We start from the raw sequence: 115,343 nt of genomic DNA, 5'->3' as shown, positions 1-115,343 counted from the left end.
GTCCTATCGCTAAAAACAAACCTGAGCCCATGATTCCCCCTACCGTCATCAAGGTAAGACGGGTCGCATTAATGTCCCGGGGAACTTTCACACGCTTTCCTGACCCATATTTATTACTAACAAGCCGCGACTGCGTTGGTTGTTTTATCCTGCTAGATGTTTTCGTTTTGTCCATAGTGTTAGTATTTTGTCCCGTCCGGTATATCCTTATTCCACCGATGTTCGGGCAATTTGGCGTATAATCCATTGAATCCATAGTAATGTGTGCGGATTTCGTGATACAATATAACTAGATTTTGAAACCTGAAGTGCACTCAATTCAGGGTGTGAAGGAGGGATTGCGATGATTACAGCGGGTGACCTTCTGGTTATCGCAGTGGTCGGAATCGCATTTATCGGTGCAATTGCGGTGTTGGCGCCTATGTTATACCGTGATTACAATAAGGAATAATTTATCATTGCCGCGCCTGCCATCCTCCCACGCCATATTTAGCGTGTCGAGGATGTTTTCTTTTCAGAGAAAAATGGCGTTAATACTGGCACATCGGCATCCTGCGCATGCCCGAGATATGGCAGATCCCAGCTATCTTCAATGGTCTTGAGCACGCTGTAATGATCAGCCCATAAGTTAACCCGCAAAGGATGAGGATGACGACCATACAGGACTAACAAGGGAACTTTACCGCCGCCAATAGCAATATCAGCAACAGGAATCACCGGGGCCTCAGGACCAGGAGCCAAATACGCGCGGAGATCGGTTGGCGATAGAAAGTTGGTGGGATCATTGGTCTCATCCCACGTCAGAAAAATTACCGAGTGACTATTCCAACCTGGTGAATGAATAATCTCAGGAATCAGCTGTTGTAGAAAGTGATTGCCATTTTCGATTAACAACGTGGGGTTGCTCGTGGGACAACTAGCTCCCGGACCCGATGCTTGGCCGTGCATGTCATGGCATAAATTCGGTGTAATCCATGTAAATTGAGCAATATGGCCAGACGACAGTTCATGACGAAACTGAGTTAAATTAATGGTATGATCTGGCCGGCTTTTGTTTAATGCTGGGAATAAGGCAAACGGATTATGCTTTTTGGCATATAATGCATCGGGAGGTGGAACAATCGGCGCGGTATTTTTGGGTAAATGATCCGGATACCAGTTCCCATTAAAGCCGGGAGACGGAATACTTTCCATAACGGCTTGCCAGCTAATCTTGGCCTGATTTAACTCTTGAGGCAAACTCATTTGATGGAACCGTTGAAGAGGACTATCGCTGTGCGTTCCTCCTGTAGAGCCTGATAACAAGGCGACGTAATTCGGTAAACTGACATGCGTTACCCCAAAATAATTCGTATCGAATCCCCACGTGTTCATCAATTGATTAATATATTTGGCTTGAGGATTATTGTACAAAATTTTATCGCCATGATTTTCCATCATGATGACAACCACATGCGAAAAGTACGGAAGACGAGGACGCGCAAGTTGAACAACCGGCTTTTGAAATTGTGGTCCCAGAATGACTTTAAGCACGAGAACAAATAAGATGGCGAGTCCAATCAATCCCACTATGAGTCGTCCAACCCACCGCAAAGCCATTATCGATTCATCCTCACTCATAAGATTTACGATCGGGATAGAGCCCGATCGATCTTGTGCTGAACTTTCAGATGAGCATAGCGAGAATAGAGCCATTGGGCTTCCGACGGCGTAACATAGACATCACAACCTGCCAATAGCACACGTAATTGATCGGCATTTAAGGGCTGGCCTGCGAGCATAACCTTTTCTACAAGGTTCATCTCCGCACCTCCCACTGGTGTTCAATCACTACAGTATTCGCAGCGCATGATGTCTTTATACGGGTCATTCTCTGCCAGTTCGCCAAATTTTACACAATGTGGCTAGCCACCACTGCTAAAAAGGCCCACGCTATAATAAACGCCAGTCCGCCAAAAGGGGTTACCATTCCCCATCGTTTCTGACCCGAAATAGATAATATATATAAACTACCGGAAAACAAGACAATCCCCGCAAGAAAAAGCCATCCAGCCCAGGTGAGCAAAGTGCTCTGGGCAATAATATGACTGAGAAGCCCCGTAACGATGAGTCCTCCCGCGTGATACATTTGATACTGTACACCCGTTTGGTAATTGGCCAAGCGCGTACTATCCAATCGATTTTTGAGGGCATGAGCGCCAAAAGCCCCAAGAGCGACCGATAAAAGGGCCATAACGGAGCCAAGAACCAAAAATATTGAGACCATGGTAACCTCCCTGGAATCCTACTTGAGCGCATTGTATACCAAGGACTGTATCAAGTTCCATGATCTCTATCAAGCATATTCCCTTAAAGGCCGAGCCTTTCTTTATGAATTGGGCGGAGATGGTGCTACTGAACCATACGCAACATTAAATCCGTCGGTATCGCTATCTGGCAGTGATGGGGTCGAAACCTGCTTGTTTTTTTGGATCATGACCCCACCGTCTTGGCTAACCAAACCGGGATTTTGCCCATTGACCGTTCCCGGATTAAACGTGGTTTGCCCGTAATTGGCCAACGTGGCGATATGGCCACCAATGGTCGGGGCCTCTAAAATCCATTCCGCTGAGGAAGCGGGACCCGAGTAGGCCTGATTCGTCGAAAAAGTCCATCCCTTCGTTAAATCTTTTAAGGTAATCGTCCAAATGCCCCCACCATCATTAACAATCGATGCGGACATATCGTCCCCCGGGGAGACGGGTTCATTGATCACGGTTTCGGCAGCCGGTAAAATTTCCCACCAGGCAGAATATTGCGCTCTTCCCTGGGCATAATCCTGCTCCGTACCGGTTTGAATCAAATCACTGTTATTAAACCCATCGATACCAATCCAAGCCGATGAATAGGTGGATCCATGACTGGGAGACACCGTGGGAACAACCCACTGTCCCGTAATCGACGAATATGGTCCATTGGTAATCGCGTAGCCTGACCAGTTACTGGATGCCCAACCATAGTTACTGGTACGGTGGGAAGGAGGAGCCAACTTCAAACGTGGGGCATGGACAAGGACCTGGGAAGGGGAAGCCCATGATAATGACGGGGAAATTAAGGCAAAAGACATGGTCAATATACTCATAGCCCAAGACTTGGGACGCATTATAAAATCCACTCCTTATCATAAATTTTAATTCTCCAACATGCGGGATATTTCTGATCTTTGAATCTCTATATTCTCTTGCCTTGCCAGCATTTCCTTTATATTGATCGGAGATTTTTTCACCTGTTAGACAATCCTCTTAAGACAGCGCATAATTTGTAGATAAAGAGGAGGGATTTCGGAATGTGTACTCCCTGGTCTAAAAGCTTATTAATGCTCGGGGTTATGGCGAGTTTCGTGAACCCTTGGTTCATCATCATTGCTATTTATCCCTTAGCCGCGAGTCTTTTGGCCCGTGCGTTACACCGAAACATCTGGCCGGCTCAAACAAGTTGTCGATTGCCCCCATATGGACCATCGAAAAAATCAGGAACGTCATCAGAAAGGGTCGGTGAATCATGCCATTAAAATCGCCGAAATGGTTAGCTACACAACATCCTGATCAGATCATTATTGTTGATTGCCGGTACAATTTAATGCAGCCAGAACAGGCATCTTTAGACTATGCACACGCGCACATTCCTGGAGCCCATTTTCTCGATCTGGAATCCGATTTGTGTTCACCCAAGGGACAACATGGAGGAAGACATCCTCTTCCCTCGGCCGATCAATTCGCGTCTGTATTGTCACAATTAGGCTGGACACCTGACAAAACTCTCGTCGCTTATGATAGCGATGGATCTGGCGCGGCACACTTTTGGTGGTTGGCTAGGTACTTTGGTATCGATAAAGATGTTGTTATTGTTCAAGGAGGATTTCAAGCCTGGCTCAATGCTGGATTACCGGTCACCGCAGATATTCCCCAGCCACAGCTATCTCCAAGGCCTACGCTCACTCCTCGATCACAGTGGGTGGTTAACCGTGATTTCGTGCTAGAACATCTTGGCCGCTATCCCTTAATCGATTCGCGGTCCTATGAACGGTATATGGGATATTATGAACCCATTGACCCAGTAGCCGGACGAATACCCGGCGCCCACCACTTTGATTATAAGGCGGTCTATCTTTCACCAGCAGAATATCGCCCATTAGAAAGTTTACAACAGCATTTTGCTCCAGTTCTGTCTATGCAGTTGCCACCGATTGTCTATTGTGGTTCAGGGGTTTCAGCATGTTCCAATATTTTTGCCTTATCTCTCTTAGGAATTCCTGCACTCTTATATGCCGGTAGTTTTAGTGATTGGATCACCTATCCGGATTCCCCTATTGAACAAGGAGATTAGCAATATGGAACCCTATGACAAAGAACCCCATATGGATTGGAACTTTTCTCTAGACCATGAACAAGAACCGATAATTCCCGAACCGCCTAGACCCAAGCGGTCATGGACCAACTCCATTCTTTCATTTTTCGCTCTGCTTTATAAGGCGAAAGTCTTTTTAGCTTTTGGCAGTCTTGTGGTATCCATGCTGTTGTATGGGCTCACTTTCGGTTGGGCATTTGGTATCGGGCTTGCCGTCATTATTGCCATTCACGAAAGTGGTCATGTTTTGGCAAATCGCATAAAACATTTAGATGCCTCCTGGCCAACCTTTATCCCGTTTCTTGGCGCCATGATTAATTTGCGGCAGATGCCCCGCAATGCAGATGACGAGGCATTTATTGGCATTGCCGGTCCCATTTTTGGGCTTTTCGCCACCCTGTTAACTTTGGGACTTTATGAGATGACCCAGATTCCGGCCTTACGTTGGCTTGCATTATTTGGTTTTTTCATGCATATTTTCAACTTAATTCCCATTGTTCCGCTAGACGGGGGTCGCACCGTTTCCTTTTTAGGATGGAAAGCTTGGATCATCGGGTTATTAGGTTTAGTGGTGGTTCTTTTTTATAGTCCCTTTACCGGGCAGATTCATATTGATCCGTTGACTGTGATCATTCTGGCTTTTATTATCTGGAATTTTATCGGACGCATTAAGCATGGTCCGGGCCGAGATTATAATGCCATTCCCTTTTGGCACAAGGTTGTCTATACCGCCTTATGGGCCGCTCTCATGATCCTATCCATTGTTGGCTATCTCATAACGGGTTCGGGCTTTTAGAGCATGTCCTGTCAATCAGAAACCGCTCTCCCATCCGCTCATGCTTATCTTCAGTTATTCTCCAGGAAGGGGATAAAATGGGGAATAGTGCTCTGGATTAATGCATTCCCGATACTTATCAATGATGACTTTCATATCTTCCCAAGCCAAGACTTTCCATTTAGGATTTCGCAGTAAAGCCGCAGGATGAAATGTGGCGCGGAAAAAGACCCCGCCACGCTCAAACCACCGTCCCCGTGCCGCACTCAAGGAGGCAATACCCAGTAATGTTTGCACAGCCGTAGAGCCTAACAAAACCACTATACGGGGCGACAAATAACGTAATTGTGCCGACAAATTGGGCCAGCACGCCAGACGTTCTTCGCGGGTTGGCGTTCGGTTGTGAGGAGGTCGACATTTGACCACGTTAAGAATATAAACCCCGTGGAACCGGTCAAAACCGCCAGCCTGTAACATTTTGTCCAGTAGTTGTCCTGCTGGCCCTACAAAAGGGCGCAGTAAGCGGTCTTCTTCAGCCCCCGGTCCTTCACCAATGAAAACCAATGGGGGATGATGGCTGTCTCCCTCACCAAACACGACACCATGAGCCGCTGTTCGCAAGTCGCATCGATGGCATTGTAAAATTTTTTCGCGTAATCGACGAAATTCTTCATCCTCGGTCCATTCGTCAGCCATTCACCATGACCCTGCCTTTGGGTTGTGTGCTTCTCCATTCCAATCCCCATGACGCTAACAAAAATCCTCCAAGGGCGTCCCACATCCAATGACCTCCCGTGGCCACCACGCAGAATGCCGCCACACCCGCTATCACCAGCCGCCATTTGGACGACAAAAATAAACCATAGGCATAGGTGATACGAAAGACATGGCCACTGGGAAACGACCCTCGCAAAAGATGTGAAGATAGATGGTGCACCCCCGCAGTCGAAGGATTTAACTGACGGAGCCACGCGAACACCGTCGAGGGTTCGATATTGGTCCAAAGAATGAGTTGGCGATATCCGGTTGGCGGTGGCACATTGGGGGGAAAAGGTGTCGCCACAAAATGTTTGACCACGAGTTCCGTGATGCCGCCCAAAATAAAAATCCCCAAAATGCGCCACTTTGCGGGTTCACGTCCAAAATACCCGCTGGCTCGGTAGATCACCAACAACGTGGTTAATGGCAGACCTCCCACTACCCAAATCAATTGTAATGCTGGATAGCGATGCCCCCACCATTCTAAATCATGACTCACCCTCTCATTAAAGAGATGCACCCCGTAAGTCGGAGCCAAGAGCATGGACACGATAAAGAGCGCTAACCATAAGAACTGACTTATATTATTTCTTTGCATAAATTTATTCAACCATGCTTTGCTATTTCTGTCATCCCTAGACGCCATCGTCTAATTTTGATATGCTCTCATCAACGTCAAGTTCCCGTCCTTAATGTATTTAGGAAAGGAGTATGCGATGACCGTAGAAATTGCCATAATTGTCAGTTTATTGGTGTGGGTAGGAATTTTTGCTGGATGGTGGCTTCGTCAAATGCTTCTAATCGATAAAGAACCTAAAACGCCAAAAGGCTGGAAAATCATTCGACCGCGAAGGCGCTTTCACCAGTGGTTTCAAGATTACCCGTACGATAAGTTTGACTCGCCAAGTCCTACCCGATTCCCCAAATAAAACGGGATTCGGCCACTCTCACCTCTTAAATCCTATCTAAAAAGGTCTAAAAAGGCTCAAAAAGGAAAGAAGATCGGTATTAGCCAGGTGGCGACAGCTGCAAACAGCACCGTTAAGGGAATACCCAAACGGAGAAAATCGCCGTATTTAAATCCTCCCGGTCCCATGATCAAAAGGTCCACCTTATTAGCCAATGGCGTTAATGGCGAAGCTGAAACCGCTACCATCACCGCCATCACTAGGGGATCTGGAAGCACATGTAAGGGCCGAGCCAATCCCGCAGCGACGGGCGCCAAAACCAAAACGGTGGCAATGTTCGACAAGACTTGTGTCAACATCGCGGCAATCAAAAACAACATTGCAATCATCCAGGTAGGGTGATTGCCTAGCATGTGATTCACCACAGTTAAAGCAGATACCATCTTTTGTGTGATGCCTGTTCGAATCAATGCCGTTCCCAAGGGAATCATTCCCGCCACAAAAACGACAATGCGCCATTCAATGGCGCGGTAAGCATCAGAAATTTGCAAGATGCCCGTAATGGCCATCAACACAATTCCGAGGACGATAGCCAACTTAATGTCAATAATATTTAAGGCCGCAAGTAATAAAGAACCCAACAGAATCGCTGGCGCTAACCACAAACCATAACGCCTGGTAGGCACCCGTTGAATTGGCTCGTTGAGCGAAATAATGCCGTGAAGATTTTGTAAAGCGGCAAGATTTTCCGGACTTCCTTGGACAAGTAAAATATCCCCCACCCGTAGACGGATATCACTCAAGCGTTGATAAACCAATTCCCCATCGCGATAAAGCCCCAAAACCGTAATTCCATACCGGTGTCGCAAATGCAACTGGATGACAGTGCGTCCCACCCAGGGAGCGCGGTGGCCCAAGAGCAATTCCGCCACAACAACCTCACTGGGTTCCTGCGATTCGGTGGGATGATCGGCCGCTAGAACCATACCCCATTTTTGATCGTCAGAATTTAATAGGCGATCAACATCTCCCAAAACCAATAAAATATCATCAGCTTGCAAACGGCTTTGACTGTGAGCTGGCATAACCCGGCCGTTTCTGACAATACGCGTGACCGTTAACCCTTTTTCGGTGAACACTTTAATCGTATCCAACGTTTTGCCAATGAGAGGTGAATCCGCTAACAACTTGACTTCTGACATGTATTGGCGAAGAGAATCGGCATTATCAATTAAAGGAGTCTCAGACCGATTGGGAATCAAGAAGCGACCTAAACTCACCATAAAACCAATACCCACCAGCAAGAAAGCAACACCTAATGGGGTAATACCAAATATACTAATAGGCGCATAACCCGCTGTCTTTAACGCTTGGTTGCCAACAATATTGCCCGCACTACCGACCATCGTCAGGAGTCCGCCCAAGGTGGCCGCCACCGCCAGCGGCATTAACAATTTTTGTACCGGCACCTCAATACGCTGATGTAATGCTTTAACAACCGGTATGAACATGCCCACGAGTCCTACGTCGCTGATAAAAGCCGAAGGTAATGCTGCTGTAATCATGAGTACCGTGGAAAGACGTCTTTCTCCTGTTCCGCCGATGCGCTGCAAAAATCGCGCCAGCCAGTCAGTAACACCCGATGCCACAAGCCCTTCGCCCAGTGCCAACATGCCGGCAATCAATATGACGGCTTCCGATGAAAATCCGGAAAACAGTATGGAAGGCGGTAAACTGTCGGTAAGTCCCAGGCTTAATAACACGATGAGTCCAATCAAATCGATGCGCACACGATTGGAAGCGAGTAATGCCATCGCCAAAAGAAAAATTCCTAAGACAATAAATGATTGCACCGACTTCTCCTATTCACCGATTGTGATATTAAACATAGCAGTTTGCTATCTTCCAATAAGAATATCGGAATTTGGGGATCCTGTGCGAGCTATAATTAAAAACATCTTCGAGTTTTATGGTTTTATGGTTTTATGGTTTTACGGTTGGAAGTTAAGGCTTCTCTATGCCAGTATGGCAAAATCAACGTCCGCCACACATTCTAAGAATACGTTCAAGACTCATTGTGACTCTATCCCATTCTCCTAACCGCAAAAAATGCTCAGTTTCCGTGAGAACAACGTGATCGGTCGACTAGCTTTCGAAAGATCCGGGTTCGATATTAGCGAATTTGCCCATGACCTTTTGCGATCCATTTCCATGTCGTTAATGCCAAGAGTCCCATGGGACCCCGGGCGTGAAGTTTCTGGGTTGAAATTCCCACTTCACCACCCATTCCAAATTCATACCCGTCTGTAAAACGTGTGGATGCATTCCAATAGACCACCGCGGCGTCTACCGCATTCAAAAAATATTCTCCACGGGTGTAATCGTTGGTGACGATGGCTTCAGAATGTTTCGTTCCATATCGAGCGATATGTTCAATGGCCTCATCGATATTCTCCACAATTTTGACCGCCAAATCGAGACTCAAATATTCTGTGGCGAAATCTTCTTCCGTCGCTGGGACAGCCAACGATAAATAATGTCTAGACAAGGGATCTGCATGCAATGTCACCCCATAGGAACTTAGATGCTGTTCTAATGCAGGAAGAAACTTGGGGGCTATATCGCGGTGCACCAGCACAGTTTCCGCGGCATTGCAGACACCGGGATTTGAGACTTTAGCGTTGGTGACAATATCCACGGCCATACCAACATCCGCCATATTGTCCACATACACATGGCAATTTCCGACACCGGTTTCGATAACCGGTACGGTTGCTTCCTTGACCACTTTTTGAATGAGACCAGGTCCCCCTCGGGGAATGAGTAAATCAAGACCATTTAAATGCATCAAGTCGGTCACATATTGCCGATCCGGGTCTAAAATAGCTTGCACCAGCTCCTTATCGAAGCCCGACAGGGTTACCGCATCTTGCCAACAGTCGACGATGACCCTAATGGACTCCATCGCCTCATGCCCGCCCCGTAAAATGACGGCATTGCCTGATTTGATAATCAGGGCAGTGGCTTCAATGGCCACGCCGGGCCGACTTTCAAATATTAAACCAATGACTCCTAAAGGCACATGAACTGCTTCAATCGTCAATCCATTAGGTAAACGCCGTTGTCCCTCGCCTTGACCTAACGGATCTGGCTGCCGTATCACAACATGAATCCCATCAATGAGGCGCATCAATTGTGCCTCTGTCAGTTCGAGGCGCTTCATCAATGCCGGAGACAAATCGATGGCCCGTTCGATATCCTTGCGGTTCGCTGCCAAAATCATCTCGCGTCGCTCCGCTAATAACGATGCCATGGTCTCTAAAATCTGATTTCTTTTGTTCGCAGGGCTTAGAGCCAAAGTCTTTTGCGCCTGACGGCTTGCTTTTAACATCTGTTGCAACATATCTACTGCTCCTTTTGTTAAATCCCATGATATTGCCGTGCATAATGGCCTCGTTCTATGAATTTTCGGGCTGCGATAAGAAATAGGTGGCGCGCATGGGATCTCCTTGAATCAAATGTTGCAAAATCCCGTAGGTGGAACTGTCGGCAAGGATGGTAGGAATTCCATGTTCCTGAGCAATACGCGCGGCTAATAATTTTGTGTGCATTCCCCCAGTCCCCCATGGACCTTTGGACGCTGTATGTCGGTTGAGGAGTTCTGCTGAAACCCACGGCACCGTTGCAATGTGCTGGGCATCAGGATCTTGTCTGGGATCTTCCGTATAAAGGCCGTCAACATCCGATAATAAAATAAGAAGATCAGCCTGAATCAAGCCAGCCACGCGGGCGGCCAGCGTATCATTATCGCCGATGCGAATTTCTTCATGCGCTACGGTGTCATTTTCATTCACAATGGGAAGCGCTCCCCATTCCAGCAGGCGTTGAATCGTGTTAGCTGAATTGGCACGCCGTGCTGGATGCTCAAGATCTTGTCGCGTCAAGAGAATTTGTGCTAGGGAAATGTCTGGTAAGTGTCGCTGATAGGCCTGCATCAAATAAGTTTGCCCAATCGCGGCTAGGGCCTGCTTTTCAATAACATTGGTGGGACGTTTACCCGTATGACCAATGCCTGCTCCAACCGCTCCGGACGAGACGACAATGAGTTCATGGTGTTGTTTGCGGGTCCATGCAATTTGACGGGCCAAATTCTCGACCCGTGCGTCCATTAGCCGTCCGTCATCCCCGCACAAACTGGATGTCCCAATCTTCACCACAATCCGCAACTGTGATATCCCCCATTCAACAACAAAAATCCGTCCTCCATGAGGACGGATTAGCTCCGCGGTACCACCTCGATTGCCTAAAAGGCCCCTCGATACCGGATAACGGCGGCACCGTCTTGTTCATCACAAGAATGCTCCGAAGTGGGTAAGATTTCTCCTTCATACCAGTTTTCACAGGCTCTGGCTCTCTGTCATGAAGAGAAAATCTATGGCTTCTTCATTGCACGAAAAAGTGTAATTCATTTGATTCCCATATGTGAGTGTCAACCATAAGAAACCATAACATGCCAAACCACTCATTTGTTGAAACTAATATTAATAATACGATTACGTCTTTGTCAATCCAAAGAGTATTGCGGAGAGCTTGATATCAATAATCAAAAAATCCCGTGATCTCATTTTTGCCGCCACTGAAGAGTACGCATCACCGGTGCAGTGCGCTCCAACCCATAGAGCTCAGCACAATTCCCGTCAATAGAAGACGGATGACCCACGGCCACAATGGTCCATCATGGTTCCGAATACGCGAGCCATTACGAAACCCTGACCATGCGGCCATAGCGAGAAGGGCAAAAATCAGAAGTGCCACACCTATGAGGTTTCGAACAAAAACCATCTCCCCTCTTGTCCTCGGAGTGAAACCCAGATGATTAATCAGATCGCACCGTGATGATCCTTAAGCTGATAACGGACTAAAGGATCCGTTGATCCCCACAACCTCTTAAAAACAACGATATGCGTTTAAGAGAGCATGCGTTGATACAACCAACGGGCGAAAATAATCGCCATGGTCATTAACAAAAAGCCTGTTACAAATTGGGTTACCGCTACGATCTGCCAATTCACGCTGGTAATGGGCCAGCGAAACGCAAATAAATTGACAAATTGCAGGAGTGGAAAAGCCTGAAACCCTCCAAGAACCCGAACAATCAAATCGGACACTGGCAGGGCTATCGCCACTAAATAGCCCACAGCCACACGTTTGGTAAGAGCACTAGCCCATAATGCCAAACCGGATTCCAAAAACAAAGGACCAAGAGCCGCTAAGATTCCAGCTCCCAATCGTACTGGTCCCCATAGGCTTATCATAATGCTCACAAACACGATATTGACCAGTGTCGCCATTCCCCAAGTAATAATCCACCGCACGAGCAAAATGTGCTGTCGGGGCAATGATGATGTCAGTTCAATCATCCCAAATTCATGGTCTATGACCATCAAAGGAGCGGTAATAAAGGCATAAGTCAGGGGAAAAAAAGCTTCACAGTTTTCAATGAAATGATGTTGCCATAACCGAGCCAATTCGAGAGGGCCATGGGTCAATGCCAACAAGGTTACAGAAATTCCCGCAAGAATAGCCGGCATCCACCCGCTGATCTTGACGTTCACCCGGATGATGTGCCAAAAAGATCGCATGATTACAGTCCTCCGTCTGGCGATAATCCGGCATAGCTGAGCCATTGCTGTGCCGAAAGAGTGGAAAGATGAGGCCACTCGTTCAATATGGTTGCCGCCTCTTGTGACGTAAGTTTCGGTAATCCCGGTATTTGTCCCTTTTGAACCTCGGCCAACAAGGAGCGAATTCTAGGAGTGCCCCGATACGCTTCCAAAAGGGTTTCGTACTGTAAAACGGACGAATGAGGAGTGGGCTCCCACCATAATTGGTCCAATGTCACCGCGGCTTCAAACGGCGAAGGAATCTCAGTGGAGCCTGTGACGGGATCTCCCGGCAACGTAAAAGGATGAACTGCCGAAACAATCAGTACCCTTTGCCACAATAAGGGATGAATAGTGATAGGACTATAAACCACGATAAAAGGCTTCTGAGTGCCGATTAGCCATGGTCCTAGACGTTGCCACGCCTGCCTAAAACTGTGGAATGAGCGAGTAGCTGACTTGGACAACGGTTCAGGTCCAAGCACATCAAAGCCTTGATGGCGAACTATGCGGTATGGTGCTTGAAAGAAAAATAGCGGGCCTTGGTCGGGTTCATAGTTCCAGGTTTTAGAGCCTTCAATATCCATATCGGTAACAGGAACTGGTAAACGCTCATTGGCCGGTTCTGATAACGTCAATTGCGAAAGTCCGGAAACAACCACAGCTTGTTGTTGATGAAATTGTATAAGACGTGGGTACCAAAATCCTCCGCTTTGGAGGAATACACGCGAGTGCCCAACATATAAATGTTCATAAACGTTGCCCGGGAAAAATGGCGGATAAACTAATGGGGTGGGTTGCGGTAATAGATGGCCCGAGAATGATAAAGTTAACGTCTTCACGGGATGGCTTAAGCGCACCCTCCATTGAGCCGCCGCCGACATAGCAAATACATCCCCGTGATTCATACGTAAAATGGGAAAATTCCCATGCAACATCAATCCGCGGTTCAGTGCTATATTCAGCGTTCCCACTTGGGCATGGGAAAAAGACATCATAGCCTGACCCGAAATAAAGCCCGTCGATGGATTAACATGCAATGTCACCACTTCATTGCGGCTTTGCACTTGTTCGTCTATGGTCATGACTAAGGGATATGGCGAAAGTTCAGTGGCTAAATGATGCAGCGTGACGAGTCCCAGAAAAAATCCGGCTATGAGAACCCCAGCTCCCAAGCGAAATTTACCGGCACTTTTTAACGGATAAAGATGCGTAACACTTCGTGAACTCATTAACGCTAAAAGAAAAAATCCCAAACCCACAGCCATCCAGATTACACGGTTGATAACTAGCCACGAAGGAATCCCAACTGGGCCATATAAAGCAGGCGGTAATGCCAATCCCAACATCAAAAAACCCGGAAAGGGATTGTAAAACAACAAGTGAGGATTCCACGCCTCTAAGGCCGGAATCTTGTACTCGCTAAAGGCAATGATTAAAGACAGGACAATCGCGAGAACAAAATAATGACCTTCATCGCCCTGCCATTCACTAAGCCACAGAAACGCGCCAGTGACCACAACAAGGCTCGGAGCAGCAATAGTCAACAAAAAGAAAAAGTTGTCAGCAATGCTGGGCATAATCGGAAACGTCCCAATAATCGCCATGAGTAAGGAGCCTTCAATCCCCATAAGGCCCAGAATGATGAATCCCACAATGAGTAGTCCCAAAAACCGGCCACTTAAATAGGCAAAGCGAGGTAAGCGCCGGGTATGCCACAAGAGCTCATGAGGCCGGTGACGTCCCAATTGACCAATAATCAAGACTAAACTAAATGGTGTCACTTGGTACGAGATTGCCAGCATTTGAATCGCGCCATCACCCGCATTGGGTGACCCAATGGTGGCAATCGCGGATAAAAAGGTTAAGATCGCCAGTAACGCGATTTCTAATCGGGTTAATGGATCACGCCAACTTAAACGAATGGTATCTTTGATGATCACGGCGATGATGGTTCTCAATGGCCGTGCAGCACCCATGGTATTTAATGATGTCATCACTGGTGATTGCATGACCTTTCGCGTAATGGGGTTAAACCTCCTTTCCGATATTTTGAATGACGGATAAATACCCGTCCAATACCGTGGGTTCACGCTCGGCCCACAGCTTTTCAGGTTTCGCACTTAATATGGGAATTCCTTGAGGAGATCTCAGCCCTGCCACAATCGTGTGATCGTGAGAGACAACGGGGTCTTTGGCCCAGAAACTATAAGGTTTGGCTCTTTGACGCAAGTCATTCGTTGAACCCGCAAATCGTGTCGTACCTCTATCTAAAATAATGACATGCTGGCAATATTGTTCCACTTCGGTTAACAAATGCGTTGTAATCAGATAACTGCCGTCAATCTGCAATTCGCGATTCCAAAGCGTTAAATCCCGCCAGAAGGCCAATCGGCCAGCTGGGTCAAGCCCTGCGGTAGGTTCATCCAATAAAACAATAGGCTGCCTTTGTATCCATGCTGCGGCCAAGGCTACTCGCCTCTTCTGACCCCCATCAAGTTGGTTCGAGGGACGAAAAGCCACAGCAGACAAATCCATCCTCAACAAAATCTCCCGTGCATGATCTCTGGCCTCATCATACGTCAATCCACTAAACCCACCAATCCACACCAAATAGTCAAAAGGCGTAAGGTGCGGATAGGCTCCGGGAAACTGAGGAACATATGCCGCTCGAGAACGCGAAGAAACGACAGGCAAATTCACCATCAAACGCCCCTCGGAAGGTTCATAGATGCCCGCCAGGATACGAAAGAGCGTGGTTTTGCCAGCCCCATTAGGTCCGATGAGCGCGGTAATCCCCCGATGTAAACGGAATGAAACATTTTTTAAAAGCCATTCATTACGGATAGACAGGCCTATTTGATCCGCCGCAAGCAGATAGGATGAAGACGCTGTCATGACACCATCAACTCACGCTGTGATAAATACCAATAATACCCATCTTCTAAGGTGGGTTCGATACTGACAGCATGGGGTAGAGGTTTATCACTAAAAATTTTTACCTGCCCATCAGGCATTGGTTGCCACAAACGCGTTCGGCCTAAGTCGACCTCGTGATCAGGCAGCACAAAGACATGTCCACGAGCCATGGCTTGAAGTCGTTCCCGGCTCATAATCTCGACCTGACCTTGCGGCAATACCAAGACAATGTCCCCTTGTAATGCCGCAACTTCTTCTAGCCGCGATGTCGCAATGACCACGTGTCGTTTCTGAGAAAGCTCTGACAATAAGCCGAGTACTGTTAATTGCTCTTCTGGATCGAGACCTGACGTCGGTTCATCAATTATCACCCAGGGCGCAGGATAAAGAAGAACGGCAGCCAACAGGGCGCGGCGTTTCATTCCCCCAGACATGTGTCCAAGCCGACGATCTAATACCGATTCTAAATGCACAAGTGACGCCATCTCATAAACCGTTTCCTTTACCTGAATGCTTTTTTGTCCATCTAATTCGGCTAATTCGCTCAGGTATTCTCGCAGGGTCAAATCCCCAGGCAAAATGTTTTCTTGGGGCATATAACTAATCAATTGTCCCACGACAGTACGGTCCGCTGGTACACCGTCAATCAGAATTTCACCCTCAAAAAGTGATACATAACCTAGCAAAGAGCTTAACAAGGTCGATTTCCCCGATCCCGATGGTCCAATGACCGACATACTCGGATAAATCGTGAGATTTAATTGGGTAAAAATAGGATGTTCTCGATCAAATCCCATGGTCACTGCCGACCACGATAACACCGATCATTCCTGCCTTTCTTACATACCCTATTCACTCAAAAGAGTCTGATGGCTAGCCATTAAGTGGCCTCTAACCTTCTTCTATTTCCGCTTTTTCAAAGAAGCGGGTCCAAATACCTCTGACCAAAACAATCAATGATATCGCAATAGCAACGGGCAAAACGCCTTCCACGCTATGTGCTAACGCCAACTGTCTGGCCAAAACTGTCGCAACAATATCTAAGAGCCTGGTTGGTGATAAGTGACGAAACAAATCCCGCATTTCTACAAGCAACGCCAAGGTAAAAATGTCATCCAATATTCCGCGCAAATTCATCAGAATTTGCTCCGGATGATAGATGAGTCCTCCCCAATGAGCAAAGAACGCCACAATGCCCACTGCCAACGTCACTAAAATAACCACTTCAATAAACCACCGCAACCAATAGGTAATATGGCGCGTGAGACGAAATAAAGCTGCTGGTACCGTAAACAGAGCCCTCCTTCATGCTTCTCTACCTTAATGGGGAAAAATTAAAATACGAAAAATGCAAGGGGCGTTGCCATCCTCCCCCTTATCCTTTCGAAACACCTAAATATTGACGTCGGCGATTATTGAGTAACAAGCTTAAAAAGACCAGATAAGAAAGGGCAACGTCCAAAATCGATAAATCACCATATCCTAAAGATGCATCATAGAATCCGTGAAAAATTGCGGCAATCAAATACGCTCCAACCGCAAGATGCCAATCGCGATATCCCCTTTGCGCCACAATACCTAAGGCATAAGCGACAATGCCTGCCCAAATGGCATGCAAAAAGGGCGTATATAATGCGCGCGTTAATGCCGTAATCGTGCCAAGACCCACACTATGGTGCAGCACATCGAATAAGATACCATGTTGCACATAGGAAATATTCTCGACAGCGGAAAATCCCAAACCCGAACTGATTCCCACCATCATATAGGCTAAAGGACTCCAAGCCTTCTTTTTAGCCCGATTAAAAAAGAAGATCAGGAGTACAATCATTTGTTTAGCAAACTCTTCAGTCAAGCCAATGAATAAAACGTAAGCGGGAGCCGAAATAAACAATACGTGCGAGTTCAACAGTAAATTAGCCCCATGATTAATCCAAAAAGACTCCACGGTCAAGGCAAAAAATACGCCAAGCGTGCCCGTGAACACATAAGCCGTAATGTCTAACAGCAAGGATCGGATACGTAATTGTGCTGCCATTAATGGCTGAAAAATAAAAAACCAGAATAAAGAAAAATAGACCATCATTCCGTCAACAATATTGAGATGTAAATCACCAAGCAGAATCGGAGCTGTAGCAAACACAAACAATCCTAAAAATAACCGCGATTTGAGAATCGTGAAAATATATAAAAGAAAGTTGTTGGGCAACGGACGGTATGCCACGGCAAACAATCCGGCCTGGCGATTACGGCATGCATCACATAACAGTTCATCAATTGGCGCACCGCAATTTTCACATTGATGGCGATGTGGAGGGAGATTCATCCCAAAATCCGCCTTTCATGATTAGTAACAGCAAGCATCTTGATCTTTGTTCCTGTGTTCCTTTGTCGTGATAATCATTTTCTGCCAAACACGGTCAATGGTTGACTGTAAAATTTGAAACGTCTATCCCTCAAAAGACATCATGATTATAAACACATCATACACAACATCTGTCTTTGTGCCTAATCATGTAATATGCCATCGTGCCAAGCCTGGTCTACCCGATTGTTCCATTCTTCCCATGACTCTTCAGGCTTTAAATGTTCAAGAATCCATGCCGCATACCATAAAGCGGCTCGAACTTCTTGCTCTGGAACATTGAGCTCCTTAGCAATAGCGTTAAGCGGCGCCAAAGATTCCAGTTGTTTTAGCAATTCCGGTATAGACTTTAAAGACCGTCTGGCATAGGGCAACTGGTCACACTTTGTTTGGCTATGCCCAATTTCTTTAAAAATAACCCATAATGGAAACTTCGGATCCGAGCGTGTATCGATCCAGTAATCGAGACGTAAAGAGGCTTCATCCATGTTAATACTCCTTCCCTTTGCTGTTCCTTCATTCATCATTCAGCTGCCACTCAATAATCTTTTGCCAAGCCAAGCGAGTGAGTGACAAAACGTAAAGTTGTGCACCCAGATAAAAACGAGCCGAATGATAACAGTGATCATTCGGCTCGGGGCTCTAAAGAGGCTAACTTAATATCGAGACAATTTGACCTAGCCATTCTACGGCCACTAAATCGATTCCGTCCACCTCAGGCGATTGACAGTCCAACACCGCATATAGGTGGTTATTCCGAATGAGAGGAAGTCCCACTTCGCATTGAGTGTCCGCGATCGCAGCAATGTAACCGGGAAATTTTTTAATGGACCCGACAATTTGCACCGCACGTTCAGCAGCGCAAGACCCCACAACCCCTTGCCCCCACGAAATGAGAGAGGGTGCTGGAGGCCCATAAAACGGGCCCAGGATTAAGTCGTGTCCTAAATGAAAGACACGGTAAAATCCGACCCAGCACCACGAAGGCCACAACTGACGTATTTGAGCTACAACATTCGCCATTACGGCAACATCATCAGGTCCCTGATTCTTCCACTGGGTAATCCGCTCAACTGCCTTCTGAAAATCAGCAAGTTCCGCCATCGACTCATCCTCATTCGTCTAACTTTCAGGAGGCTCACGATTACGGAGCCTCCTCCTTTAACTCCTTTAAAAGGTAATCACCACATCGGATTCGAGCGCCATTTCATTCACAGCACTGCCTCCAACCACACCTTCTGTTTCAATCAGATCCTCCAATGTACAATCATTTAAGTCCAAACTCGGAGCACACACATAAAATTTCACCCCGGCATCACGGGCCTGATCAATAAAAAACTGTAGCCGCGCCCCATCACCACCTTCTTTAACCGTTAACTCTTCCGCGACACCACGCTTTAAAAGAGCCGTCGCTCGAATGGTAAAGACCATAGACACATCATGATCCATCAAAGCGGCAGTCGTTGCTAAAAAGAACGGGGAAGCGGCACGGTAAGCTACTTCGGGTCCCGTAGTTAGGATGTAGAGATATTTCTTCACGTCTGTGGACATAATAGACTCCTTTCTTCTTCTCCCTGACTATTTCGTGCGGCGGATTAAAAACCGAAAGACTTCACCTTGTTGTTCTGCCAGAAGCAGTTCATGGCCCGTTGACCGTGCCCAAGCTTTGAAATCTGCCATCGATCCGGGATCGGTACTCAGAATTTCCACCACCTGACCCACTTCTACGCTGGTGATACCTTTTTTCGCTCGAATAACAGGCATCGGGCACTTGAGTCCGGATGCATCAACTTTTAAATCGGCTTCAACAGGAGTACTCATGCGTTCCACATCCTTTCATGGCTTATCAAAATCTTTACCGCACAGAAGATTGTTCGGTGCTTTCGGCACGCCGAAAACATTCCACGATATCCGAGGCGACAACCCCGGGTATCGACACCTTTTCAAATAACTGGCGAGCCGCTTCCTCCACATTTTGTTCGTTCACTAACCGTCCCTGAAGATATCCTTGAAAATCTTCCACCGCTGAACTATCCCATGGTTCCATGAAGAAATCACCACTAAAGTTGACATCGTCAAACACTCCGTCGTTCACACGATATATTAGTCGAAGTAGTCCCCCAGGGGCTTTAAAAACTCCTTCATGCAGAAACACGCCCGAGCGAATCTTGATTCCGGAATGAAATAATCCTCTCTCACCCCGGTATACAAACTCGGGATCAAATAATTTCAACGCATACTGCTCAATATCCGCCTCTTCTTCGGCTGTTAACTGATCATGATGCACAGGTTCGTTTAGTAGCCGGGAAAAATTGTCTACGAGTTTGGCAACAACCATCTGGCGTTCAGGCGGTTGGCCAAGTTCCTGGTTAATTGTGGTCATATACTCGCTGAGACTCGAAATCATTTTATCGCGAAATTTTTCGGACGGGACTTTTAAGACACGCGCCATTAATTCGATATTAAAGTCAAATAACAGACTTCCCACAATGACGGTGGTCGTTCCCATCGTCGATGCGCCAGTTCCCCCGATTTTCCGTGGCCCAACTACAATGTCATTGACGGGGCGAAATTGCGCGTTAATCCCCATTTGCTGGTACGTTTCAATGGGAGCCTTGAGAATTTCTCGGTACAAGTCCTCAACCGGTCCCCGAGGTGTCGGCAATAACAGATGCCAAAAAACTTGACCGTGATCGAGATAAACGGCACCACCTCCTACAAATCGTCGTCCCACTAATATTTGATGGGCCTCACAAAATGCCCGATCGATTTCTCGGCTGGCCAGTTGATGATAACCGACACAAACATAGGGACGATCAGGACTAACAGTCACCAGTGTGATTTCGTCATGTGGTCTCATTCGCTCAGCTAAGGCATGATAGACCGCTTGAGATATTTCCCGCTTGACTGTTCCTAAATCGAGATACCGCACCGTGTTTCCTCCATTTCATAAAGCATCATCGGAGTCACTCATGGTCTCTTCAATCGGAGCGCACCGCATACAGGTAATCCCTTCTTCTTGAAGCTTTTCCCGGTAAATGGCCGCCACGTCCGCACCTTTTATCAGATGTGGACTCAGCCATTCACCCCCTGGTTGCAGTTCCGCTACCCATCCTTCTCCATAGGGATCGCGATTGATCATGTTGGGGTCTCTCAAAACGATCTCATTCACACGCACAACCGTGCCATCCACCGGTGCGGGAAATGGGCCCACCCACTTTGCTGATTCGATAGTTGCCACATTTTTTCCGGCTTTTACTGCTTTCCCAGGCCGTCCTCTCACATGAAGGATTTTCCCTGCGCGCGTTTGAGCAGGGTCGGTCATGCCAATACGCAAGGTTCCTGAAGGTAAACACTCAATCCACACATCACGTTCCACATCAAACCACAAATGATCGGGGAATTCACATGCAAATACTTGTGACACGCCTCTCCCCCCTATTTTTGACAATGAATCCCGTCTTGTTCTAATTTTTCACGGTATGAAGCCACGCCTGTTTCTCCCGTTACTAAGGCTTTGGCATCCTCATCCCAATTAGAGGGTTTGACTTTTAATAGCCATCCTTCTCCGTAAGGATCTTCATTGACCAACCCGGGATTGGCTTTAACGGCTCCATTGACCTCTATCACCTCCCCTGCCACCGGGGTGGGAATGGATCCCACCCATTTTCCGCTCTCCAATGTTCCGCCACTCTTGCCACGAGCCAATGTTTTGCCCGCTGATTTTAGGTTAACGACAATGATCTTGCCAGCCAAACTCTGGGCCACATCGGTCAGTCCGACCAGGACGACATCCCCTTCCGGTTTAGCCCATACGTGTTTTTCGATCCAATAATAACGATCTTCCGGTATGTTACACCCGTGCACCTCAGCCATGACGGTCTCCTCCTTGATTTCATTTCATAGCGACAGCTGTTTCAGGGACTATCAGTCCCACGGCCTGAGCCAGCAATTCTGCGACATCAACCACCTTGATGCGGTCTTCATTTCCCGTACTTTGCACGGCCGCTGAAAACATCGACATATCTTTAGGACAGGCCACCACAAAATAGTTCACATCCGGTAATGCAACGGCTTCGCGAATGCGATTGTCGGCTGGACGTTCTTTTACACCGACCTCTTCCATCCAAATTCTGCCGCCGCCAGCACCACAGCAAAAACTGTTAGGGCCATGCCTCGGCATCTCGACCAATTCCACGCCCATTTTTTCCAACAGTTGCCTGGGCGCGTCAAAAACCCGGTTCCAACGCCCTAAGTAGCACGGGTCATGATAGGTGACTCGAATATCCAAAGGAGCTGGGGATAATCGTCCTTGTTCAATCAAATCGAGAAATGCTTGGGTATAGTGTCTTACCGGTTTCTCAAATCCAAATTTGCGATATTCGTTTCGCAGCGCGTTAAATGAGTGAGGATCAGTCGTGAAAATCTGGTTGTATTGGGCCTCTTCCAACCATTTCAGATTCTTATGGGCCAAGGTTTCAAATAATCCGTATTCGCCCATACGCAAAGCCTCATTGCCCGCATTGGATTCCCCCTCATAGAGAATACCGAAATCGATGCCGGCACGTTGCAACAGTTGTGCAACCAATCTCGAGAGCTCTTGCAGCCGCGGATCATATGAGGCAAAGTCTCCAACGAACCATAGCCAATCCACCGGTTCCTTGCGGGCATCTTTGATAGCTACGTCGAGACCTTTCGTCCATGCCGGCCGTTTACGCTGCGGCTGACCAAAAGAGTTTCCCTGGCGGTCCCACCCCACCAGCACCTTTTGACTGTTCTTATCCACATCACCATCTTCGAGGAGAGCCGCCCGCAAGCCCGCAATCTTGGGAACGTGTTCAATAAATACGGGGCAAGCTTCCTGACAGGCTCCACAGGTTGTGCAAGACCATAATTCTGCCGCACTCACGACCCCACCCGCTAATGGCTCAGGGTCTTTACCGGATAATTCCCGGCGCAAGGCATCGCGCAGTTCCAAGATCACCATTTTGGGCGACAACGGTTGGCCCGCAGCATGAGCGGGGCAAACGGCTTGGCATCGTCCACACTCCGTGCATGTGAACAAGTCCAATACATCTTTCCAGTTCATGTCCTCAAATGTTCGAATGGCCATCCCTTCGTCCTCTTTCATCGGTGGCACCAGTTCACCATGGGGACGCGTCTTATGCAAGAAAATACTGGGAACAGCCAGAAATATATGAAGATGTTTTGAGGTCGGCAAATATGCCAAAAATGCTAAGACCATGCCAATATCCAAAAGATAACCCAAAATGTAACCCGTTTCGGCAATCGCTGGATGATAAGCGAGCCCCGTACTCATCCACACATGACCTAGCGCGTATCCCAAAAAGCCCCAAGGATCCAACTGCGCATGCACATGATATAAATACGGCGCCGCAAAGGGATAGAAGGATTCATGAAGAATAATGCCAATCATGATGATTCCAATCATCCCTAAGATGATGTAACCATCTTTCTCATCTGATCCGTGATAACGTTCCGGTTTTATCACGGCTCTTTGATAGACAGCCAGCACCAAACCCACTAAGACCAATACCACCCAAAGGTCAACGACAAAGTCTAAAGGGGCATCCAAGTGGAATCCGGGAACAAAAACTTGGCCAATGGCGTCGACGATATCAATAAACAACACGACGAATCCACTAAAAATAAAGAAATGAAGAACGCCAGATAACCGCAGCCGCAATAATCTTTTATGACCAAAGACCTGGCCCAGCATAAAGCTGAGACGACTGGGCCAGTTGTCCAAACGGTTAGTCGAGCGAGCCTTTTGCATCACTCGAAAAATGGGGAGCATGCGAATAATGAAATAAACGGTTGCCGCGACAAACATCAAGATGGTTAAGACCATTAAGATGTCTTGGCCACTCACACTACTCCCCCCTTAGGCGTTCCGCTAATACCGGCATTAATTCCAACATATCCACGGTCGTACCGTAATGCGCGACATCCATAATGGATGCATTTTCATCCGTGTTGACTGCAATTATCAAATCGGCATCACGCATTCCTTGAAGATGTTCGGGGGCGCCGGAAATACCCAATGCGAGATACAGTTTAGGCTTGACGGTTTGCCCTGACTTTCCTACTTGGCGTGCTTTAGGAAGCCACCCGGCATCCACCACAGGACGCGAACAACTCACCACTCCACCAATGGCTTCGGCCAATTCTTCGGCCAGAGGCAAGTTATCCGGACTTTCAATACCTCGCCCCACACTAACCAAAATGTCCGCTTTGGTAATATCCACATCACCTTTTTCGGGTTCAATGGTTTGCAAGACATTCATAGTTTGGGGCACATCAACGGATAGGACTTCCCGTTCCGGATCACCGGGTTCGTTATACGCAGCCCAGGCCCCAGGCATCACAGTGATCACGGCCCCTTGATCCGGAACACGAATCTCGGCCATCAGTTTGCCAGCAAAGACTTGACAGGTGGCCACGAGTTCATCGCCGTTGATGGCGAGATCACTACAATAGGCAATCAAAGGGAGGTTTTCTTGGGCGGCCACGCCGGCCCCTAAATCGAGCCCTAACGTCGTATTAGACATCAAGGTGATATACGGTTGGACTTGCTCAATGATGCGGCTCAAAACGGTTTCATAAGCCAACGGATTGTATTGACTTAACGCGGGATCGGCTACCGCTATAACCCGGTCCACCCCAAGATGTCGCAGATGGTCCTCTGCACTCGGTCCAAATCCCACGGCCACCGAAGCAACACCCAATTGAGTGGCCAATTCCCGCGCCTTGCTGATTAGTTCTCTGCTAGACTCGGTAAATCCTGTTTCACCATTTTCCATCATCACCAGTATCGGACCCATAACATTTACCTCCTCACTAAGTTCCGTTCTTGCAGAATTTCGATTATGCGAGCAGCCACTTCGTCAACATCCCCATCGATCATTTCGGCATGACCAGCTGCTACGGGTTTATAAAAGCGGCGAATTTCCAATTGAGGCACTGTTGGCATAGCCATCTCAACCTCTTCAATTTGTGCTGATTTAGCCACCTGACGAACCTTTGCAATGGAAGCATAGCGAGGAGGCTTGCGGGCGGCTTGAATTCCCATCACGACCGGTGTCGGTGTTTGAATTTCCGCCACGACACCCCCAGCATATTCCTGGCGCAAGATGACGGTGTTCCCGGTGACATGCACTTCGGTGACAACGGAAGCGTGTGGCCATCCTAAAATGCCTGCCACGAGTCCGGGTATTTGACCGTCGATGTCGTCAATGGCTTGCACTCCAGATAAGACCAAATCAAAATCCTGTTGACGAATATACTCACTCAAAATTTGCGCTCGGCTGCGGTTAGATAGGGAGGGATCAAAATCACCAACCAATTTCACAGCATGATCAGCGCCTTTAGCCAACGCCGTATAGAGCATGTTATCGCTGTCACCGGTATCGACGGTGATCGCCGTGACTTCCCCTCCGGATTCTTCTTTAATCAACAACGCCTCTTCCAAGGCTTGATCATCCCATTCACTGGGTACATAACTCATATCGTCATAGAGAATTTCCCCTGATTCCTCGTCAAGCGCAATATCTTCCACTAAGTCTGGAACGGCTTTGAAGAGAACTGCTATCTTCATATCCTCATTCGTCCTCCTTGTCGGGTTAATGAGCCATCACAAGTTCGTCAATTAAGCCCATGCTGTAGGCCACAAGTTCAGCGATATCCATAACCGCAAGTTTTCCGGCATTACCGGTTGATTTCACTGCATCTTCAAATCGAGGCACTTCATAGGGACATGTCACAGCTAAAATGTCGGCGCCATATTCTACGGCTTCCCGCACGCGTTTTTCCGACAGTCTTTGACTGGAGTAATCGCGGGTAAAACTGTCAAGCCACATGCCGCCACCGCCTCCGCCACAGCAATAAGATGTTTCACGGCAATGACCCATTTCAACCAGTTCGGCCCCTGGCAAGGCATTTAATAACCGTCTGGGTGCCTCGTATTCACCGTTGTGGCGTCCTAAATAACAGGGATCGTGGAAGGTGATTCGTTTGGGAATATCCCGGACAAAGGCTAAATCAGATAGGCGTTGTGACAGATATTGTGTATAGTGCTGTACGGGCCATTCTCCGCCCATTTTGGGATATTCGTGGAGAAACGCATTATAAGCATGCGGATCCGTCACAACAATCTGGTTAAACGTGTATTTTGACAACATCTTAATGTTGTGTTCTGCCAACATCTCAAATAAGCCCCGTTCGCCCGCCATCCGTTGGGAATCTCCCGCGCATTTCTCCTCGGTCCCTAAAATGCCGAAATCGACATGAAGGGCGTCAAAAATTCTAGCCAGAGCAATGGATGCTTCTTTTCCACGAGGATGATAGGCGGGGTAACATTCGACAAACCACAACACGTCAACCGGAGCTTTTTTTTGCGACATAATGGGCACGGGAACACCCGCCGATTTGGTCCACTCCGCTCGTTTGCGGGGAGATTCGCCGATGGGATTACCATAGCGCGCCGTATTTTCGAATGCCGTTAACAACTCTTCTGGAGCTTTGCCTTGTAAGACGGCTTGTTCTCTCACCGCAGGCATAATCTTGATCATGTTGACTTCTTTCGGACATACGCGTAAGCAGTTCCGGCAGGTCGTACACAACCACAAATCAGGAGAATCGATTAATGACGCCCCCAGTTGCGTGCGACGAAATATCTTTCGAGGTGAGTAGTCTCCTACAGTATCCACCGGACAAACTGCCGTGCATTTGCCGCATTGATAACAATATCCTAGAGACTCCGCCCCCGGTATACTGGTGATTTCGTCTAATACGGACAAATCGTATTCGGATATCGCGCGCGGAACAAACATCCGGTTCCATGAGCCAGACAATTCGACCCCGTCGACAACCGCAACGTCTAATTCAATGGCTTTTGCTTTTTGCAACGACATAACCCTCCCATCTTGGAATCCCTAAAAGGCTTGCCACCACTTTAGAAAAAGGCGGTAAAACCTGGGTAAATTCGTCTGTTAAACGCCATGATGTCATGGTAAAAAGGTAGACGGCATAAACCATGGCCAATGCCACAAGATGTCGATAAGGAGTGTCGATCAACGATAACCGGTGCCAGCCGTCTAGTATCTGTTCCGTAAACTGTCCCGCCTGATTAATAGACGAATAGAGGTTGCGAAAATCGGTCTTTAGACAACTCGGATCGCTCACAATCAAAGCCACTGCACCAGTTTGACTATCAGCACGGTACATCCACCGGGACCACCACACGTAATCGTGAGGATAGGTATTGGCTAGCCAAAATGTTGCCCATTCCCATAGCCATGCGGGAGCCTGACTTTGGACCAAGAGTTCTACAACCTGATTTGGATTGTGTTCTACAGCCTTTCGCATTTGCTGTTCTCTCTCAATCCATGGCTCGTGTTGCTCGGCTTTAATGCGAGCAGTAGCAGGTACGACATGCCAACAGTAAACATCATCATATAGGGCTGTCATGACGGATTGGGAGCGAGTAATGAGAACTTCGTTCCAGTGCCGGAAGTCGGCTTCGGAGATCAACGATTCTGCTTTATCCAAAAATTCCGCCATGGCTTCGGCGTCAACGACGAGCGCGTTCATTATACTTCGAGGGTTAATCGATTCAGAATTCCGACGGCTTTAGCCGCTGCTGCCGCGCCCATTGACACAGAATCCTCAATGTCTTTAGGACCTGCTGCAGCACCGGCGACAAAAATCCCCGGAACAGGCGTGGATACGGTATCTAGGGGTCCCCCAACGACCTGAAGAAATCCGTGATCCTCTCGAGGAATTTGAAAAATCCGGGACATTTCTACGGTCCCTTTAGAAGGTTCCATTCCCACTGACAAAATAACCAAATCCATCAACACTTCCATGGGACGTCCCATCGTCGTGTCCTCACCTTTAATCAACAATTTATCGCCTTTACGAATGATTTCGGTAACAATGCCACGAATATAGTTGACCTTATACTCCTCCTGCGCCTTCCAATAAATCTGATCTTCCCAAAAGCCATACATCCTCATATCGATATAGAAAATGAACACTTTGGCATTGGGAAGCATCCGCTTAATTTCGATAGATTGTTTAGAGGCAATTCCACAACACACCTTGGAGCAGTATTTATTCCCAATCTGCCGATCTCTAGATCCCACGCACTGGATAAACGCTACCCGCTCAGGAGGTAAACCGGTCGATGGGCGAACAATTTTTCCTTCCTTGAACATTTTTTCTGCATCGACCAACGTAATGACATCGTCATATTCGTAATACCCATACATTTGGGTTTCTCGGCCCGGATCGAAATGTTGGAAACCGGTCGCCACGACGATGGCACCCACTTCTTCAACCGACTGCACCCCATCAGCGCTTTCTAACGTGACATGAAATGCTCCCAGGTTGCCTTCACTTTTCACGACACGGGTATTAAGGCGCACATCTACCGCAGGATTATTACGCACAGCATCCAACATGTGTTCCATGGCGTGTTCTGTTTCTTGCAAATCCGGCGTTAAGCTCGCATAGGACGCATAGGGAGTACCTCCTAATTGATCCTTCGTTTCAATTAACATGGCACGTTTTCCGAGATCCGCAACGGTACGCGCCGCTTCAAGTCCTGCTGGGCCAGCACCCACGATCATGACCGTATCCGCTTTTCCCATGGATTGTATCTCCTACCTTTCCTTTTCCGACCAACGTTTCAATTTAGAGAACATGCTCCCACGTCAAGTATTCCATCTCACCATGCTTAATTTTTTCGACATCTGCTTCAAACTCGGCCCATGCCCTTTCTACGTCAATCCCCATCTTGTGTAATAAAGGCCGATAGTCTACGGCATGCCAATGGAGCTGGCACACCCGGAAAGGATGGGCTCCCACCGCCAACGCGGCAAATTGTGATTCAGACATCACCGGAACACCAACGTTACGCCCATGAGCCTGCGCCGCAAATTGACTTTTATCGAGAGAGGTGACACAGCCCGTGTCATGCGTGAGAACAACGTCGGGATTGGCTTCTTGTTTCATCACTTCAATCTTTCTCAACGTGGCAAAGCTACGGGTAAAGTCTCGTTGTACCAAAATGTGACGAAATCCAAAACCACAACAGTCATACCATGTTGAATAATCAGCCACCTGAGCGCCAAGTTCTTGGACAACGGCCGTGACTGCCGCCGTGCGCTGACCGCCGTAAATTTCGGGATCATAAATAGCGTCACCGCTTTGTAATTTGTAATAATGGCAAGCAGGGTGCACCGTGGCGGTAATCTTAGACAGATCAAATTGCACTCGCTCTGCTAATTGCTTGCGCACCGCATACATCCACTCACTGTAATGAACAATTTCTTCTGGCATCACAAAAGGGCGTCCCAATTTTTCAATGATGGCCCGAACTTGCCTGCGCAACTTCGCATCATGCACCAATTCATGACGCACCTCTTTGTAATGACCGAAACTAGTTCCGCAATGGATGAGGGGATAATAACCCGTTTCATAGGCAGCAGAGAAATTTCGCATCGCCACGGCCGCCTGGGCCGCCTGATTGGAGGTTGCAGACGCGTAATAATTCCATGCCGTGCACGATGTTTGATCCCGAGGATCGAAATAATCAAATCCCAACAAGCGGTTTAGCCAAAATATGGACGTAGAATATCCGGGAATATGCCCACATTGCCCACAACTTTTATGATGCCAGGTGTGTTCCAAAGGGATTTTCTTTTGTCGGCCAAATTTTGTCGGAGCAAGATAATACGGTTCCGGCACCGGTTGCACGATCCATTCGCCTTCCCGTCCTAGTTCCCAAATGGCTTCGCGCAAATCCTCATCACGAACCGTCTCGGGATCCCGTTCAAAAACACGTGATGTCTGCACTTTCGTACCAGACACGGGAATATCTATGGGTTCCATCACATTTTCCTCCTTTGTCAACCTAATCGTCGCACTCTTTTGAATCATTCTGTCGGTAATCCGCTCTCTTCTAAGGCATCGTCCATAATTTCCTCCATGATGTCATGAAGGCCCTCGTCCAGTTCTCCAATCATGTCAAGTGTTCCCGTCATTTTCCAAATTGCATACAGTTCATGCATCGTCCGTTCTTCCACTTGCCACGAAAGACCCGTTGTGTGTAACGTTTCCGGAGGCAAAGCACGGCGCCACACATCTAAATTCTGCGAAACCGCTTTGACTTGAGGACCCCAATCGGGAAAGGCATCTTCTTGTAGCATATCGGGCGACACTTGAGTTCCCGTGGTCATGATTTTGTAAATAATGCGGGTATATCCCGCCAACGCTTCCTTGGTTGTTCGCAAGCCATTTTTGACCGCTACTTCACGCATAATCGTGATGAGACCACCGGGACTATTTTGGCGCGGGCACCGGTTGCAGGAGAAACATTGGGAACAATTCCAAACATCGTCATTTAACTGCTCATAAAAAAGTTCAACATCTTCACGAGCTAATGTTTGCGCAATCTTACGGGGAGAAAAATCATAGAAGCGCGCCGAGGGACAAGCTGCCACACAAATGCCACATTCATAACAGCCATACAAATACGTTTTATAACGTGGATCCGCTTTTACCTCGTCGAATAACCGTTTCTTTTCTTCTAACGCGACCTCAGTATAACGATCAGAGGGCATTATCCTACCTCCTTAGTCTCTATACCTTAGACAAATAGAGAGATCTTAGCATCGCGGGCAAAATCCAAAAAGGTCGCGGCTCCCACTACATCCTCCACCTCGGGAACTAAATCCTCGCGTTTTATTCCGAGAACATCCATAGACATTTGACACGCCACCATGTGTACACCCAATTCCTTGGCTTCAGACACAAATTCTCTAATGGACATGACATGGGAGTTAGCAAACTGATTTTTCATCATAGAAGACACCATTTTTGTCCCGAACGGGACGACACCCGCCACTTTAGCTAACGCTGGCATTCCTGGATTGCCAGCAATAGATACGGACAGATTATCGATTTTGTCTTTATGGATGACGTCTAAGCCCCAAAATGTGAAAAACAGCATACATTCCATATCAATGGCGGCGGCTGCCGTCGCTAATATGAACGGGGGATAGGCCATATCCAAACTTCCCTTCGAGACGATTATGGCTAAACGGTCTTGTTCCACGAGATTTCCCTCCTTTATCACCCTTATCGGCTATCTCTTATTGTCTAGTTCTTTAGACTGATCTAATGATATAGTGTTTAAAGACAAAATACAATTCAATATAGATTTTGTGAATTCATTAACTTGTTTTATTTAAACTGTGTCATTCACATCTTAACTGGTGTTGGACATTGTCCCATTAAAAATCGAGGAGAGAGATCATCGTGAAAATGCTATCAATAAGCCTTTTTCGGCTAGATGAATGGGTTCATGGATTTTCCGAAGTATTAATCACAGTCAACCAATCTTTGCGCAATATTAACCGGGGGAAAATGGACTTTTTACCTTATAGTAAAACCATTGAATCTTTCGAATGGTTTATGGAAGCTCTATTAACGCCGCAAGGCGATAACCGTCCCCCGGCGGTCGGGCATTGGCAAATACGCATCACTCACCGTCACGGTCTTCCCGATATTCTTTTACAAGGAAAATCCCGGAATAATGAAGAACGCGGTCTGTTAGTTTTTTATTGTCCGGATTCTCCTTGGCAAGCCCTAGCATTGAAGTGGCCCGAGACTTACCTAGAAGAATAGAGTCAGCCAGCATAAAATAGGTTTGACACATTCTTCGGGTACGGCCCGTGAGAGCATTGTGACCATCGTATTCAGCATTCTCGAACACCTTAGATTTCTTTTTACGCCATTGATTTCCGAATCACAGCTTTACCGGGATGTGCCAAAAACCCTCACCGATAAATCTTGTCCATATTTCGCCTAGAAGAGGGACGGTCCGGAACTGTATAGGTCATGTTGACCTAGAAATACCGTGAAAGATTTGCGCAGAGAATTTAAGCAGGTAAAGAACACTATCATGGCGATACGGACGTTTGAATGTTCTCACGAATATGCGGGGAACCCAAGATGCTTTGAACATCAGAAAATTTACAATCACCATGCGTTCAGTCATTTCTTTCATTAGTTCAAAGGAAGCTTGCTCTTATTAGCTAATTCTGCTACGCTCACCCACATATCCGAGAAATTTGATATTTTTCCCATTTTGAGGTGATTGTGTGAACGTGCAAAGCCATCGCATAGTGATTATTGGAGGCGGCCCTTCCGCTATTGCAGCTGCTCTTGAAGCCACCAAATATACCCATGATATCGTCATGGTATCGGCTGAACCTGTGGGAGGAAATGCCGTTTTGCATAGCTTAGTTCCCAGCAAAGCGTTAATCGAGGCAGCCCACCACAGACAATATCTTGTCCGTTTAGGGGCTGACCCAGATACGATTACCCTGTCGCAGGTCATGGCTCTTCAAGAAAAGCAGATAAAAACTATTGTCGAAACGACTCAAAAGGCATTAAATCAAGTCCAAACCATATTTGCCAGTGCGCATTTGGAAAAACATCACGGTGAGATTCATGTTGTGACGGATTCCCAGCAGCATTTTGTTGGTGAAACCGTCATTATTGCTAATGGTTCCCGCCAACGCCTCATCCCAGGCCTTAAGCCGGACGGTCAGAGCGTTCTCCTCCCTCGGGCATTCCACACCCTAAAGAGCATTCCCCATTCTTTAGCCATTATTGGCGCAGGAGCCACAGGTCTCGAGGCGGCATCCCTATTTGCCCACTTCGGTACTCATGTCACGCTGTATACTCCTCTTCCCCAATTATTACCACAATTTTCCTCTCCTCTACGCCAAGTCTTCACCAATCACTTGGAGGATTTGGGTATACAAATGCAATTTAACAGACGTATCGCATCGCTCGCGCGTAATGATGAGGGAATTATTCTTGAGTGGAATAACCCCGAAACCGGCGAAAAGGGACAAAGTGTTCATCATACGATCTTTCTTGCCACCGGACGTGAAGGCATGTGGGCAGCGGATGAATTGATTCGTCTCGGATTTGATGTTGATCCCCAAGGGTTTTTTATCACGGATAGGGTAGGACAAACCAATGTGCCCCATGTCTATGCCGTCGGCGACGCTCAGGGTCGTCCCCTCTTGGCAAACAAAGCATCGTGGCAAGGAGTCCAAGCGGTACGCCATGCCTTTGGTCATGCAGCTTCTCTACCTCCCCTGTTCGTCGAAGCCATTTACACCATCCCAGAACTAGCCCGGTTCGGAACTATAGATCCAGACCATTTGGACATATGGGAAGCCAAAGTCGACCATCCCTTGATGTACAAACCATTTTTGGTAGGCCATGAATTGGGCTTACTCCGCGTTTACACTCGCAATGACCGCATTGAGGGAGCTGAAGCCATCGGCACGCAAGCCGCAGATGTTATCAGCCTCTTGGCTATGGTCAATCCCCAGGTCACCTTGCCGCAGTTAATCCAAAGTTCGGCAGCGAGTCCCACAATGCTGGAATGGCTACAACATCTTCACCGTATTTAAACAGATCCGCTATATAACAAGAAAAATCACAACCTGGCTCAATGCGGGTTGTGATTTTCTTTTATCAGAAACCTAATTAATGGACATGGGAAGAAGGTATCGTTATCAACTGCCCTAGGTGGTTGGTCAGTGCGATGACGTTACCATAGCCATTCATCACCAGGGCACCAAGGGGTAAATTGGTAAGGGTCCCGGTAAATAATTGGTGTTGCCACATGCCTTGGTGATACCATACTAAAACATTGGTTGTGGTGACTGCTCCCTGTACTAAAGATGTTACGGATTTCTCCTGACGTGGCATTTGCAATACTGTGAGCTGGTGCGTCGTCTTTAATACATGCACCGGTAAACCACCGACAGTCCAACTCACCCAGTGCTTCGTCAGCCATGTCGAGTGCGAATCACTAGGCGGCAGGTATAACGCTGTGTAGAGTACGCCATCAATAGCAAAGGCCACCGAATGATAGCTTTTTGGGGTCGGGGCAAAAAGCCCTAAGCCTCCTTGACTCCATACGGTTGCTTGGACTGGTATGGCGCTTTTTTCCACCTGTTGCGCGATATTCGCCGGCGTTAAATAGGTTTCTCCGCTTAACGCTTGGGTCATAGGACCTTGCCCGGCAGCATTTACGGCAGCGATCCAGTAGGTATATTGCGTGCCGGGACGAACACCCGAATCGACGAATTCCACCTCATGGGTGCTCTGGGTCACTTCTCCAATTTTTTCAGCCCCTGCAACACTGTGATTCCCAACTGCCCGGTAAACCACATAAGCACTGGCGCCTGGAACCCGTGACCATTTAAGAACAACTTGAGACAGTCCCCACGATGCCACCACATGCGCCGGAGCTTGACTGGGCGGTTCCTTTGGAATAGCACTTGCTTGACGCATCGTAGCTTGTTGAGCTTGGCTTAATTGTGTCAACACGGGGCGAACTCGACCCATATCCGCCAACCATCCCGCCATAAAGGCCACCGGAATTAATAGCACAGCAGCCCCCGTCACTATCCACAATATCCAGTGAGGGAACCGGGATTTTTGCGAAAGATTAACCATCTTATCGACCTTCCCATGGTCATCATGTCATCATCAGTATCATTGAATTGTCGAAATGAGTGCTAATTTGTTAATACGGTTAGTATACTATACCGCTATATAAGGACAGGACTTATAGCAAGAAACTCAGAAATGTTTTGATCAGGATTCAGAAATGATTTACACTTTACGGAACCAGCAAAATTCACATCGTCGCCTATTTATCATGCTCTCCGAATATTTTGGCTGGTCATACCCGAGGAACTATTGACTTCTTATACATCTTAAGGTCTTAAGGAAGTGATGGGATCATTGATGTCAAATCCAATCCAACTGTATGACACCACATTGCGTGATGGGACGCAAAGACGGGGAATCTCCCTCTCGGTTGAAGATAAATTGCAAATTACGAAGCTGTTAGATGAATTTGGTTTCGATTATATCGAGGGAGGATGGCCGGCTTCGAATCCCAAAGATACCGCTTTCTTTAAAAGTGCCGGCCGTTATGTCAAACATGCAAAAATTACGGCTTTTGGCAGCACAAGGCGCCGAGGCGTGTTCGTGGATTCCGATGTGAATTTGCGTGCTATTTTGGACGCTGAATGCCCAGCGGCCACACTATTTGGAAAGTCATCGGTATTTCAAGCCACGAAAATTTTAGGATTGAGCCTAGAAGAAAATCTGGCTATGGTCGAAGAATCCGTACAGTTCCTGCGCAATCATGGTCTCGAAGTGATTTTTGATGCCGAGCATTTCTTCGATGGCTGCCAAGAAGATTTATCCTATGCGCTCGATGTCCTCAAAGCCGCTGAGAACGGCGGAGCAGATTGGATCGTCCTGTGCGATACAAATGGCGGGAGTTTGCCTGATCAAGTTCGAGAGTTTGTAGGACAAGCGCGCAATGTGGTGACCGTGCCATTAGGCATTCATGCCCACAATGACGGCGGATTAGCTGTTGCCAACTCGCTTGCCGCCGTTCAAGCCGGAGTCAGCATGGTTCAGGGCACCATCAATGGTTATGGAGAACGGTGTGGCAATGCGAATCTTTGCACCATCTGGCCCAATTTAGTGTACAAAATGAAATTATCGGCGGGCAACGAAGCCATGTTGCGGGAGCTTACCCGCTTATCCCGTACGGTGGCGGAAATTGCGAACTTAATTCCGGACGATTCGGCGCCCTTTGTCGGCGATAATGCCTTTACCCATAAAGCCGGAGTGCATGTTGGTGCCGTGCGAAAATATCCCGAAGCCTATGAGCATATTCGTCCCGAACAGGTAGGACAGACACGCCGCATTTTGGTTTCCGAATTAGCAGGCCGCTCAAATTTACTCTATCATTTTCAAAATCTTGACGCCTCATCGGAAACCGTCAAAGAATTGGTGCAAACAGTGAAACGCATGGAAGCACGCGGATATCAATATGAGGATGCTCCATCTTCCATGAAACTCTTGGTGGAACGGTCTTTAGGCCATGTGCCCGTATATTTTGACGTAGATCGTTTCCACGCTTCTGTCACCCACGATCAACGAACCATTGCCGAAGCTACGGTTCGCATCGTAGTGGGTGAGGATCACTTCGTTGAAGTTGGCGAAGGCGATGGTCCTGTTCACGCTCTTGATGCCGCTTTAAGGCGCGCCCTGACACAAATTTATCCTGTTATCGAAGGGTTGCGATTAAAAGATTATAAAGTGCGAGTTCTCGACGGACGGGATGGCACAAGAGCGTTGGTAAGAGTTTGGATTCGCTCAGAATTTCGGGACGAAACCGTCCAAACTGTTGGGGTATCCCGCAACATTCTGGAAGCTTCGTGGCTAGCCTTACTTGATTCCGTCAATTATGTCCTATGGATTTCCCATGCAGTTCCCGCAATTAATGAACACCAGCTCCGGCCTTCAAAATAGCTCAGGCCATCAAGGGACACATCGTTACAAACAGCGGTGTGACAATGTGTCCCTTGATTTGGTTTGTGAGCGCTGAGCAAAAAGCATCTCTTCTTATTGACGTCTTATTGATGAAGGAAACTCTTTAACCCCTGGTGTCATCTCAAAATAAAGCGGGTGACATGGCTAGCCAAAAACGTATTAACGGGCTAACAGGAAGGAGGCAATAACCATGGCACCACTTATCGAATTAGATCACATCAATTTTTCGCGTAATGGGCAAAATATTCTTCAAGATATTTCATGGCGAGTCGAATCAGGACAAAATTGGGCATTAATCGGTGCCAACGGTTCAGGCAAGACCACGTTGCTCAATATTATCACCGGATATCTTTGGCCTTCGTCGGGGCATGTCAGGGTATTAGGACAAGAATATGGTCATGTTGATCTGCGTGAGATTCGCAAGGCCATAGGATGGGTCAGTGTGTCTTTAGGAGATTGGTTTTTCTCCCATCATGGAGACAATACCGTGTTACAGGTCGTTGCAAGTGGTCGGGATTCTTCGATAGGAGTCCCCTACCGAAATATCTCGGATGATACGAAAAATGATGCCACAAAAGCCTTAGAAGCCGTTCGCATGGCAGATAAGGCCGAACGAGCTTACCGCCTTCTGTCCCAAGGTGAACGACAACGCGTATTATTAGCCAGGGCTTATATGGCATCCTTTCGCTTGCTCATTCTTGATGAGCCCTGTACAGGTTTAGACATTCCATCCCGAGAAATGGTCTTGGACAGTATTGAACGATTAGCCCATGAAGGCCAAATTGCCCTGCTATATGTAACGCACCATGTCGAAGAACTCCGAAATATCTTTAGTCATGGTCTCCTCCTCGATCATGGCCGCATTCTGCAACAAGGGCGTTTAGACCATGTCATTACCAACCAAACGTTGTCAGATGCTTTTGGGATGCCAATTGAAGTACAATGGGATCATGGACGGCCATGGGTAAAAGTCATTCACTCTACATATTTCCACTAGGAATGATATGTGGCCCTGTTTCATAATAAGAGTGAATTGCTCGGCAAGTTCAGACATCATCAACAAAGGAGTCATTTCAATGGCTAGTGTCGTTCTACAACATGTAACCAAACGCTATGGTTCTGTCGAAGCCGTGCATGACGTCAATTTAAACATTCAAGACCAAGAATTTTTAGTCTTTCTCGGACCATCCGGCTGTGGTAAAACCACCACATTACGCATGGTGGCAGGTTTAGAGGAACTATCAGATGGAGACATTTTCATTGGAGATGAAAATGTGAGCCAAAAACCTCCCAAAGACCGGGATATTGCCATGGTTTTTCAAAACTATGCGCTTTATCCTCATATGACAGTGTATGAAAACATGGCATTTGGTCTAAAATTGCGGAAAACACCAAAGAGCGAGATAGACCGCCGGGTCAAAGAAGCGGCAGAAATTTTGGGATTAGGGCAACTTTTGACTCGTAAACCCAAGGAACTATCGGGAGGCCAACGCCAACGAGTCGCCCTAGGACGGGCTATTGTGCGCGAACCGAAAGCCTTTTTAATGGACGAGCCGTTGTCTAATCTGGATGCAAAACTGCGCACCCAAACACGCGTAGAACTGAAGAATTTACACCGGCGTCTTGGCGCGACAATTATTTATGTGACCCATGATCAAACCGAAGCCATGACGATGGGAACACGCATTGTTGTCATGCGTGATGGTGTCGTTCAGCAAGTTGACACTCCCGACGGGATTTACAACAATCCCGCCAATCAATTTGTCGCCACGTTTGTAGGCACACCTGCGATGAATCTGATTAAGGGTACGGTACAAACCCAGGGGGATCAGAGTGTCTTTCATGTAGGATCGCAATTTATTGAGTTACCCGCGCGGATTCGTCATGCCTTAAGTAAATTAGGCAACAACCAACTCACCATCGGCTTACGGCCCGAGGATATTTTCTTGCACAATTATCAAGAAACCCCAGCTGTCCTCAACGCAACAGTCCAAGTGATCGAGCCGATGGGACACGAAAATATCGTCTATCTTGATCTAGAAGGCCAGCCACTGATTGCGCGCACCGATAACTCGTGGCTCGCCCGCAGCGGCGATACGGTCAAGATGGCCATTAATCTTCCCCGGCTGCACGCTTTTGATCCCTCGACAGAAGCCTCTTTGCTCTATTCATAGCCTTCTATTAGTAGCCAAAAGCCGTCCTGACGCTGGACGGCTTTTGGCACTGTAGAAAACTATAACAACGAGTCCAACATGCCTTGATGATCGGTTAAGAGCTGACGTGCTTCCTTGGCGTCAACATGTAAGAGATGCATTAAAATCGCTGTTTTCACTTCATATCCCGATTGGGTCAATAAGATATCTGCCGTCGGATAATCCACATCGGCTGCTAACATAACAATGCGGCGCGCCCGTTCTCGCAATTTAAAATTCGTCGCTTTAACGTCCACCATCAAATTATGATAAGTTTTGCCAAGACGAATCATCGCCCCGGTCGATAACATATTGAGAACTAATTTTGTTGCGGTCCCCGCTTTCAAACGAGTCGAACCCATAATCATTTCCGGCCCAGTCGGAATGACAATGGTAATGTCCGAATACGGTTGTGTTTCCGGATCATGATTACAGTTCACCGAAATTGTTCGTGCTCCCAATTGCCGCGCTTCTCTTAACGCTCCCAAAACGAATGGGGTACGGCCTGAAGCCGACAACCCTACGACAACATCACGCTCATCGATACCATAATCCTTCACTGCATGCGCTCCGGCCTCAACATCATCCTCGGCTCCTTCCACGGCATGCAATATAGCGTCTTGTCCACCGGCCATAATCGCTTGAATCATTGTGGGATCCGTATTAAATGTGGGCGGACATTCTGCCGCGTCAAGAATTCCCAAGCGACCACTGGTTCCTGCCCCAACATAAAACAAACGGCCTCCTCGTTGTAAAACCAGAGCAATCAGGTCAACGGCTTCACTAATGACCGGAATCTGCTCTCCAACCAATATCGGGACGGCTTGATCGGCCTGATTAATCGCCCTCAACATCTCGGCTGTACTCAGGTTCTCCAACCAGGGTATGGTCCGGTCCCACATCTCGGTTTCCAACCGTTCGATCGATTTATCGGGTTCCATAGAGATCCTCCATATTATGAAAATGCTATTGATTTATTTTGAAAATGTTCCTTGACGGACAAAATACTCCCGCCATGCTGCCCAATCTCCCACTGCCACAAATCCTTCGTTGTGCAGGTCGGGCTTATTATATTGAAGAGGATGTCCTAGAAAATCGACGACCTGGCCGCCTGCTTCGGCCACCAAAATATGACCTGCTGCACTATCCCACTCCATATTAGGAGTCAATCTCGGATAAACGTCATCCCGCCCTTCGGCAATCCGGCAAAATTTTAAGGCACTTCCGACATAATCAATCGAACGAATGGCTATTTGACTCCGGCGGACCCAATCTATTTCCGATTGACGGTGGGAACGACTGATAACAACATTAGCCGGATTCGAAAAACTATGACTGTGAAGACGGATACTGCCGGTTTTCTCTAGTCGGTAAGCCCCTTCGTTTTTTATCGCCATGTACGTGATATCGCCTACCGGCCAGTCAATGACGCCGATCACGGCCTGGTGATTTTCAATAAGCGCAACATTAATCGTAAATTCTCCATTACCTCGAACAAATTCTTTGGTTCCATCGAGCGGATCAACCATCCATAACCGTGGCCACGTCAGACGGGTATCATAATCTATTGTCTTAAGTTCCTCCGAAACCACAGGAATGGAAGGATCAACCTGGTGCAATTTTTCTATCAAAACCGCTTGAGAAGCCATATCTGCTTCTGTCACGGGCGAACGATCGTTTTTATATTGGACCTCATAGACACGCTTCATTATCGTCAGGATCTCAGCACGCGCGGCCTTTACCGCATCTAGCGCTCCCTGAGCCAACACTTTCCATTCGGTCATCATGCACCATCCTCAATGTTCGCACCATAGCTGAAATCATCATTCTGACGCTCCGAGTTCATCGTAACAAGTGGCTTACCCGTAGCGGTGATATTTTCCTTTTGTTTAGCTATGATGTTCGTTTACCGTTGCCTGTTTGCCTCACGACGTCGTTTCCTCACTTCATCATACCCGGAAGACCTCAAGACGGAAAGTTGTCCGTAAAGAGCTTTCAATCTTTGGGAGACCGAGTCTCATCCTTAATGCACTGGTTGGTCTTCTTGAGACAAGCGATCATTTGGCGAATTGAGTGAGTCATAGTATGCTGTCTTACGGAAGCTGAAAGCCTTTGGAATCCAGCTAAGCTTGGTAACCGAATAAAACCCAGAAATGTAAAAGGAGCGATCTCTTTTTGAAAGCCCTTACAACCTTGCATCCCAGCCAGGAACAAGCATCGTTTGTTGGTTTTGTTTCCGGATATCTCAGCCCTGATTCATTGTGTGCCATATTTGAATCAGAAAATTCCCAAGAACTTTTTCGTATTGCCATTACCGATTCTGGTATTATTCGTGTGTATTGGGTGAATGGCGACGATGTTTACGCAATATTACAACAAGAGGCAGGATATCCACGTACATCCTGGGTACCACTACAATTATCCGTGACAGCCTTTGGATGGGAAATCACCCGCGAAGAGATCCGCATTACCGTGAATCACCAGGGCTCGTTCCAGATTCACACCCCGTCTGGCAACTTTGAACTTGATTCATTTCTTCGACAACATCATAGCTTGCGGTGCAGACTTTCATCGCCTGCTTCAGAAAGTTTATTCGGCTTGGGAGAAAAAGTGGGTCCGCTCAACAAAAAAGGCCGCTTTTGGACCCAATGGACAACCGATGTCGCGCCGCATGAAGATGAGACCGATCCGTTGTATCAAGCGATCCCTTTTGCCCTGTTGGGGCAATCCTCAGAATTTCGTGGAATATTTCTCGCCAATAGTGCAAGAAGCTACGTTGACGCTACAGATACGGAAAATTTATGGTTCGGCGTCGACGATGGTCCCTTAAGTTTGTATTTAATACCCGGTCCCCAGATTTCTCAGGTCGTGGCTCGTTACAGTGCTTTGACCGGGCGTATGCCCCTTATGCCCACCTTTGCCTTAGGTTTCCAACAAAGCCGGTATAGCTATATGACACAAAATGAAGTCGTGGAGATTGCCAAACAGTTTCGGCATTGGCATTTACCACTGGATGTCATCTATCTGGATATTGACTATATGGATGGTTACCGTATCTTTACCTTTGATCCTGTGAGGTTTTCCGATCCTAAGGACATGATTTCCACACTGGATAAGCTCGGGATTAGTCTGGTGACCATTGTCGACCCCGGCGTCAAATACGATGAAAATTATGCCGTCTATCAAGAAGGACATGCCCATGATCATTTTATTTCCTATCTCAACGGTCAAGAATTCCTAAGCAGGGTTTGGCCTGGTCTATGTGCCTTTCCCGATTTCGCGAAGTCACAAACTCGCCAGTGGTGGGGTCAGTGGAACGCACGGTGGGTCGCACTGGGTATTAAAGGGATATGGAATGACATGAACGAACCGGCATGGTGGGGATACACGGAAAATGAACGGGCATGTCATCCGGATGAAGAAGTGGGCATTGTTCACCGTACTTCATCCGGCAAGGAATTACCCCACTATCTGGTACACAATCTTTATGCGTTATTAGAAGCCCAGGCGACCTTTGAGGGACTTCGTCATGCGTCATCCCTCAGGCCTTTTATCCTGAGCCGTTCCGGTTTTAGCGGTATCCAACGTTACGCAGCCGTATGGACAGGGGACAATACCAGTTCGTGGGAGCATTTAGCTTTATCGATTCCCATGTGTCTCAACTTAGGATTGTCCGGCGTTCCTATGGTAGGACCGGATATTGGAGGGTTTCTCGATAATGCTTCCCCAGAACTGTTTGCTCGGTGGATTCAAATGGGCGTCTTTTTTCCTTTTGCCCGGGCCCATACCGCTATTAATACAGTGCGTCACGAACCGTGGGCGTTTGGTGAAGATGTGCTGCGCATAGCACGTCGTTATATCCAATATCGTTACCGTTTACTGCCCTATTGGTATACCTTGATGTATCAAGCCCACATCGATGGTGCGCCCATGATGCGACCTTTGTGTTGGTATGACCCTTCAGACAAGGCGCGGAATATTGATGACCAATTTTTTGTCGGAGAGGATTTTCTGGTTGCGCCAATTCTCCGTGAAGGAGCAACCCGGCGCCACGTTGTCTTGCCTCCTGGCCTCTGGTACGATATATGGAACCGTCAATGGCTCGAGGGTCCTAAAGAAATAGAGGTTGAGGCCTCTTTAGAGCAATTGCCTCTGTTTATTCGACAGGGTGCCATAATTCCTTTGGCTCCCCGAATCCTTTCGACCCAATATTGGAGGGATACCAGTCCTTGGCCGGCTTCACTATGGGTTCTTCCGGGTCATGGCCGCTTTGATCTGTACGTCGATGATGGACGGACTACGGCTTACCAAGACGGAAGTTTTTCCTTAATCCAGTTTTCCGTACACACGACGGAGGATTCGTTATCGGTATCATGGCAGTGGATTCGGCGAGAGTTCTATCGTGATATCATGAATCAGCCAGTTATTTTACGCATCGGACCGATTAGTGGAACAATTCACCATGTTTCCTTAAACAATAACGTCGTGCCCAGTAGCCGAATTCACCACGCGATCCTCTCAATTCCCATCACGTTAACATCTGATGGGAAAGTTGATGTGATTTTTTCTCGCTCGAATCATCACTAAATCTCGCAATTGTGTGAATTCATCACGCAAGTGATCCGAATAGAACGGCTGTGGTATTTTATTCAATACGACGATTGATGATATGAAAGGACGTGAAAATATTGTCAGACCAAAATTATCGTCCCGGACTAGAAGGGGTCATTGCCACCGAAACGACCTTATCTTATCTCGATGTTGAACAAGAACAAATCGTAATTCGCGGATATGATCTCATCGAACTCGCAACCAAAGTGGACTATTTACGCGTCGCCTATTTGCTTGTTGCTGGACATCTGCCAACAGAAACAGAATATAACGCCTTCACGGAGCAATTGACTGCTGAGCAAAAGGTCCCCGAAGAAATATTCCAAATTATGGGCTCACTCGGCCCTCACACGCATTTGATGGATGCTGTACGTACCGGGCTATCCGCATTAGCGACATTTGATCCTGCCTTAACTGACCGCGATCCTGACAATACGTGGCGGCAAGCTTTGACCCTTTTGGCCACTATGCCAACGATCGTCGCCAACAGCTACCATATCCAAAATCATGAGCCGGTGATTTATCCTGACCCCACACTCGGTTATTCCCGCAATTTCCTTCAAATGATCACAGGCCGAATACCCGACGATACCGAAACGCGAGCGTTTGATCAGTTACTGACGGTATACAGTGAACATGAGATGCCTAATTCCACTTTTACGGCGATCGTCATCGCTTCAACATTATCCGACATGTATGGAGCTTTAGTGGGAGCCATTGCCTCTCTCAAAGGCACATTACATGGTGGCGCTAATGAGGCCGTAATGAAAATGCTCTTAGAAATGCAAAGCCCGGATCAGGTCGAACCGTATCTCATGGAGAAATTAGCCAAAAAAGAACGGATAATGGGGTTTGGCCACCGCGTTTATATGCGAAAGCCCGATCCCCGTGCTCTTTTGATGAAGGAATCCTTAAAAGAGCTTGTTGCCATCAAAGGGCACCACGACCTGTACGAAATGTGTGTCAAAGGCGAAGAAGTGATGCAACGGGAAAAAGGTTTATTCCCGAATTTAGATTACTATGCCGCTCCTGTCTATTATTTGCTCGACGTGCCCATTGAACTGTACACGCCGATCTTTTTTGCGGCTCGCACGGCGGGACTTGTGGCTCACGTTCGTGAACAATATGAGCATAACCGGTTATTCCGTCCCCGAGTTCTCTATACAGGGCCACGGAATTTACACCCCTAACGACACGTGTCAGCCCAGGCTATGTACGGATAAGATTGTCACGGGATTTAAGATGAGAAAGGACTGTTGTGATTGTCACATCATACAGGCGAAGCCGCAATGGTGCCGGATAGCGTGTTAACAGAAATTGCCGATTATGTCTTGACAACTCCTATAACGAGTCAAGAAGCTTATCATATGGCTAAATGGGTCTTATTTGATGCGATGGGGTCCGGAATATTGGCTCTCAATTATCCAGAATGCCGGAAACTCATCGGACCATGGGTTCCAGGAACCTCATCTTCAGGAGGGTGCCCCATTCCCGGCACATATCTTGAACTCGATCCCATTCAAGCCGCCTTTAGTATTAGTTGTATGAACCGATGGCTGGATTATAACGACACTTGGCTCGCCCAAGAATGGGGCCACCCTTCTGACAACATTGGTGCGATTTTGGCCACAGCAATTTGGAAAAGCCAGCAGAACATGCAAGAAGGTCGCGCTCCTGTGTCCATGCATGAGGTCCTCACGGCCATTATTAAAGCGCATGAAATCCAAGGAGTCCTCGCCTTGGGCAACAGTTTAAACCGTGTCGGATTAGATCATGTTCTCTTTGTAAAAATTGCTTCCACTGCTCTAAGCGCCTATCTACTCGAAGCTAACCGTCAACAAATCATTAATGCCTTGTCCAACGCATGGATTGATAACGGCAGTTTAAGAACCTATCGCCATTTTCCCAATACCGGATCACGTAAATCTTGGGCTGCGGCGGATGCAACCAGTCGTGCTGTACGCCTCAGTTTTTTGGCTTTAACCGGTGAGATGGGTTATCCGACAGCCCTTTCGGCACCTGAATGGGGTTTTAACGATGTCGTCATGGGTGGCAATCCTATTCGCTTGGTTCAACCTTTGAGTTCGTATGTCATTGAACATGTCTTGTTTAAAATTTCATATCCTGCGGAATTTCACGGGCAAACGGCCGTAGAAGCGGCTATTCAACTTCATCCACTAGTTTCCCAACGTCTCGATGACATTGCCGAAATCGTTATTGAAACACAAGAATCTGCCATGCGCATCATCAACAAAACGGGCCCGTTACAGAATCCCGCCGACCGGGATCATTGTCTGCAATATATGACCGCCGTGGGTTTATTAAAAGGATCTTTAACCGCGGAAGATTATTTAGATGAAGCCGCCATGAATCCCGAGATTGATCGCTTACGTGCCAAGATGACGGTAAAAGAAAATCCGCAATTTTCCCAGGATTATCTGGATCCAGACAAACGCTCTATTGCCAACGCCATTCAGATTTATTTTCAAGATGGATCCATGACACCAAAAATTACCGTCGAATACCCCATTGGCCACCGCAACCGCCGCCACGAAGCCGAAGAACCTTTGATGCAAAAACTTCATTCGAATTTACTATCGTGGTACGTTCCTAACAAGGTAGATTGTTTGTTGCAATTATTCCATGAACCGGATTTCGACAATGTGAGTGTGCTCGATTTTATTAAACCATGGAAATTATAGCAAGGAGGTGTCCCAGATGGCTTGGCTTTTTGAAGAACCCTTATCGCAGAAAGATTTGGCCGAACAATTTCGCATATTGATGCAAGGCCAACATATTTTAAAAATTCCAGGTGCACACGACGCTATGGCCGCTCTCGTTGCTAAATCAGTGGGCTTTCAGGCTTTATACCTATCAGGCGCAGCTTACACGGCAAGCCGTGGCCTACCTGACATTGGTTTAGTCAGTTCGTCCGAGGTCGCACAGCGAGCACAGGACATTATTCGAGCGACCAATCTTCCCCTTCTTGTCGATATTGATACCGGATTTGGCGGGGTTCTCAATGCTGCCCGGACCGCCCGTGAAATGGCGGAATCCCGCGTAGCCGCTATTCAAATTGAAGATCAAGACTTACCCAAAAAATGTGGTCATCTCAACGGCAAAAGCCTTATAGCCGCGGATGAAATGGTGGCCAAAATTCGCGCTATCAAACAAGTTGTTCCTGACATGGTAATTGTGGCCCGGACAGATGCCTACAACGTTGAAGGCCTATCATCGGCCATTGAGCGGGCCGAGCAATATGTTCAAGCGGGTGCAGAGGCCATTTTTCCCGAATCGCTCGATTCGCCGAATAGTTTTCAGGAGATGGCCCGCGCAATCCCCGCTCCATTGCTAGCCAATATGACCGAGTTTGGTCGAACTCCCTACTATTCAGCCCAGGAATTTGAAGAATGGGGCTATCGTATGGTGATTTACCCCGTATCATCGCTGCGTGTTGCCGCTAAAGCCTATGAACGGTTATATCAAACATTGGCGGCAACTGGTACCCAAGTTAATCTCTTAGAGGATATGCAAACCCGCCAAGAACTTTATGACCTGATTCGCTATTGGGATTACGAATCACTCGACGCTAAAATTTCCCAAACCATCTTACCCACGTTACCTGATACACAACAACACAAAGGGTGATCCCCCGGGATCACCCTTTGCCACACTGCAACGTTTGCTCAATGTTATACCTCGTCCAACGCACGAATGATTTGGGACAAGGACGATTTCGCGTCACCAAATAGCATCGATGTTTTGGGATTGGTGTAAAGAGGATTGTCAATTCCCGCAAAACCCGGATTCATACCACGTTTGAGGACGATTACCCGCTGCGCCTGATCCACATTTAAAATCGGCATGCCATATAACGGGCTACCCGGTTGATTTCGGGCCGCAGGATTGGTTACGTCATTAGCACCAATGACCAGAACGACATCGGTTTGCGGAAATTGTGGGTTAATCGCATCCATTTCATAAAGGCTGTCATAAGGGACGTCAGCTTCGGCCAGCAAGACGTTCATGTGACCGGGCATCCGTCCCGCAACAGGGTGAATACCGAATCGCACATTAACGCCACGTTCACTCAATTTCTCCATCAATTGCCGCACCTCTTGCTGGGCCCGGGCGACTGCCAATCCATATCCCGGAACAATGACCACATTGCGGGCATAGGCCAAAATGGTGGCCACATCTTCCACATTAGCGGTTTGAACGACCCCATCACTCTCGCCAACAGCACCGGGGGCACCACTGGCCACTTTCCCAAATGCGCCAAAAATAATGTTTTGAATCGGCCGATTCATGGCCCGGCTCATTTGTTGCGTGAGAATGGTTCCAGAGGCCCCGACTAAAGCACCGGCAATAATTAACACATTGTTAGCCAGCAAAAATCCGGTGGCTGCAGCGGCTAATCCTGTAAACGCATTGAGGAGAGAAATCACCACAGGCATGTCCGCTCCACCAATAGGAAGAACAACCAGAAATCCCAACACGGCCGCAAGAATAACGTAAATTGTGAGCAATGTGAAATCTTGCCGACCACCGGATACACTCATATAAATACCCAAGACCACAGCGATTAACAACAAAATGCCGTTAAAGAGTTTTTGTCCCCCAAAGGTAATTGGGCGGCCACTCACCCATTCTTGCAATTTGGCAAAGGCCAGCAAACTTCCTGTAAAACTGAGTGACCCAATCAATACCGTCAACAAAGCACTGATAGAGGCTCCTGGCGAGGAAATACCATGAACCCAATTCGAATGAAGCTCGCCAATAGACACCAAAGACGCCGCGCCACCGCCCATGCCATTGAATAATGCCACCATCTGTGGCATGGCCGTCATCCGTACCTTTTTGGCAGCATAGGTTCCGGCAATAGCACCCAAAATTAGCGTTAATCCAATGAGTCCCCAGGAAAATGAGTGATACCGAATAACGGTAACGATAAAGGCAATTACCATACCACTGGCCGCGATTAAGTTTCCCGAACGCGCTGTCGCGGGTGAACGCAAACGCATAACGCCGAGAATGAATAAAATCGCGGTCAATAAATAGCCGACTTGCAAAAGAATATTCATCTACTGTTCACTCCGTAGGCCGTTCGGCAGATTTTTTCTTAAACATGCCTAAAATTCTATCGGTGACCACATAGCCCCCGACAACATTGAGTGTCGCCAAAAATACGGCAGCAACGCTAATGGCCACATCCAATGCGCCATGGACCGACGCAGCTAAGGCAATAGCGCCGACCAGGATAATTCCGTGAATTGCATTGGTGGCTGACATCAAAGGGGTGTGCAGTACAGAGGGCACTTTAGAAATCAGCTGGAAGCCCACAAAAACAGCCAACACGAAAATATAGACTTCAATGAGCAAATGACTAGACATTCAGCAATCAACTCCTTACCTGTGTCATGCGTTTAGCCAATACATCATGCAATATTTGGCCATCGCGCAGAATCATGGTACGCGCGACAATTTCGTCGCTGAAATCTAGTTCTTTCCCGTCTTGTCCCAAGCCCATGGAAAATAAATGCGTCAAAAAGTTGAAGACATTACGCGAATAGAGTTGGCTAGCATGGGGAGCCAATTGGGACGTAATATTCAATGGTGCTTCAATAATCACCCCATTGTCGGTTACCGTTCGTTCTCCGGGTCGACTTAATTCGCAGTTTCCTCCTGTCTCTGCCGCTAAATCGACAATCACAGAACCAGGGCGCATATTCGCCACCATCTCTTTAGTGACCAACAGAGGAGCGGGTTTACCTGGAATGAGGGCCGTGGTAATCACCACATCTGCCTCAGCAACCGGTTTAGACAACAACTTGATTTCTTGTTGGTGAAGGTCTTCCGCCAGTGCCTGGGCATATCCGTCCTGAGTTTGCTGCGTTTGAATTTCCAAGGTCAAAAACGAGGCACCCAAACTTTCGACTTGTTCTCGCACCACGGGACGCGTATCAAATGCCTGGACAACCGCGCCGAGACGATGGGTCGTGGCAATCGCTTGAAGACCTGCCACACCCGCTCCCAAAACCAACACATGAGCCGGGGTGATGGTACCGGCAGCGGTCATCAACAAGGGAAAAAAGCGAGGAAGTTGCTCGGCGCCAATTAACGCAGCACGATATCCCGCTACCGTACTCATGGAAGATAACACGTCCATGCTCTGGGCCCGGCTGATCCGAGGAATCGCATCCATACTAAATGCGGTCAGCTTATTCTGCAGCATTAATTCAAATGTTTCAGGCGGGGATGACAACGGCCCGAGCATGCCGATAATGATGGTTCCGGGTCTTAAGTAGGCATAAGGTGATGACGGGCCAAAATCAGTATTTTGAACGGTCACCACAATATCCGCGGGTTTCATCCATTGGGCATCTGGTTTAACAATTTCTGCCCCGGCGTCGCGGTAATGTTGATCGGAAAATCCCGATTCGATTCCGGCGCCCTCTTCAACAAGCACTTGATGATTTAACTTCGTGAGACGGGCAACGGTTTCTGGTACCAGTGAAACGCGGCGCTCTCGAGGGCCCCGCTCACGAGGAACGGCAATAATCATGTTTCAAATAACCTCCAGACCGCACGTGCGGTAAAATAGTCATCGACTTATTCAAAACTGCGAATATTATTCAATTTATCTCCGATTGCGAACTTCCTGTCAATATTCGCGGAGAGAAAGGATACGACGGTGTGATCCTCTGTCATGATTTACCCCACCAGGTATGATTGACGATATCATAAGCACATAGGGCTGGCAATTGCTAAATCTTATTATTTCCCTATATACAAGTGAGAACCCATGCGCTTATGGGCTTGATCACACCAAAGTACAGAGGATGCCAGCCATCAAACAGAAGTGGTCGCAAATACCGTCTGTGCCTTAACGGAAGAAGGATTTAAGAGCCGTTAGAAAGCATGGTATGTACGCCCAGCGGAACAACTCATTTTCCTTGGCTGCGATAAGTCATCGCATTCCTCTGGGCCTATGGGGGTATTCACCAATAAGAAATTCTTCCAGATATCCTGATAAAGTGGCACTAAGCCTCTTAGTGCCACCTCATCCCGCAATGAACAACTGGACTATTCGCGAATGTGATTCCCCACCTGACTCGATCCTGCTCGTAATCAAAATACCTGATGAGCGTACACGTGACTCTTTTCGCATACTGCCCTTCTCACATTCTTACATGAATATCGCATAGATAGGTCGCCATATTCGCGTCCGACTTGAAGGCACTGTCCCATATTCCTTCTTTAGTGTCAACGGATTTGTCAAACGCGTGCTCTGGCTAGTTCACTTCTTATCTAGATCACAACGAATTCCCCAGATTTCATCTCCGGGCCAAAAGAAGCGACGCAAATTACCACACTTAGGTAATGCGATCGCGAAGAGAAGAAACCATTCCCTAAAATAGCTACCATCTATTAGTATTCATGATAACAGACAGGTGAACGAGATCCAGTGGCTCATCGCCACCATGGATCGAGGGACCGACCACGGAGAAATAAAAAACTAAGGACGGTGGAATATGGCCTCTTGGCAAGAATTGATCATTCAATATTTTGGCCCGGCAACATTGACGCCACTGGCTGGCGGTTCATTGGCGGAAAGCTATGCGCTATCGACCCGCACGAACCGTTATTTTGTTAAACATTATGACCCTTCTTGGGTAAAGGATCCCCAAATAGTATGGCGCGAAGCTTCGGCGTTAAAGGCCTTAAAACAGGCAGGATGGCCAGTTCCCGACGTGATCTTAACCCATGATTCCTTTCTTGTTTTATCATGGATAGAAAAAGGATCTAGCTCTTATAAAGACAAGGCTGGTCAAATTTTAGGCGAACGCCTGGCCAAAGCCCACAAGCAAGTCGCAAGTGCCTATTCGTTGCCCTGGGGCAACGGTATTGGTATCATTCAGCATCCATCGTCAAATTATTTACTGGCTGGTGAGTTTTATTGGGAAATTCGTCTCGCGCCACTGCTCAAGTCATTATCCAACCAATATTCCCTTCTTGAGACATTAAAAGACCATGAAACGCCAATCCGGAAATTTTTGAATCAGGCCGTGATATTTCCCACATTGGTCCATGGCGACTTATGGAGCGGCAATTTCCTCTGGCAATCCGACGGATCTCCTTATGTCATCGATCCTGCCAGTTATTATGGCGATCCCGTATCGGATATTGCTTTTGCAGAGCTCTTTGGGGGATTCCCCTCTTCGTTTTATCACGCTTATTGGCTGACAATGGGCTCCGATCCGCATTATCCCTGTAAAAAACCCCTTTACCAACTGTATCATGCCTTGGTTCATCTGAAATTATTTGGACAGGCCTATCTCGGTTTAAGCAAAAGTCTCATTGACCAAATAAGGGAGAGCCCATGTCTTCAGAGGTAACATGAGCGCGGTTGTACCAGGTTTCGAACTCGAGTACACTGGGAAAGTATGATTGGTCCGAAACATTTTTGCAACATTGGTGGGGCAGAATGTAGCAGGATAAATAAAGGAAGGTGCAGCATGGCAAACCCACAACGGTTATCTAAATTTATTGGTGCCACTTTAGTCGTATCCCTTGGTACTGCAGCTTTGGCTGGCTGTGGACAATCATCCACAACCGCAGCAAAACCCCTAGCTGTTGTCAATGGTGCAGATATTACCAATTCCCAATTGAATACCATGGTCCGCATGACAGAGCTATTCAACGGTTCCACTTTACCGAATACCCATGCCGAAAAGGTAAATGAGGTTAAATACTTAGTCCAAGAAAAAAGTGTAGAAGATTGGGCACTCGCTCATCATCTTATTACCCAAGCCCAAGCCAAGGCCTCTGCAACATCGGTTATAACCAAATCTATCGAACCCCAAGTCGGCGGAAAAACCGGTCTTGAGAAAATGCTGAAAAGTAAAGGCGTGACATACCAGCAATTAACGGATTATCTCACCGAACAAATGATTTTGCAGCAAGCCTATAACCAGGCGACGAAAAATGTTAAACCCATTTCCACGGCCGCTGCCGAAGCCTTTTACAAGGCCAACCCACAATATTTTACTGGCACACCGCAAGTCGAACTGCGCGAAATTACGGTTAAGACACAAGCTGAAGCACAAGCTATTGAAAAGCAGTTGAAGGCAGGAGCGAGTTTTTCGGCATTAGCGCAAAAAGATACTATCAATAGCGCACTGAAAAGCAAGGGTGGAGAAATTGGGTGGGTTGCAGATTCTCTCCAATCTTTGTCACCAGCTGTTTATAAAGAAATTGGGACGCTCAAACCCGGACAAATCGGCGTGACTCAAGGATCCCACGGATATGATGTCATTGAATTGCAAGCAACTAAAGCCGCTCAAGAAAGTCCGTTCAGTCAGGTCGAAAGTGAAATTAAAAGCAACTTGCTCCAAACCGCCCAGGGCAACGCGTATCAAACTTTTGCAGGAAAAATTGAAAAACAGGCGAAAGTCACCATTTATTTCAAATAATCCGGTTGTAGTGAAAAACTCGCCTCATCACGAGGCGAGTTTTTTCTTTGTCCTTGTTTACGATTTGGGTGGAGAAAAATCACTTCCCACCGTAATTTTGACGTCCCACGGGGTGGTATGATACGCCGTAAATGAACTGACTGACGGTCCCGTTAAGAATGCCAATCGCGAACCCAACCACTTATCTCCCGTGGTATTTAGAATGACAGTACGGTGATGATTGTGGTGATTCGCCCATCCAATCCCAACCACACTATAGCCTTGCGCCGTCAAGAGGTGTGCTAACTCTTCGGCCGGAGCTAGCGTACTGGTGCCACTAGCGACAAATATTTTTAAGCTTTTCTTTTGCGCTTTCGTCAACGGTGAGGCTAATAGGACATCTTGAATTAAGATATTGGTTAAATGCGGGTCATAGGTCCAATAACTAAGCTGTTGATGCATATACGGATCCATATATGTTGAGCCATATCCGGGCACTGTGGCGAAACGGACGGTATGAAGGGGTACGTGTTGAGCAGCTAACCCTAATGCAATTAATTGATTGACAGAGAGATTGGTATAACTCAGGGCTTGAATAACGTCATGAGCAATTTTTGGCCAATGAATAATATTTTGGGGTTTCAACATCTGTTGCGCCATATCCCGTAATAGTTGTTGCTGCTGTTGAATTCGGCCAATATCACCCATTTGCGTTTCCCGAAACCGTGCAAACTCTAAAACTTGTTTACCATTTAAATGATGAATCCCTTTCTTTAAATTAATTCCCAAGGGATCCCCATTGGCTTCATAGACTTCATTTTGGGGCACATTCACGGTCAGTCCGCCCATATCGTTAATGACTTTTTCGAACTGAAACATGCTCATATAGGCATAATAATCAATCGGCACATGGAACGTATTTTGAATCACCCGGATCATTTCCGGAACACCGCCAAAGTACGTGGCTTCGGCTATCTTCGTTTTACCAATTCCAGGTATAAAGACCCTCGTATCACGGGGAATTGATAACACGCCGATTTTCTTTGTCTGCGGGTCGAAAGACACAAGAATGATGGTATCGGCTCGGTCACGGACCCGACCATTTTTGATGACCTGATTATTCACCGTCGCCAATGAACTGCCCATGAGTAAAAATGTGATACGATGATCAAATGCGGGATTGCCGGAGGCTTGGTTATAGTGGATCACTTTGGGTGTCAATAATAAGTTTTTCGGATTTGCATAATATTGATAGACGCCATATCCCGCCATGCCTAATATCAAGATTATGCCTAGAAACCACGCCAAAAACCGTCCCCGTTTTCGCCGTGTCTTTTTCGTTAAATCCGAACGTTTCATTGATACCACTTTATCTACCTCCTAAATCGTTTACCGTCCAGGGTGCGTTTAGCAATATTACTACTATACACCGTTTGACAAAGATGTAGGCGGTCTCATCCAAAAGCCATGGGCTTGTCAGAAAAATTCTAGGTCGTTATACTCGGAATGATTTTATTGATTTCATAAAGAACCGAGGGTATCGTTATGCATCGCAAAATTTTTTTAGCAAGCCTTGCCATTATGCTTCCTGTCCTATTAACGGGCTGTGGTTCCTCCGCCCCTGAGGCCGTTTCTCCTATTTCCGGCACACAGATCGCCCAAATGGTTCGCAGGTGGCCCGTGCCTTTGCTATCGGGAAAAATGGTTAAACCCTCGACGGTCATGATTAATCCCTTGTCCTCGTCGCCTTCCTCAATCTATGCCAATTTGATTAATAACAGCCTTAACAATGCCAGTATGGGTGTTCCTAGCAACTGGCGAGGATTAAGTGTTCCCGCAATGTGGATTACCGATGGGCGTACAACATTTAATGTCGGAATGTACCGGGGAATTACCGATAATCCCAGTCTCAATACGGCTGTACCCGTTACCAATCGTCGCATCGACTCGCTTTTACTCCGTATTATGCACAATCATTACATGCTCCTATCTCGAAAGACCTACACCGTCCTCATCCAAAAGATTTCGCCGACAACCGCTGATCGATTGGCCAACAGCGCTAGTAGCATTATTGAAAATTTGGACACAAATTCCACCGCTCCATCGTATTTAGTGTTGTGGGTGGGCCAAAGTGCTCTTGCGTCGCGCCCGTCAACATAGCTGTCAAGTAATAGTTTCAACAAATTCTTGAAAGAACGGCGTTAATAGGAAGATTATCCACCATATTTTTGGAACAAAGTGAAGAAAATCTGGTCGTTTTGCTTAATTTTATGGTATGGTTTCTATGTACTAATCCTTGTTCATCCCTTCCTTGGGATGAGATAGATAATTTTGATAACTTGACAAGTGTAGCAGGAGGAACGTCAATGAAACACGTCACAAAGTGGGGGGCAATCGCCGCCATAGGATTAGCCACCGTCGGATTAGCCGGTTGTGGCACAGCTCCAATCGATGCATCACAATTTATGCAAGTGCATCCCGCCTCTAAAACAGTGGATTTGAAAATTATCGGTGAATACAGCAGTAGCCAGCAGGTTAATACCTTTGATGGATATACCAACGGGCAATTGGTCGTGACCATTCCGGTCGGTTATCACGTTAACATGGATTTTGTGAACAATGGTCCTATTCCCGAAGCAATAGGGATTTATAAGCATGACCATTTAGCATTTCCTAATGCCGGTATGCCCTATCAGCAAGTCATGGTTAACCCTTCAGCAGGACTTTTACCGGGACAGTCGCAATCATTTAGTTTTACCGCGACACAAGTCGGAACCTATAAATTAGCAAATGTTCTAAATGGTAATAACAATAATTCCCCAACCAGTGGACAATGGGACATTGTTAAAGTTGTCTCATCAGGCTCACCGAGTATGTCCACCACTTGATTGCTGAAATACGTGTAAGAGTATACAATAATCCGTTTTCTGGCGATCGTGGCGATAAGCCAACGATCGCTTGCTTTTTGGTAAGGATTTGTGACCTGTGTTAAAATGTGAACATGTAACGGCAAAAATGGGATGCCATAGGCATGATGGTTAACGGTTTTCGTTCAAGAAAGGGTAAATAATGAAAACGATTTATTGTCCGACCAAAACCCTTAGACCTGTGATCGTCGATATTGCACGCGCTATGGAAACCGTCAATCATGGGGAATGCCTGGAAATTATTTCGGACAAAGCGTTCTTGGTACGTGAAGCACAAGCCTATGCCCATATGCAAGGATGCGAGGTCATTCGTATAAGCCATCGCGATGTCAAAACCTTTACCTTATCTTACGACGATGACCATCGATTTAGCTGGAACCATCATGAACCACTTGTCAATCACGAATGGCTTATTTGGCTCAAAAAACCTGAGTGAGATGAATCACACACAGATATCTCATACGACGGGGTGGATTATGGACCGTAAACTCGATGAGACAGACATTAAACTCCTGAAGTATTTTAAAACGCTAGGCCCTGATTATGCGAAACTATTAGCCGCTCGCTTTAATATGGATGTCGCGGCTATGCGTGAACGCCTCAATTATTTAGAATCGCTGAACTTCATTGAGCGGGTCGAAGGCCGCATCGTCAAGTACTATCATCGGCGTATGAAAAGTGTCAAACATCGTAATCATACGTACTATATGATATCGCGCGAAGGCGATCATTTTCTTCGTCAGCAAGAAGATGTTCCCGAAATCACGTGGAAAAAACCGCGGCGATAACGGTTAACGAAAGCCTCGCGCATGGCGGGAGGCTTTGATTGTTGACATTATTGTCATGGTTCCTTTATTTTATGCTATTTTTTACTAGCCATGCTCCTCGGTCGTCTTCTCCGCAGTGGTTGCGTGTTGATCCCACAACGCACACTGCAGAACTAATGGTGATTGCCCATTATAATGACATGAACAACGGCTACAATCTCAACGGCGGCTATAACGGCAATATGACCATCAATATTCCAGAACGCACCCGGGTCACCGTGACATTCATTAACAACGCTCCCCATCAATTCCATTCCTTAGCATTAATTGGCCCCCATGGCCTGAGCGCCAGACGTCCCATTCTCACCGGCGCCAGCATATCCTTTCCTCTTCAGGGGATTGCTCCCCATAGCCACGCCATCTTCACCTTCGTGACACCGAATCGCCCCCGTCATTACCGGCTGGCCTGTCTCCGACCAGGTCACCTCGGCTACGGCATGTATTTAGATCTCAACGTGATGCCCTCCAATGATTAAAAAAACTGGCAAACGCCAGTTTTTCCTAAGCTTTATACGGTTGCCGTTCCTATAACCATGCCATCACAAAATACCCGGCCATTATCACAAAGAGAGCACTCAATACGAAAAACAACCCAAATACCGCCACGTCCACCAGTTCCGATTGAAGCCATCCCGATCGATTTTCCGCTGCGATCATTTCCACGCCGGGTTCGTATTGAGCCATGATAAACGCCTCCCATATGTGATACTTTTGAACTGGTTTTATTATAGCTCTTGAGAACTAGTTTTGCTAGTCCCTTTGCATTATTTTATTTTTATTTTGTCAGCGCTATTAGTCCTTAAGGACTGATCTTTAATCTCTATGCCATCTTAAGCATCATTGAATGAAAACGTCTATAACAATATAAAAAGACCGATTTGTGATATGACCCACAAACCGGTCTCCTAATTAAACCTTCGAAACTAGGACTGCACCGCAATCCACGTAAATTCATCGATACGCACCTCTCCTATGCCGTGACAAATGCGGCATACGGTATATCCCCTCTCCCCACAGCGCAAGCACCCTTCTCCTTCACATTCTTGGCAAATATCTTCACCATAGCCAAAACACTGATCACATTCCTTCCATTCCCCTTGCGGCGACTTAGGGAACACGGGTAATCTCCTCGACTTTGGCATCATCTTTCCCTCCATTCTCTAGAATCCCATCATGATAAAAATCTAGGGCCAATCGTAAATCAATGACCGTATCGAGATCCTTAAGATCACATCCCAGCAATGCTTGCAGTCGTTCTAAACGATACGCGAGCGTGTTGCGATGCACATAGAGACGTTTTGCAGCTTCCCGTGCCTGACCATTACTTTCCAAGTAGACTTGCAAGGTCCACAGCAACTCACGACTATACGTACTATCCTCCAATAAGGCTCCTAATTTTTCCTGAACAAATGTTGACCGTACAGATGCCGGTATCGAATCAAACAAGCGTGTCAATTGCTATGAACCCCCTTATAAAATCAAATCGTCTCGACAAAATCCACTTTGCTCGATAACGCGCTTGTCATGTTTTTAGCAAGTTGTGTCAGAGTATCCTAAGATGAATCCCGAGAGAGCTTACCTTTTGGGTTTTAACTCCAGCCCCTAACGGTTTTTAATGGTATCTCGGCAGCTCATGGTGTCAGTTTACACTCTTATTTGTTAACTTTCAATAGGTTTATAAAAAAATATGTAAGGTTTATTTAAAATTCCCGGCAGATTTTAAGGGAAGCTGACGCGTCCGAACAGACGACTCTCACCATGGTACAATCATGACAGGAAAAGAACCCGAAAAAAGGACGGTGAGGGAGGATGTCCATAAAACGTTATCGCGTCACAGTGGTCGGGCGAGTTCAAGGCGTTGGATTTCGTCAATCAGCGTGGGAGGTCGCGCAGCGCTATCACATTAGTGGGTGGGTCAGAAATTGTTCAGACCCGAGCCAGGTACAATTGGAAATTGAAGGTGAACAAGAGCAGGTATCCTCGTTCATTGAATGGCTACAACACGGTCCAACATTCGCTCGGGTTGACCATGTTTATCACGAAGAAATGCCGGTACAAGGTAGCTCGCAATTTGAAATTCGACGATAATTATTCCTCAGGCCATTGCAGCATAACTTTGTGTGCCCATCGTGTTTGGGGATAGGTTTCACGTAATATCCGCCAAACACGGGCTGTTTCTCGCGGATTGTGAGCTAGATGACTCGCCACACCCAAATAATATAAACATTCGGGAATAAGCCCACTCAAAGGAAAACTTTTGCAGGTCATTTCAAGTAACTGCTGACATGTTGTGTAATCTTTTTGCTTCAATAGTTGCTTGGCTTCAGCCAGATGCAAAAACACTAAAAATTCATAAGGCGGAATAAATCCCTCTTCCCGTCGTAAAACCTGAAACATGCCATCATAAGCCACCACCGTCGGATACCAAATAAAATCGTTGGACCCATTGTCTTCATGAGCACGATACGGGTAAACATCCCATTTGGCTTCTAGTTCCATTTGCACCTCAGGATGGTTTAAGGTCTTTCTCTTCATCAATTCGCAGCCGGAACAATGGGGTTTCGTCACAATAAGAAGCGTCAAGGATTTCAACGCATTTGTCTCCTCCCTGCCCTGACCAAGAACCTGTCCTATGCCATTATCATCGGACTCAGAGCACATACAAGTGCATCATTTACCGGATATAATTCATTATGGCATCAATTCGTTCTTGCAGTTTAGGATTTTTTCTTGGGTGAACCATCATGTCCTCACTGGCAGGAGGTGCCACAGACCACCCTTGAGTATGAGCGGCTAATTTTACTGCTCCCCACACAGATGCATCTTCATGACTGGACACTATCAAAGGAACATCGACAATTTGAGAAACCAATTGCCCCCAAGGATTTTGCCGGGACAAATTTGGCCCCACATGAACGGAAATGAGAGGACCCGTAGAGTGTTGTAAGCGCTGGTAGGCCGCTTTAAGTAGGGCCAATAAGGACACCAGAATAGCCCCGGCAAAATGTATTCCTTGATGTTCTGGCATCACATGCTCGAAACCTGCCTTCACAGTTTCATCCCATAGCGGGGACCGTTCCCCATAGAGATAGGGAATAAAGACAGGTAAAGAATCAGAAGAATTAATTGCAGCTATTCCTTGCGTCATGAGCATGGGAATGGATAAGCCTAACATTTTAGATGCCCACGCCAAAACATTTCCGGCATTGGACAAGGCTTGTCCCACCAAATATCCCTGTCCTGGGCCCAAAAAATATGCGAAATTGCCTACTGGCATAAAATTCTCCGGTTCCGCTCTATCAGCCGTTACCCGAATGGCGGCCGAAGTTCCCCAAGTCAGCACACCATGATGAGAATTCGATGTGACATTCAGACCATAATGGGCCATGGCCCCATCACTGCCACCGAGCAAAATATCGTTCACCGCATAATTCCACGAGTGAATAGACGGAAGCATCTCTTCAGACAGACGTAATGTGCTCAAAATTTCTGGCTCCCAAGTTCCCTGACGCGACATCATGCCACTTGCCGCAGCAACAGAATACTCTGTCACTACTTGATGTCCTAAAGAATAAATAATCCAATCTCTTAGTGATATTGGCCTAAGACCAGAATCAAAGCGTGAGTAAGCCAGCCATTTGACAGCTGGGGACATCGCATGCACAGGACATCCCGTAAGACGGTACCATAGCGTTCCTTTACCTTGTTGCCGCAGCATGTCCGCAAAAGGCCGGGCACGGCGATCCATCCACGTCCAAACTTTTGTCACCGGACGCATTTGATCATCGACCACCATAAATGTGTGCATGGCTGTACTAAACGCCACAGACTCCAAGTGAGCGTGTTCTTGACAGTGTGCGATAAATAATTGCACCATCTGAAGAATTTCGGTGGGATCTTGTTCAAAGTGACCTTCCACTCCGGTGTAAATCTTAGGTTGTTGACTCGCCTTAAATACGACCTTTCCCGCTTTATTTACCGCTACCGCTTTCACATGGGTTGTTCCCAAGTCAATACCTAACACCCATTTATCACCCATAGTCCCAGTTCGACTCCTTCATTGCGGGTATGTTAACATAAGACATGTATTCTCGCTGTATGGGCCTTTCTTCGTGGTACAAGGTGATACACGCGATGATACAACAACCTACATTAATTAATCCCCATTGTACAATGACACAAGGCAAATCGTAGAAAGGATGATGCAGCGTGAGCACAGTCACCGATAAAGTGGTCGTCATTACAGGAGCGAGTAGTGGTATTGGGGAAGCGGCGGCTCGCCTCTTAGCGAGCCGGGGCGCAAAACTGGTGCTAGCAGCGAGACGCCGTGAACGCTTAGAGACCATAGCCCAGGATTTGCAGGCCAATGGAGCGCAAGTGGCCATCATCCCCGTTGATGTCACCAAGCGCAACCAAGTCGAACAGGCTAAGGATTTGGCTGTGGAGCAATTTGGTCGCATTGATGTGTGGATTAATAATGCCGGTCTTATGCCTCTGGCGTACATGGAAAAACTCCATGTAGAAGAATGGGAACAAATGGTAGATGTCAATATCAAGGGCGTTCTATATGGTATCGCCGCCGTTCTTCCCGTAATGATTGCGCAAGATAGTGGCCACATTATCAATATTGCTTCTGTCGCTGGCCATAAAGTCGGACTGGCGGGGGCCGTCTATAGCGGAACGAAATTTGCGGTCCGGGCTATCACTGATGGATTACGAATGGAGCTAGTTTCCGCTCATCGTCACATACGCACCACGCTTATTTCACCCGGTTTGGTCGAAACCGAGTTATTACATACGACAACTGATCAGGAAGCACTCAATGCCCTGAAAGCACGTGTTCCTGGGAAACCTCTTAATAGCCAAAGTATCGCAGAAGCTATTCTGTATGCGATTGAGCAGCCTGAATCTGTCTCGGTTAGCGAGATTATTATTCGGCCATCTGAACAACTCAACTAAGACTCTGGCATGTGTTGTTTAAACCACGTAACCCAGTCAAGATAATATGCTGGATCACGAGGAACAAAGCTGTGAACATTCACCGGAAGGGTTGTGGCGCACAGTCCTTCCGGAGTTTGTTTCCATCCCTGCACATTGTGTAGGGTCTCGTCGTGGTGGCTAAACAAATCATAAAGAATGTGCAAACTGATAGGAAAGATACCGGCCACTTCCGTTGTGTCTAAGGTAAAGACATCGGGCAATATCGGCTGCATCATCCAAAAGGCATATTCATAACAATACTCATGGTCGATTATGTTCGGAGCGACAAAAGATTGGGGTGAAACCCCCACAAAGATCACATCAGACACATTCAACGCCAATCCGAGTTCTTCACGCACTTCTCGAATACCATCTTCGGGAGTTTCCCCATGAAGCAGATGACCGGCTGATGATACATCTAAGAGCCCAGGATGCATATCCTTGTTTGGGGACCGTAGCTGCAACACTAACACGGGTTCACCCTGCCAATAGCCCCCAATCCAGCAATGAAAGGTCTTATGCCACAATCCCAGGCTATGAGCCCTATCGCGAGATTGCACCCCAATCCACCGTCCCTGATCATCATAGACGTCTAGAAATTCGTTCGCCATGAGTATCGCTCCTTCCATGTTTCGATGCTTTGCGGAACGTGTTGCTCGTGAATCATGGCACATAACGCAAAAAATACTGTTCCAGCATGTCCGTCGAATCTTCCCACGTAAAAGTTTGCAGCGTGTTAAATCCTTCATGTTGGAGTCTATCGCGCAAATCTTCGTGTTCAATCACCCGCGATATCTGTGCGAATAGCTCCTCGATATGGCCTGGTTCAACCAGTAAAGCATTGACATTAGGAATCGCATAATCGCGATTTCCTCTGCTGTCCGTTCCTACGAACACACACCCTGATGCCATAGCTTCGGCCGGGGGTAATGCCCATCCTTCCAAATAACTGGTATGAACGAAAATGGCATGACTGCGGTATAAAACCGCCAGCTCGGCCTGCGAAGGATTTTGCACATATCGAAACGATGATGGGAGTTCCTTTGGCCGGATCCCCGTCCCAAACAGAGAAATAGGAAGGGACGGATATCGTTCATGCAAACGGGTCATCACCGCCAACATATCTTGTCCGCCCTTCCAGGGAGCAGGATGATACATGCCTAAGATGCTCAGTGGTCGCCGTGTTAACGATTTACCAGGATGAAATAGCTGGTGATCCACGGCAATGGGAATATGGATTAAGTCCTCAAGCCCTCGTTTTGTTCCTTCCGCATGAAGCCAGTGCGACACCACAATTTTGTGAAACGGAAAATGCCATGTCGCTAGGGCACGCTCATCCTTCCCCTGCCATGTTTCGAGATGTTGGATAAGATAGAAAGGTTCTCCTTTCTCTTTTGCGTATCCTTGAACATATTCCGCAGTCGTCCACGCCGTGGCAACAATGATATCCGATGCCGGCATCACCCGATTAACGGGTTCTCCTGGCAAAAAGGATAGTTTTACCCGGGGGTGAAAAATATGCCATGATACATGAGGCGGAATAATGGCTGGCTTGATCCGCGACCAATATCGCCACGCGTTACGTAAAGTGCGCCATGAAGAGGGCTGTGGAGCGGGAAATTGCCCTAACTTGCCAGCATGGACAATTTCCACCCGATGCCCTCGTTCTGCCAAATAATTGGCATAGGTGTAGACAACCCGGTAACCGCCAACCGGAACCGAAGGAGGTCCGGGCAGCAAAAAGGTAATGCGCAAATGGCGTTTAGTGATACCACTCTCACTCCCGCTAATAGAAATTAATCTTAGCATAACGCATTTTTCACAAGGAGACGACAAATATGGAATACCGCGTTCTAGGACGAACAGGGGAACAAGTTAGCATCATCGGATTTGGAGCATTGGAAATTGGCCGTGACTGGGGCATAGGACAAGGAGACGACATTAAGCGGCCTTCAGTCGAACAAGCCGCGACGGTTTTACATCACGTCTTGGATTTGGGTATCAACATCATTGATACCGCTTCGGCCTATCATCAAAGCGAGGTTCGCATTGGACAAGCTCTTTCTAAAAGGCGCCATCAATATTTTTTAGCCACGAAATGTGGAGAACATAACAGAGAACCTGAAACCTATTACGACTTTAGCTATGACGCGATTGCCATATCTATTGAGGAATCTTTAGCTCGACTTCGCACCAGCCAAATCGACTTATTGCAAATCCATTTTGGACCAAATCCCCGCAACGTGCTCGAGCAAGGCGACACGGTAAGAGCCATGCGTGAGGCCAAAGATGCCGGAAAAGTGCGCTTTTTGGGAGCGTCGTGTGAATATGATCTAATCGATGACATCATTGCCTTACAAGATTTCGATGTTGTGCAGTTGACCTATAACCTGCTAGACCGAAGAGCTCTCGACGCTATAAAAAAAGCGGCTGACCATGCTTTGGGTATTCTGATTCGTTTTCCCTTAGCGATGGGCTGGCTCACACCACGCGCTAAGACATTGATAACAACCTCTTCACCACACGCTGAGCAACTAAAGCCCTATTTAGCACTACTCAACAACGATTTTCAACAACTCATTCCTCTCGCACTACAATTCATCGCCCAACGTCCTGAAGTAAGTTCGATTTTGGTTGGGACGAAAAATGTGCAGCATCTGGATGAAGCTGTTCAGGCTATGGACTATCCCTTGCCTCCCGGAATAATGGATGAAGTTAATCAACTGGCAAAATAAGGGGACAGTTTTGGCGACGCGTCGCGCATCCGATTCTCGCCTATTACCCATTTCCGCTAATCTGGTGCGCGACGGATCTCGTTACTGGATATTGTCGGGACGGGGTAACGCAATATCCCCCACTGGAACAACGGGCTGTTGGGAATGTTCAATAGCACGGACAACACCCTCGACAATTTCTTCATGGGTTAACCAACGCGGCCCTTGAGAGGTCTTCTGGTAACCTAAAACCACTCGCTGAACCAGACAGGTTGGGGGAAGCTGAATATGCGACACGGTATCTTGTTTTGCACTACTGATAATATCAATCAGTCGCCATGAATCATGACGATATGCCGTAATTTCTTCCCCAATAGCCAAAAGCACAGGATCTTTAGGCTCATGGATCCAGCTCACCACCAAATCGATAGGACCTTGCATTAACTGAATATGTTGGATCCATTTATGCACTTTGGCATTGTCGTGATAATCGAGGACCAAAGGCGTCACATAATGCGATCGGTTCGCTACTTGATTCATTACGCGAAACAATTTGTTGGAAGAACGCCCTATCACACTAACCCAATATTCATGTTCCACAAGCCATGGCGTTAAAGACGCCAACATGCCTGTGCCACCGACTACGAGAGCTTGTTTCACTGAGTATCCCTGCTAAATATCTTGGCAGGATTCCCTCCTTTGGCTGTATCCTTTGTCAAATTCAAAATAGGCTTTCGAACCCCTTTCCCAGTGTATCGACTTCGTGGCAAATAAAAAAGAGCAGAAAGTTTCCCTTCTGCTCTTTTATTACGGTTGGTTGTGAGTTTTGATGACGAGGACGTTTAACTGGCACTACGACGTGCCGTTTTCTGCGATGATTCCGGCGAATAGGGATGAAGTGGGAGAATATCCCGTCCGAATGCGGGATTCACAACATCCGCCGCCGACGCGTAAAAGGCTAAAAGTGCCGTAATCAATCCAAGGTATCCGCCAGCTTGAGTTAACGCCGAATGAGTCCATGTACCGACCGCCAAGACGACAAAGGTCAGCCATAAAAACAAGAAGACAAGTTGTAAAGCACGGTTGATCCGGAACGTCGCGATCCACATATAAAAAGTAAAGATACCCCACATAAATAAGTACCATCCCACGAATGCGGATGGCACTGCCGATCCAAAATAGTGCGCAAATAGAGCAAAGGACCACCAAAATGCCCCATAAGAAAAGAAGGCCACTGTTCCAAAAGTGTTGCCGCGTGGATATTCCAAAACCCCGGCAACCAACTGGGCCGTGCCGCCATAAGCCATGGCCAGTGCAATAACCATGCCTAAACTGCGTGCATCAAACCACCCTGCATTAATCATACTCAACATCCACGTTGTAAAGGCGAAGCCCGCAAGACCCAATGGTCCAGGATTGGCTAATTTTCCCGTCATTTCTTTCTAGCCCCCATTCATCGTAAATAGACATTACTACTGATGAGGTGAAACGCGAAAAGTCTTGCGACTTCTCGCGTTTTTCGGATCTCATCGATCCGTCAATTAAGAACGCACCAATTGGTGAATGGTATCCACCACTTCTGGATTCGCCAAAGTGGTTACGTCCCCAATCTCTTTATTGTTCGAGATGGATGCCAAAATGCGCCGCATAATTTTTCCTGAACGAGTCTTCGGCAAATCAGGAACAATCCATACCTTCCGCGGACGAGCAATGGGCCCGATTTCACTAACAATCGCATTGACGATGCGTTGACTTAATTCGTCAGAAGGGACCACATTGGGTTGCAAAGACACATACAATTCAGGTACTGTGCCCTTTAGGTCGTCTTGAGCCGCAATGACAGCCGCTTCCGCCACCTCATCCAACCTTAATACCGCAGATTCCAACTCTTTGGTTCCTAAACGGTGGCCAGCTACGTTAATCACATCATCGATGCGTCCCAAAATCCGGAAGTATCCATCCGACGCTAGCATTGCTCCATCTCCGGCCATATACGGCCAATCGCGCCAATCCTTACTATCTGGGTTCTTGCAGTATTTCCCGTAGTACGTCCTCACAAAACGTTCCGGATCTTTCCAGATGGTTTGTAACGTGCCAGGCCAAGGGTTACGTATACAAATATTTCCCCCACGGCCCGATCCCGCCTGGATTTCATGACCCTCATCATCAAAAATCACAGGGTGAATGCCCGGGACTCCTGGTCCAGCGCTTCCGGGTTTCATTTTGTCAAGCGCAGGCACTGTACTACATAAAAATCCACCGGTTTCGGTCTGCCACCAGGTATCGACAATAACCGCTTCATCCCGTCCAATGACGTGATAGTACCAGCGCCAAACATCTGGTTCGATCGGCTCTCCGACTGTCACCATCAGTTTAAAGTGGTAGTTGTACTTTTGGGGATTGATGTCTTTCGCCATTCGTAATCCGCGGATCGCGGTAGGAGATGTATGGAAAATATTGACGCCTAATTCTTCGGCAATTTCGAAGGGTCGATTAGCGTGGGGATAGGACGGGACACCTTCATAGATGATCGATGAGGCCCCAAGTGATAGCGGTCCATAAACAATGTAGGAATGTCCGGTAATCCATCCGATATCAGCCATACACCAATAGACGTCTTCAGGATGAATATCTAAAATATTTTTGCTGGTCGCCGTCACATAGGAGAGGTAGCCACCAGTACTATGTTGAACCCCTTTGGGTTTTCCTGTTGAACCGCTGGTATACATGAGAAACAAGGGATCTTCGGCCTTCATCGATTCCGGTTCCACACGAGCTCCTCGAAACTGCGAAAGGAGTTCGTTGACAATAAAGTCGCGCCCTTCTGTCAGGGGAGTATCACTCGAATAACGACCGGGATGACGTTCAAAAATCAGCACTTTGTCCACGTGTTGGCCCGCTTGTTCGGCACGCTCCACAGCAACATCGGCCTTTTCCTTATGATTTAGCCATTTTCCGCTCCGGTAATAACCATCCATCGTTATAAGAATGTGACTCTCCGAATCGATAATTCGGTCCGCGCACGCTTGGCCACTAAATCCTCCAAAAACAACCGAATGGATCGCTCCCAACCTGGCACATGCCAACATGGCAATGGGCAACTCAGCAACCATCGGCATATGAATCGTAACCCGATCGCCTTTTTTGACCCCGGCAAAGTCCCGCAGCAGAGCTGCAAATTCATTGACCCGGACATAGAGGTCTTGATATGTAATCACTTGCCTCATTTCGTCCGGATTTTCAGGAACAAAATAGAAGGCTGCCTTATTCCGATTGGACGCCAAATGACGGTCAATACAGTTGACTGAAGCATTTAGGCGTCCACCAACAAACCACCTCCAAAAGGGGGGATTGCTGCCATCAAACACCTGATCCCATTTACGATCCCATTGCAATAATTCCCCATACTCTGCGAAATAATCGGGAAAATTTTCAATACGAAATTTTTCTCGTATCTCGGGATCCTTCAGGTTCGCTTGTTGAATAAAACTTTCCGGTGGAGAATAGTATTCTTCTTCGTGCCAGTGCACAGCGATTTCGGTTTCAGACACGCCTGTCTGTTCATCCGCCATACCTTGTCAATCTCCCTTCGTCCGGTACTCTTGTTAAATGATTTACAATTCTCCCAATATTCATCTTTCTGACTGTAGTATACTCGTTTTGGAATTCTACGAGAATCGTGATGTTGATTTTTTGCAATACTCACACGAGTCTTCAATATGCTATTTGCATCATCACGAAAGAGCCCTTTCAACTAACCGCCAATGGGATATTATACGCTAATTATGGCTTGGTGCTAAGACCAATTGATAATAAATCGTCTCCCATTTTTCTCTTATCCTTCTAGTTCTTTAAGAAAAACATGGCACTGCGCCGACGCATCAAATCTCGGCACCATTCAGATCCAACTTACCTGGCATAAGAGGTGCAACTTGTATTCCGGTACCGGCATGGAATGATGAAACCTAACAACGAACGATTGTCCTATCGCCAGTCATCTAAGCAAGTCTTTTTCGCAAACCGTCTTCTGTGAGACTTTGCTATGTGTTCAAACGACGTGGTTGGCGTCTTTCGTCACCTGATCATGTCCCGGCTTTCAAAGTCCAAAATGCGTTAAATGAACAAGCTGGGTTCATTGATGGATTTCCTGGCAAGAAGAAAGACCTGGATCACCCAAGTTGCTATGGTTGCTATCGTTTACGACATACCGACGCTCGCGCAATGCAGCCCCAGTTCTGAAACCATTGTGATTCATCATACCAAATCACTAGATGAAATCCAAATCCCGTTCAGGGCAAAGATGATAGAGAAAAGCGCAACCGAAATGATGATGCCTATGAAGATAGACACACTGGACTGGTTGTCGAGATGAAAGGGCTGAAACATCGCATCCGAATTGACGACGAAAGGACATTGGGTATATTTTTACGAGGAATCTATCAAGCCATCAGATAGGAGATTCCCCATGCCAACACGGTCTTTTGCTGTAATCACGCAATATCAAAACAGAAATATCTCACTTCCCAAGCGGCATACCAAAGATTCTGCGGGATACGATTTAGCTTCTGCCGAAATGGTTACGTTAAATCCTGGCGAAATCCATCTTGTTCCAACAGGCCTTAAAGTGTACATGCCTCCTGGAGAGGTTTTACTCGTCATAATTCGTAGCTCGTGGGCGGTTAAGAAACGCTGTGTGCTCGCTAATCAAGTAGGGGTCATTGACCGGGATTATGTCGATAATCCCGATAATGAAGGGCATATTTTCATACCGATTGAAAACCGAGGACCTGAGCCAGTGATCATCAAAGCCGGTGAACGCATTGCCCAAGGTATTTTTGTCAAGTTTGGGGTAACAGACAATGACATATCAGATGCTGATCGCCAAGGGGGATTTGGGAGTACGACACAGTAAATCTCCCTTTCCTGAAACAAAAAATCAAATAACATAAGGATCCACAATGTGGATCCTTATGTGTTTATATGTCCTAAATAGTGTCCGTGAGACGATTACGATATTCCTCGTGTCTGTGTTTCACTTTTACCAGTTGGCGCTTCCGTCGGTGGACGGTGATAGAAGTCTTTCCAAATCAGTTTGTAAACGCCTAGGTAGCGAGGCACCCGGTTCCATCCTGGAATCCATGGTGTCAGAGCCAGAATTAACCAGATAATAAACCCAATACTCAGCGCAATAGCATCGGCTGCCGGCGAATTGGCGACCCAAGGCCATTGATAAATCCATGTGGGAATGGTCATCCACCACGCTCCGGGATATCCAGGAACCGCTGAGTGGATAATGCCCCATTGTTCCCCTTTCAGTTGTAAGGGAGCAGCGGCTTGATGTAACGGGTCCCCTTGAAGAAACAGCTGGTAATTTTGGTTGTTAAACCGCGTCACCACGTTGGGATTGCGAATTAAAGCGCCTGACATCAATCCACTTTTACCAAGTTGCAATGTGGCATTCATTAATGCCGGAACCGGACCGTAATTACCGGGTGGCACCACCACTTTGCCGTTAACAACTTGCCCATGCGCTAATAACGCGGCTTCATAGTTGTTTGCCCAAAGAATTTGCTGAGCTCGCGAGGCACTTTCAAAGGCCCGCAATGCAGGGCTAATTTGCGGATTAATGGTCGCCGCCATGCTGAGAGGATGAAGAATAAAATCTTGTTCCGCATTGATAGGGTGCCAAATTCCAGAAAGTTTCTGTAAGCCGGATTCAACATTCCCAGTACCGTTGTTATATGGCGGACCATAATTCGCAATACGCCCTTGCCCATTTAGGTCCCTAGTAGCCATCGCCTCAAAGGCTACCGGATTTTGAGTGGCATAGCTTTTAATGGTTAACGGCTGTTTTTCTGGCACTCCAAAGAGTCCTGCCAACACTAAGACCAAGACAATGATAATGCCTAATGTTGACATCAAATGTTTCATAAAGTCTTCGGGCACGTAACGATAATCATGAACCATCTCATCATCCATACGCGTTGCCATGTTATTGTCCCTCCTTCACATGGGCCGCGCTGCGTTCTGGATATGGTGGCACGACCCCTTTCATCCGAACCCGTACAATATGACCGAAGATGATGACGCTAAGCGTTAAGGGCAAAACCACTAAATGCATTCCCACCATTTGCCCGGCATTGGGTAAGTTAATCCACCCAAGTCCTAGAGCATTCAAACCATCTTTCGCTTGCACCGCATTCCACTGCGAGTAAAAATCTCCATTAATCAAAAACCCAGTGAAAGCTGTGGGAATGGCAATCAACATAGCCAATGCTCCTAATAACCATGTTTCATGCCGGCCCCCACGCCACGCTCCTGTAAAGAACACCCGCCATAAATGCAGCATCATGAAAAAGAAAAACGCTTGAACTGCCCAGAAATGAGTTGCAGCAACAAATCGCATCGGTCCATTATAAGACCAACTGGCTGGTCCATTAGCCGCCAAAATCACACCAGAAAGAATTAAGACAACAAAGCTTGATGCTGTTAAAGACCCTAACATATACATAAAACCTTGGGCATATTCAGGCATTGTCTCCGGCAACCAGGTATCTACCGATAATACCGCTGCGCTTGTTTTGCGAGCAAAGGTTGTCCAGTTCGCCATTTTTGATTCCTCCTCCGTCTTTCGCGGATCCCATCCTAATGCCGTTTACCGGGCCACAATAAAGCCGTTACAAACGTTAATAAGAACAATATTTCTACAATGTAATTTCCCGTCGCTGTTGTCACCAGACTCATCTCCTTCAACTCGCCAACTCGTTAATCCCACTGGGTTGTAACATGTCCTGGAATCCTTCTTGATATTCACAATTCTGGAGAACTTCGCTATCACAGCTGCTTTTTGGTGACAGTTTTAGTGTAGAAGAAGCTGGGAACGACTATCAGATGCAGAAGGTCCTTCTTAGATGGAACTGTCGATATCAAGTAATAGGGCCATATGGTCCCGTGACCTCACTCAAACGAACTACGAGTACTGTGAACCGCTAAGGTCAAGATTACAAAAGTCTTCGGCGCCTTTTCGGATATTTCACCTTTCAACATCCATGGCATCTTCACTCCAATATTTCTTTTGACCAGAACAACCCTTTGGACAAAATGGAAGGAATTTCAATCATTTCTTGAAAAATTAAAAACCATTGAGAACGATTAGATTAAACAAGAATGTCTTTTTAATTCATGTGAACAGGTCCTTTTCTGCTATGTGCTAACCTTTTCCAACGCGCAATGATTACGATTTTCTAGCTCTCTTCACCCATCACCTGTCGATTTTCGGCCTTCAAAGCCGTCCTAATGTCGACGAGAATCTCATAATGGTTCAAAGCAGGATGTAACCATTTCCATCCTGCTTGCGTTACTCTATGTAGAAGATGGAAATTTTGGATGAAGTTATCGCTGATATGGCAGGTGATTGGTTAATGCTTGAAAGCCGCACGGCAAAACACAAAACGCATCATGGATGGCATTATTTATGGACTGTTCCCTTAATCACAGCAGGAGTGATTATCTATAGTTTTTGGCCAAGAGCCACTGTTACCGCCAGTTCTAATGCGCTAGCCCGTCTATCGTTAAATGGAAGGCTGGCTTCAGCCATTGCGATGGGACCCCATGACCAACAAATCAAATTGATGACTAAAAATGGTCAATTATGGCCTCTTTCCTCAATGGAAGCAGGGGTTCCTTATACGATTCGTTTGCAGATTAATGGACCATCGTGGTGGCCTTTTGGTCCCACGACGATCTCGAAAACTCTTGTCACGCCACAAGATCCTATTGTCACGGCTAACGAGCTCACGGTGATTCCCGGTCACCCTGTTGCCCTATCTTTATCATCGCCTGCATCCATCTTGCATATCATTATGAACAATCGTCAACGAGCCATTATTCATTCAACGGTCCCGCAATCGATTTATTCGATTCATAGTCCCGGAACAGCGCCAGGCGAACAAGGCACCTTAACCGTTCAGACACAAGCCAGGGCTTGGGAAAGTGTCTCAACTCCCAAAACGCTGAGTTGGCGAACACCAAATTGGCTTAAGGTCGTCGCCTCTCCCAATGTCAATCTTCCCATTGGCTTGACCCAACCGTTAACCTTAAACTTTTCGCATGCTATCGAAAAAAGTCACCTGATTCCAAAACTTAGTCCGCAAATTGCCGGCCAGTGGATTTGGAAAAGTCCAACCACTGAGCAGTTTATCCCCTCATCAATTTGGGGTTATGGGCCAGACCAAGTCGTAACCGTAACCATTCCTGGCGGACCAAACGGTTATCATAGTGCCCAAGGAGCCTATTTTCCTAATAATGTGACCATATCTTGGTCAACAGCCCCAGGTTCCACATTGCGCCTGCAAGAATTATTAGCCAAACTGGGATACCTCCCCCTAAAATGGATTCCCAATACTCCCGTACCTGATACGCTATCGGCGCAAATTGCGGCCATGATGAATGCTCCCTCTGGCCAGTTTCAATGGCAATACTCGAACACACCAGCCACGCTTCAGTCATTTTGGATACCGGGACAATATACGGTGATGGTCAAAGGGGCCGTCATGAACTTTGAACGGGTACATAATCTACCGGTCGACGGAATCGCAGGACCTCAAGTATGGAGAGACCTTATTCAGGCCGATCTGGGCGATCAAATGAATCCCGATGGATATTCTTATGTTTATGTGTCAGAAAACCTTCCCGAAACCTTGACCCTATGGCATAATGGCAAAATTGTTCTTAAATCATTGGCCAATACCGGGATCCCTCAGTCCCCCACGTACATTGGGACCTATCCCGTTTACCAGCGCTATTTATCCCAAACCATGCAGGGTGTCAATCCTAATGGGGTGCCTTATTACGATCCCGGTGTTCCCTATGTCAATTATTTCAAAGGCGGCGATGCCGTCCATGGCTTTCCTCGGGCAAAATACGGATTCCCGCAAAGTTTAGGATGTGTCGAACTCCCGATTCCTGTTGCTGCTAAAGTCTGGCCCTATTTGCATTACGGCACCCTAGTCACAGTCGCTCCCCCCACGTCCTTGTCGTCGTCATCAGCTGCTGCCAGTTAAACACCATCTCTTTTGACTATATACATGGTCCTATTTCTGACCAGATGGCCCATCAGATGTACGCCATCTGGTCATAGTTTTTTCGCTAAAATTTCGCGTTAATGAATATGACAGTAACTTATGGAGAAACTGGGTGACACGTCATGCAAAGCGTCGCAAAAACTCATACTTCTACCCGACACCATTCATCGCGGCGCTCTTCGCACGTCTGGCCATGGCATGAGTGGGCATTAGAACATATGGAACCAGCCAAAGCCGCGTCGATTTTAGATTTGGGATGTGGCAAAGGACATATGGCTCGCAGTTTAATAACAGAAATGGGACCGTATGGAGAAATTGTCGCTGTCGATCCCTCCCCGGAACTGCTGCATGAAGCAGAAAATCGTTCCCAAAGCGACATCGAGCGTCGTATCCAATGGATGATGGGAACGCACCATCATGTCTTTTATCCAGACAACAGCTTTGACCGGATTTTAACTGAATTCATTTTGGATGCTTACTACGCAGATGACATTCTGCAAGAAGTTCAGCGGTTAATCTGTGATCGCGGACGTGTTGTCTTTTTATGTTATGGGACACCCACCAATCACTTAGCACGGTTTGCCCAGCATTTATGGCATTGGATTGTGTCTTATCACCGTTTTGTTGGACTACCTAGCCGCAACTTTTTAAATAATCCTATCGACATCCAACAGTTAGCAGTCCTCTTACCATCCTATAACTTTCAGGTCATCAGTTCGCAACAATGGCTAGGGGGATTTATTTATGGGTTAACCGTTGAATATCATGAAGCCAACAATGCAATAAAAAGTGATCAAGATCCTACGTTAATCCGGTAGATTTCCTTGTTAAGATTTTCCGTATTGTGCTGTGAGTCCTTAATAAAGATTTGTCTTTCTTTCTACCTCATTTTTCGTAATATCCATTTTGTGCATGCTCTAGCCGTTTTCATGATGCCGCGACAGGGCAATTCATGCACAATATTTTGTCAACTCGAGTACCGTAAAGTTTGATAAAATATGTGAATAAAGGGGTATAGAGAGGAAGAGGGATGTGCTTATGGGCTGGACATTTATCGTATTTCTCCCATTCATGGTGACCATGATGGTTCTAGCTGCCAGTACAGCATTTTACCATCATTCCTCACATTCACGAGATGACGATCTATTCTTTGGACGCCAGCGCCTATATCAATGGTTCCAAGAAGGTCCGAATATGTTGAATGACTTTTCAGGGAAAACACCACTAGAGATTGCCCAAGAACGCTATGCCAAGGGAGAAATGACCCACGAGGAATTCGACAGAATGGTCGAGCGGCTGAAAGAATCTCGTCATACCTGGCAAAAATGGTAAGGTGGAAATCTATTAAAACTAGCCTGGTGCCATGTATTGACGAGGTCCTATACGACATTATTTGAAAAAGGAGGCAATGATGTGCCCCATCATAGCCATGACTTTGATCCCGTACGGTTAGTTCAAATGGAAACAAGCCGTCGGGATATTTTTCCTCCGCACATGACGTTGGATCACTTTCTTGTTCGTCCCGATATGGTTATCGCTGATATTGGCTGTGGCCCCGGCTATTATGCTATTGAAGCCGCCCAAAGGTTGCCTGAAGGTCAAGTCTATGCCATTGATCGGCAACAAGACATGCTGGAATGGACACAAAAACGGGCACAAAATTCAGGCCTGACAAATCTTATGGTCTTAAAGGCTTCAGCCGACCAGATTCCTCTAGAGGCGGAGTCGCTCGATGCGGTCTTGATGGCCAATGTCTTGCACGATTTGCCTGATCACGCACGCGTCGTAACAGAAGTATATCGTCTCCTCAAGCCGGGAGGAACATATTTTTTGGTGGAGTGGGACAAAACTCCCACAGAATTCGGTCCTCCTCTCGACATTCGCTTTACCCCATCCGAGTTAATGAATCTATTAGACTACCATCATTTTGAGCACATCCAACAAATTGAGGCGCCGGCGCCATGGTTTCAAATTCGTGCAAAAAAGCCCACTCATTAGAGCGGGCTTTTTCACCACGTTTATAATTGCCGAAGAATTTGTTCGTCGTGACGGAAATTGCGGTCGAGAAGCAAAATCATACTGGCTACCAGAATTCGTGACACACCAATAGGATCGTAATCTAACGTCTTCCCTAACCGGGTGATATGCTCATGGAAGAGCTGGCTGTCTGACACCATCTCAACTAAAGATTGTAAAGCTGACTGTTGAGTCGTTCCCCATAAGGCGGCGACTTCCATTTCTTCGCCTTCCACAATATCATGCACATGCTCCGCATGCACTAAGCCCAAACGTGCTCCAAGAGCAAGCCACTTGACCAAAATCCGCTTGTTGCGGCGCAACCGTTCTGCAAATACCACCCGAACAGGTTCAGGATATTCGGGAGTCGGAGGCAAGGTTTTGTCCGGCATATAGTGAATAACCAAATCCGCAAAAGCTTTTTGAGGTTCGATATACCGCATGACATCAGGCCGCCGGCGTTCAATTTCTTCTAGCACTTCTTGCGGAGTATATCCTCTAGCACCTGAATCACGACGAACCTTCCACCGGACACGCAGTTCATTGTCGGTATCAAAATAAATTCGCAGGTCTAATGCTTCCCGTAATTTTTCCAAATAGAGCGTGTGCAAGCCCTCTAAGATAACAATGTCCTTGGGGACAATCTCCTCCATTGGTCCAAATCGTCCGGTAGCATGATCATACGTCGGTTTAACAATGGGTTTACCATGTCGTAAAGCCCAAACATGCTCAATTAATAAGCCCAGATTGTTAGCTTTCCAGGGATTTAACGCAGTGACTCCAATAGCGTTGCGTTCGTCACGATCGAGCGAATGGTAATCGTCCAGCGTCAACACCGTGACCCGGTCAACCCCTAGGAGTTCCTGTAATGCAGCCGCGTAAGTTGATTTACCTGCACCACTGTCCCCCGCTATTCCAATCATTGTAATTCGATGACGCCTTGATACCATTCGAAATCCCTCCTATCTCTCCACAGGCTACCAAGCCCCGAGCGAGCTAATATGCACCACTAACAGATTTATGGGTTAAACCCGGTTTACGGAACCCGTTAAGGCAAGTTTTTTCTTGACCATGGCCTTAATTTCATCTCGGCCAGGTCCTAAATATTTACGAGGATCATACATCTTCGGATTCGCTGCTAATACCTCGCGGACCTTAGCTGTGAAAACTTCCTGATTGTCGGTATTAATATTCATTTTTGCGATTCCTAGGCTAATCGCTTTTTTCACATCTTCATCGGGGATACCTGAACCACCATGTAATACTAACGGAATACCTGTCACTTCGCGAATCGCGGCTAGTCGCTCAAAATCTAATTCTGGTTTCCCTTTGTAATGCCCATGAGCTGAGCCAATCGCAGCTGCTAAGGCATCAACATGTGTTTCTGCAACAAAGCGTTCCGCATCTTCCGGTCGACACAAGGTTGCTAGGCGTTCATCGACGGTTAAGTCATCATCGGTACCCGTAATGCGACCCAGTTCCGCTTCCACTTCAATACCCAATGGATGACACAAATCTACAACTTTTTTAGTGAGAGCAATATTCTCTTCTAGGGGAAGTCGGGACGCATCAATCATCACGGACGAGAATCCATTGCGGATCGCCTTCAATACCCAGTCTAAATTCGGCCCGTGATCGAGATGCAGCATGACCGGCACGCTAGCACGCTCCGCAGCCGTTTTCGCGATGGCGACAGCATAATCGAGTCCCATATACTTTAAAGCACCCTCACTAGCACCTAAAATGATGGGCGCACGTTCCTCTTCAGCGGCCTCAATAATAGCCTGAACGAATTCCAAGTTGTTAATATTTATTTGAGCTACCGCATACCCCTTGTTTAATCCATCTCGAAGCCAATAATTAAAAGAACCAAATCCCACACATGACACTCCTTTGTTAATGTTTTGGCGACTTTTCTTCAAGGGGTATGATCCCCGTTCCGAAGATCTAGTGATTTTTAGTTATTGCAAATTTTCTGCTATCTTGATGCATGTAAAAATAACGACCAGAAATTCCCCCCGGAATCGTCATCAGTATTGTAGCGGTTTTTGTGAAGCGAATCACATGTTTTCGTCGAATAATCTGATAATAGATGTGAAATGTTGCCATAGAGGCGTGAACAGCATAAATAATACCCTTATTTGCATTAAGAATCAAGAGAATATCGAAATGAATATCGATTGAGAATTATATGCCGAGTCGATGATAATGATCGCACCTTGCGAATCCCTATAATTTCTCGTTCTAGGCCATTAGTCATATAGAGTGCGACATAGTCGCCGGCAATAGGATGGGGCCGATCGATTCCCATCAGTACTTGATCTCGACTAAGAGGAAAAGTCTCAATATGACCCTCGCGCCGTTTCACACTTATAGCTCGGGACGTCATCACTTCTAGCCAACCATAAAGACTTGGCACCACGTCGAGCGTTAGCGGAAATAGATGCCCATGGCGAACCCTGACCTTTAATGGATGCGGTAGATGAGCAATCGGTCCAATACACTGTGATCCAACAAAAACGGCAGTCGATGGGTCGAGCCCCCATCTCTTGGGACCTTGTTCTAGAAAATACTGTTCGCCGTACTTAACGACTTGCCACAGACCCAAGCGGAGATGAAAATCGATTTTTAGCATGTGCACCCCTCATATCTTGCCAATATCTCAACTAGCATTACATCATTGGCCTTTTGGGCTCGACTTCATTTTCTATGACAACTATTGCGAAAGTATGAATAGAACCTGATTAAAAGCTGAAATAGGCCGTCGGCAGAGCCTGGAGGCACGAGCAAAAATTCTTGCATTTCCCTGCTCGATCTGATAGTTTAATTTTCATCTTACACGTTACGTGACTGGCGGATCAGTGGATTAACCACAAGAAGCGTAACGGTTGTCGAAGCCGACCGCCTGGGCCTAAAGTCCAGGCGGTATTTTTGTTGAGATATCTGCAACGTATACATTTGTAAGAAAAGAGGACAATGGGAATATGGCATATCACAGCGCAAAATTACTGTTGTTAGGTTCTGGAGAGCTGGGTAAAGAAGTCTTAATCGAAGCCCAACGTTTAGGTCTTTATACTGTGGCAGTGGACCGGTATCCGGATGCTCCCGCCATGGCCGTTGCCCACAAGTCACATGTAATTAATATGACGGACGCGGATGCTCTCTACGAATTAATCAAAACCGAACATCCAGATTACATTGTGCCAGAAATTGAAGCCTTGTCGACACCCACGTTAGAAATTCTCGAGGGAGAGGGGTTTCGTGTTATCCCCACTGCCCGCGCAGCCCGGTTGACCATGGACCGAGAAGGGATTCGTCGGTTGGCTGCGGAAACCTTGAATCTGCCCACAGCCCGCTACGAATTCGCTAATAGCCTGCAAGAACTTGAAGAGGCTGCTCGGCATCTCGGATTTCCCCTCGTTGTGAAACCGATTATGAGTTCTTCAGGCAAGGGTCAAAGCGTCTGTTATGACCCTGTTGACCTCAAAACCGCATGGAATACAGCAATGGAAGCTGGTCGTGTTCACAACCAACGCGTTATTGTTGAAGAATTTATCGCTTTTGATTCCGAAATTACGGTTTTAACAGTCCGCAGTAAAACGGGCACCGTTCTATGTCCGGCCATTGGACATCGCCAAGTCCATGGAGACTATATTGAATCGTGGCAACCTCATTTTTTGACTCCCTCACAGTGGGATCAAGCCCAGTTTATCGCCCGGGCTATTACCGATGCATTGGGCGGTTTGGGTATTTTCGGTGTGGAACTATTTGTAACACCTGAGCGCGTCTATTTTAGTGAAGTCTCTCCTCGACCCCATGACACCGGAATGGTGACAATGGTTAGCCAGAGCTTGTCGGAATTCGCTTTACATGTTCGAGCTATTTTGGGATTTCCTGTTCCCCCCGTGGATGTGCTCAAACCCTCTGCGAGCTATGCTATCAAAGCCGACCATGCCTATACCAATTACCGCCTAAATGGCGTGGAGGACGCGTTGCAAGTCCCTTCCACCCAGATTCGTATATTTGCCAAACCCACAACCTATCCCGGTCGCCGTGTCGGTGTTGTTTTGGCGCAGGCTGATACTGTTGACGAAGCTCGCCAGCGTGCTCAACAGGCCCGAGAACGGATCACAATTCAGGAATCATAGCGAAAACCGTGACCAATCGTGGAATCCCCTTGACGTCTGAGACGTCAAGGGGAGAAACAAATAAGCAAGCAATAAACGCCACCACTCGTTAATTCGTGGTCTTAAGATATGTCTTTACTCCACTGGATACCCTGCTTTTAATGTCGTTTCCAGGCGACCTAGTCCATCAATTTCCACCGTAACGTGGTCGCCGTCTTTTAACCATTGTCGCTGTTCTGGAGGCTGCCCAAGAATCACACCGGACGGTGTCCCCGTAAATATCAAATCACCCGGAACGAGCTTCATAAATTGTGAAATATAATGAATCAAATATTGTGGAGAAAAAATCATCTGCCCGGTCTCATCTTCTTGGCGCAATTCTCCGTTTACCCAACACCGCACGGTTAACGCATTGGGATTGGGGATTTCATCCCGAGTTACAATGTAAGGTCCTATGGGGGCCATTCCTGCTAATGTCTTACCAAGGAGCCATTGTCCCGTCCGAAACTGCAAATCACGCGCGGAAAGATCATTGCCATTGCAATATCCCAACACATAATCCAAGGCCTGTTCTTCTGATACCTTAAAGCAAGGCCGTCCTATGACAATGACAAGTTCGGCTTCATAATCCCATTGTGACGCCATATCCCCCATAAAAACGACTTGTCCGTTGCCCTCAAGACTATTGGCAAATTTACTGAATAATACGGGGTATGGCGGAATTTCTAAATGGGTTTCTTCAACATGACGACGATAATTTAATCCTACACACAAAATTTTTTCGGGTTGAGCCACAACGGGCAGCGTCGTCTCCGTGGATTCCCACCACGATTCGGGAATACGGCTTGTATGTGTTTTAATCCACTGGTCAACATTCTGTAATTGGGTCAATAAACTCGGAGAATGTAACACATCTTCCATCGTCACAAAAGCCGGTAATAATTGAGAGGGAAAATCGGCGAGTGTTCTGAGACGAGCGATAGGCAACAAACGGTCGCTAATGACCAACGCCAATTCATCGCGTTGATCAGCATGAATGCGCGCAATTTTCATAAATCACCTCGATTAAAAGAATGCTGTAGCAGATTTATACTCAGTGTTTAAAGGCAAAACTGGCTTTTGCCCGAATGCGTTGAAGCGCATTATCGACCGACTTTGGCGTGCGGCCGAGTTTTCGAGCAATTTGTTGATAGGTAAATCCTGATAAATACAGATGGAGCACATCTTGCTCCAATGTTGTCAAGCGACGTCGTAATAACGTGGTCCAGCGTTCCTGGTTTTCTTGTTCCATTACCCAATGTTCGGGGTTCATGGCCTTATGATCTTCCAGTTTTCCAATAAAGAGTTGTCCGTCTGGCTCTTCCGATGTTGTTTGATACAACGAAAATGCCGTGTTTAATGGTTGCTGTTTTTTTCGCGTCGCCCGAATTACGGCACTGATAATGCGTCGACTAACGCAGAGATCCGCAAATGCCTGAAAAGGTACACCCTGTTCCCAACGAAAATGACGGATGGCATAAAACAATCCCAGCATACCTTCTTGTTGAAGATCATCATGATCCAACCCCACGACAAAATACGACCGGGCTTTAGCGGCAACTAGGCCTTGGTATCGAAGTAATAATTCCTCCATGGCATCACTATCACCTTGCCGATCACGTAACAATAATTCATCATCCGATACGCGAGCCTGTGAAGCCACCGAAGCCGCCATCCATCAATTCCTCCTATTCATTTCCTCCTTTTGTTCCAACATTATACGGTAATATTCTGTAAACAATCCATCCCCAATAAAATGGGTAAGCATTCCCTAAATTGTCTGCTTGCAATTTTCTAGCAAGTAAGGAACAATTTGGGCACAGGTGGGAAGTCGATTATTAAATTATCGACAGGGCAAGAATACACCGAGAAAGGCAGGATGGCACATGAAACATTATGACTATCTCATTGTGGGTGGCGGAGTTGCGGCAGCATCTGCCGTCGCAGGGATCCGTCGCCGCGATAAAACGGGTAGCATTGGTCTCTTTTCAGAAGAACGATATCCAGTGTATAATCGCCCCCCCTTGTCGAAAAAACTTTGGATGGGTGAACGAATTGAAGACATTTGGATGCGTCCTAGTCCTCTGTCATTAAACGCCCAAGAACATTTAACCACCAAGATTACAGCCATCGACCGACAAAACAAAATTGTGACGGACGAATTTGGCAATTCATATGGATATGGCAAATTATTGCTCGCAACCGGAGGAACTCCTTCTCATTTGCCCTCCCATGATGTTCCCATTATTTATTTTCGTAACTTGGATGACTACTTTGCTCTTCGCAGGCTAGCGGATGCGAAAAACCGGTTCTTGGTGATTGGTGGCGGCTTTATTGGCTCTGAGATAGCCGCCGCTTTGAACCTCAATGAAAAGGAAGTGACCATGGTCTATCCAGAACCTCATCTGGTTGACCGTTTTTTCCCAGAAGACCTAAAACACGTGATTGACCAGGAATATCTACAACGAGGCGTAAAATTAATTGCGGGCGATAGAGTCACGAATTTAGCATCCGAAAACGGTGAAATTATGGTCACCACCAAAAATGGCATTTCGTTTTCGGTTGAGGCGGTTGTAGCCGGAATTGGGATAACACCCAATACGGATTTAGCAAAAATGGCTGGTCTTACCGTCAATGATGGAATTGTTGTCAATGAGTACTTGCAAACGTCTGATCCCGACATTTATTCCGCCGGAGACGTCACCTCTTTTCCCTATCCATACCCCGATCAAAAATCTCGGGTTGAACATGAAGATAATGCATTAACCCAAGGAAAAGCCGCTGGAGAAAATATGGCCGGAGCCCACAAACCTTATACCCATCTTCCATTTTTCTATTCGGATATGTTTTCTTTGGGATATGAGGCCATCGGCCGTTTAGATAAGAACCTGGACATTTTCGCGGATTGGGTAAAATTTGGCGAAGAAGGGGTGCTCTATTATCTCCACGACAACCGCGTCGTTGGTATTCTCAACTGGAATGTCTGGGATGGAATCCCTAAGGCTCGTGAGATTATCGAAGAGCAAAAAGTCTACGAAGATCCCTCCGTTTTAAAAGGCGCAATTCGAAACGCATAAACTAGATGGCGGGTCAAAAATCCCGCCATCCTTCTTACTGTGATGACATTCTCTTTGGTTAAAATAATGCTTGAGGTATGGAAATCGGACCATTTGGCGCTTCTCCCAAACTCAGAGTTTTCGTGGTAGAGCCGTGACGTCCTTGTAATGTCAGGGTGATTTGTTGTCCGACTTTGTAATGATTTATGATATCTTCCAAACCAGTCGCCGAGTTTACCGTTTGATTGTTGACTTTTGTAATCACTTCGCCCGCGTGCAAGCCCGCCTTCGCGGCGCTGCTACCGGGCACGACGTATCCAATAGCTACTCCATGTTGCACTGGTAATTGAAATTGACGAGCCAAAACCGGAGTATCAGTTGTTACCACAACGCCCAACCACGGCTCTTTAGCGTGCCCGTACTTGATCAACTGGGGCCAGAGTTTCTTTACCGTGGATACCGGAATGGCAAAGCCTATGCCTTGCCCTTGCGTCGAAACCGCCGTATTAATTCCTACCACTTGGCCTTTAAGATTTAGCAAGGGTCCCCCACTGTTGCCTGGATTAATCGCCGCAGATGTTTGTAGCAAGTTGGGGTATTGTCGTTGACCGATGGTCAAGGGTCGACCTTTTGCACTAATGACGCCCACCGTAACCGTATGATTTAAATCATATGGATTGCCAATAGCTATCGCCCACGAGCCTACTGGAGTTTTAGATGAACTGCCCAGCTGCAGTGTTGGTAAGGGTTTTGGCGCCGAAATTTTTAGCGCGGCCAAATCGGAAATATAATCGGTGCCTAAAACCCGCGCCGTAAATGGCGTCTTATATCCCGGTACGTCAACCTGAATGTGATTGGCGCCATAGATGACATGGTCATTCGTTACCAATTCTCCTGATGATGTCAAAAAAAATCCGGTCCCAATATCGACTTGCCCATTGGGATGTGTCGCAACAATCTTGACAATGGCCGGGCTCACCCGTTTTACAACGTTGGCAATCGTATCGGGCGCAATAGGTAATGTAGGGGAACTATGGGTCGTGACTTTCTGGTAAATAGACGGATTTTGGGTAGCGTGATGGGGTTCAAAAGCCAAGGTACTGCCTCCGGCGACACCAGCTCCTAAGGCAAACCCCATCACCGAATATCCTAGAGTTTTGAGCATTGTTGACATCAAATCACCTCCAGAACACGCTCAGTATTCTGGAGGATTATGTCACAAAAATGTTGCCAAAGCGTTTCCAAGAGATTTATTGGGCTAATTTCCCGGCAACTTCGGCCAAGCGGCGACCAAGAAACAAGGCAATAGACCGCTCATCGTCGGACAGTTCATTCTTGTTGCCCAGTTCACTAGGTCCATAAGGGCTACCACCGGTGGTGGTTCCGTGAATGGCGGGAATTAAATAACCCGTAGGCACAATAATCATGCCGTGATGATAGGCAAATGTGGACATCGTCAATATGGTTGATTCGTGTCCCCCATGCATGGTCGCTGCCCCCGTAAAGAATCCCGCGGCTTTACCAGCCAGTTTTCCTTCAGCCCATAATGGCCCCGTTTGGTCTAAAAAGTTCTTTAACTGAGCCGTCATATTACCATAGCGTGTGGGCGATCCGAAGGCAATACCATCGGCCCAGGTTAAATCTTCTAGTGTTGCCACGGGCACGTCCTGCTGCATCTCCAAGCCCTTTTTAATATGTTCGTTACTTTCGACGACTTCTAAGGGCAATAGATCAGCAACACGGCGCAACCGGACTTCTGCACCAACCTCCTCAGCTCCTTGAGCTACGGCTTTGGCGAGATGAAAGACCGATCCGGTCATCGAATAATAAATCACGCTAATTTTCATCGCGAACGTCATCCCTTCGTCTTGGCTGGTTTATTTCCACGTCACTTCCCCAGCTAAAAGCATGTGTTTTTTTAAGACGTTGTAAACGTCTCTATACTATTTGACGTTTTTCAGGTAGTTTGGATATGCTTCAGTCAGAAAAATTTTGGGTAAGGCTACACATCACGCGATCCAGATGAAAGGAGGACATCGTGTGCGGGATCAAGACGTACTTCAGCACCTTCGCAATGACGTCCATGGGGAAAACTGGGACGCTCTCATGAGCGATTTATTCGCATACTACAAACCGCGTTTGCTTAGGATGGCCGTGAATATGTTAAATGATGCCGAATTAGCCGAAGATGCTGTATCAGAAATTTGGATCCGCGTTTTGACGCATCTCTCAACATTTCGCCACGACGCCAAATTTAGCACCTGGTTATACCGCATTGCTATGAACACCATTATTGATATGGAGCGGGCAAAAGGCCGGATGATGACCTATGGCCAACCAAATGAGAATCTTCCTTCAGCTCAGAGTGAAGATCCTGATAGCCATTGTGAACAATCCTTTAAACAAGAATTGGTGCGGTATGCCCTAACCCGTTTATCCCCTATGCAGCGCTCGCTCATCATTATGCGAGATATAGAACACCTGCCCATCAAACAACTCGCAACAATCCTGGCTATCCCTGAAACAGCTGTCAAATCGCGATTACACCGCGCGCGAAAAGCTCTCAAACGTCTCCTCCAACAACGCACGCGCGTTCCCGGACAGGAAAGCGTCGGCACGGTCTCATTGTCCGAGTGGGGAGGGCTGTAGTAACAGTGAAGCAAATTGACTACCGAGGATTACACCATATCCACTGGGAAGTAATTTCTTACAAGGATATCAGGGCATGACGACCTTTTCAGTCGCATGAACAGAGTTGACATCAAAAAAGTTCACGGCGAGTGACGATGAATAAAACCACAATCCTCACCCGCCGCTTGGCTAAATTCCTTTGCAAGGTTTATCTTTTTAAAGTTTATGATGATAGTAACCGGATTATAGACGCCGTCTTGTTAGCGTGTAACCAAGATCTTGCAGGGTCTGGGTGGTGAGACTCTTAATTTTGACTTGACTTTTCCCTTCCCATTCAACAAGACCCATAGTCGTAAGAATTTGCATCGCTTGTCTAAGAAGAGAGGGGTTCAAACCCTGATCCCTTGCTTCTTGCTTAATGTCGATGCTCATACCCGCAGGCAATCTTTTAGTAAGAATCGCATCACGGTACCTGGCGGCAATAGTATTGGGATTATCAATGAGACCCATCGGGTGTCACCTCTTTTTTGGCCATCATTATGCCATGGATTCCAATTCAGTATAGCTGCTCCCTGTGTGAAAATATAGCCAAAACCTTTAAGGGTTGAAGTCACTCTCGGCTAAATTTCGTCATAAATGGATATAATTAGGAAGACCAATCTCTTGACGAGCCATGTATTATGTTAACAGAACAACGAAAGGGAGGGTGATCCATGTCTGAACTCGGTTCTCACATGACCCCCGCAAAATTGCCTGAAGACCTGCCACCGCGAAAAAAGAAACTGTGGCATGTCGAACGACCTCATTGGTATTGGCCTTGGTGGGTAATCCTATCCTTGATTGTGGCCACACTTATGGCCATATCGTATTTCATGGGAATGATTGCGACCCTATCGTCAGCGCACACCTTATTAACGAATCTCCATCAACAATTAAATGCTATCGCCAGTGAAAAAGCCCATCTGGACAAAGAAGCACAACTATTAGGCGTCCTTCAGAATCTAAAGTCTGGGCACTGGTCTTCGCCTTTAGCATGGGCCATCTTAGCGCCTCAAGGATTGTGGCTCCTAAGCGGTCTTATTTTGGGGACTGGAATTACCGCGCTTTTTTACCATAGGCGCATCAAGCTATCATCTCCAGTGGGTCGAACAGCATCGCCACTAGAGACAGCAGAATTCACCAGCGCTTACCACCAAGAACCGCCCCAATCTGAATCCTTTGTTTCAAAACCCGTATCCCATCCCAGCTGGCTTAGAGAATTTGTCGGTTTGGTTCTTTGGGTCGTCATTGTTGCGGGGCTGGCATTTCTCATCGTGCATACAGGCATGATGTGGCAACACTTGCCTTCTCATTTGTCCAATTTGTCGCGTTGGCTTTGATGTTGTCGTATGTCGTCCTGGCGACTCTTAATGGCCATTCCCAAAGCGCCCAACATCACGAGCAACCCCAACAGTTCAATTCCCATAACGATAAATAAAGATAGCCTGCCGGACAATGCTCGAAAAATGGCCCAATAGCCAATACCTAATGCCAACACCGTAACAATTCCCGCCCATCGAAATCTTCCGATAGTCTTTTTTGAATACGGCGCATCTTGCTTCAATAAATCGATCCATGGATGTTGCGGTTTGCCCATGACTTGTCCCTCAATTCCCTAATCTAACGTTGTCAATTGCTGACATTATAACAAGAAAACCACCATGACTAGGATTAACCAGATTTTCGCTTATAATAAGAACATGAGACATAAGGGAGATGGTCATGATCGCGAGTTCGATACTCGCTATAATCGATATCGGATCGAATTCCGTACGACTAATGATCGTGCGGCGCCTCGCTCATGGAGCAGCTGTCATTCTTGACGAACAAAAGGCCACTCCACGACTCGCCTTAGCAAAGGATTCTGAGGGTTTTCTCACATTGGATGGATTCACCCGTCTTGTTCAGGCCTTGAGATATTTTCGTGATGTTGCACAAGCCTATGGGGCCAGTCCGGTGATTGTTCGTGCCACGGCGTCATTACGAAATTTGGCCAATCAACAACAAGTGCTCCAAGAAATTACTCGCCAAACAGGGTTAACCGTGGAAATCTTGTCGGGTGATGAGGAAGCCCGCATCGGATTTCTTGCGGTTCAAGAAACCATTGTCTTATCACGAGGCTGGACGGTCGATGTCGGCGGAGGTAGCACGGAAATCGTAGCCTATGAGGATGGCCAAATGCGCCACCAGCACTCATTTCCCTTTGGCGCAGTCTCGTTATCCTCATTAAATATGCCTTTGAAAGATTTGCTGATGTGGCTACAAGAACAATATACCCATGGCAACTGGTTACCATCGAAGCCACCTCAAGCCATCGCTTTAGGCGGTAGTGCCCGGGTCATGGCCCGCGCCATTCAAGCGGAACTCGATTATCCGCTCCAACAAATTCATTATTTTCGAATTCCCACCTTGATGATTGAGGCGTGGTTGGCTAAAATCGCCGCCATGACGCCCGATCAAAGAAAAAAATTGGCGCATATTCCTAAAGATCGGGTCGATATTATTGTTCCCGGGATCGCCATTATTTTAGCTTTACTAAAAACGACTCAGGCCGATAACCTGACTATTAGCGGCTATGGATTACGCAATGGCTTGTTGCTGCAACATCTCGGCACCCAAACCAAGACATTTCAGTCTTTGGCTTTAGATAGCGCATGGAATATTGCCTTGCGCAGTGAATGGCCATCAACCTTAGCCCAAGGCCTCCAACAACAAGTCAAGCGGTTGGGTCAAGAACTTAAAGGAATCTTGGGCTTGTCTGATCGCTCACTGGAACTCGCACAATGTGCAGCACTTCTCCGTTATAGCGGTCGCAATATTAATATGTATCATTGGGATCAACATACTTTCTATCAAATTCTGGCGGCGCCACTAACCGGTCTTAGCCATAATGAATGGGTTGCGGTAGCTTTAATAGCGTCCTATCGGTCGGCCAAACGGCTTCAAAAATTTTGGAGCCCCTATTCGAGTATTGTCAGCCGTCAAGAATTAGTTCTCATCCGTCAATTAGGGGTATTATTGCGGTTAGCGGAAATTTTTTCCCCGCCCTTAATGAATGGAGTAGAACGCCTAAATTTGCAACACAGTAATAAACAACTGATTATTACCGTTTCGGGAACAGGCATTTCTAGCCCGACGAAAGAACTGGAAGATTTGGCCAAAGACATGAAAAAGAGTTGGCAACTCAAACTCATTGTGCCAGGGTTATTGCACACAATGCCCGCGCACGCCTCTTCTTAGGTATTAGCCAAATGGTCAATCCATGAATCCTTGTTTTTTTCGTCTCGGCGCACACGGATAGGGATTGTTGGATCCTAGAGCGGAACCTTCGACAGAGTAGCATAAGGGGAGGAAGATGGTTGTTCCCCATAGGCTGTCGACAACCAAGAATTTTCACACGCAATCCCAGACGTCCCTATCTCGAGACGAAGGGAGAGTTCATGACAATAGGGAGTGTTCATTGTGCAGGATCACCATCATCAGCCATCAGGCCGTTTAATCGTCGTAGAAGGCACGGATGGGTCTGGCAAAAGTACAGCGATTGAGTTATTGGGAAAGTGGTTAGCAGCCCAAGGTTATCCCGTGTACCACACAGCGTGGAACAGTTCACCATTAATCAAACCCTTTATGCGCCAAGCCAAGAAGAAACGGTGGTTAGGTCCTGCGGCCTTCAGCCTGCTTCACGCCAGTGACTTTCATGATCGTTTAAACCGTCTCATATTACCCCGTCTCCAAGCCGGGTTTATCGTGCTGGCCGACCGTTGGGTCTATACCGCGTGGGTCAGAGATCATGTAAGAGGTCTTGATTTAGAATGGGTTAAAGCGTTATATGAGGACGTTCCCCAACCAGATCTCGCTATATACTTTTCAACTCCTCCTGACATCGCGGTAGCCCGCTTAAAACATGCCACCCGCGAGCTGAAATATTATGAAAGCGGGCAGGATATCAGCGGGCTACATGATCCCTGGAGTAGTTTTCTCTGGTTTCAAGAACAGATGCGGCAATCGTATTTAGCCTTAACGGAACAAGGTTTCTTACAAGTATTTGATGCCACATTACCTATTCGTGAACAACAAAAAATACTACGATCCTGGCTTAAGCCAATTCTTGAAGGTGTGCCCTTGATGCCACAATTTCTTGGTTCTAGCCAAGACCAAGCCAACAGGGAGTCTAACTAAAAATTCAGTGGTACACAAAATAAAGTATCATGAGTGATCTTGGAGGGAGTATCCAATCGTGTCAACACCGGTCCACACACTAGAGCCGTCATGGCCACATCCCAAGTCCTATTATGATGGGCTCTATATTGGAATCGATGGATTAGATGGATCAGGGCGCAGCACGCTCGCCTTGTCGATTCAGACTCTCCTGCAGTCTGAAGGCTATCCAGCCGTTGTCGTTACACCATTTCCCAATCTCAAAACACAGAAGTTCATTGCACAAGTCAAGCATGACCGCCGGCTTGAGATGAAGAGTCGTCATCTTCTGTATGCTAGTCTCTTTGCCATTGTCACGGAACACATTATCTTACCGCATCTGACCGCAGGCTATGTAGTTCTATCCGATCGTTCCTGGATTAGCCTCTATGCCCGTGCCGTCGCTCAAGGCCTCAATGATCAGTGGGTAAGAACCACGCTAGGCTTCGCATTAATTCCAGATATCGTTCTGGAGCCGCAGGCTGACCCGTTGTCGGCGGCCCGTCGTAAACTGATGGTGACGGACGCGCTCGACCCATTGGAATCGGTTTCGGACAGGGAAAGGTTGGATGGCTTTATCGCGTTTCAGCGTCGAGTACGGGATATTCTCGATCAAGTTAAAGCCGTGGTCCCGTGGCACACCTTGGATCTCGCGGATGGCTCCAATAGCCTTCAGGCCATTTTGCCACTTCTCATTTCGAAAATGGAAGGGAGAGAGGTTTCATCTTAGTCCACACGGAAACCTTGATGCAAAAGTATCTCGTTGAGCGACCTCATGCTATGCATGTTGCCCGGTTATCCTTAAAACTCTATGACTCCCTTATCGGGCTACTTGATTTTCCACCCAACGGTCTCTGGCGAGAATGTCTGGAAACGGCAGCACTCCTCCATGACGCTGGATATTTCATCAATAAACGGGCACATCACCGCCATAGCCGGTATATTATCCGCCACGCTATGGAAACACAGAGCTGGGAGGATACCACCAGGTCTTGTGTAGCGACCTTAGCGTACTTTCACCGCAAGACCTTAACCCTGCAAAAATTTCATGAGATGAGCCATAACCCGGCGTGGTTTGCCATGACCTCCATCTTGCGCATCGCTGATGGCATCGATCGCTGCCATCACCAACAAGCCGACATTAGACATATAGAAATTACGACGACCACTGTCGAACTTTTTGTCTGCGGTCTCAAGAAAGAGCCTTGGGACCATCTCCTTCAGATTAAGGCCCAAGGCTTTCACACCGCTTTTCATCGCCAACTTCTACTTCATGACGTATCTTAACGAATCATTTTTTGGGGGGAACATCAAACATACGGGAACGACTAAATTTTGGGGCTCCGTCGCGCCACATTATCTTTTTCCGCGGCTTGAATCACGGCTTTGGCAATGCGCTCAGAAACTTCCCGGTTAAATACACTAGGGATAATATATTCCGGGCCTAACTCTTCATCTTTTACAACCGACGCTAAGGCGTAAGCGGCCGCCACTTTCATCCCCACCGTAATCCGTTTAGCGCGCGCATCCAGAACACCGCGAAAAAATCCTGGGAAGCATAACACGTTATTAATTTGATTGGGATAATCAGAGCGGCCAGTAGCAACCACTTTAGCGTATAATTGAGCAATTTCCGGCTCAATTTCCGGTGTTGGATTCGCCATAACAAACAAAATAGCATTAGGAGCCATCCCTTGAATATCCTCGGGACTTAATAGATTCGCAGCCGACACACCAATAAAAACGTCGGCTCCTGATAAGAGATCTTTAAGGCTTCCCTGTCGCCTGTGGGGATTGATTTTTTGGGCTAATTGTTCCCATTCAGGATGGCCGGGATATGACTTGTCAGCCACAATGGCCCCCACTCGGTCATAACCGATAATGTCCCGCACGCCCATGTGAAGCAATAGTTCCGTGGTCGCGGTGCCAGCTGCTCCCATCCCGGCAATGACAATGCGTAACGATTCCAGAGACTTGCCCACCACCTTGGCAGCATTAATGAGACCAGCCAGGATGACAACTGCGGTACCGTGTTGATCATCGTGAAATACGGGGATATCCAGACGTTCACTCAACCGACGTTCAATCTCAAAACATCTGGGTGCCGCAATATCTTCAAGATTAATTCCCCCAAAAGCCGGAGCAATCCGCACAACGGTTTCCACAATTTCATCGACATCGTTGGTGTCCAAACAGATGGGAATAGCATCAACATCAGCTAACCACTTGAATAAGACCGCCTTCCCTTCCATAACTGGAAGCGCAGCTTTCGGTCCTCGATTCCCCAAACCCAATATCGCCGAACCATCGGTCACAATAGCAACCGTATTGCGTTTCATCGTTAATTGAAAGGCCTTTGCGGGATCCTCCGCAATCGCCTCGACAACCCGCGCGACCCCAGGCGTATAAACATGTGACAAATCCGCACGGGTCTTAATGTGAACCCGAGGCCGAATTTCAATTTTTCCCCCTAAATGCATCAAAAATGTCCGGTCTGAGACATTTTCTACTGTGACGCCCTCTAGCAAGGACAATTTCTCCACAAGAGTCTGCAGTTTTTCCGCCGTGCCCATCAATACCGTCAAATCGCGGATGGTTTTCTGGTCTTCTGCCCGCACTAGGTCCCAGGCAATAATGTCTCCCCCGAGATCATCGACTAACTGCACAATGTCCCGAAAGGGTAATCCATCCCGCTGCATATTCAAGCGGATAATATACTGCACACCATTTTGCACCACGTACGTTTTCATCCTTTCCGGCATTCTTGCTTCAGCATATTCATCATCCTATTCATCATACGGTAGGATTTTGTTAGCTGAATGACAACACCCTATTTTCTCACAATTTAGCCTGACTTCGTCCAACGAGAAGCTCCTCGAAAATTAAACCATACGCATGATTTTGCATCGAAACTTGTCCTCATCGTCATTTATCACAGTTTTAGCGAACCCCTCTGCCCTGTATAATGCAACGTGTATGTCTTCGGAGAATGGTTAGGGGGAGGATTCCAATTTCGACCCAAATCGATCAAACGCATGATGAATCCACGCTGATTATGCGGGCAAAAAGTGGTCAAGAAGATGCCGTTATTCAACTTATGACCCGTTATGCATCGCTAATTAAAGCGACCGCCGGTCGATATTTTCTCCCAGGAGCCGAGCATGATGATGTGATCCAGGAAGGATGGATCGGATTTTGGAGTGCGATCCAACATTTTGATGACCGGCGCCACGGTTATTTTTCCGGATTTGCCAAATTGTGTGTCAGCCGCCAAATTGTTTCGGCGGTGGTTCGCGCAACACGGGCCAAGCATCAAGTTTTAAATTCGGCGTGGTCCTTAGACCAGCCCGGGCGTGATGGTACCAGCGATATGTCGTGGCTCGACGCCATAGTGGCCCACCATGAACCATCTCCAGAAGTTTTTATCATCGATCAAGAAACTTCTGCTCAGTTAATTCAACGGCTTGAAGGCGAATTGACGCCATTAGAACGCATGGTCTTTGAGGCCAGACGCCACGGCAAAAGCTATGAGGAGATTAGCCGTGCCGTCAAACGTCCACGCAAGACCATTGATAATGCGCTACAGCGCATACGCCGAAAACTAAAAAAAACCCGCAAGGACCTTTAGCCCTGCGGGTTATGCACTTGCCTCGATGACCACCCTGATTCGGGTTCTACATTTGGCTGTTCCGCTTTACTTAGGGGAATAACTTGCAGAACCAAATAACTTATATCCGCAAACAGCAGCATTAATGTCGCAATATGCAGGAGATAAGGGCCAGTTGCAACATGGCTTAAGGCAAGATTGGCTCCTGTAATAATTTGTGCAATAACTGCAATAAATAGCCAAAAGGCGCCTTTATACAAATCCGGTCGGGTTGCCTTATAGTGCCGTAAATTGCCCAGAAGCAACACGGTTAGTATGGCTAAGCCCACTGCCGCCAGCCGATGGATAAAATCTAATCCAACGGCCCCAGAGAATCCAGGAAATACCTTGCCGTTACAAAGTGGCCAGGTAGGACAGGCTTCACCGGCTCCCCGAAACGCGACATAAGACCCCCAATAGATAGCGATATAGGTGTATATCCACGTTCCCCATACCCAGCGCTTTGTACTGATGGGCGTATCTTGTCGAAACGAGATACCGGAACGACGGTGACCCGATTCGGCATCAAGTTGAAATAGAAAGACCGTTAACAAGGCCACTCCAACCATCGCCAACAAGCCAAATCCCAAATGCAGTGCTAACACTGTTGGGGGATTGACAAACACGACGGCTAAGGCCCCTAAAACAGATTGCACCACAATAAATCCAATGCCCACTAAGGAAAATATCCGCACTTCTACAAAAGAACGATAGCGAATTAAGGCCCAAATCATGTAAATTGTTGCGAGAAGCGCAAATCCTCCTACCAGCATGCGGTGAGTGAATTCGATAACGACGTGAATGTTATTAAGATTGGGAATAACTTGGCCGTTACACAATGGCCAATCTGGACCGCATCCTAAGGCCGAACCGGTTTGCGTATCGAGAAATCCTACGAGATTAACAATATACATGCCGATCGTCGCAATAATGCCTGTCCATTTCATGGCCTTTGATGGCGGAATAAATTGATAATCTTTCGTGTTCATCGCCCCTTACTCACCGTCCCGACGTGATCACCACGCAAGACGTTCTCTGTGTCAGTCTACCACAAAAATTCTGCCCGGTGTCTGAGAAATCTCCGGCGGTTTAGGCCTAAAGTCTGTTGCTCTAAAACTTGACAATGTTCACAACAACTACCACATTCGTACCTTTTTGCCTGTAAATGCTTAATGCATCACTGTAACAAAGCTTGGCAAAAATTCATCCACCGATTAACTTTTGACGGAACCGGTGACTGGTTACACAGGTTATCTTTTCCAAACTTGCGATATAATATACTCCTGTTACAAGGCGATAAATCAGGGAAAATTGAGGGGGTATTCTGTCATGCTACAATTGAGTAGCCAACGCACCGCCGTAATGTTTATTGATATGCAAAATTCAATTGCCCGCCATGATCAATTTCAAAGCACCATTGAGGCTTGCCAACGCCTTTTAACGATAGCGCGCACGCATCAAGTCCCAGTCATTTTTGTTCACGTCAGGCCTTATGAACATGTTAAACGGTCTATGCGTGGCGAATCCGAAGTGCTCTTAGCACGCCCTGGATCTGTTCCCGTGGATCCCAAACAATACAATATTATTGATGCCTTACCGGTATTACCGGAAGATCATGTTGTGACCAAACATGTTCGTAGCGCCTTCGTGGGCACTGAACTCGACCACCTTTTACGCGCATTAGAAGTGGACACTATCGTCATTGGAGGCATTGCCACCAACATTGGAGTGGAAAGTACGGTTCGCGTGGGGGCTGACCTCGGATATAATTTTGTCGTCGCTCAAGATGCTTGCGCAGCACTCAGTGCTGAAGCTCATGAAGCCTCGTTAAAATACTCATTGCCATTTTTCTCGCGGATTACGACAGTCGACCAACTTGAATTTATCGGTGAGTGAGCATCCCTCGCCCTTTACCGGTCCAAGAAAGTCTTGATACATGTTTAGCTCCTCACGAGCGGTTTAACATGTTGGATGATAAAATCCATAGCTTGAGGATTCATCATGGTACCCGGATTAAAGGCTTTCTCTTGAGGAATCCCCCCTAACAGCCGTTTTAGCGGCACCTCCATTTTCTTGCCGTTTAACGTTTTGGGGACTTCGGGAATTGCTAGGATCTTATCAGGAACATGGCGCGGTGATAAGGCCTCACGAAGACGACTGCGCAAATCCTTTTCCAGAGTCTCATCAAACGAGTAAGAAGGTGCGACCACGACGAGTAACAACAATCCATTGGGATGCTCCGGCGTACTAAGATCCACAATGATACTATCGACAATTCGGGGATCGTCTTCGACCACACGATAAAATTCACTGGTCCCCATCCGAACTCCCCCGCGGTTAATCGTAGCGTCAGACCGCCCATAAATGACCACACTACCATCTTCATGAATCAAAATCCAATCACCGTGCCGCCAAACGCCGGGATACATATCAAAATAGCTAGCCCGATAACGTTCCTTGGCCTCGTCCCCATAGAAATAAAGTGGCATAGACGGAATGGGTTCCGTCAACACCAATTCCCCCACTTCATTAAAAATGGCATGGCCCTCCGGATCAAAGGCTTCAACCTTAGAACCGAGATACCGGCATTGGATTTCACCACTACGGACTGGGAGTGTTGGCACACCGCCCACAACAGCACTACACACGTCGGTTCCCCCACTCAAAGAGGTCAACCAGACTGTAGGGGACACGTTTTCATAAATCCATTCAAAATTCTCAGGTGTTAAAGGCGAACCCGTCGAACCAATGGCCCGTAGGCTCTTCAAATTTCGATGGCGAGGAATTACCCCAGCCTTCTGACACATGCTCACATAGGCGGCACTCGTGCCAAAGAAGCTTAATTGCACCTCTTCAGCTAACTGCCAGAGCACATCCGCATGAGGATAGGCTGGGCTCCCGTCGTATAGCACGATAGTTGTGCCTAATAAAAGGCCTGAAACAACGATATTCCACATCATCCATCCAGTGGTCGTAAACCACATAAATCGGTCCTTGCGCGATAAATCCAAGTGAAACGTCAGGGCCATCAAATGAGAAAGAAGAATACCCCCATGTCCTTGCACAATGGGTTTTGGCAATCCAGTCGTTCCCGATGAATATAAAATCCACAAAGGATGTTCAAAAGGCACAGGGAGAAAATTCAAAGGTTCGGAAGATGTGAGCTTATCAAAAGACAGCATCTGTTCATGCTGGGCCAACGGGTTGAGATAAGGGACCAGAATGGTTGCTCTCAGAGAGGGCAGGTTTTCTTGGAGTTTCTCAACGACAGGAATGCGGTTATGCGCTTTTCCATTATAAAAATAGCCGTCCACGGCAAATAAAATGGTTGGCTCGATTTGTTGAAAACGATCCATGACCGCTTGAAAACCGAAATCTGGTGAACAACTCGACCATACTGCTCCTAGGCTTGCTGCCGCCAAAAAAGCCGCAACACTTTGGGGGATATTCGGTAAATAGCCGACCACCCGGTCACCCGCCTGAACGCCTAGTTCGACTAAGGCGCCGCGTAGTCGCCTTACGTGTTCTTCCAGCTCTTGCCACGACCACTCAATTTGATAACCATCTTCCCGGCGGAAAATAACAGCAGGACCCTCATTGGCGTAACGTAAGGCATGCTGAGCATAGTTCAACTGCGCTCCGTCAAACCAATGCACATCAGGCATCGTTTCTCCCGTTCGAACCGTAGAGTATCCATGCTCGGCCATTATGTCAAAGTAATGCCAAATCGAAGCCCAAAAATCGTCAATGTGATTAACTGACCAGTTCCACAAGTCGTGGTAATTTTCCGCATTAACCCCATAATGTTGTTGCAGCCAATGTTGATACTGCGTAATATTGGCTGTCTTGCGAATTTCCTGGCTGGGTTCCCATAAAATCCGTCCCCGATGTTCTATGGTCATGATACTCTTCCCCTCGTTTCATCATGTCTCCGTATCATAGCTTTCAACAATTACTCATTGATCTTTGTATGTTTGAAAAATTTCGACTTGTCGACCACATTAAGTTATTTTTCTATGATTTCCATCTTGCTTTTGTAGAACAATCAGGCTTCGAGATGTTTTTTGCATCACTTGCGATAGATGGACTACTGTTTCGCACAAAACATCCAAGCTACGCCCTCTTTCTCCGCGTCTTTCTCATCACGATAATACACTGAAGAATGGGGACCTGAACAGTCACGGCATACGCTCAACTCTCAAATTCCTCTTCTAAAAAAGGCCACACTAAAGAGACGGATTAACAGCAAATTCCTCCGTGCATTTCAACAAAATTTCTATATAATAGGTAACGCTGTCGTCATCACACCGTAATTTAGCGCAGAGAGGAACGAAGGTTTACGCCGATTCGCTGGAAATCCATTGTCTTGATGCTTCTTGCCGGAACATCTTATGGTCTTGTCACACCTTTAGTCAAAATGGCCATTGCCCACGGTATCCCTGTAACCAAACTCACTGTCAGCCAATACCCGGTGAGTATCATCTTATTATGGTTCGGCGCACTCGGCACCAAAAAGCGTGTGCCTATAGCCAAAGCTCGTAAAAAAGAAATTGCCTATATGGCTCTATTAGGAGTCATCGGAGCGGCAGCATCATTATCCTATTATCATAGTTTAGCATTCGTCCCCGGAGCCGTCGGTATCGTTTTGCTCTTTCAGTTTGCCTGGATTCTTCCGGTCATTAACGGCCTAATCCGGCGGCAATGGCCTAAGAAACACGAACAACTGGCGATTGCCATCATTGTCATCGGCACCGTATTTGCTGCTGGACCCGCCAAGTGGCATTTTCCTCTGTGGGCGGTGGGACTCGGCCTGATGGCGGCCACATTGTACGCGCTAAGTCTCTTATTATCCGGACAAATCGTGGGTCAGTTATCAGCATGGCAACGGGCGAGCATCTCGACCAGTGTCAGTTTTGTGGTTGTTCTCCTAGCCGGACAGCCGTGGCAGACTCCCCAAGAGCTATTTTCTCTTAAAATTTGGACATGGGGAACCGTCATTGGACTGTTTAGTCTTACCATTCCTCTCATTGCCATTTATGTGAGCGCTCCCAAGTTACCACCGGCGTTAACCGGAATTTTAGCGGCTTGGGAATTGCCAGTCGCCGTGATTTTATCATCACTGTGGCTCAGAGAGTCTGTGGACCTTTCTCGGTGGTTAGGGATTCTTTTGATATTAGGGGGAATCGCTTTTAGCAGTGTGGTGCCAGCGCTGGTGGAAAATTCCCCACGCCGTTACCAGCCCCATCCCATCTATCCCCAAACCAAGTCGGAATAATTGACGATCCCGTCAGGCTTAAATCACCAAAGCCTGACGGGATTTCAGAAGGTTAAGTCTTTCTTAGCGGGCCTAGCCAGCGTAATAAGGGAGATAAATTATCAAAAATCCGGGCTTGTAGAGGTATGGTTAGAACCCGGGGCGGACGTGAGGAACTCATTACGTTCTCGACTTTTTGGGCAATGACCTGCGGATTCACCGCAAAACGCACTATCCGCTCAAACATTTTTTGCCCGCGTTGATATGAATTCCAATAAGGTGAGTGGGAAGTCATCCAAGGCTCTGAATATTGTTTAGAACGCTGAAATAACGGCGTCTTGGTTAATCCCACCCGAACTAACGTCACAAAAACTCCCCATGCTGCCATTTCATCACTCAGGGCCATTGTTAGCGCATCTAATGCCGCTTTGCTAGCGGTATAACTTCCAAGGAAGGGCATACCCCACAGTGACCTGACGGTAGTGATATTAATGATGTGGCCGTATTGTTGCCGGCGAAAATACGGGGCAAAAGCCTGAATCATCCGTACAGGGCCCATGACGTTTACATCAAAAATCGTCTCCCACATCGTTTCCGGAACATCCTCAAGACTCCCTCGTATTGCCATACCCGCATTATTCACTAAGACATCCAGGCGTCCAAACTGCTGCATGACATATTGTGCGACCTCATCGATTTGGGCTTGTTGGGTCACGTCCAATGAAAGATGAGCTGCTGCAGGAAGATCGGTTATCCTTTCCGCATCACGAGCAGTGGCAATCACCATATAGTGTTTATCGGCCAAAAATTGTACCATAGCTCGGCCAATTCCACTTGACGTCCCGGTAATCAGTACCACACGAGAGAAATTATAACGCTTCAAAATTCAATAATTCCCAGGGCTTCACCACAACCGTGCGGGCACCTGATGTGACAGCCGGATCATTGTGGGCGAGCTCCATGGCCTCCTCGGTGTTATCCGTCTGGTAAATGACCATTCCCCCAGACTTATCAGTAAAAGGACCGGCCCACGCCACTTTTCCGTGTTGATGAAGGTGCTTTAAATAGGCCAAATGCTGTGGACGGGTTTGTTGATTCAATTCAGCATCTACAATTGTCAGCCATGCTGCATAATACGCCATCATATTCCTTCTTTCTTCTTCTCGATTCTACTTCTCAAGTCTTTAGACATGGTATTATTTTAACCGGAAACTACGGGGTAGCGCATTGTTACCGTCAAATGAAGACAGGAACATCGACTATTTTTGGTCTTTATGTTGTCACGATTGGTCAAAAAATTCCCATGGGTCACCGGTAGGCTCAATCCCCCACGTGAAAGGTCGGTGACAAGGCGGAGATAGGTCAGCTTCCACCAAACGTCTTTTTCGAGCAGGCCGTGTTCCCAAAAGGCGTAATGTTTATGATAGCATTAATGAAGATATAGTGAGATTGTTGGCGATTTTTGAGCAGGTACTAGAGCATGCGAGCAACAGCCCGTAGAAAACACATTAGGGTACCCGGCAATGCATGGCTCGAAAAATTCCGCCTTGCACAAGCCCAAAGGCGTACACCGCTTCACTACACGGGAAAGAATAAATTCTCATGCATGGCTTGTATTCAGGCAAAAGTCAGCGGCATAAGACTTTCTGGATACTTATGCTGAAGGATGAAGATGTGCAAATTTCAAAGGCCGTACATGAATATTTCGTTATCAACCATGCAGCCGTGACGAGCGCATACCCGAGTTACAGCTGTCCATGAGGTCAGAACAAACATTAACCAGGTGAGGGATCGGTTTACAATTGGCCATTCGATGGTATGAAATGGGAGACTTTAATATCCAATTAGATTTTTCTCAAGCGCCGGGATATGAGAATCCGCAAGTTATCTATAAAATCTTTGACCAAGTTCGACGGGATAGTCGCACAACGTCTTGGCAGTTGATTCCCAGCTATACGACCTTGACGATATCTTATCCATGGAATCAATCTCTTCAGAATGTTCTTGAGATCCTTCAGCAATATCTGGAGATATCAGAATTGAGTGATGGAGGTGTAAAACGATATCACATTCCTGTCTGTTATGATGAAGAATTTGGTCCCGACTTGGCCTATGTCGCGAACTTTCATCATCTTTCCGTTGAAGAGGTTATTGAACTGCATACTTACCCGGATTACCGGATTGAAGCCGTAGGATTTTCTCCGGGTTTTCCTTATTTGTCGGGTCTTTCACCACAACTCATAACGCCGCGGCGTCAAACTCCAAGGCCCAAAGTTCCCGCTGGTTCTGTGGCGATTGGGGGACGTCAAACAGGGATTTATCCGGTCACGACCCCTGGGGGATGGCACCTGATTGGACGCACTCCCTTGACTCTGTTTCGCCCTCACAACAATCCTCCCATCGTCTATCATCCGGGAGATTTATTGCACTTTTTTCCCATTAGTCGTGCTGAATATGATCAATTCGCGGCCAATCCCGAACAATCCATGAGCGTGGAGTGGGTTACATGAGAACCCTTCATATTGTTAAAGCAGGCGCTTTTTCTCACATTCAAGATCTGGGCCGCCCTGGACTTGAATATTTGGGTCTCAATCGGTGTGGTCCATTAGATTTCCAGTCTTTTGTGATTGCACAGACCTTGGTTCATAACGATTTGCACGAAGCCGCCATTGAAATGACTTATCAGGGATTGGAATTCACTGCTGATCATCCCGTAACTTTTGCCGTGGTGGGAGCCGAAACTGTGCGCATCGATAACGAAATCTATTCCGGTGCAATGACGCTCATGGCGAAATCCCAACAACTCGTGCAGATCGGGCGCCTAACAACGTCCCGGGCTTATTTAGCTATTCAAGGCGGGCTTGACACTCCCGTCATTTTGGGGAGCCGTTCTACAGATTTTACAGCGGGTATTGGAGGATGGCATGGTCGCTCTTTACGGTCGGGCGACCGTATTCCCCTAAAACCCATAGAAACCCCATGGCCGGCCACGGTACATACTGCTCCCCATTGGGCCTATTATTCCACAGAAGAACCGCTCAAAGTCGTGCTCGGACCCCATGCTTATGAGTTTTCATCCAATACCTTAGAAACCTTTTTCAAGGAATCGTATACGATTAACAAGCTAAGCAACATCATGGGGATTCGGCTGATGGGAAGCCCCGTGCCCCCCCATAACCAGGCCGCCAGCCGGTTGTCTGAAGGTACAGTACCGGGCGCCATTCAGGTCCCTCCAGATGGACAACCTATTGTGTTATTGAATCAACGCGGCACCATTGGAGGCTATCCCATTATCGCAACTCTGCTGGGACCAGAATTGTGGCGTCTCGCCCAGTGGCCCATGTCTTCTCCGCTGCGCTTTGCAGCCGAGTCGTTAGCCGCTGCCCAATCTTTAAGTCGCCGCATTTACCAAAGACTGATGGCATGGCGCGAGCAAATTTTGACAGGTCTTTGATGTTTATGAAGAGCCTAACCGTTTTCCATGAAGGTCACATATTATGTAAGTCCATCCGGAGAAAAAGTTGATGTCAAGGCACATCGGACTCGCCAGCTTCTTTTGATGCATGCACGGAAAGGCCTATCGTTGAAAATCTGAAGCTGAAAACCCAAGGCATGTCCTTGTCTCCACGGCAGGACAAGAAATGCTTCTATTTAGCTCTCTGATATGCCAGTGGACTATCTGGAGAAAGTCCCCGCTCTTCTCTGGCCACAGGGTGTGATTGACATGATCATGCTGTTTAGATCTGTGTTCGTCAAAGAGCTCTTAAAAATCGCAACATCAACAAGGCCCGGAGCCCGATAGAATCATAGGTCAAATACCCCATTGGCCCAATAAATGCATCAAAAAAGGCGCGCCATAGGCTTCTAAAAACGTCCCGACAACCATGACCAATCCCATGGCCAGAACCAATGTCGTAAAAGCACCAAATCGTTGAGCTAATGACTGTTTTGCCGCGGGGCTTCTCGTCGCAATGAGTTGCCAAGAAAAACCTAATGCCACCCCACCCACAATAATGAGAGCGGGAACGATGAATACATTTTGTAACACGATCGTGATGAGTGTTAGAACGATGCCTTGCCAATGTAATGAGGAAATCATGAATGCGGCCGAAAAACCCAGGACGAACCCGCGGAAAAACAAGGCCACGACCACGAGGGGCATTCCAGCCACTGAAACCCCGAGAATATAGAGCAGACCTAAAATTTTCAAATTGTTCGTTAAGGCGGGTTGAAATACGCCATGATATGTTGGCGATGTGGTTTCCAAATCAACAAAATGGCGTAAATACGTCTCCAAGGAAAAAATATCAGCTGGTGTCAATGTTCCAATCGCTAAGACACCAAAGAGGAGTCCGACCGCAAACGCGGCCGTGGCAATATAAACTGGCGTCCAATAATGACGGAGATATTCATCCCAAATGGTCGCAGGGTGAGTTGTCACCATGGCTGTCCCCCCTACAACAGCCTATGAGGATTCTTAAGGATCTAGACCTAAGAGTTGACCTTCGGCTTTTTCTCCCACAGTATTCCACGATTGCTGGTCATCCCAACGCGATTCATCCCGACTCAAACGGCCAATTAATTGCAAGATGACCATTTTATCCTCGTCTGCTAACCCTCCCCATAACCGCGTCAGCGTATGCCAAAAAAGATCCTGGGGGCCGTCAAAAATCCCGTGATTAGAAGGAATACGCCAATCGCGCAGCGACATATTGAGTTGTTCCGCCAAATGAGTAATTAAGGTCGCACTCGGAACCATCTTCCCTTGCTCTACCCCACAGATGGTCTGCTTCGTCACCCCCACTTTTGCTGCCAGTTCCGTTTCCGTCCAATGTTTTTGATGACGATAATGACGAACATACCAGCCGAATTCCAGCATCAAAGCAGGGCAACAAATCCGTGCCGTCTGCAATTGGGCATGAAGCATGTGAGCCTGTTCATGAATGTTAGGATCCTCGTGACTCTCTTGAAAGCGCCGCCAGAACATGGGATGTATTTCAAGGATTTCAAAAATTTTTGATAATTTGCTTTCACTTAAGACAGCATTGCCTCGTTCTACGCGTGTTATGAGGACTTGCGAGACACCTATACGGTGCGCGAGTTCGGTAACTGTAAGTCCGCGCCGTTCCCGGTGTTGGCGCATCCAGACGCCAAAGCGTTTTAAAAGGTCATGGCCATGATGTTTGGCCTGGAGCAACTCCGCATGGATATCCTCAATTAACGGTATCGATTCCATGGACAAACGCCTCCTCAAGGGCGTGTGTATAACGCATCTTAATCGATATCTTTACACAGCCACCATTGTAGCCCGGTCAATGCGATCCCATTAATGTCCTCAGCAGATTCGAGAAAGGCGCGAATCTTATGGATGTCCCATAATTCTGTGTCGATTTCTTCGTCTGCATCGAGATGTGCTTGAGTATGAGTTAAATCCCGGGCGTAAAACAAAAAGATTTTCTCATCACTATAGCCAGGGGTGGGATAAAACGTCCTCACCAACCACCACTCATTCGCCAGATATCCTGTTTCTTCTTGTAATTCCCTCTTGGCCGCCATCAAAGGGCTCTCGGTTCCATCCACTTTTCCTGCGGGCAATTCATATAACCACTGGCCGACAGCCCATCGATATTGCTTGATCATCACAATTTGAGCATCATGTGTTTCCGCAATAACCGCCACCGCTGGCACGCGGACCACCACTTCGCGTGAAGTGAAAATCGTTCTCACCTTCACGGGGTCTACACGAACAGATATCGTTCGACCTTGATATACCCATTGTCCGGGACCCGAACGATGCTCCATAGGTATAAAATTCCTTTCATGTTGCATACTCAATGTAACCAAAAGAGGTGATGACTCTTGAATCTTAAGCCCCACAAAATATTATTCGTAGGTTCTGTACGTGAATTGGAGCAGTGGTTAAAAACATGGCCTTTAACCATCTCGCTTAATTTATATCTTACACATTTTGCTCCTCATTGCCATCACCCAAATAAAGATGAATATAACGAATGGCCGATTTAAAAACCAGAATCTCCTCACCATTGCTCAATAATAAAATGGCATAGGTATCAAACCCGTCGATGACTCCTATTAGGGACATGCCATCCAAAAATACGACTTCGACTAAAGACCGCTCAGTCATCAAATGCTGATAAAAAGCATCCTGGACATAACTCGTACGGTTACCCGCTGGTCCTGTAGAAACATGCGCTGGAGCCGCGTTTTGAGTTGAATGAGGTTTTTGGATGCGGGCTTTAGCGCTGCGGTTGGTTTGGGGTACTTCTACCCATCTATCACGAGACATATTTATCCCTCTTTCTCACCATGTTGTGCTCTTGAGCTTTCGTGGTCACATCGAAATAAAGCATGTGGGTCAAAACCTTGTGCTAAGGTTGTGAAACCAGGTTATGCCCTTTAGATCACCGTGTTAGCATGATGTTGTTTCCGGGATCGCCATTAAGATAAGAAGACAGCTAATTCGGCATCATCTTGTTCGTTGCTCCAAAGGCTATTGGGAAAGGCGGTTTTTTATGTATAACAACCCAGTCCTGCTCCGTGGCTTACACCCCATTTCCCCAGAAAACAGGCAAGCTTCCCTCAATGCTCGTCTCCCGCTGTCTCACCAGGTGACAGGATATCTCCGGTTGCTAGATGCGCAGGCCTCGGTCGTTGGATTTGCGCCAAGCGCCGGTTAATGGCATCCAACACGGCCCGTACGGCTGCCCCCTGCCCGTCTCCACGTTCCGGCGCGGCCCCGACCAAAATCTCTTCTCGCCGTTTCGATGTCACATAACTAAGGGCCACTGCCACAACAGTCCGTCCGGCTAACGTAAAAGTCTTCAATTCGGACAACACAAAGGGTTCAGGCAACTCCGGGATTTGGTTTAACGCTTCAACCGTAGCCCACGCCATCATGTAATGGTATTGACTTGGCACATACCGACCTTGCCAGTGTCCTTCATAACTCGTCAACTCATCATTGCTCGGCTGCAGACGCACAAAACTATGACCGGTTTGATGAATGGTATCTAGGTCCATACGAAACTCCGCAACCGTCAGCCGGGGTAGGGGCTGCATATGACTGTCATCTATTATTTGAGCCACCGATATTTTCTTATGATCCACGCGCAAATTCCATTGGGCTAATAACGCACTTTCCACATCACGCACGATCTGCTTGGGCGAGCGATCCAGCGTGGTCAACACGTGAATTTCTTCTACAGCGCCCCATTCATTTACCGCAACATGACACCGCAATACGGTGGGTAAACGCTTTATCAGGGCTTCAATTTCATCCACAGAAACGTGATCGAATTCTCCGCTCATCCGGACGGAAACTCCTTCATTAGACTGTCATTGTGAAATGGTCGTGCAAGGAAAGGATCGGAAATGACTGTAAGATACATCCTTGCCGCCCGTTCATTTATTGAAATCCTCAGTCATTAGGCTTTTGTTTTGAATGCCCTACTGGGGCTCTTGGCGTTACCCGAGTTGAGGACTTTTTGACCAGATCCACCTCTTTTGGTTCGAAGCTGGCACAAAACTTTGTTGGGCACCGCCTCAAAACACAAATCCGCATGCAATGCACTCAAAGAGGATATCCAACAATTCGATATCCTCTTTGAAAATTCCTTTATTTTCTGGGCACTATTCGGGAATATAGGTCGAATTAATCTGTCCGAGTTCCCGGATGCGGTGTTCAGCCACCTGGTCAGCGGCTTCTTGGGTCGGAATATTCTCCTTTTGGGAACGGGTCAAGATTTCCCCAACCTGTTTGCCAATCGCGCGAACACGGGCATAGGCTCGTTCTTTGTTGTATCCATCTCGGTGAAATTCATCGGCAACATTGACGACGCCACCACCATTAATCACGTAATCCGGGACATACACAATCCCGCGACGCATGAGCTCCAAACCATGGCGGGGTTCTTTGAGTTGGTTATTTGCTGAACCCGCAATGACTTTGCATTTAAACTGGGGAATGGTGCCGTCGTTGATAATGGCTCCCAGCGCACACGGGGCAAAAATGTCAGCCTCTACACCATAAATCTCTTGGGGTTCCACCCATTTGGCTCCGAGGCGTTCCGCAACTTGTTTGCCCTCTTCAGGATGAATGTCCGTCACAATTAATTGGGCTCCGGCTTCTTTGAGCATTTCGCCCAATAAACTTCCCACATGTCCTAATCCTTGAATGGCTACTGTACGACCGTGGAAATCGTCCGAACCAAATGCCATTTTCATGGCCGCCTTCATGCCTTCCAAAACGCCCACCGCAGTCGCCGGCGAGGGATCGCCACTGGTTTCCTTCAGGCCGCCCACAAATTCGGTTTCACGGGCAATCACAGCCATATCATCGGCGTTAACCCCCACATCTTCCGCAGTAATGTAGCGCCCGCCTAGACTTTGAATGAGACGGCCAAAAGAGCGCAACATGGCCTCCGACTTATCATGGCGCGAGTCCGCCCAAATCACAGACTTTCCGCCTCCTAAGTCTAGTCCCATGGCCGCATTTTTATATGTCATCCCCCGGGACAGTCGAAGAACATCGGTAATGGCATCATCTTCAGAATCATACGGCCACATTCTAAGACCACCGAGAGCCGGACCGAGCGTTGTATCATGTATCGCCACGATCGCTTTCAATCCTGTGGTATGGTCATACCAAAAGACCAATTCCTCGTGACCATACTGTTCCATCGCTTCAAATATGTTCATTCCTCACTCGCGCAAGACGCGCGAGAGTCACTTCCTTTCTGTTTTTCGGTTGGATGGCTGGGAGCCGCCATTGCCGACTCCGCTCATCATGATGGCATAAACCTCGTAGATGGTAAACCGTTATGCCCGAGATTTTGGTGACAGGACTAAAAAAAGCCCCGAAAGGGGCTTAACTGGCCTTGATTTGCATTCTTAGCTTATCCGCCACCATGGCAATAAACTCGGAATTCGTAGGTTTACCCCGGTCTCGATTGACAGTATGTCCGAAAATGCCGTTAATTACATCGACATTTCCTCGGGACCAAGCCACTTCGATCGCATGACGAATAGCTCGTTCGACTCGGCTGGGCGTTGTCTTATATTTTGATGCAATGGCCGGATACAACTCTTTGGTCACACCGCTTAATAAATCCACACGGTTAATGACCATCACAATCGCTTCCCGTAAATATAAATAACCTTTGATGTGAGCAGGGATCCCAATTTCATGAATAATATTGGTCACTTCGACATCAAGGTTCTTGACCGGAACGACCGTAATTTTGCCTGAGGGTACATTAGATTTTTTGGCCGGCGCTGGCGATCCCGCCAATTGTTTAACGCGAGAAGCCAACACTTTTAGATTAAAAGGTTTGAGTATATAGTAGTCGGCACCTAGTTCTAGCGCCTTTTGTGTCATAGTTTCTTGTCCAAATGCCGTTAAAATAATAACTCGTGGCGGATTGGGTAAATCCATTTGAGCCAGACGCTCTAAAACACCAATGCCGTCTAAATGAGGCATAATGATGTCAAGAACAATGACGTCCACAGGTTGTTGTGAAAGCAGTTCTAATACTTCCATACCATGGTTAGCAATACCGGCCACTTCCAGTCCTTCTTCGCCACGTATCGCTTCTTGCAATAATTCACAGAATTCGCGATTGTCATCCGCGATTAATACCTTTATTGCCATGTCCCAGCCCCCTGCATCTCATTCAAAAATTGGCACAGATCTTTCTTCTACGATTTTGCCTCATCTCCTTCCTCTTGCGAAGTCTCTTTTCCCTCCAAATTCACGCATTTTTCGGTTTCATTCGACAGCAGGCCGGCTTGTTGCAGATACGCAATGCGAATGTATGCTGTACGCGTGTGTAGCCATAATGTACGGCCATATTGTAATAACACCCACAAAATGCCTGTTGTAACGGTCAAAAAGACCCACATCACAAATGCGGCTTGGGGAGATTTTTCCATTTCGCGTACCACCCTCGTCCGATGACATTAGGGAAATATGACGAACGATTTCGCGATCGTCCGTCGAATTTCCTGCAAAAATCGGCTTACGAAAAAGATTTTTGTTTGACCATCCAATAGGCATAGCAGCCGTAGCCTAGTGAGGGTCGACTCATCAAGACGTGCGTCACGGCTCCCACCAGATGACCATCTTGAATAATGGGACTGCCACTCATCCCTTGAATAATACCACCGGTCTGGCGCAACAAGGCTGGATCATCCACTTCAAACAACAAGCCTTTTGTATGGGCGTGCCATTGTAAATACGTTTTCAAAATACGGATCGAAAATAATTGCGGGGACTGACCATGTAACACAGTGATAATTTGAGCGGGACCTGGATGGACCTGATCGGGCAAGGCCACAGGCAAGGCTTTTTTGGGACCCCATAACGGCTTATGACTCAAGATGCCGGTAATACCAAAAAGGCCATTGCTGACTACGTTACCCTGAACATTATGCCCATTAGCCAACACGCCAATTTTTTGACCGGGTCCATGAATAGATCCTGCGATTATTCCAACAATGCGAGCACCCGTTAATTGACCACTTCTCACCGAAATCGGTATGCGTGTTAGCCCATCGGTTATACTATGTCCCAACGCCGCATATTTTAACGTGTGGGGATCATAAAACGTTAAGGTGCCGACTCCGCTTGCCCCGCCTTGTACCACCACGCCAATATGCCACGCATGCTGTGTTTGAGACCATACAGGCCTGACATAGCGCCAATGAAAGTGACGAGCTCCTTGCACTCCGAGGGCCACCGCCTGATGCCGTTTACCCGATCTCTGGACGGCTTGTTCAAGGGCCTGGTTGGATGTCACCAGATGATGATTAGCTTCCACAATGACATCCCCTTTGTCGATTCCCGCCTCTTCGGCCGGATCCACCAAGTGGCCGTTGACGACAATGGGCGCATAACCTCTCACCACCAGTCCCCGGGTATTGACCACCACCCCGATCGACTGTCCACCTGGCACTTCGTAAAGCGGTTTCGTCACGTCGACGGGAACCGGTCGCCAGGGAATCCATCCAAACAGTTTAGGTTGTAACACAAAATGTCCAGGATTTGCTCCCCATATATCGACCCGCCCCGGTTCCACAAACACAGGATAGGCTTTGGGTGATCCCAGCGAAAGCCACGTGCTCCAGGGCAATGAAATGTGCTGACCCGATGGAACCATGATGGTTTTGGGGAGATTAACCATTTGGCGCACAGGGGGAAGAAATCCGGTGATGATGACCGTTGCCGCCCCGATCAAACCGATAATGCGTGCAAGTTGTTGACGCCGTTTCATGGTTCTCACCTCCTCTTATTTGTTTCCCTTTTTAAGGTCTCGGAAACGAGGAGAATTCATGCCCGGAATTACGACCAAGGTCTGACTGTGCAGCCAGACCTGCGGCAAAATCTTAGCCATTTTTTTAAGCGCTTGCTGCAAAACCGGTGGGTTTAGGAAAAATTGCTGTCAACTTTAGTGGATCATTGCGCAATGTTTTCCTCGGTAAGAATTCTTTTATCCACGACTCATCATATTTTGGCGGATTACACGCGTCCTCAACAAAACAGTGTCTTAAAGGTTTAATAAGCGATTGGCAATATCGGAGGCGGCATGCGGACGCGCCCACAGTTCTTGATGATGAATAATTTTGCGGCGTAGGGGAGATTCTTCGGGAAGAATATTCCGAACCCATTTTAATAAGTCTTTGTCGCCACGCACGGCCATATCATGGAGTAACAAACGATCCCGATTGGCTTCTTCCTGTCCGGGAATCCAGTGGGTCAAAATGAATGGCACATGCGATTGGGCGACTTCTGCTGCCGTAACACCCCCCGGTTTGCCGACCACCAGCCGGGAGTGATGCAACAATAATGGCATTTTTTCCACATATCCAACGATAGTGACGACATCGGGCCACGAATATTGATCAAGATGCCAACGCAGACGTTCGTTGTGTCCACATACGGCCACAACAGGATAATCGGCTTCGGCCAATTTACGCAAAATACGGTAATATGGTCCCATCCCCAAACCGCCCCCCAGAAGCACAATGGGATCTTTTGCATAAAGCGGCAATTCCCATGCTGGTTCATGAAAGGACGACCGAATAGGAATTCCTGTCTGCCAAACCTGTTCTTTTTTCACCCCAAAGCGCGCCAAATCTTCTACTTGTTCCGGCAACCACACAGTATAGGCATCGGCCAATGGTTCATACCAAAAGCGGTGTACCGATAAATCGGTCAACACCCCAACAAGTTTCAAATGGGAATGGATCTCTTTCACCCCTGCCCATGCGTTTAAGGCAAAAGGATGAGTGGCCAGAATGATGTCCGGCTCATAGAGATCGTAAACATGATTCAAGATCTCCTGCCCAATACGCATCCAACGTTGACGATGTTTAGCCCACTGCAATGGCGAATGATCGCCCCAGCGAAAAATATACCCATATTGACGCGGAATATATTTTAAAGCCCAAAAATATAATCCGGTTTCAATGCGTGCCTTTCCCACTAAATGCTCAGAGAACTCGACCTCCATTCCGAGCTTTAAACAAGCTTCTGCCAATGCTTTGGCCGCAATATCATGGCCTGTTCCTATGGGTAAGCTGGCGATTAATATCCGCATCCGGTTCTCCTTGAAATATCACTACGTCACGTGAATCTTAATAAAAGAATTTACTAATAATCAGACCCCAAATCGTGCCGGCAGCCACTTCCCAGGGGGTATGGCCCACAAACTCCGGAAAATCCCGGTCGATATCTGCGACGTATTCTGAGCGGGACACCAGATTAAGATACCGAGATTGCAGCCCTACCACACGCCGCACATGGATCGCGTCATAAAGCACAATGAGGCCAAAAACAGCACTGATCGCAAATTCTCCCGACCGCCAGCCGTACTGATATCCAATTGATGAGACCAAAGCAACGACCATGGCGGAATGGGACGAGGGCATGCCCCCAGCACCAACCAGGCGGTCATAACGCGGTTCATGACGGGATACCACGTAAATCAGAAATTTCAACAGTTGTGCAGTCACTGCGGCAGTGACCGCGCTGACGAGCACGCGGTTGCTGTCCAGGAGCCATTGCAAATTAATCCCCCCGTTTTCCCCATTCCAGCAAATGTCGTGCGTGCGAAGTTGCCATTGCATCAGATTGTCCACTCAGCATTCTGGCGATTTCTTGTTCCCGGTCGTGATTTTCAACACATTTCACAATGGACCGCACCCCATTCTCATCTGGAGTCTTCACCACGATCCACTGAGAATGCGCGTTAGCGGCCACTGACGGCTGGTGGCTAATTACAATCACTTGACGATGCTCGCCCAATGACCGCAAGAGACGGCCCACGCGAGCAGCACTTTGCCCGCCCAGCCCCGCATCTAGCTCATCAAATATCAAAGTCGCTCCACCATGACTTCCACCTAACACGGCCATGGCCAATGCCAGGCGAGCCAATTCACCACCCGAAGCCACTTTGGTTGCGGGTTTCATGTCTTGCTGCGCCGAGGAGGCGTAGAAAATGGCAGCATGATCGAGGCCCCACTGCGCCGGTTCATTTGTTTCTAGAACAAAGCGCACTTGGGACGCTGGCATTTCCATTTCATGAACGAGTTCCGACAACTTTCCACTAACATCCTCAGCTGCCACCCGCCGTTGCTTCGATAGTTCCTCTGCCCGATGCATATATTCGCTTTCTGCGTCACGAAGTTTGCGTTCGGCAATATGGAGTTCCCATTCAAAGTTTTCCCATTTCTCAAGATCCTGCTGCAACGTTTCAGTATACCGTACTAATTCATCAATTCCCATATTGTAGCGGCGTTTGACTTTTGCCAATTCGTTAGCGCGACTCTCAAGTGCTTCCAATTGTCCTGGTTCTTGATCGAGATGGCTAGCCCATTCATTAAGAGCGAGTCGCAACTCGTCGACCACACTAATCGTCTGGTCAACAAGACTTCCCAGTGACATGGCATCAGCATCCAGACGCATTAAATTCTCCACATTCCGCGCAATTCGGCCTAACAAGCTGACCACATTACCTGATTCGGCATTATCCAAATCCTGCTCTATGGTGTGTAAAATTTCTAAGAGGCGTTGGCGAGAGTGTAACCGGGTTAACTCACGACTTAAGCGTTCTTCTTCTTCGGCATCTAAGTGGAGTTGCAGCAATTCTTCAACCTCTTGGCGCTTGGACGCAATGATATGCGCATCTGGGACATTCGCCGTCAACTCGGCGTGTGCAGCTTTTTGCTTACGCCACGCATGATAAGCTGTTTCGACTTGTGAGCGCAAGGGTTCTAGCTGGGCATAATGGTCGAGCCACAATAATAACGGGCTGGAATCAAATAAACGTAAAGCATGGTGTTGCCCGCTAAAATCAATAAGTTCCGGAGCCAACTCCCGTAGCACCTGACGGGTAACGATTTGTCCCTGGACCCGGTATGTGGATCGCCCTTCAGCGGTCATATCCCGCTGAATAATTAAGGTATCGTCTTCTTCAATTCCCCATTGACGAAGCACATTCCACAAAAGATCAGCAGGGGACACTGAAAAAGCTGCCCGAATGCGAAAACTATTGCCAAAAGGACCAACCTGATCAGCCGTTCCCGACAGGCCAAAGACCGCGGGAATAGCCGTCAGTAGCAAGGATTTTCCTGCCCCGGATTCACCCGTTACCGCAGTAAATCCCTTATCAAAAGTCACATCAGCATGGTGAATCAAGCCGAAGTTTTCTACGTTTAATGCGGTTAGCATATCCCACATCCAATCAACGTAACTCTTCTAACCGTTTCGCCAATATCGGCGCTTCTTCTTTAGACCGGGCTACGACTAATACCGTGTTTTCACCCGCTAAGGTACCAGCCACTTCCGGCCAATCCATTTTATCGATGGCTTCCGAGACCACTTCTGCCCCTGCTGTTAAGGTCTTAACCACAACCAAGTTCTCACTGACAACATATCCGGTTAAGACTTCCCGCAATAAACGACGGAGGCGGTCACGAGTCACCCCAAGCGCCCGGTCGTCGGGCAAGGCATAGCGGTGAGAATCTTGGTATGGCACCTTAATTAACCCTAAATCTTTGATATCACGGGAGATTGTGGCCTGGGTTGCCGGCATCCCTTTGGCTGCTAAAATTTCCGACAGTTCTTCTTGCGTCTCTACGGGTTGTGTCGTAATGATTTCTTGAATTAATGATTGACGTGTGCGTTTATCATGACGCATAGTCCTAATGCCCCTTTCGCCAGCCCCTTAAAACTTGGAAGAAACTCCAACCCGGCCGACGAAACAGCCGGATGGTGGTCGGACTGGTTTCCACTAAAACTTCATCGCCATCCACCAGGGGATAGGTTTCTTGGCCATCCACCGTTACCAAGGTATCTCGGTGCATGGCCCGAACACGGATTTTCACTTGTTGATCCCCATTGATGACTATAGAACGGTCAAAAAACGAATGTGGACAGATTGGCGTTACGACCATGACACTCAAGGCCGGACTCAAAATCGGTCCACCAGCCGATAATGAATATGCCGTTGATCCTGTCGGAGACGCGACAATCAGTCCATCGGCAGGATACGTCGTGACATAGGCATCATCGACAAAAGTTTCGAGATTGATCAGCCGGGCAAAAGGGCCCTTGGTGACGACGACGTCGTTCATGGCTTCAAAATGAGCCAATTCGCGATGTCCTCGCATCACCCGCGCCGTTAATAAGTGACGCTGATCAATGTCATATTGATTATTCACCATAGCAGTCAAAGCAGGCAACAAGTCGGGCACTTCAACTTCTGTCAAAAAGCCTAAATGTCCCAGGTTCACTCCCAAAATTGGACAATTGAGATGCGCCAACGCTTTTGCTGCATGCAAAAGTGTTCCGTCGCCGCCTAAGACGATAATGCCGTCGACACTACCTTCTGGCACATGATCCAGATCCTGGCCGAGATCAGGATATCCCACCGCTTCGGCTAAAGCCGTGGGAATTATGGTATCGATACCGTGATCGGTGGCCCATTTCGAAATTCTCCCGGTCAATCCCCTGACTTGATCCTTATCGGTATTGGGCCAAATTAACAGCCGTTTCAATGAGGTTCCTCCCGGTCCCATGCTTGATCCACGACTTGGATAATATCAATACTGTGCGTCGTCGTCACGGGTTGTCGATTACTGAGAAGACTCAAAAACTCAATGTTGCCCTCGGGGCCGCGGATAGGGGACGGAGTTAATCCCATGACGCTAAAACCCAATTTTTGCGCATAAGCCATGAAGCGTCGTAACACATCGACATGTACCTGGCGGTCTCTGACCACCCCATGTTTGCCAACATGCTCCGGGCCGGCTTCAAATTGCGGCTTGACCAGTCCAATAACCCATCCTTCCTCCTTCAATAAGGTCCGCAGAGGAGACAGCAACAGCTCCATGCTAATGAAAGACGCATCAATTGATGCTGCGTCCGCTAGGTCTCTTGTCCCCAACATCTCAGCCGACAACCAGCGGGCATTGGTTTTCTCCAAAACCGTTACGCGGTCATCATTGCGAAGCTTCCAGTCAAGTTGTCCATAGCCCACGTCAACAGCCCAGACATGAGATGCCCCATGTTGCAACCAGCAGTCAGTAAATCCGCCTGTGGATGCTCCGATATCGATTATTCTCCATCCTTGGGGATCTAAACCAAAATGCTTTAACCCGGCTTCCAATTTTAAACCGCCACGACTCACATAGCGGTGAGCGCTCCCCTGAACTTCAATCTTTGCGTCCCCATTGACCAGGGTTCCAGCCTTGGTAATTTTGACGCCATTGACAAAAACCTGTCCCGCCATAACCAAGGCCTGAGCTTTAGAGCGTGTGGGTACCAGTCCCTGGTCAACCATAACACGGTCTAAGCGTTGATTGCCCTGATCTATTTTTTGGCTCTTTCCGTTTGAGGAAGCCACGTTCTGACCCTCCGCGCTAGACCTTCGGCATTGAGTTCGTATAAATTCAAGTAGTAACTAGCAGATCCATGGTCAATAAATTCATCGGGCAATCCCGCGTTCAAAATCGGCAATTCGATAGCTTCGGCATTCAGCCATTCATTAATCGCTGACCCGAATCCCCCAGCCACCACATGTTCCTCGAGCGTCACAATGGCGCGGGTTTCTTGCACCACTTGACGCAATAGAGCGGTATCAAGCGGTTTAATGAAGCGGGCATTCACGACCCCGATATCATAACCTTCTTCAGCCAAAATTTCTCGTGCCGTCAAGGCATGATAGACCATGGGACCTATCGCGATAATGGTTGCGTCGCCTCCATGAGCCAACCAT

Annotated in this window: 121 protein-coding genes and 1 riboswitch (2 of these 122 running past the window's edge); of the genes, 40 read left to right on the top strand and 81 right to left on the bottom strand. The window is 47.4% G+C overall.

Annotated elements, in window-relative coordinates:
• The 5 genes from B8987_RS14310 to B8987_RS14295 form a co-directional block, all read right to left on the bottom strand.
• On the bottom strand, positions 1–91 hold the beginning of the coding sequence (locus B8987_RS14310; RefSeq protein WP_020373164.1) for an amino acid permease. 1,262 nt of this gene lie to the left of the window's left edge; only the first 91 of its 1,353 coding nucleotides appear in the window; its start codon is at positions 89–91; its stop codon lies off the left edge, out of view.
• A 398-nt stretch (positions 92–489) separates the two neighbouring features.
• On the bottom strand, positions 490–1,599 hold the full coding sequence (locus B8987_RS14305) for an alkaline phosphatase family protein (protein WP_020373166.1): 1,110 nt from the start codon (positions 1,597–1,599) through the stop codon (positions 490–492).
• A 26-nt stretch (positions 1,600–1,625) separates the two neighbouring features.
• Complete coding sequence (locus tag B8987_RS19705; RefSeq protein ID WP_020373167.1) at positions 1,626–1,802, bottom strand: hypothetical protein; 177 nt, start codon at positions 1,800–1,802, stop codon at positions 1,626–1,628.
• Between the two features lie 89 nt (positions 1,803–1,891).
• The gene (locus tag B8987_RS14300; protein WP_020373168.1) at positions 1,892–2,266 is read right to left on the bottom strand and encodes a DUF423 domain-containing protein; all 375 of its coding nucleotides are present in this window, start codon (positions 2,264–2,266) and stop codon (positions 1,892–1,894) included.
• A 102-nt stretch (positions 2,267–2,368) separates the two neighbouring features.
• Positions 2,369–3,142, bottom strand: a complete 774-nt coding sequence (locus B8987_RS14295; RefSeq protein ID WP_242940675.1) for a G1 family glutamic endopeptidase — start codon at positions 3,140–3,142, stop codon at positions 2,369–2,371.
• A 398-nt stretch (positions 3,143–3,540) separates the two neighbouring features.
• Here B8987_RS14295 and B8987_RS14285 point away from each other — a divergent pair, with 398 nt between their 5' ends.
• Complete coding sequence (locus B8987_RS14285; RefSeq protein WP_020373170.1) at positions 3,541–4,365, top strand: sulfurtransferase; 825 nt, start codon at positions 3,541–3,543, stop codon at positions 4,363–4,365.
• A gap of 4 nt (positions 4,366–4,369) precedes the next feature.
• Complete coding sequence (locus B8987_RS14280; protein ID WP_020373171.1) at positions 4,370–5,182, top strand: site-2 protease family protein; 813 nt, start codon at positions 4,370–4,372, stop codon at positions 5,180–5,182.
• Between the two features lie 54 nt (positions 5,183–5,236).
• On the opposite strand, the gene B8987_RS14275 is transcribed toward B8987_RS14280, so the two are convergent.
• Together B8987_RS14275 and B8987_RS14270 are read right to left on the bottom strand one after the other, a co-directional pair.
• Entirely contained in the window at positions 5,237–5,857 is a 621-nt protein-coding gene (locus B8987_RS14275) for a uracil-DNA glycosylase (protein WP_020373172.1), read from the bottom strand.
• Positions 5,850–6,518, bottom strand: a complete 669-nt coding sequence (locus B8987_RS14270) for a hypothetical protein (RefSeq protein WP_020373173.1) — start codon at positions 6,516–6,518, stop codon at positions 5,850–5,852. The genes B8987_RS14275 and B8987_RS14270 overlap by 8 nt, the downstream gene beginning before the upstream one ends.
• A 118-nt stretch (positions 6,519–6,636) precedes the next feature.
• Between B8987_RS14270 and B8987_RS14265 the strand changes: the two genes are divergently transcribed.
• Positions 6,637–6,849: a hypothetical protein gene (locus B8987_RS14265; protein ID WP_020373174.1), complete on the top strand. Its 213-nt coding sequence runs from the start codon at positions 6,637–6,639 to the stop codon at positions 6,847–6,849.
• A 56-nt stretch (positions 6,850–6,905) separates the two neighbouring features.
• Here B8987_RS14265 and B8987_RS14260 read toward each other — a convergent pair whose 3' ends face one another.
• The 26 genes from B8987_RS14260 to B8987_RS14135 form a co-directional block, all read right to left on the bottom strand.
• Positions 6,906–8,681, bottom strand: a complete 1,776-nt coding sequence (locus B8987_RS14260) for an SLC13 family permease (protein ID WP_020373175.1) — start codon at positions 8,679–8,681, stop codon at positions 6,906–6,908.
• Between the two features lie 320 nt (positions 8,682–9,001).
• A complete protein-coding gene (locus tag B8987_RS14255; RefSeq protein WP_242823909.1) occupies positions 9,002–10,264 on the bottom strand; it encodes a glutamate-5-semialdehyde dehydrogenase in 1,263 nt (420 codons plus the stop codon).
• 22 nt (positions 10,265–10,286) lie between these two features.
• Positions 10,287–11,042 (bottom strand): glutamate 5-kinase, encoded by a 756-nt coding sequence (gene proB, locus B8987_RS14250; RefSeq protein ID WP_278244800.1) that lies wholly within the window; start codon positions 11,040–11,042, stop codon positions 10,287–10,289.
• 436 nt (positions 11,043–11,478) lie between these two features.
• A complete protein-coding gene (locus B8987_RS14245; RefSeq protein WP_020373178.1) occupies positions 11,479–11,670 on the bottom strand; it encodes a hypothetical protein in 192 nt (63 codons plus the stop codon).
• 125 nt (positions 11,671–11,795) lie between these two features.
• Positions 11,796–12,470 carry a hypothetical protein gene (locus B8987_RS14240; RefSeq protein ID WP_020373179.1) on the bottom strand — a complete coding sequence of 225 codons (675 nt, stop codon included), beginning with the start codon at positions 12,468–12,470 and terminating at the stop codon, positions 11,796–11,798.
• Between the two features lie 2 nt (positions 12,471–12,472).
• The gene (locus B8987_RS14235; protein WP_020373180.1) at positions 12,473–14,503 is read right to left on the bottom strand and encodes an ABC transporter permease; all 2,031 of its coding nucleotides are present in this window, start codon (positions 14,501–14,503) and stop codon (positions 12,473–12,475) included.
• A gap of 19 nt (positions 14,504–14,522) precedes the next feature.
• Positions 14,523–15,389 carry an ABC transporter ATP-binding protein gene (locus B8987_RS14230; protein WP_020373181.1) on the bottom strand — a complete coding sequence of 289 codons (867 nt, stop codon included), beginning with the start codon at positions 15,387–15,389 and terminating at the stop codon, positions 14,523–14,525.
• Positions 15,386–16,231 (bottom strand): ATP-binding cassette domain-containing protein, encoded by an 846-nt coding sequence (locus B8987_RS14225; RefSeq protein WP_020373182.1) that lies wholly within the window; start codon positions 16,229–16,231, stop codon positions 15,386–15,388. Before B8987_RS14225 ends, B8987_RS14230 begins: the two co-directional genes overlap by 4 nt.
• Before the next feature lie 70 nt (positions 16,232–16,301).
• Positions 16,302–16,634, bottom strand: coding sequence for a hypothetical protein (locus tag B8987_RS14220; protein WP_020373183.1), 333 nt, complete (start codon positions 16,632–16,634; stop codon positions 16,302–16,304).
• A 151-nt stretch (positions 16,635–16,785) separates the two neighbouring features.
• Positions 16,786–17,736: a PrsW family intramembrane metalloprotease gene (locus tag B8987_RS14215; RefSeq protein WP_020373184.1), complete on the bottom strand. Its 951-nt coding sequence runs from the start codon at positions 17,734–17,736 to the stop codon at positions 16,786–16,788.
• A gap of 182 nt (positions 17,737–17,918) precedes the next feature.
• Positions 17,919–18,263 (bottom strand): hypothetical protein, encoded by a 345-nt coding sequence (locus B8987_RS14210; protein WP_020373185.1) that lies wholly within the window; start codon positions 18,261–18,263, stop codon positions 17,919–17,921.
• A gap of 163 nt (positions 18,264–18,426) precedes the next feature.
• Entirely contained in the window at positions 18,427–18,879 is a 453-nt protein-coding gene (locus B8987_RS14205) for a GAF domain-containing protein (RefSeq protein WP_020373186.1), read from the bottom strand.
• 66 nt (positions 18,880–18,945) lie between these two features.
• Positions 18,946–19,326 carry a DsrE family protein gene (locus B8987_RS14200; protein ID WP_020373187.1) on the bottom strand — a complete coding sequence of 127 codons (381 nt, stop codon included), beginning with the start codon at positions 19,324–19,326 and terminating at the stop codon, positions 18,946–18,948.
• Positions 19,327–19,353: 27 nt separating this feature from the next.
• Positions 19,354–19,596, bottom strand: a complete 243-nt coding sequence (locus B8987_RS14195; protein WP_020373188.1) for a sulfurtransferase TusA family protein — start codon at positions 19,594–19,596, stop codon at positions 19,354–19,356.
• Positions 19,597–19,630: 34 nt separating this feature from the next.
• Positions 19,631–20,707, bottom strand: coding sequence for a lipoyl protein ligase domain-containing protein (locus B8987_RS14190; protein ID WP_020373189.1), 1,077 nt, complete (start codon positions 20,705–20,707; stop codon positions 19,631–19,633).
• 15 nt (positions 20,708–20,722) lie between these two features.
• Entirely contained in the window at positions 20,723–21,202 is a 480-nt protein-coding gene (locus B8987_RS14185) for a biotin/lipoyl-containing protein (RefSeq protein ID WP_020373190.1), read from the bottom strand.
• An 11-nt stretch (positions 21,203–21,213) separates the two neighbouring features.
• A complete protein-coding gene (locus B8987_RS14180) occupies positions 21,214–21,651 on the bottom strand; it encodes a glycine cleavage system protein H (protein WP_020373191.1) in 438 nt (145 codons plus the stop codon).
• A 19-nt stretch (positions 21,652–21,670) separates the two neighbouring features.
• Positions 21,671–23,668 carry a (Fe-S)-binding protein gene (locus B8987_RS14175; RefSeq protein ID WP_020373192.1) on the bottom strand — a complete coding sequence of 666 codons (1,998 nt, stop codon included), beginning with the start codon at positions 23,666–23,668 and terminating at the stop codon, positions 21,671–21,673.
• 1 nt (position 23,669) lies between these two features.
• On the bottom strand, positions 23,670–24,620 hold the full coding sequence (locus B8987_RS14170) for an electron transfer flavoprotein subunit alpha/FixB family protein (protein WP_020373193.1): 951 nt from the start codon (positions 24,618–24,620) through the stop codon (positions 23,670–23,672).
• Between the two features lie 5 nt (positions 24,621–24,625).
• Entirely contained in the window at positions 24,626–25,393 is a 768-nt protein-coding gene (locus B8987_RS14165; protein WP_020373194.1) for an electron transfer flavoprotein subunit beta/FixA family protein, read from the bottom strand.
• 25 nt (positions 25,394–25,418) lie between these two features.
• A complete protein-coding gene (locus B8987_RS14160) occupies positions 25,419–26,702 on the bottom strand; it encodes a (Fe-S)-binding protein (RefSeq protein ID WP_242939536.1) in 1,284 nt (427 codons plus the stop codon).
• Complete coding sequence (locus tag B8987_RS14155) at positions 26,680–27,387, bottom strand: hypothetical protein (protein WP_020373195.1); 708 nt, start codon at positions 27,385–27,387, stop codon at positions 26,680–26,682. Before B8987_RS14155 ends, B8987_RS14160 begins: the two co-directional genes overlap by 23 nt.
• Entirely contained in the window at positions 27,387–28,448 is a 1,062-nt protein-coding gene (locus B8987_RS14150; protein WP_020373196.1) for an FAD-dependent oxidoreductase, read from the bottom strand. The genes B8987_RS14155 and B8987_RS14150 overlap by 1 nt, the downstream gene beginning before the upstream one ends.
• A 43-nt stretch (positions 28,449–28,491) precedes the next feature.
• Entirely contained in the window at positions 28,492–29,691 is a 1,200-nt protein-coding gene (locus tag B8987_RS14145; protein ID WP_020373197.1) for a heterodisulfide reductase-related iron-sulfur binding cluster, read from the bottom strand.
• Between the two features lie 44 nt (positions 29,692–29,735).
• Positions 29,736–30,422, bottom strand: coding sequence for a 4Fe-4S dicluster domain-containing protein (locus tag B8987_RS14140; RefSeq protein WP_084661673.1), 687 nt, complete (start codon positions 30,420–30,422; stop codon positions 29,736–29,738).
• A gap of 26 nt (positions 30,423–30,448) precedes the next feature.
• Positions 30,449–30,916 (bottom strand): DsrE/DsrF/DrsH-like family protein, encoded by a 468-nt coding sequence (locus B8987_RS14135; RefSeq protein ID WP_020373199.1) that lies wholly within the window; start codon positions 30,914–30,916, stop codon positions 30,449–30,451.
• Between the two features lie 209 nt (positions 30,917–31,125).
• Here B8987_RS14135 and B8987_RS14130 point away from each other — a divergent pair, with 209 nt between their 5' ends.
• Both B8987_RS14130 and B8987_RS14125 read left to right on the top strand, forming a co-directional pair.
• Complete coding sequence (locus B8987_RS14130; protein WP_242823910.1) at positions 31,126–31,488, top strand: hypothetical protein; 363 nt, start codon at positions 31,126–31,128, stop codon at positions 31,486–31,488.
• 476 nt (positions 31,489–31,964) lie between these two features.
• On the top strand, positions 31,965–33,296 hold the full coding sequence (locus B8987_RS14125; protein ID WP_020373201.1) for an FAD-dependent oxidoreductase: 1,332 nt from the start codon (positions 31,965–31,967) through the stop codon (positions 33,294–33,296).
• A gap of 76 nt (positions 33,297–33,372) precedes the next feature.
• Here the strand turns inward: B8987_RS14125 and B8987_RS14120 are convergent, their stop codons facing one another.
• Positions 33,373–34,350, bottom strand: a complete 978-nt coding sequence (locus B8987_RS14120) for a fibronectin type III domain-containing protein (RefSeq protein ID WP_020373202.1) — start codon at positions 34,348–34,350, stop codon at positions 33,373–33,375.
• 294 nt (positions 34,351–34,644) lie between these two features.
• Here B8987_RS14120 and cimA point away from each other — a divergent pair, with 294 nt between their 5' ends.
• The 3 genes from cimA to B8987_RS14105 all read left to right on the top strand — a co-directional run bounded on the left by cimA (position 34,645) and on the right by B8987_RS14105 (position 38,426).
• Complete coding sequence (gene cimA, locus B8987_RS14115; protein ID WP_051005349.1) at positions 34,645–36,231, top strand: citramalate synthase; 1,587 nt, start codon at positions 34,645–34,647, stop codon at positions 36,229–36,231.
• 211 nt (positions 36,232–36,442) lie between these two features.
• Positions 36,443–37,249 carry an ABC transporter ATP-binding protein gene (locus B8987_RS14110; RefSeq protein WP_020373204.1) on the top strand — a complete coding sequence of 269 codons (807 nt, stop codon included), beginning with the start codon at positions 36,443–36,445 and terminating at the stop codon, positions 37,247–37,249.
• Between the two features lie 79 nt (positions 37,250–37,328).
• The gene (locus tag B8987_RS14105) at positions 37,329–38,426 is read left to right on the top strand and encodes an ABC transporter ATP-binding protein (protein ID WP_020373205.1); all 1,098 of its coding nucleotides are present in this window, start codon (positions 37,329–37,331) and stop codon (positions 38,424–38,426) included.
• Between the two features lie 59 nt (positions 38,427–38,485).
• Here the strand turns inward: B8987_RS14105 and murQ are convergent, their stop codons facing one another.
• Together murQ and cysQ are read right to left on the bottom strand one after the other, a co-directional pair.
• Entirely contained in the window at positions 38,486–39,385 is a 900-nt protein-coding gene (gene murQ, locus B8987_RS14100) for an N-acetylmuramic acid 6-phosphate etherase (protein ID WP_020373206.1), read from the bottom strand.
• A gap of 33 nt (positions 39,386–39,418) precedes the next feature.
• Entirely contained in the window at positions 39,419–40,231 is an 813-nt protein-coding gene (gene cysQ / locus B8987_RS14095; RefSeq protein ID WP_081503115.1) for a 3'(2'),5'-bisphosphate nucleotidase CysQ, read from the bottom strand.
• Between the two features lie 388 nt (positions 40,232–40,619).
• Here cysQ and B8987_RS14090 point away from each other — a divergent pair, with 388 nt between their 5' ends.
• The 4 genes from B8987_RS14090 to prpB all read left to right on the top strand — a co-directional run bounded on the left by B8987_RS14090 (position 40,620) and on the right by prpB (position 46,703).
• Positions 40,620–43,031, top strand: a complete 2,412-nt coding sequence (locus B8987_RS14090; protein WP_020373208.1) for a glycoside hydrolase family 31 protein — start codon at positions 40,620–40,622, stop codon at positions 43,029–43,031.
• A 101-nt stretch (positions 43,032–43,132) separates the two neighbouring features.
• Complete coding sequence (gene mmgD, locus B8987_RS14085; protein ID WP_020373209.1) at positions 43,133–44,245, top strand: citrate synthase; 1,113 nt, start codon at positions 43,133–43,135, stop codon at positions 44,243–44,245.
• A 72-nt stretch (positions 44,246–44,317) separates the two neighbouring features.
• A complete protein-coding gene (locus B8987_RS14080; protein ID WP_242823905.1) occupies positions 44,318–45,757 on the top strand; it encodes a bifunctional 2-methylcitrate dehydratase/aconitate hydratase in 1,440 nt (479 codons plus the stop codon).
• Between the two features lie 16 nt (positions 45,758–45,773).
• Positions 45,774–46,703, top strand: a complete 930-nt coding sequence (gene prpB / locus B8987_RS14075) for a methylisocitrate lyase (RefSeq protein WP_020373211.1) — start codon at positions 45,774–45,776, stop codon at positions 46,701–46,703.
• 44 nt (positions 46,704–46,747) lie between these two features.
• Here prpB and B8987_RS14070 read toward each other — a convergent pair whose 3' ends face one another.
• Genes B8987_RS14070 through B8987_RS14060 form a run of 3 tightly spaced genes read right to left on the bottom strand, consistent with a single transcriptional unit; the run spans position 46,748 to position 49,620 of the window.
• Positions 46,748–48,139, bottom strand: a complete 1,392-nt coding sequence (locus B8987_RS14070) for an NAD(P)(+) transhydrogenase (Re/Si-specific) subunit beta (RefSeq protein ID WP_020373212.1) — start codon at positions 48,137–48,139, stop codon at positions 46,748–46,750.
• Positions 48,140–48,146: 7 nt separating this feature from the next.
• Complete coding sequence (locus tag B8987_RS14065) at positions 48,147–48,449, bottom strand: NAD(P) transhydrogenase subunit alpha part 2 (RefSeq protein WP_020373213.1); 303 nt, start codon at positions 48,447–48,449, stop codon at positions 48,147–48,149.
• Between the two features lie 7 nt (positions 48,450–48,456).
• Positions 48,457–49,620, bottom strand: a complete 1,164-nt coding sequence (locus B8987_RS14060) for a Re/Si-specific NAD(P)(+) transhydrogenase subunit alpha (RefSeq protein WP_020373214.1) — start codon at positions 49,618–49,620, stop codon at positions 48,457–48,459.
• 970 nt (positions 49,621–50,590) lie between these two features.
• On the opposite strand from B8987_RS14060, the gene B8987_RS14055 reads away from it, so the two are divergent.
• Both B8987_RS14055 and B8987_RS14050 read left to right on the top strand, forming a co-directional pair.
• Positions 50,591–51,454 carry a fructosamine kinase family protein gene (locus B8987_RS14055; RefSeq protein WP_020373215.1) on the top strand — a complete coding sequence of 288 codons (864 nt, stop codon included), beginning with the start codon at positions 50,591–50,593 and terminating at the stop codon, positions 51,452–51,454.
• Positions 51,455–51,574: 120 nt separating this feature from the next.
• On the top strand, positions 51,575–52,531 hold the full coding sequence (locus tag B8987_RS14050) for a peptidyl-prolyl cis-trans isomerase (RefSeq protein ID WP_020373216.1): 957 nt from the start codon (positions 51,575–51,577) through the stop codon (positions 52,529–52,531).
• Positions 52,532–52,588: 57 nt separating this feature from the next.
• On the opposite strand, the gene B8987_RS14045 is transcribed toward B8987_RS14050, so the two are convergent.
• On the bottom strand, positions 52,589–53,869 hold the full coding sequence (locus B8987_RS14045) for an LCP family protein (RefSeq protein ID WP_242823911.1): 1,281 nt from the start codon (positions 53,867–53,869) through the stop codon (positions 52,589–52,591).
• A 186-nt stretch (positions 53,870–54,055) separates the two neighbouring features.
• On the opposite strand from B8987_RS14045, the gene B8987_RS14040 reads away from it, so the two are divergent.
• The 5 genes from B8987_RS14040 to B8987_RS14020 all read left to right on the top strand — a co-directional run bounded on the left by B8987_RS14040 (position 54,056) and on the right by B8987_RS14020 (position 56,740).
• Positions 54,056–54,670 carry a hypothetical protein gene (locus tag B8987_RS14040; RefSeq protein ID WP_020373218.1) on the top strand — a complete coding sequence of 205 codons (615 nt, stop codon included), beginning with the start codon at positions 54,056–54,058 and terminating at the stop codon, positions 54,668–54,670.
• 206 nt (positions 54,671–54,876) lie between these two features.
• On the top strand, positions 54,877–55,398 hold the full coding sequence (locus tag B8987_RS14035; RefSeq protein ID WP_020373219.1) for a sulfocyanin-like copper-binding protein: 522 nt from the start codon (positions 54,877–54,879) through the stop codon (positions 55,396–55,398).
• Positions 55,399–55,579: 181 nt separating this feature from the next.
• Positions 55,580–55,873: a sulfurtransferase TusA family protein gene (locus B8987_RS14030; protein WP_020373220.1), complete on the top strand. Its 294-nt coding sequence runs from the start codon at positions 55,580–55,582 to the stop codon at positions 55,871–55,873.
• 40 nt (positions 55,874–55,913) lie between these two features.
• Positions 55,914–56,225 carry a DUF2250 domain-containing protein gene (locus B8987_RS14025; protein ID WP_020373221.1) on the top strand — a complete coding sequence of 104 codons (312 nt, stop codon included), beginning with the start codon at positions 55,914–55,916 and terminating at the stop codon, positions 56,223–56,225.
• A 38-nt stretch (positions 56,226–56,263) separates the two neighbouring features.
• Entirely contained in the window at positions 56,264–56,740 is a 477-nt protein-coding gene (locus B8987_RS14020; RefSeq protein ID WP_020373222.1) for a sulfocyanin-like copper-binding protein, read from the top strand.
• 49 nt (positions 56,741–56,789) lie between these two features.
• On the opposite strand, the gene B8987_RS19700 is transcribed toward B8987_RS14020, so the two are convergent.
• Together B8987_RS19700 and B8987_RS14015 are read right to left on the bottom strand one after the other, a co-directional pair.
• Positions 56,790–56,948, bottom strand: a complete 159-nt coding sequence (locus B8987_RS19700; protein ID WP_020373223.1) for a hypothetical protein — start codon at positions 56,946–56,948, stop codon at positions 56,790–56,792.
• A gap of 423 nt (positions 56,949–57,371) precedes the next feature.
• Positions 57,372–57,719, bottom strand: coding sequence for a PucR family transcriptional regulator (locus B8987_RS14015; protein ID WP_020373225.1), 348 nt, complete (start codon positions 57,717–57,719; stop codon positions 57,372–57,374).
• A gap of 354 nt (positions 57,720–58,073) precedes the next feature.
• Between B8987_RS14015 and B8987_RS14010 the strand changes: the two genes are divergently transcribed.
• Positions 58,074–58,352: an acylphosphatase gene (locus B8987_RS14010; RefSeq protein ID WP_020373226.1), complete on the top strand. Its 279-nt coding sequence runs from the start codon at positions 58,074–58,076 to the stop codon at positions 58,350–58,352.
• Here the strand turns inward: B8987_RS14010 and B8987_RS14005 are convergent, their stop codons facing one another.
• Together B8987_RS14005 and B8987_RS14000 are read right to left on the bottom strand one after the other, a co-directional pair.
• Complete coding sequence (locus tag B8987_RS14005; protein WP_020373227.1) at positions 58,353–58,856, bottom strand: thioredoxin family protein; 504 nt, start codon at positions 58,854–58,856, stop codon at positions 58,353–58,355.
• 82 nt (positions 58,857–58,938) lie between these two features.
• Positions 58,939–60,303: an FGGY family carbohydrate kinase gene (locus tag B8987_RS14000; protein WP_020373228.1), complete on the bottom strand. Its 1,365-nt coding sequence runs from the start codon at positions 60,301–60,303 to the stop codon at positions 58,939–58,941.
• 170 nt (positions 60,304–60,473) lie between these two features.
• Here B8987_RS14000 and B8987_RS13995 point away from each other — a divergent pair, with 170 nt between their 5' ends.
• Complete coding sequence (locus B8987_RS13995; protein WP_020373229.1) at positions 60,474–61,223, top strand: SDR family oxidoreductase; 750 nt, start codon at positions 60,474–60,476, stop codon at positions 61,221–61,223.
• Here B8987_RS13995 and B8987_RS13990 read toward each other — a convergent pair.
• The gene (locus tag B8987_RS13990) at positions 61,220–61,855 is read right to left on the bottom strand and encodes an NUDIX hydrolase (protein WP_020373230.1); all 636 of its coding nucleotides are present in this window, start codon (positions 61,853–61,855) and stop codon (positions 61,220–61,222) included. The genes B8987_RS13995 and B8987_RS13990 overlap by 4 nt on opposite strands.
• Before the next feature lie 52 nt (positions 61,856–61,907).
• Positions 61,908–63,053 carry a glycosyltransferase family 4 protein gene (locus B8987_RS13985; protein WP_081503117.1) on the bottom strand — a complete coding sequence of 382 codons (1,146 nt, stop codon included), beginning with the start codon at positions 63,051–63,053 and terminating at the stop codon, positions 61,908–61,910.
• Positions 63,054–63,082: 29 nt separating this feature from the next.
• Here B8987_RS13985 and B8987_RS13980 point away from each other — a divergent pair, with 29 nt between their 5' ends.
• A complete protein-coding gene (locus tag B8987_RS13980; protein WP_020373232.1) occupies positions 63,083–63,979 on the top strand; it encodes an aldo/keto reductase in 897 nt (298 codons plus the stop codon).
• Between the two features lie 81 nt (positions 63,980–64,060).
• On the opposite strand, the gene B8987_RS13975 is transcribed toward B8987_RS13980, so the two are convergent.
• The 3 genes from B8987_RS13975 to acs form a co-directional block, all read right to left on the bottom strand.
• Positions 64,061–64,618, bottom strand: a complete 558-nt coding sequence (locus B8987_RS13975; protein WP_020373233.1) for a Rossmann-fold NAD(P)-binding domain-containing protein — start codon at positions 64,616–64,618, stop codon at positions 64,061–64,063.
• Between the two features lie 182 nt (positions 64,619–64,800).
• Positions 64,801–65,394 (bottom strand): acetate uptake transporter, encoded by a 594-nt coding sequence (locus B8987_RS13970; RefSeq protein WP_020373234.1) that lies wholly within the window; start codon positions 65,392–65,394, stop codon positions 64,801–64,803.
• Positions 65,395–65,499: 105 nt separating this feature from the next.
• Positions 65,500–67,530, bottom strand: coding sequence for an acetate--CoA ligase (acs, locus tag B8987_RS13965; RefSeq protein WP_020373235.1), 2,031 nt, complete (start codon positions 67,528–67,530; stop codon positions 65,500–65,502).
• Between the two features lie 893 nt (positions 67,531–68,423).
• Between acs and B8987_RS13955 the strand changes: the two genes are divergently transcribed.
• Positions 68,424–68,870: a dCTP deaminase domain-containing protein gene (locus tag B8987_RS13955; RefSeq protein ID WP_020373237.1), complete on the top strand. Its 447-nt coding sequence runs from the start codon at positions 68,424–68,426 to the stop codon at positions 68,868–68,870.
• 95 nt (positions 68,871–68,965) lie between these two features.
• Here B8987_RS13955 and B8987_RS13950 read toward each other — a convergent pair whose 3' ends face one another.
• Entirely contained in the window at positions 68,966–69,949 is a 984-nt protein-coding gene (locus B8987_RS13950) for a hypothetical protein (RefSeq protein WP_020373238.1), read from the bottom strand.
• Position 69,950: 1 nt separating this feature from the next.
• Positions 69,951–70,568: a cytochrome b N-terminal domain-containing protein gene (locus B8987_RS13945; RefSeq protein WP_020373239.1), complete on the bottom strand. Its 618-nt coding sequence runs from the start codon at positions 70,566–70,568 to the stop codon at positions 69,951–69,953.
• 772 nt (positions 70,569–71,340) lie between these two features.
• On the opposite strand from B8987_RS13945, the gene B8987_RS13940 reads away from it, so the two are divergent.
• The 4 genes from B8987_RS13940 to B8987_RS13925 all read left to right on the top strand — a co-directional run bounded on the left by B8987_RS13940 (position 71,341) and on the right by B8987_RS13925 (position 75,039).
• On the top strand, positions 71,341–73,020 hold the full coding sequence (locus B8987_RS13940) for a L,D-transpeptidase family protein (protein WP_020373241.1): 1,680 nt from the start codon (positions 71,341–71,343) through the stop codon (positions 73,018–73,020).
• Between the two features lie 143 nt (positions 73,021–73,163).
• Positions 73,164–73,859, top strand: coding sequence for a class I SAM-dependent methyltransferase (locus tag B8987_RS13935; protein WP_020373242.1), 696 nt, complete (start codon positions 73,164–73,166; stop codon positions 73,857–73,859).
• Positions 73,860–74,079: 220 nt separating this feature from the next.
• The gene (locus tag B8987_RS13930; protein ID WP_020373243.1) at positions 74,080–74,373 is read left to right on the top strand and encodes an SHOCT domain-containing protein; all 294 of its coding nucleotides are present in this window, start codon (positions 74,080–74,082) and stop codon (positions 74,371–74,373) included.
• A gap of 81 nt (positions 74,374–74,454) precedes the next feature.
• Entirely contained in the window at positions 74,455–75,039 is a 585-nt protein-coding gene (locus tag B8987_RS13925; protein ID WP_020373244.1) for a class I SAM-dependent methyltransferase, read from the top strand.
• 20 nt (positions 75,040–75,059) lie between these two features.
• On the opposite strand, the gene B8987_RS13920 is transcribed toward B8987_RS13925, so the two are convergent.
• From B8987_RS13920 to B8987_RS13910, 3 genes are all read right to left on the bottom strand, one after another.
• Positions 75,060–76,007, bottom strand: coding sequence for a phosphoribulokinase (locus B8987_RS13920; protein ID WP_020373245.1), 948 nt, complete (start codon positions 76,005–76,007; stop codon positions 75,060–75,062).
• Between the two features lie 75 nt (positions 76,008–76,082).
• Positions 76,083–76,937 (bottom strand): class II fructose-1,6-bisphosphate aldolase, encoded by an 855-nt coding sequence (fba, locus tag B8987_RS13915; protein ID WP_020373246.1) that lies wholly within the window; start codon positions 76,935–76,937, stop codon positions 76,083–76,085.
• A 266-nt stretch (positions 76,938–77,203) separates the two neighbouring features.
• Complete coding sequence (locus B8987_RS13910) at positions 77,204–77,692, bottom strand: hypothetical protein (protein WP_020373247.1); 489 nt, start codon at positions 77,690–77,692, stop codon at positions 77,204–77,206.
• Positions 77,693–77,893: 201 nt separating this feature from the next.
• Positions 77,894–77,975, top strand: a riboswitch (ZMP/ZTP riboswitch).
• Positions 77,976–78,041: 66 nt separating this feature from the next.
• On the opposite strand from B8987_RS13910, the gene purT reads away from it, so the two are divergent.
• Positions 78,042–79,205 carry a formate-dependent phosphoribosylglycinamide formyltransferase gene (purT, locus tag B8987_RS13905; protein WP_020373248.1) on the top strand — a complete coding sequence of 388 codons (1,164 nt, stop codon included), beginning with the start codon at positions 78,042–78,044 and terminating at the stop codon, positions 79,203–79,205.
• A gap of 114 nt (positions 79,206–79,319) precedes the next feature.
• Here purT and B8987_RS13900 read toward each other — a convergent pair whose 3' ends face one another.
• Both B8987_RS13900 and B8987_RS13895 read right to left on the bottom strand, forming a co-directional pair.
• Positions 79,320–80,237 (bottom strand): fumarylacetoacetate hydrolase family protein, encoded by a 918-nt coding sequence (locus tag B8987_RS13900; RefSeq protein WP_020373249.1) that lies wholly within the window; start codon positions 80,235–80,237, stop codon positions 79,320–79,322.
• Between the two features lie 40 nt (positions 80,238–80,277).
• Positions 80,278–80,898, bottom strand: coding sequence for a sigma-70 family RNA polymerase sigma factor (locus B8987_RS13895; RefSeq protein WP_020373250.1), 621 nt, complete (start codon positions 80,896–80,898; stop codon positions 80,278–80,280).
• Between the two features lie 211 nt (positions 80,899–81,109).
• On the opposite strand from B8987_RS13895, the gene B8987_RS13890 reads away from it, so the two are divergent.
• Entirely contained in the window at positions 81,110–82,300 is a 1,191-nt protein-coding gene (locus B8987_RS13890) for an NAD(P)/FAD-dependent oxidoreductase (RefSeq protein ID WP_020373251.1), read from the top strand.
• Between the two features lie 58 nt (positions 82,301–82,358).
• On the opposite strand, the gene B8987_RS13885 is transcribed toward B8987_RS13890, so the two are convergent.
• Together B8987_RS13885 and wrbA are read right to left on the bottom strand one after the other, a co-directional pair.
• On the bottom strand, positions 82,359–83,453 hold the full coding sequence (locus B8987_RS13885; protein WP_020373252.1) for a S1C family serine protease: 1,095 nt from the start codon (positions 83,451–83,453) through the stop codon (positions 82,359–82,361).
• 76 nt (positions 83,454–83,529) lie between these two features.
• Complete coding sequence (gene wrbA / locus B8987_RS13880; RefSeq protein ID WP_020373253.1) at positions 83,530–84,126, bottom strand: NAD(P)H:quinone oxidoreductase; 597 nt, start codon at positions 84,124–84,126, stop codon at positions 83,530–83,532.
• Between the two features lie 193 nt (positions 84,127–84,319).
• On the opposite strand from wrbA, the gene B8987_RS13875 reads away from it, so the two are divergent.
• Entirely contained in the window at positions 84,320–84,928 is a 609-nt protein-coding gene (locus B8987_RS13875; protein ID WP_020373254.1) for an RNA polymerase sigma factor, read from the top strand.
• 225 nt (positions 84,929–85,153) lie between these two features.
• Here the strand turns inward: B8987_RS13875 and B8987_RS13870 are convergent, their stop codons facing one another.
• Positions 85,154–85,420, bottom strand: coding sequence for a GntR family transcriptional regulator (locus tag B8987_RS13870; RefSeq protein WP_020373255.1), 267 nt, complete (start codon positions 85,418–85,420; stop codon positions 85,154–85,156).
• A gap of 203 nt (positions 85,421–85,623) precedes the next feature.
• Here B8987_RS13870 and B8987_RS13865 point away from each other — a divergent pair, with 203 nt between their 5' ends.
• Positions 85,624–86,289, top strand: a complete 666-nt coding sequence (locus B8987_RS13865) for a hypothetical protein (protein ID WP_020373256.1) — start codon at positions 85,624–85,626, stop codon at positions 86,287–86,289.
• Here the strand turns inward: B8987_RS13865 and B8987_RS13860 are convergent.
• Complete coding sequence (locus tag B8987_RS13860) at positions 86,259–86,546, bottom strand: hypothetical protein (protein WP_020373257.1); 288 nt, start codon at positions 86,544–86,546, stop codon at positions 86,259–86,261. The genes B8987_RS13865 and B8987_RS13860 overlap by 31 nt on opposite strands.
• 125 nt (positions 86,547–86,671) lie before the next feature.
• Here B8987_RS13860 and B8987_RS13855 point away from each other — a divergent pair, with 125 nt between their 5' ends.
• The 4 genes from B8987_RS13855 to B8987_RS13840 all read left to right on the top strand — a co-directional run bounded on the left by B8987_RS13855 (position 86,672) and on the right by B8987_RS13840 (position 90,433).
• Positions 86,672–88,189: a Ppx/GppA phosphatase family protein gene (locus tag B8987_RS13855; RefSeq protein WP_157782285.1), complete on the top strand. Its 1,518-nt coding sequence runs from the start codon at positions 86,672–86,674 to the stop codon at positions 88,187–88,189.
• 222 nt (positions 88,190–88,411) lie between these two features.
• Positions 88,412–89,128: a dTMP kinase gene (gene tmk / locus B8987_RS13850; RefSeq protein WP_020373259.1), complete on the top strand. Its 717-nt coding sequence runs from the start codon at positions 88,412–88,414 to the stop codon at positions 89,126–89,128.
• Positions 89,129–89,186: 58 nt separating this feature from the next.
• Positions 89,187–89,876, top strand: a complete 690-nt coding sequence (locus B8987_RS13845) for a dTMP kinase (RefSeq protein WP_020373260.1) — start codon at positions 89,187–89,189, stop codon at positions 89,874–89,876.
• A 17-nt stretch (positions 89,877–89,893) separates the two neighbouring features.
• On the top strand, positions 89,894–90,433 hold the full coding sequence (locus B8987_RS13840) for an HD domain-containing protein (protein ID WP_020373261.1): 540 nt from the start codon (positions 89,894–89,896) through the stop codon (positions 90,431–90,433).
• 41 nt (positions 90,434–90,474) lie between these two features.
• On the opposite strand, the gene B8987_RS13835 is transcribed toward B8987_RS13840, so the two are convergent.
• Positions 90,475–91,896 carry an NAD-dependent malic enzyme gene (locus B8987_RS13835; protein ID WP_242823906.1) on the bottom strand — a complete coding sequence of 474 codons (1,422 nt, stop codon included), beginning with the start codon at positions 91,894–91,896 and terminating at the stop codon, positions 90,475–90,477.
• Positions 91,897–92,135: 239 nt separating this feature from the next.
• Here B8987_RS13835 and B8987_RS13830 point away from each other — a divergent pair, with 239 nt between their 5' ends.
• Positions 92,136–92,774 (top strand): sigma-70 family RNA polymerase sigma factor, encoded by a 639-nt coding sequence (locus tag B8987_RS13830; protein ID WP_176213246.1) that lies wholly within the window; start codon positions 92,136–92,138, stop codon positions 92,772–92,774.
• On the opposite strand, the gene B8987_RS13825 is transcribed toward B8987_RS13830, so the two are convergent.
• On the bottom strand, positions 92,771–93,781 hold the full coding sequence (locus B8987_RS13825; protein WP_020373264.1) for a COX15/CtaA family protein: 1,011 nt from the start codon (positions 93,779–93,781) through the stop codon (positions 92,771–92,773). The genes B8987_RS13830 and B8987_RS13825 overlap by 4 nt on opposite strands.
• Before the next feature lie 340 nt (positions 93,782–94,121).
• Between B8987_RS13825 and B8987_RS13820 the strand changes: the two genes are divergently transcribed.
• Entirely contained in the window at positions 94,122–94,688 is a 567-nt protein-coding gene (locus B8987_RS13820) for a cysteine hydrolase family protein (RefSeq protein ID WP_020373265.1), read from the top strand.
• A gap of 44 nt (positions 94,689–94,732) precedes the next feature.
• Here B8987_RS13820 and B8987_RS13815 read toward each other — a convergent pair whose 3' ends face one another.
• Complete coding sequence (locus B8987_RS13815) at positions 94,733–96,694, bottom strand: acetoacetate--CoA ligase (protein ID WP_020373266.1); 1,962 nt, start codon at positions 96,692–96,694, stop codon at positions 94,733–94,735.
• A 464-nt stretch (positions 96,695–97,158) separates the two neighbouring features.
• Here B8987_RS13815 and B8987_RS13810 point away from each other — a divergent pair, with 464 nt between their 5' ends.
• Positions 97,159–98,067: an EamA family transporter gene (locus tag B8987_RS13810; RefSeq protein WP_139793565.1), complete on the top strand. Its 909-nt coding sequence runs from the start codon at positions 97,159–97,161 to the stop codon at positions 98,065–98,067.
• Positions 98,068–98,119: 52 nt separating this feature from the next.
• On the opposite strand, the gene B8987_RS13805 is transcribed toward B8987_RS13810, so the two are convergent.
• On the bottom strand, positions 98,120–98,929 hold the full coding sequence (locus B8987_RS13805; protein ID WP_139793564.1) for an SDR family oxidoreductase: 810 nt from the start codon (positions 98,927–98,929) through the stop codon (positions 98,120–98,122).
• Positions 98,916–99,191 carry a YciI family protein gene (locus tag B8987_RS13800; RefSeq protein ID WP_242823907.1) on the bottom strand — a complete coding sequence of 92 codons (276 nt, stop codon included), beginning with the start codon at positions 99,189–99,191 and terminating at the stop codon, positions 98,916–98,918. The genes B8987_RS13805 and B8987_RS13800 overlap by 14 nt, the downstream gene beginning before the upstream one ends.
• 657 nt (positions 99,192–99,848) lie before the next feature.
• Between B8987_RS13800 and pxpB the strand changes: the two genes are divergently transcribed.
• Both pxpB and B8987_RS13790 read left to right on the top strand, forming a co-directional pair.
• Positions 99,849–100,556: a 5-oxoprolinase subunit PxpB gene (gene pxpB / locus B8987_RS13795; protein WP_020373270.1), complete on the top strand. Its 708-nt coding sequence runs from the start codon at positions 99,849–99,851 to the stop codon at positions 100,554–100,556.
• Complete coding sequence (locus tag B8987_RS13790) at positions 100,553–101,500, top strand: 5-oxoprolinase subunit C family protein (RefSeq protein WP_020373271.1); 948 nt, start codon at positions 100,553–100,555, stop codon at positions 101,498–101,500. The genes pxpB and B8987_RS13790 overlap by 4 nt, the downstream gene beginning before the upstream one ends.
• A 357-nt stretch (positions 101,501–101,857) precedes the next feature.
• Here the strand turns inward: B8987_RS13790 and spoIIM are convergent, their stop codons facing one another.
• From spoIIM to dxs, 16 genes are all read right to left on the bottom strand, one after another.
• Entirely contained in the window at positions 101,858–102,490 is a 633-nt protein-coding gene (gene spoIIM / locus B8987_RS13785; RefSeq protein ID WP_020373272.1) for a stage II sporulation protein M, read from the bottom strand.
• Positions 102,491–102,523: 33 nt separating this feature from the next.
• Positions 102,524–103,282, bottom strand: coding sequence for a helix-turn-helix domain-containing protein (locus tag B8987_RS13780; RefSeq protein ID WP_020373273.1), 759 nt, complete (start codon positions 103,280–103,282; stop codon positions 102,524–102,526).
• A 38-nt stretch (positions 103,283–103,320) separates the two neighbouring features.
• Positions 103,321–103,848 (bottom strand): NUDIX hydrolase, encoded by a 528-nt coding sequence (locus B8987_RS13775; RefSeq protein WP_020373274.1) that lies wholly within the window; start codon positions 103,846–103,848, stop codon positions 103,321–103,323.
• 157 nt (positions 103,849–104,005) lie between these two features.
• Positions 104,006–104,353, bottom strand: coding sequence for an RNA chaperone Hfq (locus B8987_RS13770; protein ID WP_020373275.1), 348 nt, complete (start codon positions 104,351–104,353; stop codon positions 104,006–104,008).
• A 293-nt stretch (positions 104,354–104,646) separates the two neighbouring features.
• Positions 104,647–105,375, bottom strand: a complete 729-nt coding sequence (locus B8987_RS13765; protein ID WP_020373276.1) for a hypothetical protein — start codon at positions 105,373–105,375, stop codon at positions 104,647–104,649.
• Between the two features lie 321 nt (positions 105,376–105,696).
• Positions 105,697–106,764: a Glu/Leu/Phe/Val dehydrogenase dimerization domain-containing protein gene (locus B8987_RS13760; protein ID WP_020373277.1), complete on the bottom strand. Its 1,068-nt coding sequence runs from the start codon at positions 106,762–106,764 to the stop codon at positions 105,697–105,699.
• Between the two features lie 169 nt (positions 106,765–106,933).
• Entirely contained in the window at positions 106,934–107,716 is a 783-nt protein-coding gene (spo0A, locus tag B8987_RS13755; RefSeq protein WP_020373278.1) for a sporulation transcription factor Spo0A, read from the bottom strand.
• Between the two features lie 47 nt (positions 107,717–107,763).
• Positions 107,764–107,997: a hypothetical protein gene (locus B8987_RS13750; RefSeq protein WP_020373279.1), complete on the bottom strand. Its 234-nt coding sequence runs from the start codon at positions 107,995–107,997 to the stop codon at positions 107,764–107,766.
• A gap of 86 nt (positions 107,998–108,083) precedes the next feature.
• Positions 108,084–109,337: a SpoIVB peptidase gene (gene spoIVB / locus B8987_RS13745; RefSeq protein WP_020373280.1), complete on the bottom strand. Its 1,254-nt coding sequence runs from the start codon at positions 109,335–109,337 to the stop codon at positions 108,084–108,086.
• A 273-nt stretch (positions 109,338–109,610) separates the two neighbouring features.
• The gene (locus B8987_RS13740) at positions 109,611–110,663 is read right to left on the bottom strand and encodes an MGDG synthase family glycosyltransferase (protein WP_020373281.1); all 1,053 of its coding nucleotides are present in this window, start codon (positions 110,661–110,663) and stop codon (positions 109,611–109,613) included.
• Between the two features lie 37 nt (positions 110,664–110,700).
• Positions 110,701–111,132, bottom strand: a complete 432-nt coding sequence (locus B8987_RS13735) for a divergent PAP2 family protein (protein ID WP_020373282.1) — start codon at positions 111,130–111,132, stop codon at positions 110,701–110,703.
• Position 111,133: 1 nt separating this feature from the next.
• On the bottom strand, positions 111,134–112,795 hold the full coding sequence (locus B8987_RS13730; RefSeq protein ID WP_020373283.1) for a DNA repair protein RecN: 1,662 nt from the start codon (positions 112,793–112,795) through the stop codon (positions 111,134–111,136).
• A 13-nt stretch (positions 112,796–112,808) separates the two neighbouring features.
• On the bottom strand, positions 112,809–113,264 hold the full coding sequence (gene argR / locus B8987_RS13725; RefSeq protein ID WP_020373284.1) for an arginine repressor: 456 nt from the start codon (positions 113,262–113,264) through the stop codon (positions 112,809–112,811).
• Positions 113,265–113,268: 4 nt separating this feature from the next.
• Positions 113,269–114,123 (bottom strand): NAD(+)/NADH kinase, encoded by an 855-nt coding sequence (locus B8987_RS13720; RefSeq protein ID WP_020373285.1) that lies wholly within the window; start codon positions 114,121–114,123, stop codon positions 113,269–113,271.
• Positions 114,120–114,971 carry a TlyA family RNA methyltransferase gene (locus B8987_RS13715; protein WP_020373286.1) on the bottom strand — a complete coding sequence of 284 codons (852 nt, stop codon included), beginning with the start codon at positions 114,969–114,971 and terminating at the stop codon, positions 114,120–114,122. Before B8987_RS13715 ends, B8987_RS13720 begins: the two co-directional genes overlap by 4 nt.
• Positions 114,938–115,343, bottom strand: the final stretch of a protein-coding gene (dxs, locus tag B8987_RS13710) for a 1-deoxy-D-xylulose-5-phosphate synthase (protein ID WP_020373287.1). 1,487 nt of this gene lie beyond the right edge of the window; only the last 406 of its 1,893 coding nucleotides appear in the window; its start codon lies off the right edge, out of view — the gene reads right to left on this strand; the stop codon is at positions 114,938–114,940. The genes B8987_RS13715 and dxs overlap by 34 nt, the downstream gene beginning before the upstream one ends.

This window comes from Sulfobacillus thermosulfidooxidans DSM 9293, assembly GCF_900176145.1.
Taxonomy (GTDB): Bacteria; Bacillota; Sulfobacillia; order Sulfobacillales; family Sulfobacillaceae; genus Sulfobacillus; species Sulfobacillus thermosulfidooxidans.
This window is presented reverse-complemented; position numbering and strand designations above follow the sequence as displayed.

Bases quoted from the DNA above. Each gene is read 5' to 3' on its own strand.
- B8987_RS14305 (WP_020373166.1), bottom strand. From the start codon at position 1,599: ATGGCTTTGCGGTGGGTTGGACGACTCATAGTGGGATTGATTGGACTC.
- B8987_RS19705 (WP_020373167.1), bottom strand. From the start codon at position 1,802: ATGAACCTTGTAGAAAAGGTTATGCTCGCAGGCCAGCCCTTAAATGCC.
- B8987_RS14300 (WP_020373168.1), bottom strand. From the start codon at position 2,266: ATGGTCTCAATATTTTTGGTTCTTGGCTCCGTTATGGCCCTTTTATCG.
- B8987_RS14295 (WP_242940675.1), bottom strand. From the start codon at position 3,142: ATGCGTCCCAAGTCTTGGGCTATGAGTATATTGACCATGTCTTTTGCC.
- B8987_RS14285 (WP_020373170.1), top strand. From the start codon at position 3,541: ATGCCATTAAAATCGCCGAAATGGTTAGCTACACAACATCCTGATCAG.
- B8987_RS14280 (WP_020373171.1), top strand. From the start codon at position 4,370: ATGGAACCCTATGACAAAGAACCCCATATGGATTGGAACTTTTCTCTA.
- B8987_RS14275 (WP_020373172.1), bottom strand. From the start codon at position 5,857: ATGGCTGACGAATGGACCGAGGATGAAGAATTTCGTCGATTACGCGAA.
- B8987_RS14270 (WP_020373173.1), bottom strand. From the start codon at position 6,518: ATGCAAAGAAATAATATAAGTCAGTTCTTATGGTTAGCGCTCTTTATC.
- B8987_RS14265 (WP_020373174.1), top strand. From the start codon at position 6,637: ATGACCGTAGAAATTGCCATAATTGTCAGTTTATTGGTGTGGGTAGGA.
- B8987_RS14245 (WP_020373178.1), bottom strand. From the start codon at position 11,670: ATGGTTTTTGTTCGAAACCTCATAGGTGTGGCACTTCTGATTTTTGCC.
- B8987_RS14240 (WP_020373179.1), bottom strand. From the start codon at position 12,470: ATGCGATCTTTTTGGCACATCATCCGGGTGAACGTCAAGATCAGCGGG.
- B8987_RS14235 (WP_020373180.1), bottom strand. From the start codon at position 14,503: ATGCAATCACCAGTGATGACATCATTAAATACCATGGGTGCTGCACGG.
- B8987_RS14230 (WP_020373181.1), bottom strand. From the start codon at position 15,389: ATGACAGCGTCTTCATCCTATCTGCTTGCGGCGGATCAAATAGGCCTG.
- B8987_RS14215 (WP_020373184.1), bottom strand. From the start codon at position 17,736: ATGAATCTCCCTCCACATCGCCATCAATGTGAAAATTGCGGTGCGCCA.
- B8987_RS14210 (WP_020373185.1), bottom strand. From the start codon at position 18,263: ATGGATGAAGCCTCTTTACGTCTCGATTACTGGATCGATACACGCTCG.
- B8987_RS14205 (WP_020373186.1), bottom strand. From the start codon at position 18,879: ATGGCGGAACTTGCTGATTTTCAGAAGGCAGTTGAGCGGATTACCCAG.
- B8987_RS14200 (WP_020373187.1), bottom strand. From the start codon at position 19,326: ATGTCCACAGACGTGAAGAAATATCTCTACATCCTAACTACGGGACCC.
- B8987_RS14195 (WP_020373188.1), bottom strand. From the start codon at position 19,596: ATGAGTACTCCTGTTGAAGCCGATTTAAAAGTTGATGCATCCGGACTC.
- B8987_RS14180 (WP_020373191.1), bottom strand. From the start codon at position 21,651: ATGGCTGAGGTGCACGGGTGTAACATACCGGAAGATCGTTATTATTGG.
- B8987_RS14170 (WP_020373193.1), bottom strand. From the start codon at position 24,620: ATGGGTCCGATACTGGTGATGATGGAAAATGGTGAAACAGGATTTACC.
- B8987_RS14165 (WP_020373194.1), bottom strand. From the start codon at position 25,393: ATGAAGATAGCAGTTCTCTTCAAAGCCGTTCCAGACTTAGTGGAAGAT.
- B8987_RS14155 (WP_020373195.1), bottom strand. From the start codon at position 27,387: ATGAACGCGCTCGTCGTTGACGCCGAAGCCATGGCGGAATTTTTGGAT.
- B8987_RS14150 (WP_020373196.1), bottom strand. From the start codon at position 28,448: ATGGGAAAAGCGGATACGGTCATGATCGTGGGTGCTGGCCCAGCAGGA.
- B8987_RS14145 (WP_020373197.1), bottom strand. From the start codon at position 29,691: ATGGAACCCATAGATATTCCCGTGTCTGGTACGAAAGTGCAGACATCA.
- B8987_RS14140 (WP_084661673.1), bottom strand. From the start codon at position 30,422: ATGCCCTCTGATCGTTATACTGAGGTCGCGTTAGAAGAAAAGAAACGG.
- B8987_RS14130 (WP_242823910.1), top strand. From the start codon at position 31,126: ATGCTATCAATAAGCCTTTTTCGGCTAGATGAATGGGTTCATGGATTT.
- B8987_RS14120 (WP_020373202.1), bottom strand. From the start codon at position 34,350: ATGGTTAATCTTTCGCAAAAATCCCGGTTCCCTCACTGGATATTGTGG.
- cimA (WP_051005349.1), top strand. From the start codon at position 34,645: ATGTCAAATCCAATCCAACTGTATGACACCACATTGCGTGATGGGACG.
- B8987_RS14110 (WP_020373204.1), top strand. From the start codon at position 36,443: ATGGCACCACTTATCGAATTAGATCACATCAATTTTTCGCGTAATGGG.
- B8987_RS14105 (WP_020373205.1), top strand. From the start codon at position 37,329: ATGGCTAGTGTCGTTCTACAACATGTAACCAAACGCTATGGTTCTGTC.
- murQ (WP_020373206.1), bottom strand. From the start codon at position 39,385: ATGGAACCCGATAAATCGATCGAACGGTTGGAAACCGAGATGTGGGAC.
- cysQ (WP_081503115.1), bottom strand. From the start codon at position 40,231: ATGATGACCGAATGGAAAGTGTTGGCTCAGGGAGCGCTAGATGCGGTA.
- prpB (WP_020373211.1), top strand. From the start codon at position 45,774: ATGGCTTGGCTTTTTGAAGAACCCTTATCGCAGAAAGATTTGGCCGAA.
- B8987_RS14070 (WP_020373212.1), bottom strand. From the start codon at position 48,139: ATGAATATTCTTTTGCAAGTCGGCTATTTATTGACCGCGATTTTATTC.
- B8987_RS14065 (WP_020373213.1), bottom strand. From the start codon at position 48,449: ATGTCTAGTCATTTGCTCATTGAAGTCTATATTTTCGTGTTGGCTGTT.
- B8987_RS14060 (WP_020373214.1), bottom strand. From the start codon at position 49,620: ATGATTATTGCCGTTCCTCGTGAGCGGGGCCCTCGAGAGCGCCGCGTT.
- B8987_RS14055 (WP_020373215.1), top strand. From the start codon at position 50,591: ATGGCCTCTTGGCAAGAATTGATCATTCAATATTTTGGCCCGGCAACA.
- B8987_RS14050 (WP_020373216.1), top strand. From the start codon at position 51,575: ATGGCAAACCCACAACGGTTATCTAAATTTATTGGTGCCACTTTAGTC.
- B8987_RS14045 (WP_242823911.1), bottom strand. From the start codon at position 53,869: ATGAAACGTTCGGATTTAACGAAAAAGACACGGCGAAAACGGGGACGG.
- B8987_RS14040 (WP_020373218.1), top strand. From the start codon at position 54,056: ATGCATCGCAAAATTTTTTTAGCAAGCCTTGCCATTATGCTTCCTGTC.
- B8987_RS14035 (WP_020373219.1), top strand. From the start codon at position 54,877: ATGAAACACGTCACAAAGTGGGGGGCAATCGCCGCCATAGGATTAGCC.
- B8987_RS14030 (WP_020373220.1), top strand. From the start codon at position 55,580: ATGAAAACGATTTATTGTCCGACCAAAACCCTTAGACCTGTGATCGTC.
- B8987_RS14025 (WP_020373221.1), top strand. From the start codon at position 55,914: ATGGACCGTAAACTCGATGAGACAGACATTAAACTCCTGAAGTATTTT.
- B8987_RS19700 (WP_020373223.1), bottom strand. From the start codon at position 56,948: ATGGCTCAATACGAACCCGGCGTGGAAATGATCGCAGCGGAAAATCGA.
- B8987_RS14010 (WP_020373226.1), top strand. From the start codon at position 58,074: ATGTCCATAAAACGTTATCGCGTCACAGTGGTCGGGCGAGTTCAAGGC.
- B8987_RS14000 (WP_020373228.1), bottom strand. From the start codon at position 60,303: ATGGGTGATAAATGGGTGTTAGGTATTGACTTGGGAACAACCCATGTG.
- B8987_RS13990 (WP_020373230.1), bottom strand. From the start codon at position 61,855: ATGGCGAACGAATTTCTAGACGTCTATGATGATCAGGGACGGTGGATT.
- B8987_RS13985 (WP_081503117.1), bottom strand. From the start codon at position 63,053: ATGCTAAGATTAATTTCTATTAGCGGGAGTGAGAGTGGTATCACTAAA.
- B8987_RS13980 (WP_020373232.1), top strand. From the start codon at position 63,083: ATGGAATACCGCGTTCTAGGACGAACAGGGGAACAAGTTAGCATCATC.
- B8987_RS13970 (WP_020373234.1), bottom strand. From the start codon at position 65,394: ATGACGGGAAAATTAGCCAATCCTGGACCATTGGGTCTTGCGGGCTTC.
- acs (WP_020373235.1), bottom strand. From the start codon at position 67,530: ATGGCGGATGAACAGACAGGCGTGTCTGAAACCGAAATCGCTGTGCAC.
- B8987_RS13955 (WP_020373237.1), top strand. From the start codon at position 68,424: ATGCCAACACGGTCTTTTGCTGTAATCACGCAATATCAAAACAGAAAT.
- B8987_RS13950 (WP_020373238.1), bottom strand. From the start codon at position 69,949: ATGGCAACGCGTATGGATGATGAGATGGTTCATGATTATCGTTACGTG.
- B8987_RS13945 (WP_020373239.1), bottom strand. From the start codon at position 70,568: ATGGCGAACTGGACAACCTTTGCTCGCAAAACAAGCGCAGCGGTATTA.
- B8987_RS13935 (WP_020373242.1), top strand. From the start codon at position 73,164: ATGCAAAGCGTCGCAAAAACTCATACTTCTACCCGACACCATTCATCG.
- B8987_RS13930 (WP_020373243.1), top strand. From the start codon at position 74,080: ATGGGCTGGACATTTATCGTATTTCTCCCATTCATGGTGACCATGATG.
- B8987_RS13920 (WP_020373245.1), bottom strand. From the start codon at position 76,007: ATGGTATCAAGGCGTCATCGAATTACAATGATTGGAATAGCGGGGGAC.
- B8987_RS13910 (WP_020373247.1), bottom strand. From the start codon at position 77,692: ATGCTAAAAATCGATTTTCATCTCCGCTTGGGTCTGTGGCAAGTCGTT.
- purT (WP_020373248.1), top strand. From the start codon at position 78,042: ATGGCATATCACAGCGCAAAATTACTGTTGTTAGGTTCTGGAGAGCTG.
- B8987_RS13900 (WP_020373249.1), bottom strand. From the start codon at position 80,237: ATGAAAATTGCGCGCATTCATGCTGATCAACGCGATGAATTGGCGTTG.
- B8987_RS13895 (WP_020373250.1), bottom strand. From the start codon at position 80,898: ATGGCGGCTTCGGTGGCTTCACAGGCTCGCGTATCGGATGATGAATTA.
- B8987_RS13890 (WP_020373251.1), top strand. From the start codon at position 81,110: ATGAAACATTATGACTATCTCATTGTGGGTGGCGGAGTTGCGGCAGCA.
- B8987_RS13885 (WP_020373252.1), bottom strand. From the start codon at position 83,453: ATGTCAACAATGCTCAAAACTCTAGGATATTCGGTGATGGGGTTTGCC.
- wrbA (WP_020373253.1), bottom strand. From the start codon at position 84,126: ATGAAAATTAGCGTGATTTATTATTCGATGACCGGATCGGTCTTTCAT.
- B8987_RS13870 (WP_020373255.1), bottom strand. From the start codon at position 85,420: ATGGGTCTCATTGATAATCCCAATACTATTGCCGCCAGGTACCGTGAT.
- B8987_RS13865 (WP_020373256.1), top strand. From the start codon at position 85,624: ATGTCTGAACTCGGTTCTCACATGACCCCCGCAAAATTGCCTGAAGAC.
- B8987_RS13860 (WP_020373257.1), bottom strand. From the start codon at position 86,546: ATGGGCAAACCGCAACATCCATGGATCGATTTATTGAAGCAAGATGCG.
- B8987_RS13855 (WP_157782285.1), top strand. From the start codon at position 86,672: ATGATCGCGAGTTCGATACTCGCTATAATCGATATCGGATCGAATTCC.
- B8987_RS13840 (WP_020373261.1), top strand. From the start codon at position 89,894: ATGCAAAAGTATCTCGTTGAGCGACCTCATGCTATGCATGTTGCCCGG.
- B8987_RS13835 (WP_242823906.1), bottom strand. From the start codon at position 91,896: ATGAAAACGTACGTGGTGCAAAATGGTGTGCAGTATATTATCCGCTTG.
- B8987_RS13830 (WP_176213246.1), top strand. From the start codon at position 92,136: ATGGTTAGGGGGAGGATTCCAATTTCGACCCAAATCGATCAAACGCAT.
- B8987_RS13825 (WP_020373264.1), bottom strand. From the start codon at position 93,781: ATGAACACGAAAGATTATCAATTTATTCCGCCATCAAAGGCCATGAAA.
- B8987_RS13820 (WP_020373265.1), top strand. From the start codon at position 94,122: ATGCTACAATTGAGTAGCCAACGCACCGCCGTAATGTTTATTGATATG.
- B8987_RS13815 (WP_020373266.1), bottom strand. From the start codon at position 96,694: ATGACCATAGAACATCGGGGACGGATTTTATGGGAACCCAGCCAGGAA.
- B8987_RS13800 (WP_242823907.1), bottom strand. From the start codon at position 99,191: ATGATGGCGTATTATGCAGCATGGCTGACAATTGTAGATGCTGAATTG.
- B8987_RS13790 (WP_020373271.1), top strand. From the start codon at position 100,553: ATGAGAACCCTTCATATTGTTAAAGCAGGCGCTTTTTCTCACATTCAA.
- spoIIM (WP_020373272.1), bottom strand. From the start codon at position 102,490: ATGGTGACAACTCACCCTGCGACCATTTGGGATGAATATCTCCGTCAT.
- B8987_RS13780 (WP_020373273.1), bottom strand. From the start codon at position 103,282: ATGGAATCGATACCGTTAATTGAGGATATCCATGCGGAGTTGCTCCAG.
- B8987_RS13775 (WP_020373274.1), bottom strand. From the start codon at position 103,848: ATGGAGCATCGTTCGGGTCCCGGACAATGGGTATATCAAGGTCGAACG.
- B8987_RS13770 (WP_020373275.1), bottom strand. From the start codon at position 104,353: ATGTCTCGTGATAGATGGGTAGAAGTACCCCAAACCAACCGCAGCGCT.
- B8987_RS13765 (WP_020373276.1), bottom strand. From the start codon at position 105,375: ATGAGCGGAGAATTCGATCACGTTTCTGTGGATGAAATTGAAGCCCTG.
- B8987_RS13760 (WP_020373277.1), bottom strand. From the start codon at position 106,764: ATGAACATATTTGAAGCGATGGAACAGTATGGTCACGAGGAATTGGTC.
- spo0A (WP_020373278.1), bottom strand. From the start codon at position 107,716: ATGGCAATAAAGGTATTAATCGCGGATGACAATCGCGAATTCTGTGAA.
- B8987_RS13750 (WP_020373279.1), bottom strand. From the start codon at position 107,997: ATGGAAAAATCTCCCCAAGCCGCATTTGTGATGTGGGTCTTTTTGACC.
- spoIVB (WP_020373280.1), bottom strand. From the start codon at position 109,337: ATGAAACGGCGTCAACAACTTGCACGCATTATCGGTTTGATCGGGGCG.
- B8987_RS13740 (WP_020373281.1), bottom strand. From the start codon at position 110,663: ATGCGGATATTAATCGCCAGCTTACCCATAGGAACAGGCCATGATATT.
- B8987_RS13730 (WP_020373283.1), bottom strand. From the start codon at position 112,795: ATGCTAACCGCATTAAACGTAGAAAACTTCGGCTTGATTCACCATGCT.
- argR (WP_020373284.1), bottom strand. From the start codon at position 113,264: ATGCGTCATGATAAACGCACACGTCAATCATTAATTCAAGAAATCATT.